Consider the following 115343-nt stretch of genomic DNA (forward strand, 5'->3'; position numbering starts at 1 on the left):
GCAGGGTAACCGCGTATCGGCTGTTGAAGATTCTTGGTAAAACAGATACGGGGAAAAACCGAAAGATTTTAGACAAGCATATTAGTAGGCTCAAGGCTACAGCGTTGCAGATTAAGGTGGGGGAGCATTCATATGAGGGGAGCTTTATTCATGAAGTCTATCGTGCTAAAGACGAGCGAAGTGAACGTATATACGCCATTCGATTGAATCCAAAGCTTCATGTGCTGTTTAATGGCAGTCAGTATACTAATGTGAACTGGTCTGTTCGCCAGGCGCTACATGGAAAGCCGCTTGCTCAATGGGTGCACGGATTTTATTCATCGCATGCAAAGTCTTATGATTACAAAGTTGAGACCCTACACCAATTATGCGGGAGTCGTGCGAAGTCTTTATCTGACTTCAAAAAAGATTTGCGCCGCTCCCTTGAAGCTGTAGCGCGTGCAAGTACCGCAGAGGGGCAGCCATTTAGCTATCTTTTGGAAGGAAATCTGGTGCAAGTTAAAACTACCCCAAGCGCTTCTCAGCAGCGCCATCTGGCGAAGAAGCGCTAATACCGTTCCAGCCCCCCTATTTTTGCCGTTCCAGCGCCCCCGACCTTGCCGTTCCAACACCCTAGGCTACCGTTCCAAGACCCCGGCGATGCCGTCCCAGCACCCATGATGTACCGTTCTAGCACTCCTTGAGTTCGACTGTGAAATCGCGCTCTAGCCCAGCAAGGGTAAGGGATGCAGCGATTTTTACTGAGTACACTAATCTGTTATTAATCAATTCTAATCACTGCCGTTTCGGTTGAATCCATGAGGTTTTCAAGGATGAACCACGAACCATTGCCTAGCACTTGGGTTATCGAGGAGGCGCGAACGTTTATGAGAGCTGCTCAGATACTGGAGCAAAGGGCTACTGATGACCGCGATCTGAATCTGTTCTGGCCAGCCGTTATGAATTCGGCGCTCGCCTGTGAGCTATTTCTGAAATCGTGCTTGGTGGAGGCTGACCCCCGACATCCGAGAACTGAGCATGACCCCGAAGGGCATTTGCGGCTCGCTGTGCGGATGCCTGGAAATGGTCATGGCCTGGCCGATCTGTACAACGTCATTTCGCCTGAGCTGACCAATCGACTATGCGAAGTATCAGAGCGTATAGCGCCAGATTTCCCCCTAGAAAAATGGATTAAAACAGCCTCGAAGCTATTCGTCGGAACTCGATATCCGTACGAAGCGAACTCCGTCCAAAGCGTGGATTTGGAGGTGTTGAAGCTTGCTCCGCATTTAGATTGCGTGCTGTCGGAAATGACGTGCTGAACCCTGAATTGGGCCTATAACAGGGTATGAAAACTGCGAGTGCGCTCGACTTTAAGAGCATGTCTGACGGCAGAAGCTGTTTCGTCGCCCCCAAGAGCCCAAGAGTCCATCAATGCGGTGACTTGATCCAGCCGGTCCTGCATCAATCGGACCTGTTCTTGGTCTCTGTAGGCGGCTCTCAATGCTACGTCGCGGTCTTGGTCAGAAATGGCAAGGACGTCACGCAGGCTTTCGACTTCTTCATCGTGCCGCTTTGTGATTTCAGAGATATGGCCATGGTGGTGCAGCTCTGTCTCTTTGAGCGCGTCGCTGTGTTCCTTGAGCAGAGCTTTATGCCGCTCGACACTGGCGTTGAGGGTGGCTTTGAGCCGCGCTCTAGATTTTTTGCTTTCCAAGAGCATCACTGCCAAGACACCAATCACAATCACTGATACGCCGATCACGAAGAGCAAGCTGCTGCTGATCCACGTAGGGTCGATGTTTATTCTCAACGCAGATAGACCTCTGTAATTTCCGGCCGGAAGTGGCCCATTTCCTGTGAAACCACCGCCAGAGCCTGTTTTCGCGTTAAGTGGCGTTGCAATGTCGCCATGCGCTCTTGGGCGTAGGTATGCCGCAGTCCATGTGCGCCGTTCGACCAGCCGAGCGCTCCTTTGGAGGCTGCACTAACACTTTTGCTCCAGGGCTGACCGCCGCCAATCCCGTAAAACTGTTGGTAGTTGATTCCTCGATCTTTAACGATTCGTGGCTCTGCCAACCGTGTTCTTTCCAACCGTTGGGCTAGGGGAATCGGAATACGTACTTCGCGGATTAGCCCGCCCTTGCCGTGGACGGTATAGCTGATAGTCGTCTCGCGAATTCCTGAAAACTTCATTCCGTGCGCCGGACGTTGATCCGGCACACGTTGGTGCGTTCTGCGAAGGCCGAGTAACTCATGAGCACGAAGGCCGGCGGAGTGCGCAATCTCTGTCGCCAGTGCGTTATGCGGAGCTTGGCGAGCTGCAATCAATGTCATTTGCTCGCGGTTGTATGCTCTTGCCTGATCAGCAAGCCTGCGACCCAAAGTGGGATGGTTTGTCGTTCCCATGCGACTTGTCGCGGTGCTCCTGATTACCTCCAGGGTTTGTCTTGGTGGTAGCTGATGAGTGACATGCTGCATCATGGCTTGGAGGGCTTGGCGCTCCATGTCCAAGGTTTTCTGACCAACGACCGTTGCACGTTGCTGGAGGTATTCAAGAGCACGGGCAGGTGTCATTTCACGGAGGCTGCCTAGTCGATGCTCTTGAAGGTAACTGGTAATGCGCACCAAACGTTGCTCATAGTTGCGAACGGTGCCGACTGAGCGGATGTGGGTGCCTTGGAGGCTTTTCATCACGGACGCGGCTTGTTTCGCAGGCTTGGCAAACTTAGCCACTCTGGCGATTCCGATGTAGCCATCGGTGCACTGTCGAGCGTTGGATCTTGATGCCTTTCTCCGCTATCCAGCGTTGCAGTTCGCTGCCATTGCAACCTGCTGAATCAAGCTGCAACAGCTCGTACTTGTAGTTATCCAGCAATGAGCGACGTTGGGCATAGGTTCGGGGTTTTCTCCGAATCCTAGATTCGGCCTTGAGGCGTGCAGTAATGCTCTGCGCATCGAATTCGCTCATGGGATTCTCTCTATCAGATGTAAGAACTCCTGACCGTTGCCGGTTCAGCGACACACCATCCGTAGATGGTTCGTTGTGTGCCTGTTCGCCCCCCTTTGCATCAGACGCAGGCGGGGACTGTTCACGCCTACTCGGAGTCTCCGAGTGAGTTCCTGAATGTCCGCTCAGGTTCGGTTGCCATTGGGTCTGGCTGACCATGCTGGGTGGTCTTCTCTCCTTAAGTGATTGGTCGTTGATGGTCCCGACACGTAGTCGGCGTTAGGGCGGGCACACACGCGATGACGCAGGTGTGGCCGATGGGCTACTGCCCGCGATGACGCAGGCCGAGCCCCCTGCCACTGTCCCAACCCATGAATCACACGGGTAACGAGACTGCCGGGCAGTGCGGTTTGGTTCCTGATCAGCTTACGAAAATGGGGATGGGCAGACAACGCAATGTCGCTGCGTTGTATTTGTTGCGTCAAATCGGAATGGTCGAGTGTGCCCGCTATGTAGAGCGCCATTTAGGCGCGTTACATAGCGGGCACAGAGGCGCCGAAAAGTGAGGCGGTAGTAACTACATCGGGTTGAGTGGAGACGCAAGAAGGGGGGCGATAGGCTGGAGGTTGTTCAGCCTTATTGCCGGAGAGATGTGAGCATGAAACTGAGGAGTTTTCTGGATTCAATGTACCTGCGGATGCCTCTTGCCACAAAGTGGGTAGGCAGGGCAGGGATTATCCTCGGGCCAATTCTAGGCCTGCTGCACTTGGTCACTGCGGCGGTTATGCGGCGATACGGTCAGTATGTTGTGGAGCAGTATGATGCCGTTCAGCGTACCGGCAATCTGTTAGCAGCACCGGCGGCCCAGTATTTCATCCTGCTCGGTTTCGCACTGTGTCTACTCTGGTTGGGGTTGTGGGCGGTCAGGATTGGTTTGGCCCTGCGTAGCTGGATGATTCGGCGGCGGATAGTCTAATGAGTGTCGCGACGGCTGAGGATTTTGCCGGGTTCAACTGGGTGTTCGGGCTGTGGGAAAACGTCGCACTGACGATCATGACCGCTACCGAACCATTATTCGTAGCACTCAATGAAACGAGCACTGAACTAATCGCAGTAGTTGGCTTTGGCTGGTTGTTGCTGGTTGTGCTGCGTCTCGGTGAGGGGGCAGGCCGTACATTCTTTGCAGGAATCTTAATTTTCCTGGTTCTGGCGTACGGCATGAGACCGGAAACTGTCACGCTTCCGAGTGGTGCTTCAGTGCAAATGATCGAGGTCCAAGCGGTTCCGCTTAAAATTGTCATGGCGATACATGTGATGTACCGGCAGGCATTCGATCAGGTTTTGAGCGACCAAACAGTGGCCGGCACAATTGTCCCGGCGCAGTCTGCAATCGACAATATGGTTGGGCGCTCAGCGGATGTGTTTGCGGGTAGCGATCTGGCCCGACTGATCAGGGATTACAACGCCAGTTGTGCCCCGGCACCTGCTGAGCTCGCAGGGCCTGAGCATGCAGCTAAGGTAGAAGCATTACATGCCATTGGCCTGCTGGGCGGCGGGGGACTCGGCATTCCGGATAAAGAAGTCGGTCTCATTGCGCAGGCACGTACGGGCCTTGGCGGTGCGTGGACGTACGTGTTTGGTTCCGCTGAGGAAAATGGCGGTTGGGGGGCCTATCTGCTGGGCGGGGGAGCTGCCCGGACTGGTTTGGAACATGTTCTCGACCAGAGAGCCATCCAGTCACGCCGAGAAGCGGGTATACGAGCGTTAGAATCTGCTGGCCCGTTCATGGGGAGCAGCTATGCATTGCCAACTCAGGCGCACTGGGCCGCAAGGCTTGCAGGTCAATCGGAAGCTACGCCGTCCTATTTACCGATCAGCAAAATACCCAATCAGAAATCGACAATCGTCGGAGAAGACCAGGGGATCATGTTTCGGCCGTCCAGCTGTGTCGAGGCTTACCAGATCGCGCAGATGGGAGCAGAGCAGGCCTATCAAGCGCTGCGCGAATCAGGTGAGGTCATCGCAGGTGGGCAGCGAGTCAGTGCGGAGGTCGGAGCCGTCAGTACTGCGGTGGCGTGGCAACGATTCATGACTCGTTCTCTAGAGAGAACGACAGACCTATCGCATGAGAACAGCGAGGTCGCCGGGGGAATCTTGGCCGCTGCTCAGATGTTCAAAAATTTCAGTGGCTGGCTGGATCTACAAACGCTCCTGCCGGGATATGTCATCATGTCGGCTTGGTTATTTTGGATTGTCTTGATCCTTGCCCCGCTTTTCCTGCTGCTGGCGCCTCTGCGGGGAGGTAAGATACTCGTCAATTGGCTATCCCTACTTCTTTTGCCGGTCATCGCGGTTATGACCGCCCAGATGATCACCGTTGCGATCTCACAAACCATGGCCGCTGTAGCTGTAGCGCAGGCAGGAGCTGCGAGTGGATGGACTGGAGTTGGGGCTGATTACGATGGGCTTCGTGGATTGATGTCAGCCGTAGCTGCCGTATCGCTTGGCCTCTCCACTTGGATCACTTCGAGTATGCTTGGTGTTTCGTTGGGAGGGCTGGCGGGCAGCCTGTCAGGCGCCGTGGCTACAGCCAGCGATGCGGGTCGCTTCGCTATGAAAGCGGTTGGCGTCGCCATGTTGGGGGCTCGGTTGGCGGGGATAGGTGCTGCGGCTTCATCAGGGCGTGGAGGTGGTTCAAGCCCTCAGAAAGGCGCTGGAGCATCTCCATCGGTCCCTCGGTCTGCCGATCCGGTAGGTCCTAGCTCGATTCCACCACCCCGGCCCAGTAGTCAAGGTGCGGGGAGATCGCTAAACCCTCCGAAACCTAAAAATTAGAGTTTGGGCAGGAGGGGCGGCGTTGACCGCCCTGGTGCAGATGATGACGCCACGATCAGTGGGGCCCATCTACACAAGCCCCCCCCATTCCGCAGGCGGCACTCGCGCTGCCTGCATGCCGCCCCATGAAATCTCCGGTTTCGTACCGCTCCGGTATCTGGCCGCACTGCTCCACCATTGGCATGCCAGTGAGTCACCTTTAGGCTGCCCGTCAAAAGTCCCACGAAACCTAGCGCTACCATCGGTATGTCTTCGTGCCAACTAATGGCGTCACCGCCGCACCAGTGACAGACCGTTTGCTATCACAGGCAGGCCGCTGGGGTTCATCTTCATACCCTGTCGCGCCTTGTTATCTCCCTGGCGCACCACGGGGCTTCTCAAGAAATGACTACGGCATCCCCAATTCCCAGCGGGGGAACTGAGCATTTTTTTCTAGAGCGCCATGACACGCCCTGAGGTGGAGGTAACTTCAGTTTCAAATGAGGCTGGAGGTTGGTATGAAGCAGTTTTTGGTCACAGTTGTATGTGCCGGGGCGGGGTTTTGGCTGGGGGCTCACCGTTTGGTTCCTCTATGGTTGATCGTCGCTCTGGCATTGCTAGGTGCGGGGTTGTGGAGCGTGGCCGAGTGGATTGAGCGTCGAGAAGCGAACGGCGAGCGGAAACCATGATGCACGCCGATCTCCAGGAGCTTGTGGTGTTATCTGCAATGTTTCCCTCCTGGTCGTGGAGGCAGGCGACAGGGCGTCGGGTCATTGTGGCCTCGGAGGGCTCCATCATTCGCCTTTACTGGATGCCGGCGCTTTTATGTCTGGACGAATTCCGCTGCCAGCTATTTGTGCAGCAACTCAATGCTGTGGGCGTATCCCGTAGCTTTGGCGAGGGGTGAATGGAATGGCACATTGTTATCAAGGAGCGTGCTGAGTGAAGAAATGGAAACTGGCGTTACTGGCGATGGTAACTGCGTCAATAACTGGATGCTGGCAGGGGGATTACGCGTTCGAAGGGAAGTATTTCGCTACTGAGGGAGAGGAATGCACGACGCCCTCCAGCGTCATGGACCGGGAGCAATACTTTCTGGAGATAACGAAGCAGATACACAACGGCACTGCACTTTATTCGGCCAAGTTTCCAATTGCTTCGCGGGCAGGAGCCCCGATTGCCACCGCTCAAAGCGTCTCTGCAACGGACGATGATGAGCTCACCTTCAATTTCACCAAGCCAGAGGTGTCGGGGACATTTTCAGGAAGCCCGGCAGTGGATATCGTCATCACTGTCATTCCCAACAAGAGCAAGGAAGGTCATCTTTGGCTCAAAAAGGCAGAGCTCACAAGCGTTCGGAGTGGAAAGGTCAGCGAAGCTGATCTTCTTGCGAACCTGAGAAGAGCCACAACTATCGGGGAGACAGGCGCCTGCTTGAGGAAAGGTAGCGATACTCACTGACGATGGGCGCCACGTTACTGTGAGCTGGTGAGTGCGTTTTGGTGTTCCCTTCCCGCGATGGCACCTAACGGTGCGCCATTTGCTTCATCGGGTCGTTGACTTCGACCTGCTTACCTATCACAAGATGCTGAAGGCAGAGGATGAGCTGGCCTTACGGATGAAGGACGCTCTGAACACTAGAAGCCCTCCGACATGCTCTGTGTTTGGAGGGCTAACAGCCTACAGCGAATCAATCACCTGGCTTGTGCTTGTGAATAGGCAGAGTCGGGTGCTTCTTATCGTTAGGCGGATTTACGTGCCGCCTGCGGTCGTCGTTACCGTCTTCGCGCTTTGGTTTCGGAGCTGGTTTGATATCAGTAAACATGTGTACTCCTGTAAGCAACATGGATGAGAGGCTACGAAAAGGTAGCACATGGCCATGCGTCCGCCTTGATTCTGTGGGAGCGGCGGGATGCGAGCTGCGATGCCCTTTATTGTGACTCGATGACTTTGTGATACGTATCAACAACCCTACGCTTTCGTGCGTATGCATTCTGAAGCGGCCACTTGTGGAGCCCTGAAAGCTCGATCTGGCGGCCAACTTTTCGCTGTAAGGCGAGTGCGTTGTATAGAAGCGTGGCGATCTCAAAGCTGGGCGACTAATTTTCTGGTGGAGGAGAGCGATGCCGTCAGGAGCGCTACAGGACAGGGGTGTTTGCCTGCGGTCAGAGCGGTTTCGCTCAAGCTAGTGGCTACGGCCTGATAGAGCGGTGCACTGTGCATCCATACAGAAAAAATCACCTCGTTCGTCGCTACTCCCTTGTACCTACGCAGTCGCGATGGGATAATGAGCTCTAGTCCACCTTCAAGTGCTTTAAAATCAGGGGTTTACGAAAAAAATGGACGAGTTCCGCGACGTCATCACAAAATTAGTCCAGATTGCTAAGGTCGGTGCGCTGGGCGATGGCGAGAAGGTGCGAATTCAAGCTTTGCGCTTGGTGCGAAGCCTTCGAGAAGCGGGAAGTCCTATAGCTGAGCTCATCCAGAATGAGGTTTTTTCCCAGCGGTTTGACCAGTCTGCGGCTAGTGCGATACGCCGCGTAAAGGATTCTGGTCTGACATCCCCCGTACCGGCTGATAATGAAACAAATAGTGAGCTTCTTAACGTCGAAGACCCAGTAACTCTTCCGAACGGCTTTGTCAGCTCGGAGGAAATCAAGGGTCCGTTAAATCTGATAATCTCAGAGCGAAAGAATACTAAGCGGCTCATCGAAGCCGGTATAATGCCCACGAGCAAGATTTTATTTACCGGTCCACCTGGTGTTGGAAAGACTGTTTGTGCAAAGTATTTAGCTCAGAAGCTGAAGGTGCCTTTGTTAACGCTGGATTTGGCGACCGTAGTAAGTAGTTATCTAGGTAAGACGGGGAATAATATAAAGCGATCCCTTGAGTATGCGCGCTCGCGTCCGTGTGTCCTATTGCTTGATGAGCTTGATGCGTTTGCCAAAAAACGGGACGATCATTCAGATGTTGGTGAAACTAAGCGGCTAGTTACCGTTCTGCTTCAAGAGCTAGATCAGTGGCAAGGGAATAACTTGTTAGTGGCTGCCACAAATCATTACCACCTCCTTGACCCTGCTGTGCAGCGGAGGTTTGATCAGGTTGTAGAGTTTAAGCGACCTAGTACAGAGGATCTGATGCGGGTCGGAGGTGTATTGACAACAGGAAGTGGTTTGCCGAAAGATTGGTTGTATTTCGTGTCTGTGCTCATGCAGGATACTTCCTATAGTGACTTCCAGAGAGAGATAAACAATCTGCGGAAGGCTCAGTTACTAGAGGGTGAAGTTGGCGCTACCAATTTTTTGAAAATGCTGTTAGAACGGCAGTGCCCTGATGATCGTGCACAGCGGAAGCAATTGGCATTGCTGTTGGTGACCAAGGGGAAGGCGTCACAGCGAATGGCCAGCAAAATTACCGGCGTTTCAAGAGATACACTTAGATCAGCATTGTCAGCAGGAGCTAAATAATGGCCGAGAAAGAACGATTTCTATTTGGACGCGGGGAAAAGCTGGCAGATCATGTGCCATTTAAATCTGGTTTTGGAGAACCAGTGCCGCCCTACACGCTGGATGAGCAGGTTGAACGCATAGGGCACATGCTAGATGATGTTATAAATGACATCGCTGTGACTCCCAAGGATGCCTTAGCTGATGGCAAAGCTGTGACTTCTGTCACTCTTCATCCCCAATACATAGCTCGCTCCGGATTTCCTGTTTCTTTGTTGGCTGCTTACTCTTTAAGGTTGATTGGTAGTAAGCCTAGCAAAAGCAAACCAAAAGCAGGGCGGGGAAGCGAAAAAGATGAGGGTATAGCTTCTACTGTTCTCTATGTTGCAGGGGAGCCTGAGTCTTTCCAAGCGTTCAAGGAGTCGTTATCGGGGCTTGATGAAGAAAGCAATGTTTCAAGTGATCTTGTGAAGATTGAAAGCTTGGAGCTTCTTAAACCCGAAGATAGGCTACTGGGTGATTTTGACCAAGATACAAATAAATTAGAGGTAATCGTACATTTCGATAGTGCGATTGATATCGATTGGGAAGCAGACTTTCAAAGATATGCTTCAAAGAGTAAAGTCAAGCTGGATATGTCCCGATCATACCAGAGTCGAGGCTTGCTTTTTTTAAGTGCGGAGGGTACAGAGGCATCGGTGCAGCAACTGGCAAAGTTCTCTTTCATTAGAGCTATTCGAAAAATGCCTGTGCTCCGAACGGTGAGTCGCCCACAGATGCTGCGCAGTACTGGGAATGGTCGCTTCTCAATTCCTGCTGAAAAAGCTCTCGATGAAACGTTCAAGGTCGCAGTTTTTGACGGTGGCTTACCTGGAAACCATCCCTTTGGATTGTGGGCAAAAAATATCGAGCCCAGTGGATCATTTCGTATCGGCGCTCCTGTGCCCGCTTACTTGGAGCATGGACAAGCGGTAACCTCCGCTCTGCTTTTTGGCAATATTCAGCCAGGGGGGTTGGAACGACCTTACGCGGAAGTAGATCATTATCGGGTGCTCGGTGACGAGCTCACAGATGGTAGCTTGTATGAGGTAATGCTATATATTGACAACATTTTATCCCAGTCGAATTATCCTATTATCTCTTTCAGTATAGGGCCTGCGCAAATTGCAGGGGATGATGAAGTTACTGCTTGGACATCGATGCTGGATGATCATCTTGGGGATGGAGATATTCTCGCCGCTGTCGCAGTTGGGAATTATGGTGATGAAGCTTGGCCAGACAGTCGAATTCAGGTTCCGAGCGACTCCGTCAACGCTTTAGCCATTGGTGCAAGCAATGGCCATCATGAAGGATGGGTTAGAGCCGCATACAGTTCTATCGGCCCGGGGCGAAGCCCAGGTCTAGTAAAACCTGACCTTGTATCCTTTGGAGGAGTTGAGGAGGATAAGTTTAAGTTTATTTTCCCTGGTCCATCTATTGCAGAGGACTGTGGTACTAGCTTTGCCACGCCAGCCGTAGTAAGGCAGGCAGCGGGGCTTAGAGCTTACTTTGGAAACTCCTTAACGACCCCTGCTATTAGGGCTCTTCTTATCCACTCGGCGTTAAATCCTGGGCATCCAGTTGAGGAGGTCGGGTGGGGTATAGCTGAGCCTGATATTCGTAGAATCACTGTTTGCCAAGATGGCGAGGTGAAAATTTTATTTACTGGGAAACTTGAGCCTGGGAAAGTTCTTCGAGCGCCAATCCCGCTGCCCGATGACGGGCTCAAGGGTGATGTAACTATCAAAGCTACTTTCTGCTATACTTGCACTACTGATCCGCATACTCCTGGTGAATATACAAGGGCTGGTCTTGATGTGAAGTTTAGGCCGCATCATAAAAAATTTGACCCGAAGCAGAAGAAGAAAGACGCTCGCTTCCCTGCGACAGCTGCTTTTTTTGGTCGTCACACTAAGAGCAATGAGCAGGAGCTTAGAACTGACGCCCATAAATGGGATACGGTTCGAAGCGCCTCCGTCACAAAAAGATCATCGTCACTTTCGGAGCCGGTCTTCGATATTCACTATATAGCTCGGGAGCCAGGAAGCAGTGTCTCTCCTCGCCGAGCACCTAAGCTAACCTATGCTCTGGTGGTAACTATATCATCCAAAAAAACACCCGATCTTTATGAGAAAATTCAAGCAAAATATAGTGCGCTAGTAGCTATTACGCCGCGCGTACAAATCCCGATTGCGATAAGTGTTTAAAAGGCATTGGTATGCTTAATGAATTAGATCGTGTGATCTGTGCCCTTGACGATAAAAAGTATAAGTGGCGAACTATTTCTGGGCTCTCAAAGGCCACAGGTATTTCGCCTAATAGGATCAAACAGCTTATCAGCGAAAATAGTGGGCTGATAATGCAGTCTTCCGCTTTAAGCCCAGCAGGTGAGCCTCTATTCACAACTAGAAGCAAACACAACAAAGAGGCTAGCGCTTGGGCAAGAATCGGGTCGGCATTAAGGAATAGGGCTGATTGATGGATCAAATCTTTTCGACGCCGGTATTATTGGCAGCTGCAAGTGCGCTCATAATAAAGCTTTTGGAGCTGGCAGAAGTCCACAAACTGCCCCCTACCCAAAGGCCAAATTTGAAGGATATTTGGTACTGGGTGCCGCATTTTATCTTGCCGCTTGCTGGAGGCTTTCTTGTGTACCTCCATCAACAGTCCGGTGGAACCATTAATGCACTGCTTGCCATGAATATCGGCATCACGGCTCCACTAGTCTTCAGATCGGCTGCGGAACGGCTCACTCCCAAGGTGATCGATCCAGGGGCAGGTGCGTGATTGTCCTCGAGGTGGTTAATGCAATAGTAAATGTTTGGAAGCCTTCTCAGCCCTGCACGCGCATCCAGATGCATTGGCCGTCATGCTCTGATTCGAGCCCTTTCGTTCCTGTTCCAGCTTCTGCCGATCGACTTGTGCAATGCCAACCAGTGCCATGAACGCTTAAGAAGCCCGCCTCGTGCGGGCTTTTTATGCAATGTCCCTTGGACCGGAGCGGATAGATAAGGGAAAAATCGTACGCGAAGCCTGCGAAGTGTGATGAGTATGCCTATAGTTCAGAACGCTAAACGTACGGAATGGACTGAATCGATGAGCACTGTCATAACTACCCAAGGCTTAAACAGCCTTATCGATCCGCAGGCTCAGCGCCTTGTGGATTTTCTGCGCGACGTTGGCCTACCTCACGAAAATATTATGGCCGAACCGTCCGAGCGGTCGATCATTGCAAGCAATCTTCCCGGTTACCTGCAATCTTTGCCGGCTGAGGTAAAGCGCGACGCCCGCTACCTATCTAAGTTTGTGATAGGCGCCGGCTCTGGCCTTTTCGACTATGCGCTGAATGCGATCTGGAACGAGGTCGTCATCGACCTTCGCAAGAAGGCAGCACTCTACGGTCTTGATATTTTTTTCGATGCTGCCGTTGGCGGGAGCAAGACACGCGAGTTTTACAGGACTGGAGATGATCTCGCTGCTCTCAAGGATGCGGTGCTTCTGGATACCTGCCGGAAGTTGGAGCTGATCTCCGACACCACCTACAAGAAGCTCAAGCACATTTTGGATATGCGGAACGACATCGGCATATCCCACCCTACGAACTACAACATAAATGCATTCGAGCTGATGGGGTGGTTGCAGACGTGCGTGCAAGACGTATTGCACGATCGTCCAACAGAGGCGGCCCTTCAAGTTCAAGCGTTTATCGCAAACCTCAAGGGGCATACGGCTCCAATCGACCAGGCCACGAGGCAGACCATTGAGCGCCGCTTCACGGAGCTGCCTAGCCATCTGTGCGGAAACTTGCTACGAACTGTGTTTGGCATCTACGTAGCCCCGGACACTGATCCAGGTGTACGCAAGAATATCGCAACCTTGGTGCCTGCGCTTTGGAACACATGTCCTGACGAACCACGATATCGACTTGGGATCGTCTTGGAGGGCTACAACACCAATCTATACAAGGACAAATACGCGCTCGGTGACCAGTTCTTTGCACTGGTGGGGGGCAATGCCTACCGCTCCGCCTCCGAGCGCCTTGTCATCGTAGATACGCTGATCACGGAGCTACTAGACAAGCACAACGGCTGGGATAACTTTCATCACGAAGCTCCTGTAGCAGCCAATTTGTGGTCGTACGTGCCAGATCAAAACTCGATCTTCGACAATCTCGCGGCACGCCTTTTCAAGACGGTCCTGCTCTGCCGTATCGGCCGGGGTGTGTCCTATAACGATGGCGTCTCGCCTGGTGGCAAGCGCTATTACGATGCGATTCTGAACCTTGCCGGTGATAAGTTCGCGCCGCACATCATGGCGGCGTTCACTCACTACGAGATTTCGGGTCAGCTCGGCCGCTCGATCTGTCGAACCCAAGCCAAGCAGGCATTAGAAGCCGCCCGCACAAATGTCATCAACCAGCGGCTGATCGAGTGCATGACTTATCTTATCGACAACATCGACGCTAACCCCGGCTGCGCGACTTCTACCGATTTCAAGCGGCTATCAGCCGACTACATACGCTGGAATTGACGGAGATCTTGTCAGCTTTCGCAAACGCAGGGAGGAATAGCATGAGTACCTGATTGAGTACCTTAATTATGCTTGAAACTGTAAAGTGACAATATCTATGGGGCTTTGAGTTATAGGGTTCGATTCCTGTCTCGGGCACCACTGCCATTTATTTCACCTTGCGGCTCAACTCCTCGACGGTGCGTTTGAGCTGATCCATCGCGCGATCCTGCTCGTTGAGCTTCTGCTTCAGGCTGGAGATTTCGCTGTTGTTCGAACTGGAGCTGGAGCCGCTGTTGCGCTTGAGTTCGTCGACCTGACGGCTCAGCGTATCGATCTGACGATCCTGTTCCTTGACCTTGTTCTTCAGATCATCAATCTCTCTGCCGCTGGAGCTTGAGCTGGAACCGCTGCTGCGCTTGAGTTCCTCGATCTGACGCGACTGGTCGTTGACGGTGTCGCGCATCTTTTTCAGTTCTTCGACACCGATACCACTCTTGATCACCACGTCTTTGCCGAAATCGTTGTGAATGGCGGAGATCTGGTCGCCATAGGAGGGGCTGCTGCTACTCAATTCAACGGCCATTGCGCTGGCCGGCAGGGCCAGTGTGCCCAGCAGGGCGGTCAGAGCGGTGGCGGACACAACAGAAGAAATCTTCGAAAAACTGCGCATCACTGGGTTTCCTTGTGAACAGCGAAGGTGAGTGCCGATATGGCACATCGCTACGACTTGGAAATCCGGTTTATGTTCCGCAGGTCAACTTTTTGTGGGAGAGATGTAAAGACCCGTGTAATTCGCTCGCCAAACGTCCTATATTCGCTGTCTGCATGAGCATCGCCCAGCAGTTTTCAGATGATCCCGAATGGTTCCGAAGGCCGGACAATCCGCGTCAGAGAGATCCTTGATGATCCAGATCCATCTTCCATTCTTAAGATCAGCGAGAACGCCATGACTGAATTGACCCAAGAGCAACGCCACGAACAAGCGCTGGAGAAGTACAAACTTGATGCGCCGGAGTTGATGGACGAGATCAAGGACCTGAGTCCCGATGAGCAGAAAGACCAGATCCAATGGGCGTTCGAAGACGAAGCCGAAGCCCAGGGTTTGCAGCCGTGGGAACTGACGCTCAAGTACACCAGCAGCCCTGAAGAGTTCGAGGCCAAGCGCCTGGAGCTGCACAAGGAGGCAGCCGAAGTGCTGGGTGTCGATTGGGAAGAGTACTGCGAGATGAACAATCTGGTGGTCTGAAACAAAAACGCCAGCCTCGAAAGGGCTGGCGTTTTTTAATGCGCGCTCGATTCAGAGGCTCAGACGCATCGACAGGTCCACGGCTTTCACATCCTTGGTCATCGCACCGATCGAGATGTAATCCACCCCGGTTTGGGCAATCGGCAGCAACGTGCTTTCGTTGATGCCGCCGCTGGCTTCCAGCTTCGCCTTGCCGCCGTTCAGGCGTACGGCTTCGCGCATGTCATCGAGGCTCAGTTCGTCGAGCATGATGATGTCGGCGCCGGCCGCCAGCGCTTCCTTCAGTTCATCCAGACTTTCCACTTCAATTTCCACCGGTTTGCCCGGCGCGATCTTGTGCGCGGCGGCAATGGCCTGCGGGATTCCGCCGCTGGCGGCGATGTGGTTTTCCTTGATCAGGAACGCGTCGTACAAACCGATGCGATGGTTATGGCAACCGCCGCAGGTGACCGCATATTTCTGCGCCAGACGCAGGCCCGGCAGGGTCTTGCGGGTGTCTAGCAGTTTCACGTCGGTTTCGGCGACGAAGTCTGCAAGGTATTGCGCGCGGGTGGCCACGCCAGACAGCAATTGCAGAAAGTTGAGGGCGCTACGTTCGCCGGTCAGCAGCGAACGGGCCGGGCCTTCCAGGTGAAACAGCGGCTGGTTCGGTGAAACCCGTTCGCCATCGCGTACCTGCCAGTGCACCGCGACCCGAGGATCGAGCTGACGGAACACCGCGTCGACCCAGGCTGTGCCGCAGATCACGGCAGCGTCACGGGTGATGATGGTGGCTTTGGCCAGGCGTTCGGCCGGGATCAGTTGCGCGGTGATGTCGCCGCTGCCGATGTCTTCGAGCAACGCACGGCGCACGTTGGCTTCGATTTCGGCGGTCAAATCGGCGAGACGTAGATTCGGCATAACGGGCTCCACAAACTAAGTGGCCCGATTATAGGGGCATGGCACCGACCAACCCAAGGCGAGACCTCTGCGTCGACTTGCATCCGGTCGAATTTCTTTGAGCAAACCCGATTTCCGGGTGGTCACTTGAAGGAGTCGGCGCCTAGGGGAAACCCTGACGCCTCTGGCGCCGGAGACAACTTTTGCAAGATAATCCGCCTTGCATTTGACGCCATAGCTTTGACGTCGGCAAATCACCGTTTCAGGAGGCTTGGATGCACAACGACGGGAATGTAGTGCCTTTGCACAAGGCCGCTACCGATCAGGCGACTCACTCGCCGCTCGCCCGCCTGCCTGTGATTCTGCTTCAGGTTCGCGACAAGGCTGCACAGCGCCTGCGCAACGGTTTGCAGGAGCTGTTCGATAACGCCGACGACACGCTGTTCGAAATGGCCGACCGGGCGCGCAACGACGTCGAGCAGAACATCTTTTTTGAAGCGATGCGCGACCTGCGCCTCAAGCGCAAGAACATTGAGCGCGGCTTTCTCGAGCAATTCTTCGAGGCCTTTGTCGGCCTCACTCAAGATAATCCCGCACAAAATGTCGTGTCCCACGCATTGCAGTACGAGGACACCACGGCACGCACCGACGACATGGAGCGCAGTGTCGCCATCGAGACCATGGTCGGCCGCGTACTGAATCGCGACGGTTTCGCCCTTGATCAATTGACCGCGCGATTCAATGCGCTGCTCGGTAAATCCCTGGACGATCAACACAACCCGCTGGGCCCGGCGATGCTGTGTGAGTATTTCCTGCAGGCCGGGCGCAATCTGGGCGTGGAGATCAAGGTCAAACTGATCCTGCTCAAACTGTTCGAGCGCTATGTTCTGGCCGATACCGACCAGCTCTTCGCGGAGGCCAATCAACTGTTGGTCGCTACAGGCGTGTTGCCCGAGCTGAAACCGGCACCGGCCCGTCGCGCCAGGGATCATGCTTCGGCCAGCGTACACAGCGAACTCGACGATCTCGATCAATCCCCGGCGGACGCAGGTGTGCAGGAGGTCTTCGCCGCACTCCAGGAACTGTTGATGCACGTGCGCGGCAGCGTCGCGCCGACTCTTGAGCCGAGCGCGACGACTCAGCCGATTTCCACCCGCGACCTGCTGCGCCTGCTTTCGCATTTACAGCAGTACGTGCCGGCGCTGGCGGGGCAGGAAGACTTCGATCTGCGTAATCAGCTTGAGCAATTGCTGACCCGGGTCAGTGTGAAAAGCGGTAAATCAAGGATCGTCGGTGGCGCCGACGAGGATGTGATCAACCTGGTGGCCATGGTCTTCGACTGTATTCTTGATGACCGAAATCTGCCGGATTCGCTCAAGGCGTTGATCGCCCGGTTGCAGATTCCAATGTTGAAAGTCGCGGTGATCGACAAGAGCTTTTTCAGTCGCAGCAGCCACCCGGCGCGACGTCTGCTCAACGAAATCGCCGAAGCGGCCATGGGCTGGGGTGAATGCGATGGCGATGCGCGCGACAGCCTTTATCTGCGCATCGAGCAAGTAGTGCAGCGTTTGCTGACGGAGTTCGTCGATGATCCGGCGATTTTCTCCGAGTTGCTGGCGGACTTCCTCACCTTTACCAGCGACGAGCGCCGTCGCAGCGAACTGCTTGAGCAGCGTCTGCGTGATGCCGAAGAGGGCCGGGCGAAGACCGAACTGGCCCGCCTGCGTGTCGAACAGGCGTTGAACCAGGCGATGCTCGGCAAAGTCCTGCCGCCGTCGGTGGTGACCTTTGTCCAGGCGGCATGGAGCAAAGTTTTGCTGCTGACGTGCCTCAAACACGGCGATCAGTCCGCCGAATGGCACGCCGACGTGCAGACCATGGAGCAATTGATCTGGAGTGTGCAGCGTCACGAGGATGCCGACTCGGGCCTGCGTCTGCTGTCGCTGGTGCCGGGTCTGCTCAAGTCGTTGCGCGACGGGTTGAGCAGTTCGGCGTTCGATCCATTTGCCACCAGTGAGTTTTTCAGCGCGTTGGAAGCGCTGCACGTTCGATTGCTTCAGCCCTCCGCCGAGCCGGACCAGGCCGAGTCGCCGCCGATGATCCAGGTGTCTCAGGCCATCGTTTTGCAGACCGCCGACGACAATCATCCGGTGTTGGGCCCGGAGCGTTTGCCGGCCGATGACGCGAGCCTGCGTCAGGTTGATCAATTGCGTCTGGGCAGTTGGGTGGCGTTCGAAGAAGATGAAGAACACACCTTGCGCTGCAAACTGGCGGCAATTATCGAGGCGACCGGCAAGTATGTGTTTGTCGACCGTACCGGGATGAAAGTGCAGGAGCGCAATCGCATCGCCCTGGCCATGGAGTTCCGTCGCGGGACGGTGCGGGCGCTGGATGACACCTTGCTGTTCGACCGCGCGCTGGAGTCGGTGCTCGGTAACTTGCGACGGCTCAATCGCGGCAAGTGATCGCGCGCCAGGGGCCGATCACGGCATACTGGGCGCCAACACAGTCGGCGTTGAAGGAATCGGTATGCAGTTGGATCCCGCAAGCGGGTGGTGTCACGGGGTACAGGTCTGCCCCTCGCCCAACTTCAATGAACGCCCGGCGGGCGAAGTGTCTCTGTTGGTCATCCACAACATCAGTCTGCCGCCGGCGCAGTTTGCCACCGGCAAGGTGCAGGAATTTTTCCAGAATCGCCTGGATGTCACGGAGCATCCCTATTTTGCAGGGATCGCCGACCTGCGCGTCTCCGCGCATTTCCTGATCGAACGTGACGGCAAGGTCACCCAGTTTGTCTCCTGTCTTGAGCGTGCCTGGCATGCCGGTGTTTCGGTGTTCGACGGACGGGAAACCTGTAACGATTTTTCCGTGGGCATCGAACTCGAAGGCACCGATGATCTGCCGTTCACCGATGCGCAGTATCAGGCCTTGATCGTGCTGACCCGCCATTTGCAAAAAGCGTTTCCGGCGATCACTGTCGAACGCATCTGCGGGCACAGCGACATCGCACCCGGACGCAAGACCGACCCTGGACCCGCATTCGACTGGGCACGCTACCGCGCCGCCCTGGCACAAGAGGAAGGACAATGAGTTTTCTGGTGTTACTGCTGGCGGTATGGATCGAGAAGTTCTCGGCCTTGCGCCACCGGGTTCAACGCGATGGCGGGTGGATCCGCGAACTGCACAAGCTTGAAAGCGGCAATCTGACAAAACGGCCTTGGTTGGTGCTGGTCATACTGGTGCTGCTGCCGGTGGCGTTGCTGGGTTTGCTGCTGGTAGTGCTGGACCCGGTCGCCTACGGCTTGCTGGCCCTGCCGGTGCATCTGCTGGTGGTGATTTACAGTTTGGGTCGCGGTGATTTGCTCGGCGGTCTGGGCCCGTTCCGCGATGCCTGGCGCCGGGAAGACTTGCAGGCCGCTGCCCATGTGGCCAAACGCGATCTGGATATTTGTGCCGAAAGTGGCGAGCAATTGTTGGAACAAGTGCAGCGCCATCTGTTGTGGCAGGCGTATCAGAGCTTCTTTGCAGTGATTTTCTGGTACTTCCTGCTCGGCCCGGTTGCCGCGCTGAGCTATCGCCTGCTGGCGCTGGCTGAAGAAAACGCACAGAACCCGGCACTGGCCGAGCGGGCAGGGCAACTGCGGCACGCGTTCGACTGGGTGCCGGTACGCCTGCTGGCGGCGAGTTTCGCCCTCGTCGGCAACTTTGTTGCGGTCAGCCGGGTCATGCTGCATGAACTGTTGAACTGGAACATCAGCGCCGCGCAATTGATCAACAAGGTCGGCCTGGCTGCCGGGGAAATCCCGTCCGCCGCCGTCGGCCCGGAAGGCATCAATACCCTCGATTGCCTGTGGGAACTGCTGCTGCGTGCTGCCGTGTTGTGGTATGCCGGATTTGCGCTGTGGACGGTGTTGCACTAGCAGTTCTAGCGCCCATCCGCGTGGTGAGGGGGGCAATCCCCCTCGTTAACCTTAAGTTACAAAACCTCCCTTCGATTTGAGCTATACAGAGATAGCGCCCGATAGTGGCTATCTGCTTTCGCCCCGCGCCTGCCAATAAAAACAAGAAAAAACCAAGGGAGACTTCCAGTGAAGAGCTTGCTCTATCCCGCCGTCTCGCTGATGAACCGCTTGAGCTTCGGCATGAAGTTCAGCTTGATCAGCGTGCTGTTCCTGGTACCGATGCTGGTGACCAACTTTTATCTGGTGCGCGATTCCTATCGCGAATTCCAGGGCACCCGGGTGGAGTTGCAAAGCCTCGACCTGCTGGGCAGCAGCCTGACCCTGCGCCGGGATCTGGAAACCCTCAACAATCTGGTGCAGATCAACGTCACCCTTGGCCAGTCGGGCAAGGCCGGCAATGTCGAAGCGCAAATCACCGGGCTGGAAAAAACCGTGCTGGTGCGCCTGCAAGGGCTGACGGCCATGACCGAGGACCCGGAGCAGATCAAGGTCTTCGATGCCAAGCGCGATGAGATGATTACCGCGTTCAAGGCCCAGCAAGTGGAAAGCTCCCTGCAAAGCAAAAGTGCGCTGATCGGCAAGCTGCTCGGCAGCGCACAGATTTTCAGCCAGATCATCGCCAGCCAGGCCGGTCTGAGCCGCGACACCCAGAGCGATATCCGTCAACTCAGCGAACTGGTCACTGCGATCACACCAGCCATCACTCAGACCCTCGGTGAAGGCCGGGCCGTAGGCTCATTCTCGTTGGGGCAGGGTTTTCTCAACAGTTCCTCCAGCACCCGGTTCGATGAGCTGCTGGCACAGATCGAAAAACTCCAGGGCGAGTACGGGCTGAAACTGCAGGATGCACTGGGCTCAAGCAAAGCCGCGCGGGACTCGCTGAGTACCGTGGCCGATGTCAGCAAGGCCTCGCTGAAGCAGGCCAGCGAAATATTCGAAGAGCAAGTGGTGGTCGCCGAGACCCTTGATGCGCCGTGGCAGGCTTTTTATGATCAGGTCACGGGCCTGATGGACCGGACATACCAACTCAACGAAGCCACCCTGAAATTCCTCGATACCCAATTGCAGCAACGTCTGGCGCAGAACCGCACGCACATGGTGTTGCAGGCTGTGGCGCTGTCGGTGGTGTTCGTGCTGATTTTCTACCTCTATGGCGGCTTCTACGCCTCGACCCGCAACACGCTTAAACGCCTGGGCGCGATGATGGACAAGGTCGCCGCCGGGGACATGACGGTCAACTTCGTAGCCCATAGCCGCGATGAACTGGGCGAGCTGGGCGAGGTGTTCAATGGCACGGTGCGCAAGATCCACGACCTGATCGAGCGGGTCGGGCATACCGTCGGCGAAGTCGAGCGTCAGGCCGGGCAAGTGGAAAACGTCTCGGCGCAAAGCAATCAGGCCGTGGCCGGACAGCGCACTCAGATCGAACAAGTGGCTACGGCCATGAACCAGATGTCGGCCACTTCGCTGGAAGTCGCGCGCAGTGCGGCGGCTGCGGTCAGCAGCGCCCACAGCGTCAACGATGAAACCATCAGCGGACGTGGCCTGGTGGAGTCGCAGCAGGGCAGCATCGCAGCACTGGCCAGTGAGATCGATCAGTCGGTGTTGGTGATCAACCAGTTGGCCAGCGACAGCCAGTCGATCAGCCGAGTGCTGGAGGTGATCAAGAGCATTGCCGAGCAGACCAATCTGTTGGCCCTCAACGCGGCGATCGAGGCCGCGCGTGCCGGGGAACAAGGACGAGGTTTTGCGGTAGTGGCGGACGAAGTACGGACCCTGGCCAAACGTACTCAGCAATCGACCGAAGAAATCGAGCAGATGATCGCCAAGCTGCACGGCGGGGTCGGTGCAGCGGTGAAGGCCATGGGCGTTAGCCATCAGATGGCCAATGGCACCGTCGGGCAGTCGGAAAAGGTCCAGCAGGCCCTGGAAAACATCCTCGGTGCGGTAGGCATGATCGTCGATCAGAACCAGCAGATCGCCGCTGCCGTGGAGCAGCAGACCGCTGTCGCCCATGACATCGACCAGAACATCGTCGAGATCAACCGTGCCGGTGAGCGCACGGCCGAAGGGGCCTATCAGACCGAAAACGCCAGTCGGGCACTGTCGGCGCAGGTGGTTGAGTTGAAACAGTTGATCAGCGCCTTCCGGGTTTAATCAGCCTGTCTCTCCGGAGGCAGGTTTGTCGGAATAATTTGTAGTACTTATTTGCTTACTTTTGTAAGCCATTTCCTGATTTCCTCCGGGCTCTGATTTTTCGTCTTCAATGGATCAAGATCACGTCAACTGACCGTTTGGAGGAGGCCACACATGTCTGTTGCAACCCTGGGAGTCCAGGGCCGCTGTGCCCATTGCCAGACCACGCTGCTGCTCAAACCCTGGCAACTGAATGCCATTGCGATCAATGAACCGTTCACCTGTGCCCACTGCCAGAAGGCCCTGGAGCTGCGTTGCCCGAAACAGATCAGACGTTTCAGATCCCTCGATTCGCTGGGCCTGTTGCGCTTCAGCGCATCGTTGACAGTGTGTACCGCGTTGCTGGTGGCGCTGGTGATGGAATGGATCGGGCTGCTCAACGTGACCGAACAGTTGAATGCCTCATTGATCGTGATTTTCGTGTACTTCGCGCTGATGCGTTTTGTTCACCGCCGTCAGCACATGACCCTGACGCTCGATGCGGTGAAGGCCCACGGCGAATGACTACCAGCCGAATACTTCGCAGCAATTGACGGTGCTTGCCTCGGCGAGCTCTTCTGCACTGACGCTCATCAATCCCGCAAGCGCCGTACAGATCGCCGGCAGATGTGCCGGTGTATTGCGTACGCCGGGGTACATGGCGGGCGCCATGTCCGGTGAGTCGGTTTCAAGCACCACCGAACTCAGTGGCAAGTCAGCCAGCACCCGATGCATTCGCAAGGCCTGGGGCCAGGTCGGAGCACCGCCGAGACCCAGTTTGAAACCGAGCTTGATGTATTCCCGCGCCTCTTCACGACTGCCGGCGAAGGCATGGATGATGCCCCCGCGCTTGAGCTTGAAGCGCTTGAGCGTGGCAATCACCGCCGCATGGCTGCGCCGCACATGAATCAACGCCGGTAACTCGAAATCCGCTGCCATTTGCAGTTGTGCGTCGAACAGCGCTTGCTGGCGTTCGCGGTCGAGTGTTTCGATGAAGTAATCCAGTCCGATTTCGCCGACAGCGCACAGTTGCCGATGACCGCGCAGCCGCGTCAGCCAATCGACCAAAGCAGGCAGGTCTTCAGGCCGATGCTGATCGAGATACACCGGGTGCAAGCCAAAAGCGGCGTACAACTCGGGATCGCTTTGCACCAGATCCCACACTCGCTGCCAGTTGCCCTCATACACCCCCAGCACCACCATCCGCCGCACCCCGAGGGCGCGGCTTTCAGCCAGTAACGCCGCACGGTCGGCGTCGAAGTCGGGAAAGTCCAGGTGGGTGTGGCTGTCGATCAGCTCCACGGCTCAGTCCCGGTGAATACGTTGCTTGAAGGTGCGGGCGATGGCCTGCACGCCAGGCTGGTAGTCCGATTGCTCGACCGCCGCCAGCGCGAGTGCCAGCGCCTTGTCGGCGATCAACTGGTGTTGCTGGGCCATGGCGTTGACCGGCAGCGGCAGGAAGTCCAGCAACTGGGTGTCACCAAACGTGCCGAGGCGCAGTGGGCGGTTTTTCAGCGGGAAGTCATGCAGCGCATCGAATACACCCTGCAACAGCACGTAGGACGTGGTGACCAGCGCATCCGGCAAATGCCCGAGGCGTTGCAGGAGTTCTTCCATCAATTGCTTGCCGCACTCGCGGCTGAAGGACTCGGCGTGCTCGATCAGCACTTCGCCCTTGAAGCCGGCGAGGGCCTGTTTGAACCCGGCGGTACGTTCCTGGCTGATGCTCAGATCGGGACGGGCGCCCAGCAGCACGATCTGTTTCGGTTGCGGGTCGAGCAGGCTTTCGGTCAGATGCAGACTGGCTTCGCGGTCATCGCTGACCACCGAGCAGAAATGTTCGGGGTCCATCACCCGGTCGATGGCAATGATCGGCAAACCCTTGGCCTGCAACTGGCGATAGCTGTCGTCACCGGCCGGCAGGCAACTGGCGACGATCAACGCATCGCAGCGCCGGGCGCGAAACAGTTGCAGCAGTTGCCGTTCGCTGTCCGGCGCATCGTCGGAACTGGCGATCAACAACTGATAACCGCGTTCCCGCGCACCTTGCTCCAGCAATTTGGCGATCCGCGCGTAACTGGGGTTTTCCAGGTCCGGCAGGATGAAGCCAAGGGTCCGGGTGTGTCGACTGCGCAACCCGGCCGCTTGTGGATTGGGAGTAAAGCCGTGCTGATCGACGATCGCCCGCACTCGCTCGACGGTCGCATTGCTGATGCGTTGCTGTTCGGCCTTGCCGTTGATGACGTAGCTGGCGGTGGTCACGGACACTCCGGCCAACCGCGCGATATCACTGAGTTTCAACCCGGGATTTCCTTGTTTTTTCGAGCTTGCCGCCACATTTTCGCCAATCCTACCCGATTCAGGCAGGCGACCATTGTCGCAGCGCATCCGACAAGTTGGACTTCAAGGATGAGACATTATCGAGTAACGTGCCGATCAATCTAGATTAAACGTTTCAGCAAGCGTATTTTCTACGTTTTAGACGCCTTTGGCCGGTTCTGCCGTGAAACCGCCAAAACTGCCTCCTGAAAGGGAAGCCTACAAGCGCCTAAGCTGCAACCATTCAAAACAATACCTGGCATTGAACAGTGCCAAAAAGGAGATCGCATGCTCGAGCTCACTGTAGAGCAGATATCCATGAGCCAATCGGCTGTGGATAAACCCGCCGCCCTGCAATTGCTGGCCAGTCACCTGGTCGCTGATGGTCTGGTCGCCGACGGATACCTTGCCGGGCTGCAGGCCCGGGAGGCTCAGGGCTCGACCTTCCTCGGTCAAGGCATTGCGATCCCCCATGGCACGCCCGAAACCCGCGATCAGGTGTTTGCCACCGGCGTGCGGCTGATGCAGTTTCCCGACGGCGTGGACTGGGGTGACGGCCAGATCGTCTATCTGGCCATCGGTATCGCGGCCAAATCCGACGAACACCTGCGCCTGCTGCAATTGCTGACCCGTGCCCTCGGCGAGACCGATCTGGGCCAGGCCCTGCGTCGTGCGAGTTCGCCTGAAGCGCTGCTGAAACTGCTGCAAGGTGCGCCGCAAGAGCTGGCGCTGGATGCGCAGATGATCGGTCTCGGGGTCTCCGCCGACGATTTCGAAGAGCTGGTCTGGCGCGGTGCACGTCTGCTGCGCCAGGCCGATTGCGTGAGCAACGGTTTCGCCGGTGTATTGCAGCAAGTCGAAGCGCTGCCGCTGGGCGATGGTCTGTGGTGGCTGCACAGCGAGCAGACCGTGAAGCGTCCGGGTCTGGCGTTCGTCACCCCGGACAAACCGATGCGTTACCTCGGCCAGCCGCTCAGCGGTCTGTTCTGTCTGGCCAGCCTCGGTGAAGCGCATCAGGCGTTGCTCGAGCGGTTGTGCGCGTTGCTGATCGAAGGTCGCGGCCATGAACTGGGTCGCGCCACCAGCAGCCGAAAAGTCCTCGAAGTGCTTGGCGGTGAGTTGCCGGCCGATTGGCCGAGCGCCCGGATTGCACTGGCCAACGCCCATGGCTTGCATGCGCGGCCAGCGAAGATTCTCGCGCAACTGGCGAAAAGCTTCGAAGGTGAAATCCGCATCCGCATCGTCGATGGTCAGGACAGTGCGGTATCGGTGAAGAGCCTGAGCAAACTGCTGAGCCTCGGCGCCCGTCGCGGTCAGGTGCTGGAAATCATCGCCGAGCCGAACATCGCCGCCGACGCCTTGCCGGCCTTGCTGGCGGCCATCGAAGAAGGCCTGGGCGAAGAAGTCGAGCCGCTGCCGACCGTGAGCGAGCAACACGAAGTGATCGCGGATATCGCCGAAGTCCTGAGCGCCCCGACCTCCGGCAGCCTGCTGCAAGCGATTCCCGCAGCGCCGGGGATCGCCATAGGCCCGGCGCACATTCAGGTCCAGCAAACCATCGATTACCCGTTGCGTGGCGAGTCCGCCGCCATCGAGCGCGAACGTCTGAAAAACGCTCTGGTCGAGGTGCGTCAGGACATTCAGGGCCTGATCGAACGCAGCAAGGCCAAGGCGATCCGCGAGATTTTCATCACCCATCAGGAAATGCTCGACGACCCGGAACTCACCGACGAAGTCGACACCCGCCTCAAGCAGGGCGAAAGCGCCGAAGCGGCGTGGATGGTCGTGATCGAGGCCGCTGCGAAACAACAGGAGGCGTTGCAGGACGCCTTGCTCGCCGAACGTGCTGCCGATCTGCGTGACATCGGGCGTCGGGTGCTGGCGCAACTGTGCGGCGTGCAGACGCCTGCCGAGCCTGAGCAACCGTACATTCTGGTGATGGATGAGGTCGGTCCGTCCGACGTGGCGCGGCTGGATCCGGCGCGGGTCGCGGGGATTCTCACTGCCCGTGGTGGCGCTACCGCTCACAGCGCCATCGTGGCCCGCGCATTGGGGATTCCGGCGCTGGTCGGTGCGGGCGCAGCGGTATTACTGCTGAAACCGGGCACATCATTACTACTCGATGGCCAGCGCGGGCGTCTGCATGTCGATGCCGATACCGCGACCCTGCAACGTGCCACGGAAGAACGCGACACCCGCGAACAACGCCTGAAAGCCGCCGCCGAACAACGTCACCAACCGGCGCACACCACCGACGGCCACGCCGTGGAAGTGTTCGCCAACATCGGTGAAAGCGCCGGTGTCACCAGTGCGGTGGAGCAGGGCGCCGAAGGCATCGGCCTGCTGCGCACCGAGCTGATTTTCATGGCTCACCCGCAGGCGCCGGACGAGGCGACTCAGGAAGCCGAATACCGTCGCGTCCTCGACGGCCTCGCCGGGCGGCCGCTGGTGGTGCGAACCCTCGACGTCGGCGGCGACAAACCGCTGCCGTATTGGCCGATCGCCAAGGAAGAAAATCCGTTCCTCGGTGTGCGCGGGATTCGCCTGACCTTGCAGCGTCCGCAGATCATGGAAGCGCAGTTGCGCGCCTTGCTGCGTTCGGCGGACAACCGTCCATTGCGGATCATGTTCCCGATGGTCGGCAGCGTCGACGAGTGGCGTCAGGCCCGCGACATGACCGAGCGACTGCGCCTGGAAATCCCGGTCGCCGACCTGCAACTGGGGATCATGATCGAAGTGCCGTCCGCCGCGTTGCTGGCGCCGGTGCTGGCCAAAGAAGTGGACTTCTTCAGCGTCGGCACCAACGACCTGACCCAATACACCCTGGCCATCGACCGTGGTCATCCGACCCTGTCCGCCCAGGCGGACGGCCTGCACCCGGCGGTGCTGCAACTGATCGACATCACCGTGCGCGCGGCCCATGCCCATGGCAAATGGGTCGGTGTGTGTGGCGAGCTGGCGGCGGATCCGCTGGCGGTGCCGGTGCTGGTCGGCCTCGGTGTGGATGAACTGAGCGTCTCCGGGCGCAGCATCGCCGAGGTCAAGGCACGCATCCGCGAACTCAGCCTGACCCAGGCGCAAACCCTTGCTCAACAAGCCCTGGCCGTGGGCAGCGCCAATGAAGTGCGCGCATTAGTGGAGGCCCTGTAATGGCCAAGATTCTTACCCTGACCCTCAACCCCGCGCTGGACCTCACGGTGCAGTTGCCACGTCTGGAACCCGGTCAGGTCAATCGCAGCGACGAGATGCACACCCATGCCGCCGGTAAAGGCGTGAACGTCGCGCAGGTGCTGGCTGATCTTGGTCATCAACTGACCGTCAGCGGATTCCTCGGCGAAGACAATTTGCAGGCGTTCGAAACCCTGTTCGCCAAGCGTGGTTTTGTCGACGCCTTCATCCGCGTGCCAGGCGAAACCCGCAGCAATATCAAGGTCGCGGAACAGGACGGGCGAATCACCGACATCAACGGTCCGGGGCCGGTGGTGGGCGTGGTGGCGCAACAGGCATTGCTGGATCGACTGGTGCAGATCGCGCCGGGGCATGACGCGGTGGTGGTTGCCGGCAGTCTGCCGCGCGGAGTCAGTGCGAAATGGTTGCGCGAGTTGATCGAACGCCTGAAGGGCCAGGGCCTGAAAGTCGCGCTGGACACCAGCGGCGAAGCATTGCGCACGGCGCTGAAGGCCGGCCCGTGGCTGATCAAACCGAATACCGAAGAGCTGGCCGATGCACTCGGCTGTGAAGTGGTGTCCCACGCGTCACAGGCAGAAGCGGCCAATCGGCTGCACGCTCAAGGCATTGAGCATGTGGTGATCTCCCACGGCGCAGAAGGTGTGAACTGGTTCAGTGTCGGCTCGGCGTTGCATGCCACGCCTCCGAAGGTCAGCGTCGCCAGCACGGTCGGTGCCGGTGATTCATTGCTGGCCGGCATGCTCCATGGTCTGCTCAGCGCCGATACGCCGGAACAGACCCTGCGCACGGCCACGGCGATTGCGGCGCAGGCGGTGACCCAGATCGGTTTCGGAATTCACGATGCTGCGCAACTGACGCAGCTCGAACAGGGCGTGCGCGTGCGTCCCCTGACAGAACAATAAGAGGGTTTGTCATGAAATTAGCCATTGTCACGGCCTGCCCGAACGGCATGGTCACCAGTGTGCTGTGCGCCCGGCTACTGGATGCCGCAGCGCAGCGTCAGGGCTGGAGCACCAGCGTCGAAGTGGTGGATGCGGCGCACCCGGAACGCGAGTTGTCGGCGGCCACCATCGAGGCCGCCGAGTGGGTCTTGCTGGTGGCCACTGGACCTGTGGACATGACCCGGTTTATCGGCAAGAAAGTCTTCCGGATCGCGCCGGCGCAGGCCCTGCAGGATGTCGAAGGCGTGCTGCGGCGCGGCACCGTCGAGGCCGAGGTTTACGTCGCTGCCGAAACGCCGCCCGTGGTTGCCAGCGCCCAAGCGCCGCGCCTGGTCGCTGTCACTGCATGCCCGACTGGCGTCGCCCACACCTTCATGGCCGCCGAAGCCTTGCAGCAAGCCGCCAAGCGTCTGGGCTACGACCTGCAAGTCGAAACCCAGGGCTCGGTCGGCGCGCGAAACCCGCTGAGCGCAGCGGCGATTGCCGAGGCTGACGTGGTGCTGCTGGCGGCTGACATTGAGGTCGCCACTGAGCGTTTCGCCGGCAAGAAAATCTACCGCTGCGGCACCGGGATTGCGTTGAAGCAATCTGAAGCCACGCTGAAAAAAGCCTTGGCCGAAGGCAAGCAGGAAAGTGCCGCGAGCGACGGCAAGGCCCCGGCCAAACAGGAGAAAAGCGGCGTCTACAAACACCTGCTGACCGGCGTGTCGTTCATGCTGCCGATGGTAGTGGCGGGCGGTCTGATGATCGCGTTGTCGTTCGTGTTCGGCATCACCGCGTTCAAGGAAGAAGGTACGCTGGCGGCGGCGCTGATGCAGATCGGTGGCGAGACCGCGTTCAAATTGATGGTGCCGTTGCTGGCCGGTTACATCGCCTGGTCGATTGCCGACCGTCCGGGCCTGGCGCCGGGAATGATTGGCGGTTTGCTGGCGAGTACGTTGGGCGCCGGGTTCATCGGCGGGATCGTCGCCGGTTTCATTGCCGGTTATGCGGCGAAGCTGATCAGTCGTTATGTGGCGTTGCCGCAAAGTCTGGAAGCGCTGAAACCGATTCTGATCATCCCGCTGTTCGCCAGCCTGATCACCGGGCTGGTGATGATTTACGTGGTCGGCAAACCGGTGGCCGGGATGCTCGCGGCGCTGACGCACTTCCTCGACAGCATGGGCACCACCAACGCGATCCTGCTGGGTGTGTTGCTGGGCGGCATGATGTGCGTCGACCTCGGCGGGCCGATCAACAAGGCTGCCTACGCGTTCTCGGTGGGGCTGCTGGCCTCGCAGAGTTATGCACCGATGGCCGCGACCATGGCCGCCGGGATGGTGCCGCCGATTGGTCTCGGCATCGCCACCTTCATCGCCCGGCGCAAGTTCGCCCAGACCGAGCGCGAGGCGGGTAAGGCGGCGCTGGTGCTGGGTTTGTGCTTCATCTCCGAAGGGGCGATTCCGTTTGCCGCAAAAGACCCGTTGCGGGTGATCCCGGCGAGCATTGCCGGCGGTGCGCTGACCGGTGCGCTGTCGATGTACTTCGGCTGCAAGCTGATGGCGCCCCACGGTGGACTGTTTGTGCTGGCGATCCCGAATGCGATCAACCATGCGCTGCTGTACCTGCTGGCCATCGTTGCGGGCAGCCTGCTGACGGCAGTGGTGTATGCGCTGGTCAAGCGGCCGGAAGCGGTCGAGCTGGCGCTGGAGCCGGCCAACGTCTGAGGTGTCACACCCGCTTCATCTGGTGATGGTTAAGTTTTCCTTTTTTCAGGGAGAACAGCATGAGCGATTTCAACCTCGGTCGCCGGCGTGTGATGCAAGTGGTCGGCGCCGGTTTGCTGATGCCGGGGCTGGCCCCGGTAGTCATTGCTTCGGCCAAGGATCGACCACAACTCACCGATGGCGTGCAGTCCGGCGACCTGCAGGGCGACCGGGTGATGATCTGGAGCCGCAGCGACCGCCCGGCGCGGATGGTGGTGGAATGGGACACCCGCAGTCAGTTCCGCCATCCGCGGCGCGTCATCTCCGCGCTGGCCGATGCCCGCAGCGATTTCACCGCCCGCGTCGAGCTCACCGGATTGCCCGCGGATCAGGCGATTTTCTATCGCGTGTATTTCAAGGACGCCCAGACCGGCGTCGCCAGTGAGCCGTGGCTCGGCCATTTGCGCAGTGCGCCGATGGCGCGGCGCAATCTCCGTTTTGTCTGGAGCGGCGACACCGTCGGCCAGGGCTTCGGCATCAACCCCGATATCGGCGGCATGCGCATCTATGAAGCCATGCGCATGCGCCTGCCGGACTTCTTTATCCACAGCGGCGACACCATCTACGCCGACGGCCCGGTGCCGGCGCAACTGACCACCGAAGGTGGCCGCGTGTGGCGCAACCTCACCACGGAAGCCAAGAGCAAGGTCGCCCAGACCCTCGACGATTATCGCGGTAATTACCGCTACAACCTGATGGATGAAAACATCCGCCGCTTCAACGCCGAAGTGCCGCAGATCTGGCAGTGGGACGACCATGAAGTGGTCAACAACTGGTCGCCGGGCAAACAGCTCGACGAGCGCTATCAGGAAAAAGATATCCACACCCTGGTCGGGCGCGCGCGTCAGGCCTGGCTCGAATATTCGCCGATGCGCCGTCAGGCAGCGGACGGTGGCGGGCGGATCTATCGCAAGCTGAGCTACGGGCCGATGCTCGATGTGTTCGTGCTCGACATGCGCAGCTATCGCGGCGCCAATGACGACAATCTTGGGGCGGAAAAACCGTTCCTCGGGCGCGAGCAACTGAACTGGCTCAAGCGCGGATTGAAGGCCTCGAAAGCCCAGTGGAAAGTCATCGCTGCTGATATGCCGATCGGTCTTGGCGTGCCGGACGGTGAAGTCAGCCCCGGCGTGCCGCGTTGGGAAGCGGTGGCCAACGGAGATCCCGGCCCGGCTCAGGGTCGAGAGCTGGAAGTCGCGGAATTGCTCGGGTTCCTGCGCGCACATCAGGTGCGCAATTTCGTGTTCCTGACGGCGGACGTGCATTACTGCGCGGCGCATCACTATCACCCGGATCGCGCGGCGTTCCAGGATTTCGAACCGTTCTGGGAGTTTGTCGCGGGGCCCTTGAACGCCGGCAGTTTCGGACCCAATCCGCTGGACAAGACCTTTGGCCCGGAAGTGGTGTTCCAGAAAGCGCCGCCGACGCAGAACGCCTCGCCGTTTGCCGGGTTTCAGTTTTTTGGCGAGGTGAATATCGAAGGGCAGAGCGGGGAGATGAGCGTGGTGTTGCGGGATCTGAACGGGGTGGCGGTGTTTGAGCAGAAGCTGCAGCCGACCTGAGTTCAGCGCAAACAAACTGTGGGAGCTTGCTCCCACAGTTGTCATGTGTGGTCAGTAAACGTCGCGACGATAGCGACCCTGTTCGATCAGGCGTTCGACTTCTTCGGCGCCGAGGATGTCATGCAGCGCCAGGTCGACGCCCGAGGCCATCCCTTGCAGGCTGCCGCAGATGTAGATCACGGCACCGTCCGCCAGCCATTTCTTCAGTTCACCAGCTGATTCGCGCAAGCGGTCCTGCACGTAGATCTTCTCGGCCTGATCCCGGGAGAACGCCAGATCGAGACGTTCCAGATCGCCATTGATCAACCACTCTTCCAGCTCCGCACGGCAGAGGAAATCGTGCTCGCGATTGCGCTCGCCAAACAGCAGCCAGTGACGCTGTTGGTTGTCGGCAATCCGCGCCTTGAGCAAGCTGCGAAGCCCGGCGAGGCCGGTGCCGTTGCCCAGCAAAATCATCGGCACCGGAGCGTTCGGCAGATGGAAACCGCTGTTGCGGCGCACGCGAAGGCTGATGCTGCCGCCGACCGGAGCATGCTCGGTCAGCCAGCCGGAACCGATGCCGAGACGACCGTCGGCATGCTGTTCCTGACGCACGATCAGCTCCAGCACGCCGTCGGCGGCAATCGAGGCGATCGAGTATTCGCGCATGGCCAGCGGCACCATTGCATCGACCAGTGCCTGAGCATGCAGGCCCACCAGATGGGCGCGGTGCTCGGGCAGTTGGCGGGTGGCGAGGGCGACTTCCAGCGACTCTTCCAGGCCGTTGACCTTGACGCTGGTTTCACCACGGATGCCGAGACCGTCGAGGAAGTGCTCGATGGCCCACGGGCAGTTGCGCGGCAGCACTTCCACCAGATCGCCGGCCAGCCAGCTGCGGGAGATCGGTGCGGTCAAACCGAGCAGGAAGACGGGCGCGCCGCTGCTGTCCGGGTTCATCAGCTCGCGGCGTACCAGCGTCCAGTTTTCGTAGCTCGGCGCCTGCCAGGTGTCGACCGGCGCTTGTCCGGTGATTTGGCCCAGCTGTGTCTGCCAGTGACGCAGCGCGTAAGGATCACCGCTGTCGACTTCCACCGGGGCGAACAGGGTCTTGCCACCATGCTCGCCCAGCCATTGATGAAGGCGCCGGGCGAAACCGCAGAAGTGCTGATACTGACGGTCACCGAGGCCGAGTACGGCGTAGTTGAGGCTGTCGAGGGTCGAGGCGTTCTTCAACACCTTGCGCTCGAAACCGCGAGCGCTGTCCGGCGCTTCGCCGTCGCCGAAGGTGCTGACCACGAACAGCGCGTTGTTCGATTCGCGCAAATCTTGCTCGCTGACATTGGCCAACGGCTGAACCTTCACCGGCAATCCGGCCGCCTGCAACTGGCCGGCGGTCTGCCAGGCGAGTTGCTCGGCAAAACCGCTCTGGCTGGCGAAGCCGATCAGCCACGCCGGGCCATCTCCGGCCGGTTGTTCGAGACCCTGACGGGCATCCTTGATCTGCTTTTTCTTGCGCCGACGATCCAGGTACAGCAACCATCCGGTGATGAAGAACAGCGGCATCAACACCGCCGCGACCGTCACGATGATTCGCCCCACCAGACCGAAATAGCTGCCGACATGAAGCGCATAAATACTGGTCAGCAGTTGCGCCTTGAAGCTTTTGTCAGCGTAGCGGTCGACCCGTTTGACGACACCGGTGGCCGGGTCGAGGGTGATCTGGTTCAGCGCGCGCTCGTGGGGCGAGTTGTCGAGCAGGTAGAACACGGTCGCCGGTTGGTCGGCCACTGGCGGCATGCGGATGTTGTAGGAGGCGAGGCCTGGACCTGCGGCACTGTAGATGCTGATCCACATGGCTGCGTAATCGGCAGTCGGCGCCGGACCTTCGGGAGCCGGGCCACGGCCGCCGCGCACGCGCTCGTTCTGCGGCGCATCCGACAGCAGTTTCGTCAGGCCTTTGTTGTACCACTCGTAGGACCAGGACAATCCGGTCAGCGCCAGCAACAGGTAAACCAACATGCACCAGGTGCCGAACACCGAGTGCAGGTCCCAGTTGAAGCTGCGGCCCTTTTTCTTCCAGTCGAGGGTCAGCCACACACGCCAGCTGTTCCACTGGCGCGGCCAGCGCAGATAGAGGCCGGACAGGCAGAAGAACAGCAGCATCAGGGTGCAGGCGCCGGTGATGTTGCGGCCGGTATCGCCCATGGCGAGGAACCGGTGCAGTTGCAGCATCAGGCCGAAGAAATCCTGGCCGGTGGCCTCGCCCTTGAACTCGGCGGTGTAGGGATCGAAGTAACGCATCTCGCCACGACGCTCACCTTTGGGCGGGGTGAACCAGACGCGGCCGGCGCTGCCGCTTTCGGTCTCGACCGAGAGCATCGAGACTTTCTTGCCCGAGGCCGCTTCGATCTGCGCCACCAACTCGGCGGGCGGCAGGACGCCGGCGACCTGTTTCTCCACCTGCAACACGGAGGGGTTGAGGGCTTTGAGAATTTCGTCCTGAAACGAATAGGCAGCGCCGGTGATGCCCATCAGGGCCAGCACCAGCCCGGCAGTGATGCCAAAAAACCAGTGCAACTGGAACAGGGTTTTCTTCAACACGTCGCTTGCCTTGTCCGTTCGGAAATTGTGTTCACGGCGTGCATTATGCCGTGGCTTATCGAGAAACGTTCTTTATTACGCACAAAAGCCCCGCTCAAATGAATGAACGGGGCTTGGTACTTCCCTCTTCGATCAGAAGTGGAAGTTGGTGCTCAGCAATGCCGTACGGCCCGCCGCCTGATTGGCGAAGTGAGTCGAGAAGGCTTTGTCGTAGTAGGTCTCGTTGGTCAGGTTCTGCACGTTCAGTTGCAGGTCGACGTTCTTGCTCAGCTTGTACGCCGCCATTGCGTCGTAGCGAACGTAGGAATCGACCATGGTGGTGTTGGCCACGTTGCCGAATACGTCATCCACGTAGAACGCACCGCCACCGATGGTCAGCTTCGGCGTGACCTGGTAAGTGGTCCACAGGCTGGCGCTGTTTTTCGGCGTGTTGGGCAGCTCGTTACCGTTGTTGGCCTTGTTGGCCGGCAGGTCACCACCGTCAACCTGTTCGCTGTCCATGTAGGCGTAGCCGGCGAACACTTGCCACTTGTCAGTGATCTTGCCGCTGGCGGACAACTCGATACCTTGTACACGCGTCTTGCCGGCGTTTTCGTACGAGGTGGTATCAACCTGGACACGCGCGTTTTCTTTCTCGGTGCGGAAGATGTCGGCGGTCAGCGACAGGCGATCGTTCAGCAGATCCCACTTGGTACCGATTTCGTAGTTCTTGGTGGTTTCCGGCTCCATGTCGCTCTTGAGCAGGTTGCCGTTGCGATCCGGCGTGCCGCCCAGCGGGTTGCCTTCCTGACCTTCACCCAGGGTGTTGCCCGGCGGAGTGGCGGAGGTGGCGTAGGACGCATAGATGCTGCCGTTCTCTGCCGGTTTGTAGACGACGCCGAACTGGCCGGTGACGAACTCGCTGGTGTCCGAACCCTTGGAGGTGGTGCGGCCAGCGTTGTTGTAAGTGTTGTAGCCGGTTTCGAAGTGGTCGTAACGCAGGCCCATGTTCACCAGCCATTGCTCGGACAGCTCCAGGGTGTCGAACACATACAGTGCGTAAGTATCGGACTGGGTGTCGGTGCCGGCGTAGTTGCGCGAAATGGCGCCGTTCCACGGATCGTTCGGGTTCGGGTTCGACAGCGAGGTGCAGTTGTAGCCGCTGGCAGCGCCGATCAGGCCCGGGTTGCAGTTGGTGGTCACGGCCGAGGTGCGCGGCGTGGTGTCGGTGTTGACGTTGTACGAGGACTTGCGGCTTTCCTCACGGGTGTATTCGACACCGGTGGAGAAGCTGTTCTTGAAGCCCGCAACGTAGAAGTTACCGAACAGGTCAGTCTGGTTGGTGGTGGTCTCGGTGTTGCTCACGCGGGTGTTTGCACGACGCCAGACGCTGCCGTTGTTGACGTTGCCCTTGCTGTCGTCCGGCTGGGTCAGGATGTAATCCTGCATGCTGGTGCCGTGACGCAGGGTGTTCTTGATCGTCAGCGAGTCGCTCAGGTCATGCTCGATGGCGAAGGTCGCGGTGTCGGTGCGGCCCTTGCGGAAGTCGCGGTCCAGACCGTAGAAGTTGCTGTGATCGCCGCCGGCGTACGGTTTGTCCGGGTTGGACTTGGTACGCGCCGCCGAGCCGCCGGCCGGGATGGTGTAAGGAATGCCCGAGTCCGGCGTGTCGTTGCTTTCGAGATGGTAGTAATCGAGGTTGACGCGAGTGTCGGTGCCCAGGCCGAAGGCCAGGGACGGCGCGATGCCCCAGCGGTCGTAGTCGACCTTGTCGCGACCGGCGACGTTGCTCTCGTGGCTCATCAGGTTCAGACGGCCGGCAGCGGTGTCGCTGAACTGGTAGTTGCCGTCCAGGGTGTAACGCTGGGTCTGGTCGGAGCCCCAGGTGAAACCACCGTCGAACGAGTTGCCCAGATGCGCTTTCTTGCTCACCAGGTTGATGCTGCCGCCTGCCGCGCCGCGACCACCGATGGCGGAGTTCGGGCCCTTGCTGACTTCGATGTTTTCCACGGCGAAGATCTCGCGGCTCTGGGAGCCGGTGTCACGTACGCCGTCGAGGTAGGTGTCGCCCTGGGCGTCGAAACCACGGATGAACGGACGGTCGCCCTGCGGGTTGCCGCCTTCACCGGCACCAAAAGTGATGCCTGGCACGGTGCGCAGCGCATCCTGCATGTTCAGGGCACCGGTGTCCTTCAGGACTTGCTGCGGAATAACGGTGACCGAGCGCGGCGTATCGACCAGCGGCGCGGTGTACTTGGGCGAGGAGGCTTTCTCGACCTGGTAGGACGTCGAGTCCAGGGCTTCGCCGGTGATGGCGGTGGCGTCCAGGGCGATGGCATTGCCGGAGGCTTTGCTGTCGGTCTTTTCAGCGGCGAACACCATGTGCCCAGCGGAGCCGGCGGTGATTGCCACGCCGATGGCGGAAGCGAGCAGACGTGGTGAACTCACTGGTAATTGTGCGTGTTGACGTGCCATTTCTATTTCCCCTCCCCAAGGATTTGAGGCGGCGGAATATAGGGTAAACAGGTATTCGTATCAATTGCGAAATATTGTTATTCGCGACAAATTTACATTCTTTACAATTTAACCTTACGGTTTTTGCCGACTCATTCGTCTAGCGGGTTTTACACGGCCAATAAGAATCAATACCATTACCGTCTCTTTGCCATCAGGTGACTTCGACATGCTGCTGCACATCCCCGCTCTGTTCGAGAAAGACGAAGTGCGGCGCATCCGCAAGGCTCTGGAACAGGCCGACTGGGCCGATGGCAAGATCACCGCTGGCTATCAATCGGCCAAGGCCAAGCACAATCTGCAACTGCCCGAAGGCCATCCGCTGGCCAAGGAAATCGGCGCGGCAATGCTTGAACGCCTGTGGAAAAATCCGCTGTTCATGTCAGCTGCGCTGCCGCACAAAGTATTTCCGCCGTTACTCAACTGCTACACGGCGGGCGGCAGTTTCGATTTTCACATCGACAACGCGGTGCGCCAGCCCAAGGGCAGCATCGAGCGGGTGCGCACCGATCTGTCGGCCACGCTGTTCTTCAGTGAGCCCGAGGATTACGACGGCGGCGAGCTGGAGATCCAGGACACCTACGGCACCCAGCGCGTGAAACTGCCCGCCGGCGACATGGTGCTTTACCCCGGCACCAGCCTGCACAAGGTCAACGCCGTCACTCGCGGCGCGCGCTATGCCTCGTTCTTCTGGACCCAAAGTCTGGTGCGCGAAGACAGCCAGCGCGCTTTGCTGTTCGAGATGGACGGTGCGATCCAGCAACTGACCCAGGACATGCCCGATCACCCTTCGCTGATCCGTCTGACCGGCACCTATCACAACCTGCTGCGTCGCTGGGTCGAGGTCTGAGTGGCGGACTTTCGTTTGCGCCGCGAAGAAGTCCTCGACGGCGAACGGCTCACCGCCATGCTTGCAGAAAGTCCGGCACGTGCGGCCCAGGCCATTCTGCTGGCGGCAGGTGAGGGCGTGCTGGAGGCGCAGGCGCTGCTCGGACAGATCCTTCTTGATGGTCACGGGATTGCTCAGGATCAGCCGTTGGCGCTGCGCTGGTTTGGAATCGCGGCAGGGCAGGGACATCTGATGGCGCGCAACATGCTCGGCCGCTGTCATGAACATGGATGGGGTTGTGTGGCCGACGCAGCGGTTGCCGCCAGGCATTATCGCGTTGCAGCAGATGCCGGGCTGGACTGGGCGATGTACAACCTCGCCAATCTGCTGGCGACCGGGCGCGGGGCGGCTGTGGATCAGCCGCAAGCCTTGGCGCTTTATCGTCAGGCCGCCGAGTCGGGGCACGCCAAGTCGATGAACCTGCTCGGTCGGTATCTTGAAGAGGGACGTCATTGCCGCGCTGACCCGGCCGCAGCCTTCGATTGGTATCGCCGCTCGGCGCAGAGCGGCGACTTCCGTGGCCAGTTCAGTTATGCCAGTGTTCTGGCCGAGCGCTCTCAGATAAGAGAGGCGTTGAAATGGTACCGCCAGGCGATGTGCGGGGGGCATGCTGTGTTTCTCCATGTGGCTGCCCAGACCTTGGAAAGCGCATCGCACCCTGCTATTCAAGCATTGGCTCAAGAGTACAAAGAGCGCGCAGAACACATGGCCGTCTAGTCAAACAAAACGAGCTGTTCGAAGTTTTCGATTCGTGTGTCTAGTTGTTGTTATTCTTTTTAAATAAATTGAAGGTGTGGTGCGCTTCTTTAGGTTTGGATTTTATGTTTAAGTTCGCTTGGAATAGTTGAGGCTTGTCTGCTTTAACTTTCTTGTTGATTTAACTTAACTTAAAACTGATTAAAGGAATGATCATGTCTTCTTCCAGCTTATGGGGCGATGCCCTGAATAACGCCTCGCCTGAGCAAGTTATGCAGATGGCGGCGGCGGCGCCTAAGTTACTCAGTGATGCATCGGTTTCCGAGGGGGACGATGTCGTGCGTGACCGCGGACTTCTCCTCACCAAAAAACAGATCATTGATTTGCGTAAATATGAAGCGGCCGGTCTGGCGCTTCCACATACCCTGAAGGATGTCGTTGATTATCTGCGTTTCGGCGCCGGGCAGGACGGTGGCCCAGGTTTAAACCCGACTGATTTCCTTTCGACCTTCGTCAACACCCGCAACCACGCAAGACGTTGGTCGCCGTTGCGTGAACGCATCATGATGACCGGACAAGGACTGAAGAGCTTTGCCAGCAGCATGCTCAATTATGGCAAATCGATTCAGGAAGTCTTGAACGATGATGATTCTGTCGCGTTCCTCAAGGCAAACAAGATTAAAACACTCGCTCAGCTTAAGGCGCTGGAAATCGAACTGGGTGACAAGTTTCCGGATATTGAAATTGACCCTGATACGGTCGCGACACTGGGTTATTACCTGCAACGGATATTCGAGAGGATCAATAAAAACCTGAGCGATGTGCAGGGCATAAAAAATGATCTGGATATGTTTGGTTATGATCTGCGCGAGCATGTTCTGCCCGGCATAAAACTTCGGGTCGGGCTGATTGACAGCAGTACGTTGGCAGAGAATGTCAAAGTATTGAAGAACAATATTGATAATCGTGCTAAAGAAATTGATATCAAAAACACTGAATACAAGGCGGCGGTTCAGGAGGCATTGAAGTCTGCAGCCGGGATGAACATCGTGGGCCTGGCCATGGCTATCTACATGGGGGTAGAGGCCGAAAATATTCGTGCTGCACGCAACGCGTTGTATGCCGAACAGGAGCGGGATATCCAGCTGCTGGCGAGTATGAATCAGACGCTCGGTTCCCTTGCCCGCGTCAAGCATGACCTGCAAAGTCTGATGATCGTGGCGATTGATGCTGAGATTGCCACGCAGAACCTGATACATGTCTGGAAAAGCCTGTACGTGCACATCTCCAACTCGGTAGCGGCGATGAACCGAGTCAACGACGCCTTGAGCCTGCGGATCTTCGGGACCGAATTCGAAGAAGTCGTGTTGCCATGGAAAGCCATCGAGACCGACTCGGACAAGCTTATCCAGGTCTTCAAAGAAGCTGATGCAGAATACGAGCGCAACTATTCGTTCAGCACGCGTGCCTCGCGTGTGATCGGTATCAACACCACAGTGAGCTATTCGCCTGTGGACGTTGCCACCCTGACATCCTCTATTGAACAGGTGCGTGAAGCCCGCACTCAGGCAGAAGTCTTGAAAACCCGACTGGGTTACCTGCCCGATCTTTTTGACCGCTTCAAGCGAATCGTGATTGGCATGGGACAATGCCAAAGCCAATTGCAGGATTCGGCACAGTCGGGTGTGAATGATCTGCAAAACAGCCTGCGACGTCTCACCCGCAACGAGAAGGACCGGTTAAAAGAAACCGATCCTGAGGTCATTGAAGAAATCGATGATGAGCGTAAGGACATTTTGCGTTCGATCTCCTCTGCGATGACCAAGCAGGCATCTTTGGTGGGAAGCGCCTTGCGCAACATTGATGCACGGTTTGATGTTCGCCTGACGCAGGCTTACATCGCTGATTTTCAGCGCGACGCGCTTGTGGCCAATGCTGAAATTGCCCAACTGGAGGGCAAACTTGCAGAGCTTGCGGCTGATCGCAAGATCATCAATGACGGGGTCACTCTTCTGGAAAAAAGTGGCATCGAGAAACTCGGCAAGGATGTTGAACTGACTATCGCCAAGATAACCGAGCTGGGCCTGGCTCCGCCGGAAATCAAACTGGTGATGGCGGCCATCGATCAACTGAAGCGAACCCTCATCGGCATCGGCGAATCGGTGCGCTTTCTGGACATGATTCGCGAGAGCGACAAGCTGAAGCTGAAAGTCGATGGCGTGCAGGCTGATATCGAACGTGAGCGCTCGGGTATCCGTGATTCGCAAGGCAAGGTCGCGTACCTGACGGCCATTCATGTCATGGAGGACTGTCGCGCCGAATATGCCGCCACCTACCGTCCTGCCGTGAATGCTTTTGAGCAATTGCGCGATGCGATCAATGTCGAGCGGTTGGACGACTTTGATGCACTCAGTGCCGCATTGAAACAGCATGCGCCACTGTTTATCGCTTTCGTTGATCCGCTGTCATTACCGCAGCGCTGATTCTGCCGGCAGGCCGTGCTCTGTGTTTGTGTGTGATATCAGAGTCCGGCGCAGGATTGCCGATGGGCACGGTTCCATCGGCAACAAAAGTTCGATCAGACCAAGGAGAGGCTGATGCTTGAATATTTACTGGCAGAAAAAAACTTCGCTGCATTGAAGCAGTATGTGAAGTTTCTGCAGGATCTACCCCCTGCCTTACAGGAAATGACTGAGTTTAGTAAAAGCTTTGAACGACAAGGGCACACCATGCTGTCCCCACCAAATATTCAAAGCCTGAGGCTGGCGGCACAAGCCAATGGAGCGTGTTGGCTGGCGATACAGGAAGCAACACCGTTGCTTGGCAGCAATTCCGCGCGGGTGTTACTTGAGGTATTCGGCTTTATTGAAGAGTTTCAGGCCACTGTTTCAAATGCCGACAATCGCCGAGAGGCGATTGACACTATCGATCCACGGCAATTTTCATTGGTAAGGTCGCCTGTCTGGGGCAATGCACCCGCCGCAAGCATCATCGATGTGCTGCGGGAAATGGATCGACGACTGGAGCAATACCGGGGCACGGTGTTGAATTTCAAAACCCAGGTGACCAGCCTGGCTGAATCGATCCACAGCATCTTCGTACGTTTCATCGAGTGTTTGACGATGCCCATCTGTTCCTGCGATGAACCCGTCGCCAAGATCGAAGTCTATTACGGCCTGGGTAAAATGGGATTACCCGGTACGACTTATGTGCCGGGCCGGTTGTATTCGCAGGAGGAGCGAATCGCGCTGTCCAAAGAACATGTCGAGTTTCTGTTCAATCTGCGTCGACGCGCTGCCAGTGCGGCGAACAATCTCAGCGATTTCTGCTTTCGGATGACCTGGATGCTGGATGAAGCGCAACAGATGCTCAGAAGTCATTACCCGACGATGACGATGGCGCGGGCGAAATCTACGCTGCCGATGCTCAAGGTGCCGTTGGACGATGTGCAAAGCATGTCGGACCAGTTGGTCAAAATGACCCGACTGTAAAGCATAAAAAAGCCCATGACTTGTCATGGGCTTTTCGCGTTACGGGTAAGGTGCTTACACGTAAAACGATTTCAGCGGCGGGAAGCCATTGAACTCTACGGCGCTGTAACTGGTGGTGTACGCACCGGTCGACAGCCAGTACAGGCGATCACCGATCGCCAGGTTCAGCGGCAGGCCGTACTTGTAGTTTTCGTACATGATGTCGGCGCTGTCGCAGGTCGGGCCGGCTATCACGACTTCTTCCATCTCGCCTTTCTTTTCGGTCCAGATCGGGAACTTGATCGCTTCGTCCATGGTTTCGATCAGGCCGGAGAACTTGCCCACATCGGTATAAACCCAACGCTCGACGGCGGTGCGGGATTTACGCGCGACCAGTACCACTTCGCTGACCAGGATGCCGGCGTTGGCAATCAACGAACGGCCCGGTTCCAGAATGATTTCCGGCAGGTCATCACCGAAGTCTTCCTTCAGGAAACGGATGATTTCTTCGGCGTAGGTTTCCAGGCTGTTGGTGCGGGTGATGTAGTTGGCCGGGAAGCCACCGCCCATGTTGATCAGCTTCAGGTGGATGCCGTCTTCTTCTTTCAAGCGCTCGAAGATCACTTTGACCTTGGCGATCGCCGCGTCCCAGACGCTGATGTCACGCTGTTGCGAACCGACGTGGAACGAAATGCCGTATGGCACCAGACCCAGGTCGCGGGCGAGGATCAGCAGGTCCATGGCCATGTCGGTCTGGCAGCCGAACTTGCGCGACAGTGGCCAGTCGGCCGTGGTCGAGCCTTCGGTCAGGATGCGCACATAGACTTTGGCGCCCGGCGCAGCCTTGGCGATGTTGCGCAGGTCGGCTTCCGAGTCGGTCGCGAACAGGCGTACGCCCTTCTCATAGAAGTAGCGAATGTCCTTGGATTTCTTGATGGTGTTGCCGTAGCTGATCTGGTCCGGGCTGACGCCACGGCTCAGTACTTTGTCCAGCTCATAGATCGAGGCGATGTCAAAGCTCGAGCCTTTCTCCTTGAGCAGGTCGATGATCTCGACGGCCGGGTTGGCCTTGACCGCGTAGTAGACCTTGGCGAATTCGAAACCGGCACGCAGGTCATCGTAGGCCTGGGCGATCATCGCGGTGTCGATCACCACGAACGGGGTTTCCTGTTTGTCGGCGAACGCCTTCATTTTCTGAAAGGTTTCGCGCGCGAAATAGTCTTCGACCTGGATCGACATACTTGGGAGCTCCTATGGGCAAACTCGTGAAATCAATGGGTGCAAATGAACGCCCTCCGTATCCCCACTTTGGTTCGCCTACTTCCCAAGGCATGTCGCCGAAAGCAAAAAGGCCATGGGAAATGTAGTCTTTCTTTCCCTTGGCCTTGCTGTCTCGTCGTCAGTACTTGAGCCGGATGGATCGTTTCCAGCATGGACGTTCGGCGCGAACTTTAGGGCGTGAGGGGCCTGAGATCAACTAAAAATGTCGCGTTTTTGCACGCTTCTGACGTACGTCGCGGATATCACTCTTTGTACCCGACCGAGATGACGGTCAGATGTTCCGCAATAATTTTCAGGTGTTAAAAATACCTGCACGTTCGATGCTGATGTATGCCAAGTCATGGATAACTACGATCACTTCAACATCGGCGACGTTGGCGGCGAGAAAGGCAGATGAGGGGGAAGTTGCTGGTTCAGGCTGGCAAAATCGGCCGGGTTCGGCTCTCGGGTGTGTTGATATTTCTTGCCGGCTCATCGTCGGTAGGAAAATCCCGGCCTTGAGTTTCCGGCGGTCGAAAAAAAGGGCTGTCGAACAGCCCTTTTGCTTTTGATCAGGCCACCGCTTCGGCCGGCGACACGATATTGGTCTTCATTCCGCGTGAACGACCCGAACTCAGGTACGCCGCAATCGACTCCTGGGTGACTTCGCCAAGGAAAACCCGCTCGGCATCCATCACAGGCAGCCACGCCCGATTGAACTCGTACATGCGCGACAACAGAATGCGCAGGTGTTCGTCATAGGCGGCCGTGGCGTTGAACTCGCGCAGGAATTGCGCGCATGTACCGGTCTGACGGTGCAGGTCGCGACGTCGCACGTAACCCAATGCCTTGTTCTCGGCACAGGTGACCACCACATAACGGCGGTCATGTTCATCCATCAGCTCCAGCGCATCCGCCACCGGGGTTTCCGGGCTCACCGACGGCGCGTTGTCCGCCGCGTCTTCGGCTTTCACCAGCAGCAGGCGTTTGAGTGTGCTGTCCTGGCCGACGAAGTTGCTGACGAAGTCGTCCGCCGGATGGGCGAGCAGGGTGTCCGGGTGATCAATCTGCAACAGCTTGCCGGCGCGGAAGATCGCGATCTTGTCGCCGAGTTTGATCGCTTCGTCGATGTCGTGGCTGACCATGATCACGGTCTTGTTCAACGCGCGCTGCATCTCGAAGAACTCGTTCTGGATCATTTCGCGGTTGATCGGGTCCACCGCACCAAACGGTTCGTCCATCAGCAACAGCGGTGCATCTGCTGCCAGCGCGCGGATCACGCCGATCCGTTGCTGCTGGCCGCCGGACAGTTCACGGGGATAACGATGCAGATACTGCTTGGGCTCAAGCTTGATCATGCTCATCAATTCGCGGGCGCGATCGTGGCATTTCTGTTTGTCCCAGCCGAGCAGTTTCGGCACGACGACGATGTTCTCTTCAATGGTCATGTTCGGGAACAGACCGATCTGCTGAATCACGTAGCCGATGTTGCGGCGCAGGGTCACTTCGTCGAGGTCGGTGGTGTCTTCACCGTTGACCAGGATCTTGCCGGAGGTCGGCTTGATCAGGCGGTTGATCATTTTCAGCGTGGTGCTTTTGCCGCAGCCCGATGGCCCGAGGAATACGCAGATTTCGCCTTCATTGACGGTCAGGCTCACCGAGTCCACGGCTTTCACATCTTTGCCGTTGCTTTGGAAGGTCTTGCTGAGGTTTTGAAGTTCGATCATTTGAGTAATCCTTTTGGAGTCAAAGAGCGTTGCAGCCACTGCAAAAACAAGTCCGCGAAGATCGCCAGGAGACTGACCAGCAGTGCGCCGACGATGAGCATCGACATGTCGCTGCGGCTGATGGAGGCGAGGATCAGTACGCCGAGGCCGCCGGCGCCGATGGTCGCGGCGATGGTCATCACGCCGATGTTCATCACCACGGCGGTACGCACACCGGCGAGGATTACCGGCACGGCAATCGGCAACTCGACCATGCGCAGGCGCTGGCCGAAGGTCATGCCGATGCCGCGTGCGGCTTCGCGGATGCCCGGTTCGACGCCGGTCAGGGCGAGGTAGGTGTTGCGCATGATCGGCAACAGTGAATAAAGGAATACGGCGGTGATCGCCGGCATCGGGCCGAGGCCCTGGCCGAATTTCGAGTAGAACGGCAGCAGCAGGCCGAACAGCGCAATCGACGGCACGGTCAGCAGCACCGTGGCACTGGCTTGTAGCGGGCCAGCGAGACTCGGGAAGCGCGTCATCAAAATACCCAGCGGCACGCCGATGAGAATCGCCAGGCTGACGGCGATGCCGACCAGGGTGATGTGCTGCCAGGTCAGGTGCATCACCTGCTGCCAGTCGAGGTGGGAAAAGGCGTTCAAAAATTCCATGACTTTTCCTCCTTTAATTCAGTGGGTGCTGGCGCAGGAAATCGGCAGCGACTCTCGACGGGCTCTCGTGATCGACATCGACCCGCGCGTTGAGCTGGCGCATGGTTTCGTCGTCGAACAGTTCGGCCAGCGGCTTGAGTTGCGCCGCCAGTTGCGGGTGAGCGTCGAGGTAGGCCTGACGCACGACTGGCGCAGCGGTGTAGTCCGGGAAGTAATGCTTGTCGTCTTCCAGCAGCTTCAGGCCGAAAGCATTCAGTCGACCGTCGGTGGTGTAGACCAGACCGGCAAACACTTGCCCGTTGCGCAGTGCGGTGTAGACCAGACCCGCGTCCATCTGCCGAATGTTCTGGCGTGTCAGGTTCATGTCGTACAGCTTGACCATGCCATCCAGTCCATCCGAGCGGTTGGCGAACTCGGTGTCCAGCGCGACCAGGTGGTTGGTCTTGGCTTCAGCCTTCAGCACGTCGTTCAACTGACTGATGTTGCTGATCTGCGGATATTCCTCGGCGACGTTTTTCGGCAGGGCGAGGGCGTAGGTGTTGCTGAATTTCGACGGCGTCAGCCAGACCAGGCCTTTTTTCGCGTCGAGTTCTTTCACCCGGGCGTAGGACTGTTCGCTGTCGAGTTTTTCGGTGACATGGTTGTAGGCCACCAGCGACACCCCGGTGTATTCCCAGAGCATGTCCAGTTGCCCGCTTTCGTGGGCGCTGCGGGCCAGGTTGCTGCCCAGTCCGCCGGTGATCTGCGCGTCGTAGCCTTTGCTGCGCAGGTATTGGGCGGTGATTTCCGCGAGCAGGGTCTGCTCGGTGAATACCCGGGCGCCGAGGCGAATGAGCGGCTTTTCCGCCGCCTGGGCAAATCCTGCGAACAGCAGGGCGCAGCCCAGAATCAAGCTAAATCGTTTCATGAATATTCCTTTGCCGAAGCCTTAAGACGGGCGCAAACCGCGTTCCAGCCAGAGACGGCTGGCGAGGGTGACCAGGCCATCGAGCAGCAGGGCCAGCAGCGCGGTGCACGCGGCGCCGAGCAGCAGTTGCGGCTGATTGTTCAGGGCGATGCCGGGGAAGATCAGGCTGCCGAGGCTGTTGGCGCCGATCAGGAACGCCAGCGGCGCGGTACCGACGTTGATCGCCAGCGCGACGCGCACACCGCCGACGATGATCGGCACGGCGTTGGGCAGTTCGACTTGCCACAGCACCTGACGCGGAGTCATGCCGATGCCGACGGCGGCTTCTTTCAGCGAACCCTGGACGTTTTTCAGGCCTTCATAGGTGTTGCGCACAATCGGCAAAAGCGAGGCGAGGAACAAAGCGAAGATCGCCGGACCACTGCCGATGCCGAGTATCCCCAGGGCAATCGCCAGTACGGCCAGCGGTGGCACGGTGTTGCCGATGTTGAAGATTTGCATGAAGCGTTCGGCGCGGCCGACCATGGTCGGGCGGCTCAGGAAGATACCGGCGGGGATGCCCACGACAAGGGCGGCCAGCATTGAAGCGAGGACGAGAATCAGATGAGCTTGCAGGTAAAACAACAAATCGTCGCGGTAGTGTTCGATCGTGTTGATGCCGATCCAGTGGACCAGCAGGGCCAGGAGCGCGATCACCACCGCACCTCCCATCAGCCCTTTGCCATAGCGGATAGCCACAGGCGGACTCCTTTTTTATAGTCGGCGGACGCTGTCCCGAGTGGCATGCCATGCCTGGCTGCCGGGCGTGAACGTTCGCGAGAAGCAGCTCCCCCAGCACCGGCCAAAAGCGGTCTGAAAGTGAGCCATGAGCGCAGCCTCGTCAGGCTAACTTGCTGATTTTTCAGCCCCTGACGAAAAGTCGTAACAGGGGATGGACGTCTCCGTGCTTTAAAAGGTTCCCATCTGAGGCAGCATTTGGCCACCCTTAATGTGCTCAACGGTTCGGTTATTGTCTTGACTTGGGCTATAATCGCGGCCCTTTTTTGAATCACCGCCAGGCGATTTCCCATGACCAGACAGGCCGCCGAAGTCGCGAAACGCCGCACTTTCGCCATTATTTCCCACCCCGATGCCGGTAAAACCACGATCACCGAAAAGCTCCTGTTGATGGGCAAGGCGATTGCAGTGGCCGGTACGGTGAAATCCCGTAAATCCGACCGCCATGCGACATCCGACTGGATGGAGATGGAGAAGCAGCGGGGTATTTCCATTACCACGTCGGTCATGCAGTTCCCGTATCGCGAACACATGATCAACCTGCTCGACACCCCGGGCCACGAAGACTTCTCCGAAGACACCTACCGAACCCTGACGGCGGTGGACTCGGCCCTGATGGTTCTCGACGGCGGTAAGGGTGTAGAGCCACGTACCATCGCGCTGATGGACGTCTGCCGTCTGCGTGATACGCCGATCGTCAGCTTCATCAACAAACTTGACCGTGACATCCGTGACCCGATCGAACTGCTCGACGAAATCGAAGCCGTTCTGAAGATCAAGGCCGCGCCGATCACCTGGCCGATCGGTTGCTACCGCGACTTCAAGGGCGTTTACCACCTGGCCGACGACTACATCATTGTCTACACCGCCGGCCACGGTCACGAACGCACCGAAACCAAGATCATCGAAAAGCTTGATTCCGACGAAGCCCGCGCCCACCTGGGCGACGAGTACGAGCGCTTCCTCGAACAGCTGGAACTGGTGCAGGGCGCCTGCCACGAGTTCAACCAGCAGGAGTTCCTCGACGGTCAACTGACCCCGGTGTTCTTCGGTACCGCACTGGGCAACTTCGGTGTCGATCACGTGCTCGACGCCGTAGTCGACTGGGCACCGCGTCCGCTGCCACGTGTGGCCAACGAGCGTACCGTGGAGCCGGTGGAAGAGAAGTTCTCGGGCTTCATCTTCAAGATCCAGGCGAACATGGACCCGAAACACCGTGACCGCATCGCCTTCATGCGCATTTGCTCGGGCAAGTACGAGAAAGGCATGAAGATGCGTCACGTGCGTACCGGCAAGGACGTGCGCATCGGCGACGCCCTGACGTTCTTCTCCTCCGAGCGTGAACAGCTCGAAGAAGCGTACGCCGGCGATATCATCGGTCTGCACAACCACGGCACGATCCAGATCGGTGACACCTTCAGCGAAGGCGAAACCCTGGGCTTCACCGGTATCCCGCACTTCGCCCCGGAACTGTTCCGCCGCGTACGCCTGCGCGATCCGCTGAAATCCAAGCAACTGCGCCAGGGCCTGCAACAGCTGGCCGAAGAAGGCGCGACCCAGGTGTTCTTCCCGGAGCGCAGCAACGACATCATCCTCGGCGCCGTCGGTGTGCTGCAGTTCGATGTGGTCGCCAGCCGCCTGAAAGAGGAATACAAGGTCGAGTGCTCCTACGAGCCGATCACCGTCTATTCCGCGCGCTGGATCGAATGCAGCGACAAGAAGAAGCTCGAGGAATTCTCCAACAAGGCTGTGGAAAACCTGGCGCTGGACGGCGGCGGTCACCTGACCTACCTCGCTCCGACCCGAGTCAACCTGGCCCTGATGGAAGAGCGCTGGCCGGACGTGAAATTCCGTGCGACCCGTGAGCACCACTAAGCGCTGACTGGCGACACCCGAAAGCCCACTGTTAAAACAGTGGGTTTTTTTTGCGTGTTGATTAAGTATGCGAACTCATTCAAGTCGGGCGCAGTGCATCTGGTCCCATCAATAAGGGAGCGATCGAATGACAGGGAGGCTCGCTTATCTGCTTCGGCCCAATGGTTATTTCAGCCTGATGGCCTGGGTGCTGGCGGCGTTGCTCTTCATTAATCGCCTGAGCAGCATGGTCAAGCTGTTCATGGCGTTGTACTTGCGCCAGGAGCTGGGGCTGGCGATTGAAACCGTCGGCTGGCTGCTGTCGTCATATGGCGGTGGTCTGCTGATCGGCTCGATGCTCGGCGGATGGCTCAGTGACCACGTCCGCACGGCGCGCCTGACGGCGGCGCTGTTCTTTGTCTCTGCGTGGGTTCTGGTCTTGCTGGGTCTGGTCACGCAAGTGCCGTTGCTGGCCGGGTTGCTATTGCTCAGCGGCACTCTCGATGGCGCGATTCGCACCCTGCATCAGCGACTGATCATGGAGAATTGCGAGGTTGCGCAGCGCCCACGGGCGCAGGCCTTGAGTCGCATCGCCCGGAACCTCGGGATGGCCGCTGCCGGTGTAGCGGGCGGTGTGCTGGCACAGGTGGATTTTCGCTGGGTGTTTTTCATCAGTGCCGGGCTCACGCTGCTGGCGCTGCTCTGGTTCATCCGCACGACCTGGCGCCGGCCGGTGCTGATCGCTGACGAGGCGCCACCGGCGCAATCGGGTTCGGGCCTTCCCTATCGCGACAAACCATTTCTCTGGTTGCTGGCGGCGACCGTCCTTCTTGGCATGTCGTTCGACACGGTCTACAGCACCTTGGGCAACTATCTTCGCGACTATTACCGTTTGAGCACCGAGGCCATCGGCTGGCAGTTCGCGATCAACGCGATTCTGGTGGTAGCGCTGCAGATTCCCATGTCGCACTGGGGGGAACGCTGGGGCGCGCGTCGGCCATTGATCGCCGGTTGTGTGCTGCTGGCGGTCGGACTCGGCATGTTGCCGCTGGGTTCCGGCTTGTTTTATGCCTGTCTCTCGACAGTCATCTGGACGCTGGGGGAGGCGTTGTTCATGCCACCGTTGAACGTGCTGGTAATGCAGCATGCACAAACCGGAAAAAGCGGCCGTTACTTCGGTCTGTTCTTCATGGCCTGGAGTGCGAGTTCCCTGTTGTCGCCGGTGCTGGGTGGGCAGCTCTACGGCCAGTTCGGTGGCCACAGTGTCTGGCTGGCGAGTGCCGTCCTGGCCTCGCTGTCAGTACCGCTGATTTATCAGGCCACCCGTATTCGAACCACGCAATGCGCAAATGCTTAGCCGATCCGGTTATAGGCGTTATTCGAAAGCGGTCTGTCCACGCATGGCATTTTCGGGCATGGGGCAACGTCCTATCTGGTGAACCCGGCGGATCGGAACTAGATTTCAATCAGCGTCAGGTCAGCATGAATTTCTCACCTGGAACAGGATGGACTCGGCTATGAAAAACAGGTTGCTACGGGTTTTGCTGCTGTTGAAAGTGATGGTGATGCTGTCCCTCGGCACCGCGACGGCCTGGGCCGAGTGCGAGGATCACGATACCCAGGCCTCCAGCGGGCAGGTGGGGCATAGCGCGCTGATGCTGGCCAAGTCCGAGTCCGAGCCGGGCGACCAGGGCCAGGGTGGCAGCGCCGACGATGACGACTCGACCACCGACGAGCCGGACTCCGATGATCCGGATGAAGGGGACAGCCAGACGTAGATTGCAGACAATAGAAAACCTCTTCTGCCTCGACTGATGTGCAATCGCAATCGAGGTGGAAGAGGGGAGTAAACGAGAAAACAGTTTGAAGTTACCGAAGACTAAAATACTTCAGGCTTTAGTCCGGACTATCCTTCCTCTATGTTTCCCGCGGATCCGCAAAGTTGTCGGCTCTGCTTGAAAATCTCCTGCTTACAATGCGAGCCGTTTGTCGGAATTTCACATTGATTGTTCCAGGCCTGTCAGAAATGACAGTAGACGTCGTGCTGTTTGCTCCTTATAAGTATTCGTGCAGTTAGATGCTTTTAATTACTAAAAGGAGTCGTATGATGAGTGCTGACGAAAGCAAGAATACTACCGGGAAATTGCAGGCTACTGGAACTTCGGTGTCAGGTTTTTCGACTACTGATGTTTCTTTTCAGCAAAATCTATCGGATAAAGGCTATTCCTTTGACGGCAGAATGGCAAAGGAGCAACTGGGTTTTTTTATGCGAACTTTAGATGTTAAAGAGAACGTAAGTTACGATATACAAGCGGCTTGGTCCGGAGACAAGGAAACTGCGTTAGCTTATTATAAGAGCGCTGAGGGGGTTACCTATGACGGTGTTTCAGGAACTATCGTGTTTCGGAAGTTCGATGTTTTGTCTGAAAGTGCCGATTTTGAAGCTAGGTTGAAGTTGGAAAGTGCTACAGGTGATGTTAAGGATAAAGTCGTGGCTCTAGGTGAATTTGTGGGGTTTGAAGAACCGTAATCCTTAATTCATGGGTTAGGCTTTTGTTTGATTTTTAAATTGTCTGGAGTTATTGGCGAAAGGGAGGGGGCTTTTGTTGTGGTTTGGAAAAAAGGTCTTCTGTATCTTTGTGATAATCGCTGAGCAACCGCTTTCTTCCAATTGTCGTTTTGGAAGAAAGCGGTTTAGCTGATTGTTTGAATACCGCCACAATTACATGAGCGTTTACTTCGCCACGCCGTGGAGGAGCTGCTCGGCACCGCGACAGCCTGGGCCGAGTGCGAGGATCACGATACCCAGGCGTCCAGCGGGCAGATGGGGCACAGTGCGCTGATGCTGGCCAAGTCCGAGTTCGAGCCGGGCGATCAGGGCCAGGGCGGCAGCGCCGACGATGACGACTCGACCACCGACGAGCCGGACTCCGATGATCCGGATGAAGGCGATAGCCAGACGTAAATTCCGGACAAAAGAAAACCCCTTCTTTCTCGACTGATGCGCAATCGAGGCAGAAGGGGTTTGGTCAACATCATCAACAACCCGCCCCAGGAAACCGGGCGGGTTTTTTCATGCCGCGCCGTCGAGGAACTGTTCGGCGTAGTGGCAAGCCACCTGCCGATTGTCGAGGTGGCGCAACATCGGTTCTTCAGTACTGCAACGCTCGGTCGCGTACGGGCAGCGCTTGTGGAACGCGCAGCCAGGCGGCGGGTTCAGCGGGTTGGGCAGCTCGCCGACGATCTTGATTTTCGGCTTGTCCGGATCCGGATGGATGGTCGGCGTCGCCGACAGCAGCGCCTGGGTGTACGGGTGCAGAGGACGGGCATAAATGTCCTCTTTCGGACCGATTTCCACCGGACGACCGAGGTACATCACCATCACGTCATCGGCCACGTGCTGCACCACCGCCAGGTTGTGCGAGATGAACACGTAACCGGTGTTGAACTCCTGCTGCATATCCATGAACAGGTTCAGCACCTGCGCCTGGATCGACACGTCCAGCGCCGAGGTCGGTTCGTCCGCCACCAGCACTTTCGGTTGCAGCATCATGGCGCGAGCCAGCGCGATACGCTGACGCTGACCGCCGGAGAACATGTGCGGATAACGCTGGTAGTGCTCGGGACGTAAGCCGACCTGCTTCATCATCGCCTGGACTTTCTCGCGGCGCTCGGCGGCCGAAAGGTTGGTGTTGATCAGCAGCGGTTCGGCCAGTTGATCTCCGACTTTCTGCCGTGGATTCAACGACGCGTAAGGGCTCTGGAACACCATCTGCACGTCTTTGCGCAGTTGTTTACGCTGAGCCTTGTCGGCACCGGCCACTTCTTGCCCGGCGATTTTCAGCGAGCCGGACGACGGTTCCTCGATCAGAGTCAGGGCGCGGGCGAGGGTGGATTTGCCGCAGCCCGATTCACCGACGACGGCGAGGGTCTTGCCGGCTTCCAGCTCGAACGACACGCCGTTGAGGGCGCGCACGGTCGCGTGGCCCTTGAACAGGCCACGGGAGACTTCGTAGTGACGGGTCAGGTCGCGGGCGGTAAGTACGACGGCCATTACGCCACCTCCTGGTTCAACGGATAGAAGCAGCGGGCGAGGCTGTTGCTTTTCGGGTCAAGGGTCGGACGCTGCGCGCGGCAGCTGTCCTGCACGTACGGGCAGCGCGGCGACAGCAGGCAACCTTGCGGGCGGTCGTAGCGGCCGGGAACGATGCCCGGCAGGGTCGCCAGACGTTCGGCACCCTGGCTGTGTTCCGGAATCGCTTTGAGCAGCGCTTCGCTGTACGGGTGGGCCGGGATGTCGAACAGCTGCGGCACCTGACCGACTTCTACGGCTTGACCGGCGTACATCACGCACACGCGCTGGGCGGTTTCGGCCACCACGGCGAGGTCGTGGGTGATCAGCACCAGGCCCATGTTCTGCTCTTTCTGCAACGCCAGCAGCAGATCCATGATCTGCGCCTGAATCGTCACGTCGAGTGCGGTGGTCGGTTCGTCGGCGATCAGCAGTTTCGGCTCGCCGGCAATCGCCATTGCGATTGCCACACGCTGGCTCATACCGCCGGACAGTTGGTGCGGGTAGGCGTCCATACGGCTGGCGGCGCCCGGGATTTCGACTTTTTCCAGCAGTTCGATCGCACGTTTACGCGCTTGCTTGCCGGACATTTTCAGGTGCAGGCGCAGCACTTCTTCGATCTGGAAACCGACGGTGTAGCTTGGGTTCAGGGCGGTCATCGGATCCTGGAACACCATGGACAGGTCTTTACCGACGATCTGCCGACGCTGGCGATTGCTCAGTTTGAGCATGTCTTTACCGTCGAAGCTCAGGGAATCGGCAGTGACGATCCCCGGGTGTTCGATCAGGCCCATCAGCGCCATCATGGTCACGGACTTGCCGGAACCCGACTCGCCCACGATCGCCAGGACTTCGCCCTTGTCGACTTTCAGGTCGAGGCCGTCGACCACGGGTGTGGCGTTCTTGTCGCCGAAGCGAACGTTGAGATTCTTGATTTCTAGCAGTGACATGGGAATCTCCTCAGGCGGCGTTCTTGAGTTTCGGGTCCAGCGCATCGCGCAGGCCGTCGCCCATCAAGTTGATTGCCAGCACGCTGAGCAAAATGGTCAAACCAGGCAGACTCACGACCCACCAGGCGCGTTCGATGTAGTCGCGGGCCGAGGCCAGCATGGTGCCCCACTCAGGGGTTGGCGGCTGGACGCCGAGGCCGAGGAAGCCCAGGGCGGCGGCATCGAGGATCGCCGAAGAGAAGCTCAGGGTCGCCTGGACGATCAGCGGTGCCATGCAGTTGGGCAGCACGGTGATGAACATCAGGCGTGGCAGACCGGCACCGGCCAGGCGCGCGGCGGTCACATAGTCGCGGTTCAGTTCGCCCATCACCGCGGCACGGGTCAGACGCACGTAGGACGGCAAGGACACCACGGCAATCGCGATCACGGTGTTGATCAGGCCTGGGCCGAGGATGGCGACGATCGCCACGGCCAGCAGCAGCGACGGTAGGGCCAGCATGATGTCCATCAGACGCATGATGGTCGGGCCAATCATTTTCGGGAAAAAGCCGGCGAACAGGCCCAGCAGAATCCCCGGGATCAGCGACATCACCACCGACGACAGACCGATCAGCAGCGAAAGACGCGAACCCTGGATCAGACGCGACAGCAGGTCGCGACCCAGTTCATCGGTGCCGAGCAGGAACTGCATCTGCCCGCCTTCGAGCCACGCCGGTGGCGTCAGCAGGAAGTCACGGTATTGCTCGCTCGGGTTATGCGGGGCGACCCACGGCGCGAAGATCGCGCAGAAAATCACCAGCAGCATGAACAGCATGCCGGCGACGGCGCCCTTGTTCTTGGCGAAGGCCTGCCAGAACTCTTTGTACGGTGACGGATACAGCAGACTTTGATCCACGGCGGTGGCGGCGGTGACTACTGAGGATGTTGGAGTGCTCATGGGTATTGACCTCAGCGCTGATGACGGATGCGTGGGTTGGCAAAGCCGTAGAGGATGTCCACCACGAAGTTGACCAGGATCACCAGGCAGGCGATCAACAGAATGCCGTTCTGCACAACCGGGTAGTCCCGGGCGCCGATGGCTTCGATCAGCCACTTGCCGATGCCGGGCCAGGAGAAGATGGTTTCGGTCAGGACCGCACCGGCCAACAGGGTGCCGACTTGCAGGCCGACCACGGTCAGCACCGGGATCAGGGCGTTGCGCAGACCGTGAACGAACACCACGCGCGATGGCGACAGGCCTTTGGCCTTGGCGGTGCGGATGTAGTCTTCACGCAGTACTTCGAGCATCGACGAGCGGGTCATCCGCGCGATCACCGCCAGCGGAATGGTGCCGAGCACGATGGCCGGCAGGATCAGGTGATGCAGCGCATCCAGGAAAGCGCCGGTGTCATTGGCCAGCAGGGTGTCGATCAGCATGAAACCGGTGCGTGGCTCGATGTCATAGAGCAGGTCGATCCGCCCGGAAACCGGGGTCCAGCCCAGGCTCACCGAGAAGAACATGATGAGGATCAGGCCCCACCAGAAGATCGGCATCGAATACCCCGCCAGGGAGATGCCCATCACCCCGTGGTCGAACAGGGATCCTCGCTTGAGGGCCGCAATCACCCCGGCCAACAGGCCCAGGATACCGGCGAACAGCAGGGCGGCCATGGACAGTTCCAGGGTCGCCGGGAAGAGGGAGGTGAACTCGGTCCATACGCTCTCACGGGTGCGCAGGGATTCGCCGAGGTCGCCGTGAGCCAACTTGCCGATGTAGTCCAGGTACTGGGCGTACAACGGTTTGTTAAGACCGAGGCGTTCCATTGCCTGAGCGTGCATTTCGGGGTCGACCCGACGTTCGCCCATCATCACTTCCACGGGGTCGCCGGGAATCATGCGAATCAACGCGAAAGTCAGCAAGGTGATGCCGAAAAACGTGGGGATCAACAACCCCAGTCGGCGGGCAATAAAACTAAACATCTTGTGTGGTACCTCATCAGCCGGTTAGGCGTGCCCGGCGACCCTGGGGTCAGGGAGGCCGGGAGTTTCTTATCTACTTCACCTGGGTGGTGGCGAAGTTATTGGTTGTCAGAGGGCTGATGTGATAACCCTCTACGTTGTTGCGCATTGCGGTAAACATCCGGGTGTGGGCCATGCTGATCCACGGTTGGTCCTGATTGAAAATCGTCTGGGCTTCTTCATACAGTTTGGCGCGTTCGGCCGGATCTACTTTAGCCCGTGCTTCGTCGAGCAGTGTCTGGAACTTCTCGTTGCACCAGCGAGCGTAGTTTTCGCCGTTCTTGGCGGCTTCGCAACTGAGCATAGGCGTCAGGAAGTTATCCGGGTCGCCGTTGTCGCCCGCCCATCCGGCCGAAACCATGTCGTGCTCGCCTGCCTTGGCGCGTTTGAGCATTTCGCCCCATTCCATCACGCGGATGTCGATCTTGATCCCGACTTTCGCCAGGTCAGCCTGCATCATTTGCGCGCCGAGCATCGGGTTCGGGTTGGTCGGGCCGCCGCCGTTGCGGGTAAACAGGGTAAACACGGTACCTTCCGGCACGCCGGCTTCCTTGAGCAGGGCGCGGGCCTTGTCGAGGTCGCGTGGCGGGTTCTTCAGGTCGTGGTTGTAACCCAGCAGGGTCGGTGGGTACGGGTTGACCGCGACCGAGGCGTTGCCTTTGCCGAACAGGGCGTTGACATAGGCTTCCTTGTCGAAGGCGATGTCGATCGCTTTACGCACCCGCACGTCGCTGATGTATTTGTGCTGGGTGTTCATGGCGATGTAGGAGACGGTCATCGCGTCCATTTCATCGACTTTCAGCTTGTCGTCTTTCTTGATGCTCGGGATGTCATCCGGTTTCGGATACAGCGCGATCTGGCACTCGTTGGCCTTGAGTTTCTGCAAGCGCACGTTGTTGTCGGTGGCGATCGCCAGGATCAGCGCATCCGCCGGTGCCTTGCCACGGAAGTAGTCCGGGTTGGCCTTGAAGCGAACCTGGGCGTCCTTGTTGTAGCGCTGGAAGACGAACGGCCCGGTGCCGACCGGTTTGTTGTTCAGATCACCGGTCTTGTTGGCCTTGAGCAACTGGTCGGCGTATTCGGCCGGGTAGATCGAGGAGAACGCCATGGCGATGTCGGCCAGGAACGGCGCTTCGCGGCGGGTCAGCGTGAACTTGACCGTGTTGTCGTCGACTTTCTCGACGCTCTTAAGCAGTTCCTTGAAGCCCATGCTTTCAAAGTACGGGAAGCCCACGCTCGACAGTTTGTGCCACGGGTGATTCGGGTCCAGCTGACGCTGGAAGCTCCAGACCACGTCGTCGGCGTTCATGTCGCGAGTCGGCTTGAAGTATTCGGTGGTGTGGAACTTGACGCCTTTGCGCAGGTGGAACGTGTAGGTCAGGCCATCGTCACTGATGTCCCAGGACTCGGCGAGCGCCGGGATCACTTCAGTGGTGCCGGGCTTGAAGTCAGCCAGGCGGTTGAAGATGGTTTCGGCCACCGCGTCGGCAGTGACTGCAGTCGTGTACTGGACCATATCGAAGCCTTCCGGACTGGCTTCGGTGCAGACCACCAAGGGTTTGGCCGAGACGCCGATGGTGGCGCTCAACAGGGCGGCAGCGACGGCCGCACGTAGGGGAAGCATTTTCATCGATAACCCTCTGCAATCGGTTGAAGAAAAAAAGCCGAACGGCCGACTCGTCACTGAGTCAGCCGTCGGCACGCGTTTTTACAGAATGTTGAACGGTACGGTGGTCACGAGACGGAACTCGTTGATGCTGCCGTCAGCCTGGTTTTCGCTGGCGCGGTGAGCAGTGTAGGTGGCACGCACGGTGGTCGCCTTGAGCGGGCCGCTCTGTACCGCGTAAGTGGCACCGATGCCGTATTCGTAGTGGTGCTCGCCGTCCATGTTTTTCACGTCATACGCAGTGCCGGTGTAGTGAGTACCGTCGATGCCCCAGCCGCGAGCCTGGTAGATGTTGAACTTCAGGCCTGGCACGCCGTATTCGGCCATGTTCAGACCGTAGGCGACCTGGAAGGATTTCTCGTTCGGGCCGTTGAAGTCGGACAGCAGGGAGTTGGCCAGGTAGATGCCGTTGGTTTCGTGCAGGTAGTCGAAGTACTCGTCACCGTTAATTTCCTGGTACGAGAAGGTCAGGCTGTGGGCCTGGTGGGTCAGACCGAACGACAGGGAGTAGGTGTCGTTGTCGATGTTGCCCATCTCTTTCTTGCCGGTATCGACGGTCTTGTAGTAGTTCAGACCGGTGGTCAGGCTCACGATGTTGCTGTCACCCAGTTCGTGGGTGGCGCCGAAGTAGTACTGGTTCCAGAAGTCTTCAACCTTGGAGGCGTACAGGCTGGTCTTCAGGCTTTTCAGCGGCTGGTAGTTCAGGCCGACGATGCTCACGCGATCGGTCTCGGCTTTGTTGTTGGTGTACTCGGAGCGGAATTTCGACAAGCTTTCTTCGGTACGCGGCGATACGCGGTCGAAGCTGCCGGCGTCGAACGACAGGTTGTTCAGCTCTTCGCTGTGCAGGCTGACACCTTCAAAGCTCGAAGGCAGCGCACGGTTGCCGATGGTGTCGACGATTGGCGTGCTGAAGTTCTGGCGACCGGCGGTCAGGGTGGTGTTGGAAACGCGGAACTTGACGTTGGCCAGGCCCAGTTTGCTCCACTGACCTTCAGCGTCGCCGCCTTCTTTGGTCAGCGTACGGTTGTTGCCTGCGCCTGGACGCGAACCCGGTGCACCACCGTTGTTGGAGGCCAGATCCTTGCGATTGCGCTCCAGTGCAACGGCGTTGTACGCGGCCACTTCAGTGCTGACACCGACGGTGCCCTGAGTGAAGCCGGAGGTGTAGTTGACGATGGTGCCCTGCACCCAGTTGATACGACGATCGGTCGGGGTCGCGACACCGTCTTTGCGGTAGGTGAACTTGCCGCCACGTTTCAGTTGCTCGTTGGCGTACCAGTTACGGGTCGTGCCGCTGATTTTGGAGCCTTCGAGGAAGCCGGTGGCTTCAGCCTGGGCGCTCTGCTCGTTGACGGTAACCGGGGTGAACGCCTGGCTCTGTTCCTCGGCATAAGCCGTGGCGGTGATGCTGCTGATGGCCAGGGCCAGTATCGCGGTGCTGCTCAGTTTCATGGGTGAAGCTCCTTTACTTTCTTTTTATGCCGGCTTTTTTTGTAGGGCCGGTTTTTGGTTTTAGAACTCATTCACACATCGCAAACGTTTGCAAAAGGCCTGATTGGCGATTTTCGGCAAAGCGCTTGCGTGAGGAGGTAGACGGCCTCCTCAGCGTTGCGGCTAGTCGGTTATTTGTTTAGTCGATGCTCACACCCGAAAACACGTTGCGACCGAAGGGGCTGACCTTGAATCCTTCGATCCTGGCGCTTAACGGCTGGTTGACCGTCGAGTGAGCCACAGGCGTGATTGGCACTTGCTGTTTGAGCAACTGCTGGGCCTGTTTGTAGAGCACGGTGCGCTGGTCGCGGTCGGTGACGACCTTGGCCTCTTTGATCAGCTTGTCGTAAGCCGGGTCGCACCACATGGAGTAGTTGTTGCCGCCAATGGCGTCGCAGCTGTACAGCGTGCCGAGCCAGTTGTCCGGATCCCCGTTGTCACCGGTCCAGCCGATCAGGCTGACGTCGTGTTCGCCATTCTTGGTGCGCTTGATGTACTCGCCCCATTCGTAGCTGACGATCTTCACTTTCAGACCGATCTTGGCCCAGTCAGCCTGGAGCATTTCGGCCATCAGTTTGGCGTTCGGGTTGTACGGACGCTGCACCGGCATGGCCCACAGGGTGATCTCGGTGCCTTCCTTGACGCCGGCAGCCTTGAGCAGTGCCTTGGCTTTTTCCGGGTTGTAGGCGGCGTCCTTGATCGTGGTGTCGTAGGACCATTGAGTTGGCGGCATGGCGTTGACCGCCAGTTGACCGGCACCCTGGTAAACAGCGTTGAGAATTCCCTGTTTATTCACCGCCATGTCCAGCGCCTGACGCACTTCGAGCTGGTCGAACGGTTTGTGGCGCACGTTGTAGGCGATGTAACCGAGGTTGAAGCCCGGCTTTTCGATCAGTTGCAGTTTCGGGTCGTTCTTCAGTGCCGGCACATCGGCCGGGCGCGGGTGCAGAGTGACTTGGCACTCGCCGGCCTTGAGCTTCTGCACGCGAACCGAGGCGTCGGTATTGATCGCGAAAATCAGGTTCTTCAGCTTCACCCGGCTCTGATCCCAGTAATGCGGGTTGCCGGTATAGCGGATGTTCGAGTCTTTCTGATAGCTCTTGAACACGAACGGGCCAGTGCCGATCGGCTTCTGATTGATGTCGCTCGGCTTGCCTTCGGCCAGTAGCTTGTCAGCGTATTCAGCAGACAGAATGGCGGCGAAGCTCATGGCGATGTTCTGGATGAATGCGGCGTCGACGCTGTTGAGCGTGAACTCCACGGTCAGCGGCCCGGTCTTTTCGACCTTGGCGATGTTCTTGTTCAGGCTCATCCCGTTGAAATACGGGAACTCGGTCGGATAAGCCTTACGGAATGGCTGTTGCGGATCGAGCATGCGGTTAAACGTGAACAGCACGTCGTCGGCGTTGAAATCGCGGGTGGGTTTGAAGTAAGCCGTTGTATGAAATTTCACCCCTTCACGCAGGTGAAAGGTGTACTTGAGGCCATCCTCGGAAATATCCCAGCTCGTTGCCAGGCCCGGTACGACATTGGTCGCGCCTTTTTCGAATTCGGCCAGGCGGTTGTACAGCGGTTCGGCGGCGTCGTTATCCGTGGCCGTCGTGTACTGCGCGGTGTCGAAACCGGCCGGGCTGCCTTCGGAGCAGAACACCAGACTGTCGCTGGCGGCAAAACTCGCGGACGTGGCGGCCAACAGGCCGGCGCCCAGCAATGCGGAAAAAACCAAGGTGTGGCGCATGACGCTCCCTCTTGTCTCAGTGTTTTTCAATGCGCCGCGATCCCTTCCAGGGAAGTTGTGGCTGCATTGAGCTCAATCCAACAGCAAACCGATAGCCCACGCAGTCACTGGTCAGAACCTGACGGTAGGGGCCGTAGGTCTGGCAGTAAATGCGCTGAGTCCTAAAGACTCGTAGGAAAAGGCGACACGTCCTAAACCAATCTGGTAAGACCAGGTGGAAATGGATGTAGGCAGATTCCTGACTATTCGGCAGAAAAAAACAGCGGCGACGCTGAAAACGTCGCCGCTGGCTTTTTTACTTGATGCTGACGCCGTAGAAGGAGTTCAAGCCGAATGGGCTGATCTTGAAGTCCTGCACGTTGGCGCGCATGGGTTGATACACCGTCGAGTGAGCGATAGGTGTCATAGGGACTGCATCTTTGAGGACGTGTTGCGCCTCTTTGTAGAGTTCGGTGCGCTTGGCCTGGTCAGTGGTGCGCTTGGCTTCTTTCACGAGGCCGTCGAATTTCTTGTCGCACCATTTGGAGAAGTTGTTGCCGCTCAGCGAGTCGCAACCAAACAACACGTTGAGCCAGTTGTCCGGATCACCATTGTCACCGCTCCAGCCAATGATCATGGCCTGGTTCTCGCCACCTTTGGAGCGCTTGATGTACTCGCCCCACTCGTAGCTGGTGATCTTCACGTTCAGACCGATCTTCTTCCAGTCGGACTGGAGCATTTCGGCCATCAGTTTGGCGTTCGGGTTGTACGGACGCTGAACCGGCATCGCCCACAGGACGATCTCGGTGCCTTCCTTGACGCCGGCTTCCTTGAGCAGCTGCTTGGCTTTCTCAGGATCGTACTTGGCGTCCTTGATGGTGGTGTCGTAGGACCACTGGGTCGGCGGCATGGCGTTGACGGCCAGCTGGCCTGCGCCCTGGTAAACCGAGTCTATGATCTGTGGCTTGTTCACAGCCATGTCCAGCGCCTGGCGAACACGCAGGTCGGCCAGCGGGTTGGCTTCGTTGCTGCCCTTGACCTTGTCCATCACGTTGTAGGCGATGTAGCCCAGGTTGAAGCCGGCCTGGTCAGGCATCTTCAGCGCGGGGTCGGCTTTCAGTGCGGCGAGGTCGGCCGGACGCGGGAACAGAGTGACCTGGCACTCGTTCTTTTTCAGCTTCTGGATACGTACCGACGGGTCGGTGGTGATGGCGAAGATCAGGTTGTCGATCTTCACGTCTTCAGGCTTCCAGTAATCCTTGTTGCCGGTGTAACGGATGTTGGAGTCTTTCTGGTAGCTCTTGAACACGAACGGACCAGTGCCGATCGGCTTCTGGTTGATGTCGGCAGCCTTGCCTTCCTTCAGCAGCTGCGCTGCGTACTCGGCGGACTGAATCGAAGCGAAGCTCATGGCCATGTTCTGGATGAACGCGGCGTCGACTTCTTTCAGAGTGAACTTGACGGTGTGGTCGTCGACTTTATCGATCTTGGTGATGTTGGTATCCATCCCCATGTCGGTGAAGTATGGGAATTCGGTCGGGTACGCCTTACGGAACGGGTCATCCTTGTTAATCATGCGATTGAAGGTGAACAGCACGTCGTCGGCGTTGAACTCACGAGTCGGCTTGAAATACGGGGTGGTGTGGAACTTCACGCCTTCACGCAGGTGGAAGGTGTAGGTCAGGCCGTCCGGGGAAATGTCCCAGCTGGTCGCCAGCCCAGGAACAACGGCGGTGCCGCCACGCTCGAACTGGGTCAGACGGTTGAACATGGTTTCGGCTGAGGCGTCGAAGTCGGTTCCGGTGGTGTATTGGCCTGGGTCGAAACCGGCCGGGCTGCCTTCGGAGCAGAACACCAGGTTAGTCGCAGCGGAAGCGAAAGGTGCGGAGGCTAACAAGCCTGCGCCGACTAAAAACGGAATGACCGCGTGTTTAAGCATGTTGGCCTCATGATTTGTTGTCATTTTTTAATATTGAGGTACGACCTCGTGAGTCGTGCCTGCGGATACTTATGCAGGGCCCATACCCAATGCAAGATCCAGAGCGCCCGGCGGCATCAAACGGTGGCACGAACGTACCTTAATGTCGCATCCGTATAACTTCTGACGCATTTGACCGTTTGCGGTCGTTTTTTACGGTGCAAATGAAGCCCCAAAACGGTGCATTGGTCATGATTTGCGCGCCGCCTTGGGGCCGGGTGTTACTTATTTATACCCACGCCATAGAAGGGGGTTAGACCGAACGGGCTGATCTTGAAGTCGGTGACTTCCTTGCGCAGCGGCTGGAACACCGTGGAGTTGGCGATCGGCGTGATCGGCACTTGCTGTTTAAGGATCAGTTGCGCCTGTTGATACAGTTTTACCCGTTGCGATTTATCGGTGGACACCTTGGCCTGCTGCACCAGTTTGTCGTAGGCCGGATCGCACCATTTGGCGTAGTTGCTGCCTTTCACCGCCGCGCAGCTGTAAAGCACGCCGAGCCAGTTGTCCGGGTCGCCGTTGTCACCGGTCCAGCCGTAGATCATCGCGTCGTGTTCGCCATTCTTGGCGCGCTTGATGTACTCGCCCCATTCATAGCTGACGATGTTGGCCTTGATGCCGACCTTCTCCCAATCCTGCTGGATCATCTGTGCCGACATCCGCGCATTCGGGTTGGACGCGCGCTGCACGGTCATCGCCCAGAGATTGATGGTTGTACCCGGTGCAACCCCGGCTTCCTTGAGTAGCGCCTTGGCTTTGACAGGGTCGTGCGGCGCATCTTTTATGTTCGGATCGAACGACCACTGCGCTGGCGGTAAGGCGTTTTGCGCCAGCTGACCGGCACTCTGGTAAACCGCTTTGATGATCGCCGGTTTGTCGATGGCCATATCGAGCGCCTGGCGTACTTTGAGCTGATCCAGCGGCGGATGGGTGGTGTTGTAGGCAAGGAAACCGAGGTTGAAACCGGCCTGCTTCAACACGCGCAGGTTCGGGTCTTTTTCCATCACTTCGATGTCGGCCGGGCGCGGGTAGCCGCTGACCTGGCATTCGCCGGTCTTGAGTTTCTGCAGGCGGACGGCTGCGTCCGGGGTGATCGAGAACACCAGGTTGTCGATTTTGACATCTTCGGGTTTCCAGTAGTCCTTGTTCGCTGCGTAGCGGATCTGCGAGTCCTTCTGGTAACGCTTGAACACGAACGGGCCGGTACCGACCGGTTTCTGGTTGATGTCTGCTGCCTTGCCTTCCTTCAGCAACTGCGCGGCATATTCGGCCGATTGCACCGAGGCGAAGCTCATGGCGAGGTTTTGCACGAACGCGGCGTCGACGTTGTTCAGATTGAAGCGCACGGTATTTTCGTCGATTTTTTCCACGGATTTGATCGTGGTGTTCAGGTCCATGTCGGTGAAGTAGGGGGACTCGGCGGGGTAGGCCTTGCGGAAGGCGTTTTCCGGGTCGAGCAGGCGCTGGAAGGTGAACAGCACGTCGTCGGCGTTGAAGGTGCGGGTCGGGGTGAAGTAGTCAGTGGTGTGGAATTTTACGTTCTGGCGCAGGTGGAAGGTGTATTGGAGGCCGTCCGGGCTCACGTCCCAGCTTGTGGCCAGGCCCGGTTCGATGTCGGTGCTGCCGCGTTTGAATTGGGTGAGGCGGTTGAAGACGGTTTCGGCGGAGGCGTCGAAGTCGGTGCCGCTGGTGTATTGGCTGGGGTCGAAGCCTGCGGGGCTGGCTTCGGAGCAGTAGACCAGGGTTGTTGCTGCGTTGGCGATTGGGGTTATGGCGGTCAGGGCCAGGGTTATTAGAAGTGGTTTGAAGGTGAATCGATCCATGGAGTCCCCGGGTGTATTGGAGGTAGTTGTGGGGAGGAGGGTAGCCGGGGTTTCGGTGGGCGCGGAAATATCGTTTTTCTAGGTGAGGTGTCTATCTCGGTATATCTGGGGAGGTTGTGAACATATCCGTTTTTTCGGGTGCTGCGGCTTATGGTTCCGCCCTGACGGCGGGTCACTTTTTACAAACGCCTAAAAAGTAACCAAAAACGCTTGCTCCTGCGTTCGGCCCGCTCGCTAGGGCTCGGGGTTCCTTCGCTCCGGGATTCATCCGGGGGGCATCGCCTACGGTTTGCTTCGCTGCACCTCCTCTCGATGTGTTTGGCTTCGCCAAACGGTCGCTGCGCTCCCACCCCCGGATAAATCCCTCCACTCAGCCTTCCGACGTCGCCCGTGGATCAAGATCAAGAGCTGCAGCCGAGCTAACGCTCATCCTGTTGAGTGGTGGTGGAGCAACAGCTAGAGCGGTTTGTGTGCTTTTCAGATTTTGAATTCACCTTCGATATCGCACGTCGGCGTACCTCTCCCAAACACCACGGTCAGTCCCCTCTCCCTACGGGCGGTCCGACGTTTCGGGAGGGTTAGGGTGAGGGCAGCTTTTGAAACTGTTTAAATCTCAACAACATCGCAGGACCCTTCCCACAAGGTTTTCAGGTTGTCCGTCGGAAGCACGCTCTCTAGTCTTTGGTTGTCGCAGAAAACTCTGTGATTGGGTGTGAGAACCCAGGCAAGCGAGTGTTATTCAAACGTCAGTCCGACCATAATTGCCGCCAGCTTTCTGCTGCCTGTAGTTGATTTATGGCGGCTGTGTGCGGGCAGACTTCGGTCTGGCCGGAATCTCCTTGCCCGGTTTCTCACCCCGCACATAGCTGCCACCTCTTCGCCGCGTGAGAACGGCATCTGGTGGCTTAAAATCAGCAAGGAGGTTATCAATGAACAAGGTTGTCCCCGATCCACCCCTCGAATCACCCACCCCCCTCGAAGAAGCCATGCGCGCCGAAGACCTCGCCCGCAACCGCGAAGCCATCAAGCGCGCCCTCGATTTCTATCTTTGCCCCAACCCTTCCAAACCGCGCCCGAGCACGATGTATATGGTCACGCCCAACGTCGACACCGAAAGCCTGCTGGCCAACGCCTGCGAGTCCCTGGCGTCGGCCAGTACCATCGCCAGCAATTTCGCCAATGAACTCAGCGGTTCGCAGCGCAGTACGGCGCTCGGGATCCAGCAGATCATCATGCTGGCCGAGCTGGCGGTGAACCGGGCGCTGGATCGGGCGCTGGATCGGGTTGATCCGCAAACCTGAGACCGTGTCATCGTTCATCGCCAGCAGGCTGGCTCCCACAGGAGTCCGCATTCCAAATGTGGGAGCTAGCTTGCTAGCGATGACGGCGGAGCTGACAACCCAAATGCCGGGCACAAAAAAACCGGCGATCATTCACTGATCGCCGGTTTTTCATTCAGCCGTCACTCAATTACTGCATCAACACTTCAATCGAGCCATCAGCGGTCAGGCTGACCTGGCTGGTGCCGGCTTCGACTTCAGGCGTGACGGGCGCCGAATCCATGCCGGCGGCTTTCATCATCATCGGGGCGCGCATGTACGGTTGTGGGAAGCCGTTGCTGTTGAGGTTCAGGTTGACGATTTTGTAGCCCTTGCCACCCAAGGCGTCGGTGGCCAGTTGGGCGCGGGCCTTGAAGGCGGTAACGGCTTCTTTCAGCAGTTTGTCTTCGCTGGCCTTGCGGGTCGGGTCGGCGATGGCGAAGTCCATGCCGCCCATTTTCAGGTCGGTCAGCAACTCGCCGGTGAGTTTGGACAGGGCGGCGAAGTCGGCGCTTTCCAGGCGCAGTTCGGCGCGTTCGCGCCAGCCGGTGATTTTCTGGCCCTTGGTGTCGTAGATCGGGTAGCTGTTGCGGCTGCCCTGGCGCAGGGTGATGTCTTTGACTTGCTTGGCCTGGGCCAGGGCCTTGTTCATGGTGGTGCTGACGTCGGCGGCGAGTTTGGCCGGGTCAGTGTTCTGTTCTTCGGTGTAGAGGGTCACGATCATCAGGTCGCGGGCCACTTCTTGGCTGACTTCGGCACGCAGGGAAATCTGGTTGTAGTGCAGCTCATCGGCCGCCAGGGCCGGAAGGCTGGCGACACTGCCGACGGTCAGGGCGAGAAGGGCGGCGCTGCGGCGAAATGTGTGCATGAAAGCTCCTTGATGAGGGCGCAGGTGATGGTTCGGGGCCTGCGTGAAACCATCAGACTCTAGCTTTTATGATCCGGTTCGCCCAGTTACAACTTCTATACAGATGGCCGGCAGCCGCTGCGCAGCCAATCGCGAGCAAGCTCGCTCCCACATTTGGGACGCGTTCCCCTGTGGGAGCGAGCTTGCTCGCGAAGGGGCCCTTATAGCCGCAGAAAATCTTTGCGCCATGTGGTCGTTTGCCGCACTTTCGCCTCTCAAGCGCGCGCCTTGGTTATACTCCGTGCGATCCGCCTGGAGCGCTCATCAGGAGAGCTCATGCTCGCCCCCGTACAACTGACTTCCGCCACTCGCCAGAACCTCTGGCGGCTGACTTTCATCCGCACTCTGGTGCTCGCCGCGCAGGCCGGTTCCGTGGGCCTGGCCTACTGGCTGGAGCTGTTGCCGTTGCCGTGGGTGCAACTGGTGATGACCCTCGGCTGTTCGATCCTGCTGTGTGTGTTCACCGCCGTGCGCCTGCGCACTTCGTGGCCGGTCACCGAGCTCGAATACGCGCTGCAACTGGCCTGCGATCTGGTTATCCACAGTGCCTTGCTGTATTTCTCCGGGGGGTCGACCAACCCGTTCGTTTCGTATTATCTGGTGCCGCTGACCATCGCTGCGGTGACGCTGCCGTGGCGTTATTCCGTGGTGCTGTCCGGTATTGCGCTGGCCTTGTACACCCTGATGCTGACGCATTTCTATCCGCTGGAAACCCTGCCGGTCGCCCGGGAAAACCTGCAAATCTACGGCATGTGGCTGAGTTTTGCCCTCGCGGCAGCGGTGATTACCTTCTTCGCTGCGCGCATGGCTGAAGAGCTGCGCCGCCAGGAAGAGTTACGCGCGATCCGCCGTGAAGAAGGCCTGCGCGATCAGCAATTGCTGGCCGTGGCGACTCAGGCCGCCGGTGCCGCTCATGAACTGGGCACACCGCTGGCGACCATGAGCGTGTTGCTCAATGAAATGCAGCAGGATCATCACGACCCGATGCTTCAGGAAGACCTGAAGGTGTTGAAAGATCAGGTCAAGCTCTGCAAGGAGACCCTGCAGCAACTGGTGCGCGCCGCCGAAGCCAATCGTCGGATGGCGGTGGAGATGCAGGACGTCACCGAGTGGCTCGACGAGGCGCTCAACCGCTGGCACCTGATGCGTCCGGAAGCCAGTTATCGCTTCCAGCGCCTGGGCCAGGGCCCGCTGCCTCGTGTGGCGCCGCCCCCGGATCTGACCCAGGCCTTGTTGAATCTGTTGAACAACGCCGCCGACGCCTGCCCGGAAAACCTTCAGGTGACCCTGGACTGGACCGCCGAAGACCTGACCATCAGCATTCGCGATCATGGCGCTGGTGTGCCGCTGGCCATCGCCGAGCAGATCGGCAAACCGTTTTTTACCACCAAGGGCAAAGGTTTCGGCCTGGGCCTGTTTTTGAGCAAGGCCAGCGTGACACGCGCCGGCGGCTCAGTGAAACTCTATAGTCATGAGGAAGGCGGCACGCTCACCGAGCTGCGCCTGCCCCACGGCGCCCGAGGAGAGCAACATGAGTGACGAAATCCAAGTCGAAGGCGAAGAACTGCCGCATTTGCTGCTGGTCGATGACGATGCGACCTTCACCCGGGTGATGGCCCGTGCCATGGCCCGCCGTGGTTTCCGCGTCAGCACCGCCGGTTCCGCCGAGGAAGGCCTGACCATCGCCCAGGCCGATCTGCCGGACTACGCCGCGCTGGACCTGAAAATGGACGGCGACTCCGGTCTGGTCCTGCTGCCGAAGCTGCTGGAACTGGACCCGGAGATGCGCGTGGTGATCCTCACCGGTTATTCGAGCATTGCCACCGCCGTCGAAGCGATCAAGCGCGGCGCCTGCAATTACCTGTGCAAACCGGCCGACGCCGACGACGTGCTGGCAGCGCTGCTGTCCGAACACGCCGATCTCGACAGCCTGGTGCCGGAAAACCCGATGTCGGTGGATCGCCTGCAGTGGGAACACATCCAGCGCGTGCTGACCGAGCACGAAGGCAACATCTCCGCCACTGCCCGCGCCCTGGGCATGCACCGTCGTACCCTGCAGCGCAAGCTGCAGAAGCGCCCGGTTCGTCGCTGAACCTGCGCTGAACGGCCATCGCCAGCCCTCGCGATAAAGCGCACCGATCAACTATGATCGGTGCGTGTCTGTTCTTTTCTTTATCGAGCCTTATCCATGAATCAGAACGCTGAATATTCCGCGGTCAACGATGCTGTGCGCGGGCAGTTTTTTCGCAAGGTGTGGGCGATGACCACGCCTTACTGGCGCAGCGAAGAGAAGGGCAAGGCCTGGACATTGCTGATTGCCGTGATTGCGCTGTCGCTGTTCAGCGTGGCGATCTCGGTGTGGATCAACAGTTGGTACAAGGATTTCTACAACGCTCTGCAGAAGAAGGATGAGGCGGCGTTCTGGCAGTTGATCCTGTATTTCTGCGGCATTGCCACGGTGGCGATCCTGGGCGCGGTGTATCGCCTGTACCTGACGCAGATGCTGACCATCCGCTGGCGGGCATGGCTCACCGAGAACCACTTCAAGCGCTGGCTAGGGCACAAGAATTACTACCAGCTGGAGCAGGGCGGCTACACCGACAACCCTGACCAACGGATTTCCGAAGACCTCAACACCTTCACTGCCAATACCCTGAGTCTCGGGCTGGGACTGATCCGCACGGTGGTCAGCCTGGTGTCGTTCTCGATCATTCTGTGGGGTGTGTCCGGCAGCATCGAAGTTTTCGGCTTCGAAATTCCCGGCTACATGTTCTGGTGTGCGCTGCTGTATGCAGCGGTCGGCAGTTGGCTGACGCACCTGATCGGTCGGCGCCTGATCGGCCTGAACAACCAACAACAACGCTTTGAAGCTGACCTGCGTTTTTCCATGGTGCGAGTGCGCGAGAATGCCGAAAGTATTGCGCTGTACAACGGCGAACCGAACGAAAATCGTCGTTTGAGCAGCCGTTTCGGGCTGGTCTGGCAGAACTTCTGGGACATCATGCGCGTGTCCAAGCGCCTGACATTCTTCACGTCCGGTTATGGCCAGATCGCGATCATTTTTCCGTTTATCGTGGCAGCACCGCGCTATCTCTCAGGCAAGATCGAGTTGGGTGAGCTGATGCAGATCAACTCGGCGTTCGGCAACGTGCAGGAGAACTTCAGCTGGTTCATCAGCGCGTATTCGGAACTGGCTGCCTGGCGCGCCACTTGTGATCGTCTGTTGAGTTTCCGTCAGGCCATGAGTGACAACGAAGACAGGGCACCGGCCATCGATGTGCAAAATCAGGGCAGCGAGTTGAAGTTACACAACCTCGGGCTCGATCTGGCCGATGGTCGTCACCTGCTGACCAGCGCCGACATGACCGTGGAGGCGGGCGACCGGGTAATGCTCAGTGGCCGCTCCGGCAGCGGCAAGTCGACACTCTTGCGGGCGATGGGGCATCTGTGGCCCGCCGGACACGGCAGTATCCGCCTGCCGTCCGCCCGCTATCTGTTCCTGCCGCAAAAGCCGTACCTGCCGATTGGGACCTTGCGCGAAGCCTTGAGTTATCCACAGCCGGGCGACACTTACGCGCCAGAGCGTTATGCACAAATGCTGGAAACCTGCCGTCTGCCGCATCTGGTGGCACGTCTGGACGAAGCCAACCACTGGCAACGCATGCTCTCGCCGGGTGAGCAGCAACGTCTGGCCTTCGCCCGTGCGCTGCTCTACGCACCGCACTGGCTGTACATGGACGAAGCGACGTCGGCGATGGACGAAGAAGACGAGGCCACGCTGTATCAGGCGCTGATCGATCAGTTGCCGGGCCTGAGCATCGTCAGCGTCGGCCATCGCAGCAGCCTCAAGCGCTTCCATCCACGGCATGTGCGGATCGACAGCGGGCATCTGGTCGAGCAGACCGTGACGGCCTGATGTGCACCGTCCTCTGTGGGAGCCTGCTCCCACAGAGGACAGTGATCGTACAACTCCCTTGGGCTATGATGCCCCTCTTACCGAATTTTCGAGACAAACGCAGACCATGGAAACCCCGATCGACACCCCGCGCCTCCCTCGCAAGCGCCGCAGCCTGGCACAGGAACTGGTGACGGTGCTGACCGAGCAAATCCGCGACGGTCTGCTCAAGCGTGGCGACAAGTTGCCCACCGAGTCGGCGATCATGGAAGCCCATGGCGTCAGCCGCACCGTGGTGCGTGAGGCGATTTCCCGGCTGCAGGCTGCGGGGCAGGTCGAAACCCGCCATGGCATCGGCACCTTCGTGCTCGACACGCCGAGCCCGAGCGGTTTTCGGATCGACCCGGCCACCGTAGTCACCCTGCGTGACGTACTGGCGATTCTCGAATTTCGCATCAGCCTGGAAGTCGAATCCGCCGGCCTCGCCGCACAGCGTCGCAGCGCCGAGCAATTGGCCGCCATGCGCGCCGCTCTGGATGCGCTGAACGAAAGCGTGGCCCATGCCAGCGATGCAGTGGCGTCGGACTTCCAGTTTCATCTGCAAATTGCGCTGTCCACCGGCAACCGCTACTTCACCGACATCATGACCCACCTGGGCACCAGCATCATTCCGCGCACGCGGCTGAACTCCGCGCGCCTGGCCCATGACGATCAACAGCACTACATGAATCGCCTGAGCCGCGAGCACGAGGAAATCTACGAGGCCATTGCCCGTCAGGATGCCGATGCCGCTCGCGCGGCCATGCGCCTGCACCTGACCAACAGCCGCGAACGACTGCGTCAGGCCCACGAAGAGGCGCAGGCACAGGGCTGAGGGATCAGGCTTCGACGTAGAGTCTCAGTGGCTCCGAGCAAGGTTCCAGACTGGACTCATCGGCGAACTTGTAGCGCAATTCAACAGTGCTGTTCAGGTACTTTTCCAGTTCGAATCGGGGAATGCTCAGTTCGATTCCGGTCAGGCCGATCATGTCGTCCAGTGCGTCATCCCAGACGCCGGTCGGCTCCGACAAACCCAGCCATTCAGGTTCTTCAGGATCCTCGCCGAGGATCGGGTACACATCCCAGTTCGGTGGGGTGTTCTGGCCATCGGGTACGCGGACGATCAGGTCATCATCCAGGTTCGATAATCGCAGGATGATCGAGTCGCTGGCGTGATCGGGGAATTGAGGAAGGTGTGCAGCGGCAAACGTCATGGCTCGTGCTCCTTGAAAGATCTGCCGCGATCCTTCGCGGCAGTCGTCGCACTTTACCCGGCGAATCTGTGAGATGCGCCGGGGCAATCTTGTCCGGGCATTTCAACTGCGGGGCAGAATCGAACGATCCACCCTGACCGCCAGTTTGCCCGGGCCCGGCCTGACGTCGAATGTCGCCTGGCCATGAGCGTCTACCGACGTCCGGGCGATGGCCACGCCGTCGCGCAGTAATTGCAGCGGCGCACTTTTCAACGATTGGCCCGAGGCCAGTTCAACTTTCAATTTGATGGTCATCGAATCGCTCCTTAATTCGTGTTGCCGGTCGGGTGATAGTCCTTGAGCAGCAGGTAAGTGCTCCAGCCCCACCAGTCGTCGACGGTGGCGGTGTCGTTGAGGTTGTTCACGTCCTTGCGCCGCAGGACTTTGTTGCCCTGAAGGCGGAACAGTGGCGAAAAGTTGTTCGTCAGACTCATCACGAAAGTCAGATCCGGCAACCGTTGCAGCGCGTTGAAGGTGGTCGGCACGTTGCCGGTTGAATACGCAGCATAGACCTCGTCCGCCGAATCCTGCACCGCTTGATTCACCTGATTGCGGTTGTCGGCGTCCGTGGCATCGAAGTAGCGTTTGTCACCGAACGCGCGCCATTGCTCGTCATGTCCGTTGCGCACCTTGAGCCCGAATTTGCTGTCTTCGTCGTGCATGAAACGGGTGATCAACGAGCCCAGATCGCTTGGCGTCACCGCCGCGGCCATGGCCTTGCGCGGCACTCGCAAATGCCCGGAAGAGAACAGGTCGGTGAGGTAGTGGTCGGCGAACGCGTTCATGGCGTAGGCCCGTTCCAGTTGCAGCTCGTCCTGACTGGCGTGGGCGGCTGCGGCGGTCTGCAGGGCCAGGGTGTGCCCGGCGATGTAGGCCTGTCGGGCCCATTCGCCAAAGTGGTCAGCGTTATTCGCCGCCAGTTTCAGGTAGCGACCGAGCGGGAAAAGTGCCGAGACGAAACTGCCACCACCGGTGATCTTGTTCCACTCTTCCGACAACGTATCTCCCAGCGCGTCATAGGCTTCGTGGGGTGGTTTGCCGTCCTTGATCGCCTGTTTAACCGCATCGATCTCTTTTTGCATGATCGCCAGAATTTGCGGCGCTTCGGCCTTTGACGCCGGCAGAACGGCGAGGGTGTCGAACGCCGCCGAAAAACGTTGTAGGCGTTCTGCCGGGGTGGCGCCTTCGTTGATCGGCCGGTCGGCGATTCCGTAGAAATCGCCACCCAGCGCGAGCACCTGGCCATAGGTCAGCGCCAACCCGTTCGGCAGGTGCAAAGGAACATTTTGTGCGAGCACCGGCTCGGCATTTTCGACGAAGCGCAACCGGGTGTTATCACCGATCGCCGTGTGTTCCGCGCCTTCGAAGCGCAGCGGCGGTTTGACTTTCATGGCTTTTCCGGTCAGTGCGGGGGAGGGTTCGACATCGCTGTGGGAGTCGGCAATGTGCAGCACCAGATGCGGGTTTTCGGCACTGAAGTCGATGCCGCCTGGGGTAAAAAGATCATCGAAACGGGCGATGACCGGTGTGGGTTGTTCAAGGCATTTTGGTTGTAGACCGGACATTTCTTTCTCCTTGATATGTCGTCGGTGGGTTCTTATTTAACTGTACGTATATACAGTTAAATCGAGCCTAGTCGAGAAAACGCCTACGTCAAAAAGAAATCTTGTCCGACAAAAAATGCCTCCCAGCGATGAAAATGCAGTTGACGGTTATCTTTTAAGTTGTACGATGACATACAACTTCGGCGAAGGCTGAACGGTCCACTCACAAAAAAACGTTGCTACCAGGGTGTTCGAATAATGAATCCACAAGAACTGAAGTCCATCCTCTCCGCCGGCCTGCTGTCTTTCCCGGTCACCGATTTCAATGCCCAGGGCGATTTCAACCGCGCGGGCTACATCAAACGCCTGGAGTGGCTGGCCCCGTACGGTGCTTCGGCCCTGTTCGCCGCCGGTGGCACCGGTGAGTTTTTCTCCCTGGCCGCCAGCGAATATTCGGAAATCATCAAGACTGCCGTCGATACCTGCGCCAGCAGCGTGCCGATCCTTGCCGGTGTCGGTGGTTCGACCCGCCAGGCCATCGAATACGCTCAGGAAGCCGAGCGTCTGGGCGCCAAAGGTCTGTTGCTGCTGCCGCACTACCTGACCGAAGCCAGCCAGGACGGCGTTGCCGCCCACGTTGAAGCGGTGTGCAAATCGGTCAACATCGGTGTGGTGGTCTACAACCGCAACGTCTGCCGCCTGACCGCACCGCTGCTGGAGCGTCTGGCCGAGCGCTGCCCGAACCTGATCGGTTACAAGGACGGTCTGGGCGATATCGAGCTGATGGTGTCGATCCGTCGTCGCCTCGGCGATCGCTTCAGCTACCTCGGTGGCCTGCCGACCGCAGAAGTCTATGCCGCTGCCTACAAGGCACTGGGCGTGCCGGTCTACTCGTCGGCGGTGTTCAACTTCATCCCGAAAACCGCGATGGACTTCTACCACGCGATTGCCCGCGAAGATCACGCCACCGTCGGCAAGATCATCGACGACTTCTTCCTGCCGTACCTGGACATCCGCAACCGCAAGGCCGGTTACGCCGTGAGCATCGTCAAGGCAGGCGCCAAGATCGCCGGCTATGACGCAGGCCCGGTGCGGGCGCCGCTGACCGACCTGACCCGCGAAGAGTACGAAATGCTCGCCGCGCTGATCGACAAGCAAGGTGCGCAGTAACACAACCCTATAAACAAGGCCGCTGAGCAATCAGCGGCCTTTTGCGTCAGGAGAATGATTCGTGACCAAGCGCTATGACAATTACATCAACGGTGAATGGGTCGCCGGCAACGATTACTCGGTCAACATCAACCCGTCCGAGCTGAGCGACACCATCGGCGACTACGCCAAGGCTGATCTGGCTCAGGTCAACGCCGCCATCGACGCCGCTCGCGCCGCGTTCCCTGCGTGGTCGACTTCGGGCATTCAGGCTCGCCACGACTCGCTGGACAAAGTCGGCACCGAGATCCTCGCCCGCCGCGAAGAACTCGGCACCCTGCTGGCCCGGGAAGAGGGCAAGACCCTGCCGGAAGCCATCGGCGAAGTGACCCGCGCCGGCAATATCTTCAAGTTCTTCGCCGGCGAGTGCCTGCGTCTGTCCGGCGACTACGTGCCGTCGGTGCGCCCGGGCGTCAACGTTGAAGTCACCCGCGAAGCCCTCGGCGTGGTCGGCCTGATCACCCCGTGGAATTTCCCGATTGCCATCCCGTCATGGAAAATCGCCCCGGCCCTGGCCTACGGCAACTGCGTGGTGTTGAAACCGGCAGATCTGGTACCGGGTTGCGCCTGGGCCCTGGCCGAAATCATCTCTCGCGCGGGCTTCCCGGCCGGCGTGTTCAACCTGGTGATGGGCAGCGGTCGCGTGGTCGGTGAAGCGCTGGTCAACAGCCCGAAAGTCGACGGCATCAGCTTCACCGGCTCCGTCGGCGTCGGTCGTCAGATCGCGGTCAACTGCGTTTCGCGCCAGGCCAAGGTTCAGCTGGAAATGGGCGGTAAGAACCCGCAGATCATTCTCGACGACGCCGACCTCAAGCAGGCGGTGGAGCTGTCAGTGCAGAGCGCGTTCTACTCCACCGGCCAGCGTTGCACTGCGTCGAGCCGTTTGATCGTCACTGCCGGGATTCATGACAAGTTCGTCGAAGCGATGGCCGAGCGCATGAAATCGATCAAGGTCGGCCATGCGCTGAAGGCTGGCACCGATATCGGTCCGGTGGTCTCGCAAGCGCAGCTTGAACAGGACCTGAAGTACATCGACATCGGTCAGTCCGAAGGTGCCCGGGTGGTCAGCGGCGGTGGTCTGGTGACCTGCGACACCGAGGGTTACTTCCTCGCGCCAACGCTGTTTGCCGACAGCGAAGCCTCTATGCGCATCAGCCGCGAAGAGATCTTCGGCCCGGTGGCCAACATCGTCCGCGTGGCCGATTACGAGGCTGCACTGGCCATGGCCAACGACACCGAATTCGGCCTGTCGGCGGGTATCGCCACCACGTCGCTGAAGTACGCCAACCACTTCAAGCGTCATTCCCAGGCCGGGATGGTGATGGTCAACCTGCCGACCGCCGGTGTCGATTACCACGTTCCGTTCGGTGGCCGTAAGGGCTCATCCTATGGCTCACGTGAGCAAGGCCGCTATGCGCAAGAGTTCTACACCGTAGTGAAAACCGCCTACATCGGTTCGTAAGTCGCTGCACCCGCGCAGGGTTATTGCCAAGGCCCTGCGCGGCACAAGACCAAAGAATGTTTTACCCGCATAAAAATAATCAGTGGGAGTACATCTACATGCAATCGTCCAAGCCGACTCACGTCCGCTATTTGATTCTGCTCATGTTGTTCCTGGTGACCACGATCAACTACGCCGACCGCGCCACCATCGCGATCGCTGGTTCCAGTTTGCAAAAAGACCTCGGCATCGATGCGGTCACCCTCGGCTACATCTTCTCTGCATTCGGTTGGGCCTACGTGGCCGGGCAAATTCCCGGCGGCTGGCTGCTCGATCGTTTCGGCTCGAAAAAAGTCTATGCCCTGAGCATTTTCACCTGGTCGCTGTTCACCGTGCTGCAAGGCTTCGTCGGTGAGTTCGGCATGTCCACGGCCATCGTCGCGCTATTCATGTTGCGCTTCCTGGTAGGCCTGGCCGAAGCGCCTTCGTTCCCCGGCAACGCGCGCATCGTCGCGGCCTGGTTCCCGACCGCTGAGCGCGGCACCGCTTCGGCGATCTTCAACTCGGCGCAATATTTCGCCACCGTGCTGTTCGCGCCGCTGATGGGCTGGATCGTCTATGCCTTCGGCTGGGAACACGTGTTCATTGTCATGGGTGTGTTCGGCATCGTGTTCTCGCTGATCTGGCTGAAGGTTATCCACAGCCCGCGCCAGCACCCGATGGCCAACGAAGCGGAAGTGAAGTTCATCGCCGACAACGGCGGCATGGTCGACATGGACCAGAAACAAGGCAAAAGGGCTGACGGCCCGAAGTGGGATTACATCCGTCAGTTGCTGACCAACCGCATGATGCTCGGCGTGTACCTGGGCCAGTACTGCATCAACGGCATCACTTATTTCTTCCTGACCTGGTTCCCGGTGTACCTGGTGCAGGAGCGTGGCATGACTATTCTCAAGGCCGGTTTCATTGCCTCGTTGCCGGCGATCTGCGGTTTTATCGGCGGCGTCCTCGGCGGGGTGATTTCCGATTACCTGCTGCGCAAGGGCCATTCGCTGACCTTCGCCCGCAAGGCACCGATCATTGCCGGTCTGCTGGTTTCGAGCAGCATCGTGGCCTGCAACTATGTCGACGTTGAATGGATGGTGGTCGGCTTCATGGCCCTGGCGTTCTTCGGCAAAGGCGTGGGTGCACTGGGCTGGGCGGTGGTCTCCGACACCTCGCCGAAACAGATTGCCGGTCTGAGCGGCGGCCTGTTCAACACCTTCGGCAACATCGCCTCGATCACCACGCCGATCGTCATCGGCTACATCATCAGCTCCACCGGTTCGTTCAAATGGGCGCTGGTGTTCGTCGGCGCCAACGCACTGGTGGCGGTAATCAGCTACCTGGTGATCGTCGGCCCGATCAAACGTGTGGTACTGAAAGAGCCGCCAGCCAATGGCGGTTCCGAAGCCACCGGTAAATTGTCTCAAGCGCATTCCTGAGGAGCGGCGTCATGCAGTTGATTGAACATTCCGACTCGCCGCGCTACATCCGCCTGCACGAGCGGGACAACGTAGTGGTAGTGGTCAATGACCAAGGCGTTCCGGCCGGCACCGCATTTGCCGATGGCCTGGTGACGGTGGATTTCGTGCCGCAGAGTCACAAGGTCAGCCTCGTGGACATCCCCGAGGGCGGCACGGTGATTCGCTACGGTCAGATCATTGGCTACGCGTTGCAGCCGATTCCCCGTGGCAGTTGGGTCAAGGAAGATCAACTGCGCATGCCGACCGCGCCGCCGCTGAACAGCTTGCCGCTGTCCACCGACGTGCCGGCTGCCCAGGCGCCACTGGAGGGTTACACCTTCGAGGGTTATCGCAATGCCGACGGCACCGTCGGCACGCGCAACATTCTCGGGATCACCACCACCGTGCAATGTGTCACCGGGGTGCTGGATCACGCGGTAAAGCGAATCAAGGATGAACTGTTGCCGAAGTATCCGCACGTCGATGACGTGGTGGCGCTGACCCACAGTTACGGTTGCGGCGTGGCCATAACGGCCACCGACGCCTACATCCCGATCCGTACCGTGCGCAATCTGGCGCGCAACCCGAACCTCGGTGGCGAGGCGCTGGTGATCAGCCTCGGCTGTGAGAAATTGCAGGCCGGGCAGGTGATGCACGAGGACGATGCGTCGGTGGACCTGAGCGAGCCATGGCTGTATCGCTTGCAGGATTCCAGTCACGGTTTCACCGAGATGATCGAGCAGATCATGGAACTGGCCGAAACCCGCCTGAAGAAACTCGACCAGCGCCGCCGGGAAACCGTGCCGGCGTCCGAGTTGATCCTCGGTATGCAGTGCGGCGGCAGCGATGCGTTTTCCGGGATCACCGCCAACCCGGCGCTCGGTTATGCCTCGGACTTGTTGCTGCGAGCAGGGGCGACGGTGATGTTTTCCGAAGTCACCGAAGTGCGCGATGCGATTTACCTGCTGACCTCCCGGGCCCAGAGCAAAACCGTTGCCGAGGAACTGGTGCGTGAGATGGATTGGTACGACCGTTACCTGGCCAAGGGCGAGGCGGATCGCAGCGCCAACACCACGCCGGGCAACAAGAAGGGCGGGTTGTCGAACATTGTCGAGAAGTCGCTGGGCTCGATCGTGAAGTCCGGCAGCAGCGCGATCAGCGGCGTGCTGGGTCCGGGGGAGCGGTTCAAGCAGAAGGGTTTGATTTTTTGTGCGACGCCGGCGAGTGATTTTGTCTGCGGCACCTTGCAGTTGGCGGCGGGGATGAACCTGCATGTGTTCACCACCGGGCGTGGCACGCCTTATGGTCTCGCCATGGCGCCAGTGGTGAAGGTGTCGACCCGGACCGAACTGGCGCAGCGCTGGCCGGATCTGATTGACATCGATGCCGGGCGCATCGCTACCGGTCGTGCGTCCATCGAGGAGTTGGGCTGGGAGTTGTTCCACTACTATCTGGATGTGGCGAGCGGCAAGCAGCAGACGTGGGCTGAAAAGCACAAACTGCATAACGACATTACGTTGTTCAATCCGGCGCCGATTACTTGATGGTTGATCGTTCCCACGCGCTGCGTGGGAACGATCGGGGTGAAAGTGGCTTATCATTAGCCCCCTGACGACGCTCACCTTCAAGGCTCTCCGGCATGCTGGCAATCTTCCTCGAAACCCTGAACATCACCGCGCCGGTGTTTGCCATGCTGTTTCTGGGGGTGTTGCTCAAGCGCATCGACTGGATCAACGACAACTTCATCCACACGGCGTCGTCGCTGGTGTTCAACGTCAGCATGCCGGCGCTGCTGTTTCTCGGCATCCTGCATGCCGACCTGCACGCCGCGCTGCAACCGGCGCTGCTGATCTATTTCGCACTGGCCACGCTGGTCAGTTTTGCCGTGGCCTGGGGCTGGGCGATATTTCGCTGTCCGCGCGAAGATCGTGGCATCTACACGCAAGGCGCGTTTCGCGGCAACAACGGGGTGATCGGCCTGGCGCTGGCCGCGAGCATGTACGGCGACTACGGAATTTCCCTCGGGGCGATTCTCGCGGCGCTGGTGATCCTGTTCTACAACACCCTGTCGACCATCGTGCTGGCGGTGTACAGCCCGGTGATCAAGTCCGATCCGTGGAGCATCTGTAAAAGCGTGTTCAGCAATCCGCTGATCATCAGCGTGATCGCGGCGGCGCCGTTTGCCTGGTTCAAGATTGGTCTGCCGGGATGGCTGGAGACGTCGGGTCAGTACCTGGCGCAAACCACGCTGCCGTTGGCGCTGATCTGCATTGGCGGCACACTGTCACTGGCGGCGCTGCGCAAGAGCGGGAGCATGGCGCTCAGTTCCAGTCTGGTGAAGATGATCGGTCTGCCGGTGCTCGCGACGTTGGGGGCGTGGCTTTGGGGCTTTCGCGGGGCGGAGCTGGGGATTCTGTTTCTGTACTTCGGCAGCCCGACGGCGGCCGCCAGTTTTGTCATGGCCCGAGCGGCGCAGGGCAATCATGAACTGGCGGCGGCGATCATCGTGTTGACCACGTTGATGGCGGCGGTGACCACCAACGTCGGGATCTTCTTCTTGCAGTGGGGCGGGTGGATCTGAGAGCCGGCAGTTACTCAGGCTGCTGGTAACTGTCGATCACTTCCTGCGCCGCACGAAACGCATCGATCGCCGCCGGCACGCCGGCATACACCGCGCAATGCAGCAGCGCCTCACGGATCTCATCGACTGTGCAGCCGTTGTTCAGCGCACCGCGGACGTGGCCCTTCAACTCTTGTGGGCATTTCAACGCGGTCAGCGCGGCGAGGGTGATCAGGCTGCGGGTCTTCAGCGGCAGACCTTCGCGATTCCACACACCGCCCCAGGCGTGTTCGTTGACGAAGTCCTGCAGTGGTTGAGTGAACTCGGTGGCATTGCCCAGGGCGCGGTCGACGAACGCGTCACCCATTACCTGGCGGCGGATTTCGACCCCGGACTTCTTCGATTCGGTCATGGCACATCCCTCTTATGGTGTTGGCGGCGCCAGGCGCGTACGGACGTGAAAAACAGAAACGTCAGCAGTGCCGGCAGAACATAAAACAGCATCAACCGTTCGAGCTTGCCGGCCAGTGGCATGCCGGTGGTGAACGACACCACATGCAGCCCGTACGCCAGGTACAAGCCAAGCAGCAACAAACCTTCGGCCCGGGTCACGCGGTAACCGGAATAGAACACCGGCAGGCAAAGCGCCGCGACGCCGAGCATCACCGGCAGGTCGAAATCCAGTGCGTTCGGTGAGACCGATAACGGCGTTGGCGCGATCAGCGCGGTGAGGCCCAGCACCCCGAGCAGGTTGAACAGGTTGGCGCCGATCACGTTGCCCACGGCAATGTCCCGCTGACCGCGCAATGCGGCGATCAATGAAGTGGCGAGCTCCGGCAGCGAGGTGCCGACCGCGACCACGGTCAGGCCGATCACCCGCTCGGAGAACCCGAGATCGGTGGCCACTGCGACAGCGGCACCCAGTAGCAAATGCCCGGCGAACACCAGCATGGCCAGCCCGGCAACGATCATCAGCAGACTGGTGAACCATGGGGCCGGCTGAGTCTGAGGATGATCGGAATGTGGGCGGGTCGAGTGCCGCGACTGGCGCAACAACAATCCGAGATACAGTCCCAGTGCTGCCAGCAGCAGGATGCCGTCGAAACGGCCGATCTCTTCGTTCCAGGCCAGCACGAACACCAGCAGGCTGGCGCCGATCATCAGCGGGATGTCGAGGCGCACCAGTTGCCGAGAGACGCGCAATGGGATGATCAGCGCCGACAGGCCGAGGGTCACGAGGATGTTGAAAATGCTGCTGCCGATCACGCTGCCGACCGCGATGTCGGGGTTGTGCGTCAGGGTCGCTTGCAGGCTGACCGCCATTTGCGGGGCGCTGCTGCCGAGGGCGACGATGGTCAGACCGATGATCAGCGGCCGCACATGCAGGCGCGCGGCCAAACGTACGGCGGCGCGCACCATCAGTTCGGCACCGGCGATCAGCAGGAACAATCCGCAGAGCAGTTCGATCACGTTGATCAGCGGTAAATCGGTCAGTCCGAAAATGGCGGGCGCTCCATCAGTCGTCGAGGGCCTGCACGCGAACCCGCGCCGTGCCGCTGCCAATCATGCCGAGGCGTTCGGCGGCTTCCCGTGAAACATCGATGATGCGTCCACGGGTATGCGGCCCGCGGTCGTTGATACGCACCACGCAGGATTTTTCGTTTTTCAGGTTGGTGACCTTCACCCGCGTGCCGAACGGCAACTGGCGATGGGCGGCGGTCAGGGAATTCTGGTTGAACGCTTCGCCGCTGGCGGTGCGTTTGCCGTGGTGTTTGGCTCCGTAATAGGAGGCGACGCCGGTCTGGTCGTAACCGTGCGGGTCGATGGTGTCGGTGCTGGCGCAACCGGCCAGCAGGGAAAGCAGGGCGCAGCTGATGAATAGACGCTTCATTCAAAGGTTTCCCGAAAACAGATGTGGGAGCCAGCCGGCCGGCTCCCACAGGGAATGGAGCCAGGCGTTGGAACTGGCCCCATTTTCATCAGCCTTCGAGCTTGCTTTTCAGCAGTTCGTTCACTTGCTGCGGGTTGGCCTTGCCCTTGGAGGCTTTCATGGCCTGACCGACGAAGAAACCGAACATCTTGCCGCGCTTGGCTTCGTCTGCCGCACGGTATTGCTCGACCTGCTCGGCGTTGGCCGCGAGCATTTCGTCCAGCACTGCCGAGATGGCGCCGGTGTCGGTAACCTGCTTCAGACCGCGCTTTTCGATGATCTCGTCTGCGCTGCCTTCGCCGTTGGCCATCGCTTCGAACACAACCTTGGCGATCTTGCCGGAGATGGTGTTGTCCTTGATGCGCAACAGCATGCCGCCCAGTTGCTCGGCCGAAACCGGCGAATCCTCGATGTCCAGGTTCTGTTTGTTGAGCAGGCTGCCCAACTCGACCATCACCCAGTTCGCCGCCAGTTTGGCGTCGCCGCCAATGCTCGCGACTTTCTCGAAGTAGTCCGCCTGCTCACGGCTGGTGGCCAGAACGTTGGCGTCGTAGGCCGACAGACCGAAGGCACTCTGGAAGCGCTCGCGCTTCTGCGGTGGCAGCTCCGGCAGGGTGGCACGCACGTCGTTGAGGAACGAATCCTCGATGACTACCGGCAGCAGGTCCGGATCGGGGAAGTAACGGTAGTCGTTGGCTTCCTCTTTGCTGCGCATCGGACGGGTCTCGTCCTTGTTCGGATCGTACAGACGGGTCTGCTGGATCACTTTGCCGCCGTCTTCGATCAGGTCGATCTGACGCTGGATCTCGGAGTTGATCGCCTTCTCGATGAAGCGGAACGAGTTGACGTTCTTGATCTCGCAGCGGGTGCCGAATTCGACCTGGCCTTTCGGACGCACCGACACGTTGCAGTCGCAACGCAGCGAGCCTTCGGCCATGTTGCCGTCGCAGATGCCCAGGTAGCGCACCAGCGCGTGGATCGCCTTGACGTAGGCCACGGCTTCCTTGGCGCTGCGCATGTCAGGTTCGGAAACGATTTCCAGCAGCGGCGTGCCGGCACGGTTCAGGTCGATGCCGGTGGCACCGCTGAACTCTTCGTGCAGGCTCTTGCCGGCGTCTTCTTCCAGGTGCGCGCGGGTGATGCCGACGCGTTTGACCGTGCCGTCTTCCAGGGCGATGTCCAGGTGGCCCTTGCCGACGATCGGCAATTCCATCTGGCTGATCTGGTAGCCCTTCGGCAGATCCGGGTAGAAGTAGTTTTTACGGGCGAACACGTTGCGCTGGCCGATCTCGGCGTCAATCGCCAGACCGAACATCACCGCCATGCGCACTGCTTCCTGATTCAGTACCGGCAGGGTGCCGGGCATGCCCAGGTCGATCAGGCTGGCCTGGGTGTTCGGCTCGGAACCGAACTGGGTGGAACTACCGGAAAAGATTTTCGACCGGGTGGTGAGCTGGGTGTGAATCTCCAGCCCGATCACGACTTCCCATTGCATGTGTGTCTCCTCAGAAGCCGGTTGGGGTGCGGGTGTGCCAGTCAGTGTTCAACTGATACTGGTGGGCAACGTTCAACAGGCGACCTTCCTGGAAATACGGAGCGAGCAGTTGCACGCCGACCGGCAGGCCGTCGACGAAACCGGCCGGCATCGACAGGCCCGGCAGGCCCGCGAGGTTGGCGGTGATGGTGTAGACGTCTTCCAGGTAGGCAGCGACCGGGTCGCTGTTCTTGGCGCCGAGTTTCCAGGCCGGGTTCGGCGTGGTCGGGCCGAGGATGATGTCGACTTCATTAAATGCGGTCATGAAGTCGTTCTTCACCAGGCGACGGATCCTCTGCGCTTTCAGGTAGTAGGCGTCGTAGTAACCGGCGGACAGTGCGTAGGCACCGACCATGATCCGGCGCTGTACTTCAGGCCCGAAGCCTTCGCCACGCGAGCGCTTGTACAGGTCTTCCAGGTTCTTCGGGTCTGCGCAGCGGTGGCCAAAGCGCACGCCGTCGAAACGCGAGAGGTTGGAGGACGCCTCTGCCGGAGCGATCACGTAATACGCAGGAATCGCGTGCTGCATGTTCGGCAGGCTGATTTCCTTGATCACGGCACCGAGCTTCTGCAGCTCCTTGATGCTGTTCTGGATCAGGTCGGCGATGCGCGGGTCGAGACCGGCACCGAAGTATTCCTTCGGCACGCCGATGCGCAGGCCTTGCAGTGAGCCATTCAGACCGGCGGTGTAGTCCGGCACCGCTTCATCGATGCTGGTGGAGTCGTTCGGATCGAAGCCAGCCATACCTTGCAACAAAATCGCGCAGTCTTCGGCCGTGCGAGCCAAAGGGCCGCCCTGATCGAGGCTGGAGGCGTAAGCGATCATGCCCCAGCGTGAAACGCGACCGTAGGTCGGTTTCAGGCCAGTGAGGTTGGTGAACGCGGCCGGCTGACGGATCGAGCCACCGGTGTCAGTGGCCGTAGCGGCTGGCAACAGACGAGCGGCAACGGCCGCCGCCGAACCACCGGACGAACCGCCCGGAACGTGCTCCAGGTTCCACGGGTTTTTTACTGCTCCGTACCAGCTCGACTCGTTGGCCGAGCCCATGGCGAATTCGTCCATGTTGGTCTTGCCCAGGGTCACGGTGCCGGCAGCAGCCAGTTTGGCGACCACGGTGGCGTCGTACGGGGCCTTGAAGTTGTCGAGCATTTTCGAGCCGCAGCTCGTGCGGATGCCCTGGGTGCAGAAAAGGTCCTTGTGGGCGATCGGCGCACCGAGCAGGGCGCCGCTCTCACCATTGGCCCGGCGCGCGTCGGCGGCTTTCGCCTGCTCGAGGGCCAGCTCTTCGGTGAGGCTGATGAAACTGTTGAGCTGCGGGTCGAGCTGGGTAATGCGCGCCAGCAGGACTTTGGTCAGCTCTTCGGAAGAAAACTTTTTATCGGCGAGACCGCGGGCGATCTCGGCCAGAGTCAATTGATGCATTGCAGGCTCTTTCCCTTTAGTCGATGACTTTCGGAACCAGGTACAGGCCGTTTTCGACCGCTGGTGCGATGGACTGATAAGCCTCGCGGTTATTGCTTTCGGTCACGACGTCGGCGCGCAGGCGCTGACTGGCTTCCAGCGGGTGTGCCAGCGGCTCGATACCATCGGTATTGACCGCCTGCATTTCGTCGACCAGCCCGAGAATGCTGTTGAGGGCCGAAGTGATGTGTGGAAGATCGGCGTCATTCAGGCCAAGGCTGGCCAGATGAGCGATTTTTTCCACGTCGGAGCGTTCTAGCGCCATCGGGTTTCTCCAGTGGAAAACAGGACGGACGGCGTCCGTGTGTTAGATTGTCGGAACACTACCGCACTTCTACGGTCATAAGGCCGCGATTGTGGGGCTTGGTGCACAGAAAAGCGGCCAATTTAACATATTGGCGCCTTGCCCAAAATCCCTGTCGTTGTTAGAGTTTGCCGCACTTTTTTACCCACGCGTTGCCTAGGGTCCCTTTCCCATGTTCAAGAAACTGCGTGGCATGTTTTCCAGCGATCTTTCCATTGACCTGGGCACTGCCAACACCCTTATTTACGTGCGCGAGCGCGGCATCGTCCTGAATGAGCCATCGGTTGTGGCCATTCGGACACACGGTAACCAGAAAAGTGTCGTTGCTGTCGGCACCGAGGCCAAGCGCATGCTCGGCCGTACGCCGGGCAACATTGCTGCCATTCGTCCGATGAAGGACGGCGTGATCGCCGACTTCAGTGTCTGCGAAAAGATGCTGCAATACTTTATCAACAAGGTTCACGAAAACAGCTTCCTGCAGCCCAGCCCTCGTGTGCTGATCTGCGTTCCATGCAAGTCCACCCAGGTTGAGCGTCGTGCCATTCGTGAATCGGCCCTTGGTGCCGGTGCCCGTGAAGTGTTCCTGATCGAAGAGCCGATGGCTGCTGCGATCGGTGCCGGCCTGCCGGTTGAAGAAGCACGCGGTTCGATGGTTGTGGATATCGGTGGTGGTACCACCGAAATCGCGCTGATCTCCCTGAATGGTGTGGTCTATGCCGAATCCGTCCGCGTTGGCGGCGACCGCTTCGACGAAGCGATTATCACCTACGTGCGTCGCAACTACGGCAGCCTGATCGGTGAATCCACTGCCGAGCGCATCAAGCAGGAAATCGGTACGGCCTACCCGGGCGGCGAAGTTCGCGAAGTCGACGTTCGCGGTCGCAACCTGGCCGAGGGCGTTCCACGCGCATTCACCCTGAACTCCAATGAAGTGCTGGAAGCTCTGCAAGAGTCGCTGGCTACTATCGTTCAGGCCGTGAAAAGCGCCCTGGAGCAATCGCCGCCGGAACTGGCTTCCGACATCGCCGAGCGTGGCCTGGTGCTGACCGGTGGTGGCGCGCTGTTGCGTGACCTCGACAAGTTGCTGGCCCAGGAAACCGGTCTGCCGGTGATCGTTGCCGAAGATCCGCTGACCTGTGTTGCTCGCGGCGGTGGCCGTGCACTGGAAATGATGGACAAGCACACCATGGACCTGCTTTCCAGCGAATAAGTCGCCGGGTGCAATACGTGGGTGAGCGCGCAGGCAGCACTTTGCAGTGCTGCCTGTTGGCGTTTATCTTCTGTCAGTCTTCATCCAGGCCGGTTTGATGCCGTATGAATAAACAGAACATTTGCCTGGGAGGAGCGGCCTATTAAACCGCTTTTCGCCAAGGGCCCCTCACTGGGCGTGCGCCTGTTGGTGCTGGCCGTACTGTCGGTCGCGCTGATGGTGGTCGATGCCCGCTTCAGCCTGCTCAAGCCTGCCCGCAGCCAGATGTCGCTGGTGCTGATGGACGCTTACTGGATCACCGACCTGCCCGGCAGGCTGTGGGAAGGTGTCGCCAGTCAGTTCGGCAGTCGCACAGAGCTGGTCGCCGAAAACGAAAAACTCAAGACCGAGAACCTGCTGTTACAGGGCCGCATGCAAAAGCTGGCAGCCCTCACCGAGCAGAACGTCCGTCTGCGCGAGTTGCTCAATTCCTCCGCGCTGGTCAACGAGAAGGTCGAAGTGGCCGAGCTGATCGGCATGGATCCCAACCCCTTCACCCATCGCATCATCATCAATAAAGGTGAGCGCGACGGCGTGGTGCTCGGTCAGCCGGTGCTCGATGCGCGCGGCCTGATGGGGCAGGTGGTCGAACTGATGCCGTACACCTCCCGTGTCTTGCTGCTGACCGACTCGACTCACAGTATTCCTGTGCAGGTGAACCGTAACGGTTTGCGGGCGATTGCCAGCGGTACCGGTAACCCTGAGCGTCTGGAACTGCGCCATGTGGCCGATACGGCCGATGTCAAGGAAGGCGATCTGCTGGTCAGCTCCGGTCTCGGTCAGCGTTTTCCGGCGGGTTACCCGGTAGCGACGGTCAAGGAAGTGATCCACGATTCCGGCCAGCCATTCGCCATTGTCCGCGCCGTGCCGACCGCCGCGCTGAATCGCAGCCGCTACCTGTTGCTGGTGTTCAGCGACAACCGTACGGCTGAAGAGCGTGCCAACGATGCGGCGCAGGCTCAGGAGAATCTTGATGCGTTTGGCGGTGGCCCGATCATTCCGGCCACGGTACCGAAAACGGTGAATACACCCGCTCAGGCACCTGCTGCGTCTGGCACGTCCGCCGCTGCACCCGCGACTGCTACACCGGCCAAACCCGCTGCCAGCAAACCGCCAGCGAAACCACCCGCGGCGACCCCGGCAGCCAGCAAGCCGCCGGCCGCTCAGCCTGCCAGTACACGGCCGGCCGCCAAACCGCCGGTCACTGCGCCGGGCACCACTGGGGGACGAGAATAATGGTCGGTGTCAAAGCCTCCCGGAATGGCTGGATCGTCTGGCTGACGTTTCTGATCGGCATGCTGCTCAGCGTGTCGCCATTGCCGCAATTCATGGAAATCCTGCGCCCGCTCTGGCTGGCCTTGCTCCTGGCGTTCTGGGCATTGGCCCTGCCGCAAAAGGTCGGCATGGTCACTGCATTTTGCCTCGGGCTTGCTGAAGACGTGCTGTACGGCACGCTGCTTGGACAGAACGCGTTGATCCTGACGTTGATCACGTTCCTGGTGCTGTCGTTGCAGCAGCGTTTGCGGATGTTCCCGATGTGGCAGCAATGTCTGGTGATCCTGGTGATCTTCGGCCTCGCTCAGTTGGTACAACTCTGGCTCAGTGCCCTGACCGGCAATCGCCAGCCGACCCTGGCGCTGGTCTTGCCGGCACTGGTCAGTGCCTTGCTCTGGCCTTGGGTCAGCTTCGCTTTGCGTGGATTGCGCCGACGCTACAAAATCAACTGATTCGGTCAGGCATTTGCCACCTCGACAGGGAGATGTCTTGATGAAGCCGCTTTACCTCGCCTCTGGATCGCCGCGTCGGCGTGAGCTGCTCACGCAGATCGGCGTTCCGTTCACCGCCATCAGTGCGGACATCGATGAAACCCCTTTCGCCAATGAGTCCCCGTCGGCCTATGTCGAGCGCCTGGCGCGCGGCAAGGCCGAGGCCGGGCAGCGCTCTGTCGTTACCGACAAACCGTTTTGCGTGCTGGGCGCCGACACTGCTGTGGTGCTGGACGGCAAAATTCTCGGCAAACCGGTGGACGAAGCCGATGCATGCGCCATGCTGATGATGTTGTCCGGCAAGGAGCACGAAGTGCTGACTGCCATCGCCGTGCTCGACGGTGAGCGCTGCGAGTCGCAAGTGGTGCGCAGTCTGGTACGGTTCCGGGCGATCAGCCGCGAAGAAGCTGCCGCCTACTGGGCCAGCGGCGAGCCTCGGGACAAGGCCGGCGGTTATGGCATTCAGGGACTTGGCGCGGTGTTCGTCGCCGGTCTCAACGGCAGCTATTCAGCCGTGGTCGGTTTGCCGGTGTGCGAAAGCGCAGAACTGCTCGGCCATTTCGGCATACCCTGTTGGCAAAACCTGAGTGCGCAGTAAGCGTCGAACGGAACAAGATGCGGCCATTATCGTGAACATGCCTGAACGAGACCCTGCCATGAGTGAAGAGATTCTGATCAACATCACGCCGATGGAATCGCGCGTGGCGGTGGTCGAAAACGGTGTGCTGCAAGAAGTGCACGTCGAGCGCACGCAAAAACGCGGGATCGTCGGCAACATCTATAAAGGCAAGGTCGTGCGGGTACTGCCGGGCATGCAGGCGGCCTTCGTCGACATCGGCCTGGACCGTGCGGCGTTCATCCACGCTTCGGAAATTTCCCTGCGCGAAGGCCCGGCCGTGGAAAGCATCAGTGCGCTGGTGCATGAAGGCCAGAGCCTGGTGGTGCAAGTCACCAAGGACCCGATCGGCTCCAAAGGGGCGCGTCTGACCACTCAGCTATCGATCCCTTCGCGTTACCTGGTGTACATGCCGCGCACCGCCCACGTCGGCATTTCCCTGAAGATCGAAGACGAAGCCGAACGCGAACGCCTGAAACAGGTGGTCAGCGATTGTGTGGCCAAAGAAGGCATCAAGGAGGCCGGCGGCTTTATCCTGCGCACTGCCGCCGAAGGCGCCGGGGCCGATGAAATCCTGATGGACATCCGCTACCTGCGACGCCTGTGGGATCAGATCAACGAACAGATCAAGACCATCGGCGCACCGAGCGTGATCTACGAAGATCTCGGTCTGGCCCTGCGCACCTTGCGTGATCTGGTCAGCCCGAAAATCGAGAAGATCCGCATCGACTCCCGGGAAACCTTCCAGAAAACCACGCAGTTCGTCGCCGAACTGATGCCGGAAATTGCCGATCGTCTGGAGCATTACCCGGGTGAGCGGCCGATTTTCGACCTGTACGGCGTCGAAGACGAAATCCAGAAAGCCCTTGAGCGCAAGGTGCCGCTGAAGTCCGGCGGTTATCTGGTGGTGGATCCGGCAGAAGCCATGACCACCATCGACGTCAACACCGGCGCGTTCGTCGGGCATCGCAACCTCGAAGAAACCATCTTCAAGACCAACCTTGAAGCCGCCACGGCGATTGCCCGGCAGATGCGCCTGCGCAATCTGGGCGGGATCATCATCATCGACTTCATCGACATGGAAGATGAAGAGCACCAGCGTCAGGTACTGCGTACCCTGGAAAAGCAGCTGGAGCGCGATCACGCCAAGACCAACATCATCGGCATCACCGAACTGGGTCTGGTGCAGATGACCCGCAAACGGACTCGCGAAAGTCTGGAGCAGGTGCTGTGCGAGCCTTGCAGCAGTTGTCAGGGGCGCGGCAAGCTGAAGACGCCGGAAACCATTTGCTACGAGATTTTCCGCGAGATCCTGCGCGAAGCCCGCGCCTACCAGGCCGAGGGTTATCGCGTATTGGCGAACCAGAAAGTCGTCGACCGGCTGCTCGATGAAGAGTCCGGTAACGTCGCCGAGCTTGAAGGATTTATCGGGCGCACCATACGCTTCCAGGTGGAAACCATGTATTCCCAGGAACAATATGACGTGGTGCTGCTCTGATCCCCTGCGTCACCTTTTTCCTGAAACGGCTGGCCTCAGCTTTTTGCAGTATTTTTGCCATGGGAGCCAACTGACATGGAACGTCTGACACGCATTTTGGCTGCATTGACTCGCTGGGGTCTGGGCCTGTGCGCGTTGGTTCTGGTGTTGATGGCGTTGTACGTCAGCCTCGGCCGGGAACTCACGCCGCTGGTGGCCGAATACCGTACCGACGTGGAAGAAAAGGCCAGCGCGGCCCTGGGCATGCCGTTGCAGATCGGTGAGCTGGAAGGCAACTGGAGCGGTTTCGCGCCGATCCTGCTGGCTCACGACGTGATGGTCGGCGACGGCGCCAATGCCTTGCGCCTGGATCGGGTGCGCGCAGTGCCGGATCTGTGGGCCAGTCTGCTGGCCCGCGAAGTTCGTATCGCGCATCTTGAGCTCAATGGCCTGAAGATCAGCCTCAAAGAGGGTGAAGACGGCCAATGGGTGCTCGAAGGATTGCCGGTGCAGCGGGATCAGCCCATGGATCCCGAGCAACTGTTCAACCGCATGCAAATGGTCCAGCAATTGTCGGTGCTCGACAGTCAGGTGACCTTGCAGCCGCTGGAACAGGCACCGCTGACCCTTACCTATGTCGGGCTCAACCTCAAGACCGGCCTCAATCGCCAGCGCCTCGACGCGCGACTGACATTGCCCGACGGGCAACCCGTCGCACTGAGCCTGCGTACGCAGATTCATGCCAGCCAGTTGCAGGACAGTGCGGTCGAGGGCTACATCAGTCTGCCGCAAAGCGACTGGGCGAAATGGCTGCCCGAGCGCCTGACCCAGCAATGGAATTTCTCCGAGATCAAGGCCGGTGGCGAGCTGTGGGTCAACTGGAGCGAGGGCGCGCTGCAAAGCGCTGCCATTCGCCTCAACGCTCCGCAACTGACCGGCGCTTACGCAGAGCGCAAGCCAATCCAGATCAACAATCTGGCCCTCAACGGGTACTTCCAGCGCAGCGCCGAGGGCGCGACTGTCACTCTCGATTCACTGGCGATGAACTTTGGCGAAACGCGTTGGGAGTCCCGTGTCCAGGTCAAACAGACCGCTGCTACCGACAAGGTTGACGAGCTCTGGCACCTGCAGGCCGATCGTCTCGACCTGACGCCGATAACCCCGTTACTCAATGCGCTGGGACCGTTGCCACAAGGCTTTGCCACCGTAATCGAGCATCTGAAAGTGACCGGTGGCTTGCGCAACGTACTGCTGGATTTCCGCCCGAACGCCACCGACGACAGCAAATTCAGCTTCGCCGCCAACCTCGATCAGGTCGGTTTTGACGCCTATCACGGCGCACCCGCAGCGCGAAATGTCAGCGGCAGCCTGACCGGAAACCTCGGCGGCGGTGAGTTGCGCATGGACAGCAAGGACTTCGTCCTGCACCTCGATCCGATCTTCGCCAAACCATGGCAATACATTCAGGCCAACGCCCGGTTGACCTGGAAGCTCGATAAGGAAGGCTTCACCCTGATCGCTCCGTATCTGAAGGTGCTCGGCGAAGAGGGCAAGATTGCCGGCGACTTCCTGATCCGCCTGCATTTCGACCACGACCAGGAAGACTACATGGACCTGCGGGTCGGCCTAGTGGACGGCGACGGTCGCTACACCGCCAAATACCTGCCGGAAGTCCTGAGCCCGGCCCTCGACGAATGGCTGCGCACGGCGATTCTCAAAGGGGCGGTGGATCAAGGGTTTTTCCAATATCAGGGTTCCCTGAACAAAGGCGCCGCAGATGCGGATCGCAGCATCAGTCTGTTCTTCAAGGTGCATGATGCCGAACTGGCATTCCAGCCTGGCTGGCCACACGTGAGCAAAGTCAGCGGTGATGTGTTTATCGAGGACAGCGGTGTGCGGATCGTCGCCAGCAAAGGTCAGTTGCTCGACACTCAGGTCAACGACGTCTTCGTCAATATCCCTCATGTCCCGAATGGCGAGCACAGCCATATGTATCTCGACGGCGAATTTGCCGGCGGACTTGGCGATGGCTTGAAGATTCTTCAGGAAGCGCCGATCGGCACCGCTGACACTTTCGCCGGCTGGGAAGGCGAGGGCGATCTGCAAGGCAAACTCAAACTGGACGTGCCGTTGGCCAAGGGCGATCAGCCGAAAATCCTCGTGGACTTCAAAACCGCCAATGCGCGATTGAAACTGGCCGAGCCGAAGCTGGAGTTGAGCCAGCTCAAGGGGGATTTCCGTTTCGACAGCGCCAAGGGGCTGAGCGGGCAGAACATCAGTGCCCGGGCCTTTGACAAACCGGTCACTGCGCAGATCTTTGCCGATGGTGGCCCCGGCAGGCTCAAGACCCGGGTGGCGGCGTCGGGGCAGGTTGAAGTCAAGAAACTCACCGACTGGCTCGGCGTGACTCAGCCGTTGCCGGTGTCGGGGACCATTCCTTACCAGTTGCAAGTGAATCTGGACGGTGCCGACAGCCAGTTGATGGTCAGTTCCAGTATGAAGGGCGTGGCGGTGGATCTGCCCGCACCGTTCGGCATGACGGCCGATGTCGGGCGTGACACGGTGTTCCGCATGACGTTGCAAGGGCAGGAGCGGCGTTACTGGGTCAATTACGATCAACTGGCCAACTTCACCTTCGCTGCGCCACCGAACAGTCTCGTCGATGGCCGCGGCGAGCTGTTCCTAGGCGCCGGCGAAGCGGTATTGCAGGGCAACAAAGGCTTGCGGATACGCGGTGTGTTGTCCGAGCTGGACGTCAAACCCTGGCAGGATCTGGTGGACAAGTACGCCGGTCAGGATCCTGGGGGCAGCGCCAAGCAGCTGCTCAGCAGCGCGGATTTCAAGGTCGGCAAACTGACAGCCTTTGGCACCACGCTGGATCAGGCGGCGGTGCAACTGGATCGCAAGCCCGGCGCCTGGGCGCTGGCCCTCGACAGCCAGCAGGCCAAGGGCACGGTCGGCATTCCCGACGCCAAAAGCGCGCCGATTGTGGTGAACCTGCAATACGTGCGCTTGCCGGCATCGGACCCGACGGTGCAGGCCGACGATAACGCACCTGACCCCCTGGCCTCGGTCGATCCAACCAAGATCCCGGCGCTGGATATCACCATCAATCAGTTGTTCCAGGGCCAGGACCTGATCGGTGGCTGGTCGCTGAAAGTCCGGCCGACTGCCAAAGGCATCGCCCTGAACAATCTCGATCTGGGTCTCAAAGGCATTCTGCTGCAGGGCAGCGGTGGCTGGGAGGGCACGCCCGGTGCTACCAGCAGTTGGTACAAGGGCCGGATCGGCGGCAAGAATCTCGCCGACGTGCTCAAGGGCTGGGGCTTTGCGCCGAGCGTGACCAGCGAAGAATTCCACATGGATGTCGATGGCCGCTGGCCGGGTTCGCCGGCGTGGCTGGCGACCAAGCGCTTCTCTGGCACCCTCGATGCGTCGTTGAATAAAGGCCAGTTTGTTGAAGTGGAGGGCGGCGCTCAGGCATTACGGGTGTTCGGTCTGCTCAACTTCAACTCCATCGGTCGGCGTCTGCGCCTCGACTTCTCCGACTTGTTCGGCAAAGGCTTGAGCTATGACCGAGTGAAGGGATTGCTGGTGGCAAACAACGGCGTCTACGTGACGCAAGAGCCGATCAAATTGACCGGGCCGTCGAGCAACATTGAACTGAACGGCACGCTGGATCTGGTCGGCGATCAAGTCGACGCAAAATTACTGGTGACCCTGCCGGTGACCAACAACCTGCCGATTGCCGCATTGATTGTCGGCGCACCAGCCGTCGGCGGCGCGCTGTTCCTGATCGATAAATTGATCGGTGATCGCGTGGCGCGGTTCGCCAGCGTCAAATACACCGTCAAAGGCCCGTGGAAAGAGCCGAAAATCACCTTCGACAAGCCTTTTTGATCAAACAGGCTATAAACCGATGGAGTAGCATGGCTGCCTACCTCTTGCGGAGTTCGCCATGTCTTTAGCGGTGATTCAAATGGTCAGCCAGAGCGATGTGCTGGCCAATCTGCGCGATGCCCGACGTTTGCTCGAACAAGCGGTCAACGCGGGTGCGAAGCTGGCGGTGCTGCCGGAAAACTTCGCCGCCATGGGGCGTCGCGACATCGCCGACATCGGCCGTGCCGAAGCGCTTGGCGAAGGCCCGATCCTGCCGTGGTTGAAACAGACCGCCCGCGACCTCAAGTTATGGATAGTGGCCGGCACCTTGCCGTTGCCCCCGGTGGGTCAGCCTGCGGCGAAGTCCCATGCCTGCTCGTTGCTGGTGGATGATCAGGGCGAGTTTGTTGCCCGCTATGACAAGTTGCATCTGTTCGATGTCGATGTAGCGGACAATCGCGGCCGTTACCGCGAATCCGATGACTATGCTTATGGCAGTGGCGTGGTGGTCGCGGACACGCCGGTCGGCCGAATCGGCCTGACGGTGTGTTACGACCTGCGCTTCCCGGAGCTGTACAGCGAGTTGCGTGCTGCCGGGGCTGAACTGATTACTGCACCGTCGGCCTTCACTGCGGTGACCGGTGCAGCACACTGGGATGTGTTGATCCGTGCACGGGCGATTGAAACCCAGTGTTACGTGTTGGCCGCAGCCCAGGGCGGTACGCATCCGGGGCCGCGGGAAACCTTTGGCCATGCGGCGATTATCGATCCGTGGGGCCGCGTGCTGGCGCAGCAGGAGCAAGGCGAAGCCGTGTTGCTGGCCGAGCGCGACAGCAACGAACAGGCGTCCATCCGGGCGCGAATGCCGGTGACGGGTCATCGGCGGTTTTTTTCGCAGGGCGCACAGCGACCTGCTTCAGAACACGAATTTAAGGCGTAAAACCTATGAGCGAGTTGTTGTCCTCAGTCAGTGATCACCTGTTGGCGCCCGGCGGCGTGACGATCGAGAGCCTGCAAGGCGTGCTCGGTGATCTGGCGGGTCCAGGCATTGATGCGGCCGACCTGTATTTCCAGGGGCAGATTTCCGAGTCCTGGTCGCTGGAAGACGGCATCGTCAAGGAAGGCAGTTTCAACCTCGACCAGGGCGTCGGCGTGCGTGCGCAGTCCGGCGAAAAAACCGGTTTCGCCTACAGCAACGCGATCACCCTCGAAGCCCTTGGCGCGGCGTCCCGTGCGGCCCGTTCGATTTCCCGTGCCGGGCAGAGCGGTACGGTGCAAGCGTTCAGCACCCAGGACGTCGCTCAGTTGTATGCGCCGGACAACCCGCTGGAAGTGCTGAGTCGCGCCGAAAAAGTCGAACTGCTCAAGCGCATCGACGTTGCCACCCGCGCCCTTGATCCGCGTATCCAGCAGGTCAGCGTGAGCATGGCCGGGGTCTGGGAACGAATTCTGGTGGCCTCGACCGACGGTGGCCTGGCGGCCGACGTGCGTCCTTTGGTGCGATTCAACGTCAGTGTGATCGTCGAACAGAATGGCCGTCGTGAGCGCGGTGGCCATGGCGGCGGCGGGCGTACCGACTACCGTTACTTCCTCGCCGAAGACCGCGCCATGGGTTATGCCCGTGAAGCGCTGCGTCAGGCGCTGGTGAATCTGGAAGCGATTCCGGCCCCGGCTGGCACCTTGCCGGTCGTTCTGGGCTCGGGTTGGTCTGGCGTGCTGTTGCATGAAGCGGTCGGCCACGGTCTGGAAGGCGACTTCAACCGCAAGGGCAGTTCGGCCTACAGCGGGCGCATGGGTGAGATGGTCGCTTCCAAGCTCTGCACCATTGTCGATGACGGCACGTTGGCCGGTCGTCGCGGTTCCCTGAGCGTCGACGACGAAGGTACGCCGACCGAGTGCACCACGCTGATCGAAAACGGTGTGCTCAAGGGCTACATGCAGGACAAGCTCAATGCGCGTCTGATGGGCGTGGCCCGTACCGGCAACGGTCGTCGCGAATCCTACGCACACCTGCCGATGCCACGGATGACCAATACCTACATGCTGGGTGGCCAGAGCGATCCGGCGGAAATCATCGCGTCGGTGAAGAAGGGCATCTATTGCGCCAACCTCGGTGGTGGTCAGGTCGACATCACCAGCGGCAAGTTCGTGTTCTCCACCAGCGAGGCGTACCTGATCGAGGACGGCAAGATCACCGCACCGGTCAAAGGCGCGACGTTGATCGGCAATGGCCCGGAAGCGATGAGCCGGGTGTCGATGGTCGGCAACGATCTGGCGCTGGACAGCGGTGTGGGCACGTGCGGCAAGGACGGGCAGTCGGTGCCGGTGGGCGTGGGTCAGCCGACGCTGAAAATCGATGCGATCACCGTGGGTGGCACGGGCGCGTAAGAAGGGATGGAGCTTCGGGTGGCGCGCAGTGCGGCCACCCGGTGGCGAATATCAACGCAGACCGCGTTGAGTCTCGTCCAGCTCACGGATGTACTTGAAGATTTTACGGCTCGAGGCAGGAGGCTTGTTATGTGCAACCTCGTGCTGGGCCTGACGGATCAGGGAACGCAGTTGCTGGCGGTCGGCGTCCGGGTACTCGACGACGAATTTCTCCAGCACGGCATCGTCACCGCCGATCAGGCGGTCACGCCAGCGTTCGAGGTTGTGGAAACGCTCGTTGTACTGACGGGTAGAGGCATCGAGTTGATCGAGCAAGGTGAGAATCGCGTCAGTGTCCTGATCGCGCATCAGTTTGCCGATGAACTGCAGGTGCCGTTTACGCGCGATGTTCGCGGTGTGCTTGGGCGCATCGGCCAAGGCCCGGCGCAAAGCGTCGGTCAATGGCAGTTTCGCCTGCAAGTCGGGCTTGAGCGTTGTAAGGCGCTCGCCAAGGTCAACCAGAGCATGCAGCTCGCGTTTGACCTGGGATTTGCTTTTTTCTCCCGTATCGAGGGAGTCGTCGTAAGAATCAACCATGGTGGCAGTCCGCAAAGAAACGCCGCCATGATAACCAGTCGGGGGCCGCTTGTCCGGCCCGGTCGCTCGAAGGCCCCAGCCGAAAGCAGAATTTGAGTGGAGATGAGCATGAGTGCAGTTGAAAGCGTCGGCCCACAGGCATTGCCGGCACTGCAGGAACAGGTCGAGCAGATCATCGCCGAAGCCAAGCGTCAGGGCGCCAGCGCCTGTGAAGTGGCGGTGTCGCTGGAGCAGGGCCTGTCGACTTCGGTGCGTCAACGTGAAGTCGAAACGGTCGAGTTCAACCGCGATCAGGGCTTTGGCATCACGCTGTACGTCGGCCAGCGCAAGGGCTCGGCCAGCACGTCCGCTACCGGGCCGGATGCGATTCGCGAGACCGTTGCTGCGGCACTGGCGATTGCCAAGCACACGTCCGAAGACGAAGCCTCGGGGCTGGCGGATGCCGCGCTGATGGCCAGGGATATTCAGGATTTCGACCTGTTCCACCAATGGGACATCACCCCGGAACAGGCCATCGAGAAGGCGCTGCTCTGCGAAGCCGCCGCGTTCGACGCCGATGCGCGCATCAAGAATGCCGATGGCACCACGTTGAGCACTCATCAGGGCTGCCGCGTGTACGGCAACAGCCACGGTTTCATCGGTGGTTACGCGTCGACCCGACACAGCCTGAGCTGCGTGATGATCGCCGAGGCCGAGGGCCAGATGCAGCGCGATTATTGGTATGACGTGAACCGTCAGGGCAGCTTGCTGGCCGACCCGGTGAGCATCGGCCAGCGTGCTGCGCAACGGGCGGCGAGCCGTCTGGGCGCACGCCCGGTACCGACCTGCGAAGTGCCGGTGCTGTTTTCCGCCGAGCTGGCGGGCGGGTTGTTCGGCAGCTTCCTGTCGGCGATTTCCGGCGGCAGCCTGTACCGTAAATCGTCGTTCCTGGAAGGCACGCTGGGGCAGAAGCTGTTCCCGGAGTGGCTGACCATCGACGAGCGCCCGCACCTGATGCGTGCCATGGGCAGTGCGTCGTACGACGGTGACGGTCTGGCGACCTATGCCAAACCGTTCGTCGAAAAAGGCGAGTTGGTGTCGTACATCCTCGGCACTTATTCCGGGCGCAAACTCGGCATGCCGAGCACCGCCAACGCGGGCGGGGTGCATAACCTGTTCGTCACTCATGGTGATGAAGACCAGGCCGCACTGCTGCGACGCATGGGGCGTGGCCTGCTGGTCACCGAGTTGATGGGCCACGGGCTGAACATGGTTACCGGTGATTACTCGCGCGGTGCGGCGGGTTTCTGGGTCGAGAACGGTGAAATCCAGTTCGCGGTTCAGGAAGTGACCATCGCCGGCAACATGCGCGACATGTTCAAGCAGATCGTCGCGGTTGGTAACGATCTGGAGCTGCGCAGCAACATTCGCACCGGTTCGGTGTTGATCGAGAAGATGACCGTCGCGGGCAGTTAAGCCCCAGGCAGGTACACAAAAGGCGCGCCATCCGATTGGGTGGCGCGCCTTTTTTGTGTTCGCAGATTTTTTCGGCTGATCAGGCCAGCTAAAAAGCTATCCTTGTTTTGGTTCTCATTATCATCTAATAATAAATCTCATTATCGGATGAGCCCAGGATCATGAGTTCTGCCTTGCACGAGCAACCGTACCTCGAAAGCTGGCGCTGGATGAGTCGCCAGATCCGTTGTGCCATGGATCCCGACGAACCGCGTCTGATCGAACATTACCTGGCCGAAGGCCGGTATTTGGCCTGCTGCACGGCGACCTCGCCCTGGACTGTCGCTGAAACCTCTTTCCGTCTGCTGCTCGACACGGCCACCGATATCGCGTTGCCGTGGCACTGGCGCAGCCTCTGTCTCGATCAAGCCTGGTACCCATTGCGTGAAATGGAGCGCCTGTCGCTGTGCAAATGCCGGCTCAAACGCTGGCAAAGCTACACCTGGCAGCTCGCCACCTGCGAGTTGCAACCCTCGATTCCTCTCATTGAATTAGTCCAAGGATTTACCGATGATCAAGACACGTATTGAGCGCGACAGCATGGGCGAACTGCAGGTGCCGATGGACGCTCTCTACGGCGCGCAGACCCAGCGCGCAGTGGATAACTTTCCGATCAGCGGCAAGCCGATGCCGACTCAGTTCATTCGCGCGCTGATCCTGGCAAAAGCCGCTGCCGCCCGGGCCAACGTCGAACTCAACCAGCTCGGCGCCGCTCAAGGCAAAGCCATCAGCGACGCGGCCCAAGGGTTGCTTGAAGGCGATTTCATGCAGCATTTCCCGGTGGATATCTTCCAGACCGGTTCCGGCACCAGCTCCAACATGAACGCCAACGAAGTGATTGCCACCCTGGCCAGCCGCCTGCTCGACGAGCCGGTCAATCCTAACGATCACGTCAACTGCGGGCAGAGCAGCAACGACATCATCCCGACCACCATCCACGTCAGTGCCGCGCTGGCCCTGCACGAACAGTTGCTGCCGGCGCTGCTGCATCTGGTGCAAGTCATCGAGCGCAAGGCCGAGCAGGTGCATCACCACGTCAAGACCGGTCGCACCCACCTGATGGACGCCATGCCGGTGCGCATGAGCCAGGTGCTCAACGGTTGGGCGCAGCAGCTCAAGGCCAACATCGGTCACCTGCAGGATTTGCTGCCAAGCCTGCAATCCCTGGCTCAGGGCGGCACGGCGGTCGGTACCGGGATCAACGCGCATCCGGAATTCGCTGCGCGTTTCAGCCGCCAGCTTAGCCAACTGACCAACGTGCAATTCACCCCGGGCAAGGATCTATTTGCGCTGATCGGCTCGCAGGACACTGCCGTCGCCGTGTCGGGTCAGCTCAAGGCCACCGCCGTGTCGCTGATGAAAATCGCCAATGATCTGCGCTGGATGAACTCCGGCCCGCTCGCCGGCCTCGGAGAAATCGAGCTGGAAGGCCTACAGCCGGGCTCATCGATCATGCCAGGCAAGGTCAACCCGGTGATTCCGGAAGCCACCACCATGGTTGCCGCGCAAGTGATCGGCAATGACTCGGTGATCACCATCGCGGGTCAGTCGGGCAATTTCGAACTGAACGTGATGCTACCGATCATCGCCCAGAACCTGTTGAGCAGCATCGAGTTGCTGGCCAACGCCAGCCGTCTGCTGGGTGACAAGGCGATTGCCAGCTTCAAGGTCAATGAGTCGCGCCTCAAGGAAGCGTTGTCGCGCAACCCGATTCTGGTCACCGCACTCAACCCGATCATCGGTTACCAGAAAGCCGCCGAAATCGCCAAGCAGGCCTACAAACAGGGCCGTCCGGTGATCGACGTCGCGCTGGAGCACACCGACCTGTCGCGCAGCCAGCTGGAAGAGTTGCTCAATCCCGAGAAACTCACCGCCGGCGGCGTGTAAGCACCGCAACCGCTTTGGAGGTTCACCATGGAGCACTGGAAACGCACGATCGAACGGGCCAATCGCTGCTTCATGCTGGGCGAGCTGATCGATGCCCGCGAAGCCTATCTGCAAGCGCTAGCCCTGGCCCAGGTGCTGTTCGAGCGCTGGGCCGATGCCGACGAAGCGGTGGCGGCCTGCGTCATTTCCCATCACAACCTGGCCGACCTGCATCTGCGCCTGAACCAGCCGGAGGAGAGCGCCGAATACCTCTGCGCGATCCATCAACGCCTATTGCAGACCATGCAGGACGAGCGCCTGCGTCCGGCCCTGCGTGAAGCGGCGCTGCGCCAGAGCAGCAAGACCTATGTCGAGTTGCTCAATTTCATCAGCGAACACGGCGAATACCCGCGCACCCAGCGCTTGCTGCACCCGGATACCGGCAATGCGCGCCGCGTGCCTGCCCAACATCACCATGGAGTCCACTGAAATGGCTTTTACCCTGCCAGCCCTGCCTTACGCCTATGACGCACTGGAACCGCACATCGATGCGCAGACCATGGAAATTCACTACACCAAGCATCACCAGACCTACATCAACAACCTGAACGCTGCGGTCGAAGGCTCGGAATACGCCGAGTGGCCGGTGGAAAAACTCGTCGCCAGCGTCCAGCAACTGCCGGAAAAGCTGCGTGCGGCGGTGATCAATCAGGGCGGCGGTCATGCCAACCATTCACTGTTCTGGGAAGTGATGGTGCCAGGAGGTGGCGGTAAGCCGGATGGCGCGCTGGCCAGGGCGATCGAGGAACAACTGGGCGGCCTCGACAGCTTCAAGGAGGCCTTCACCAAGGCTGCGCTGACCCGCTTCGGCAGCGGCTGGGCGTGGCTCAGTGTTACCCCCGACAAGAAACTGGTGGTGGAAAGCAGCGGCAACCAGGACAGCCCGCTGATGGGCGGCAATACGCCGATTCTTGGACTCGACGTGTGGGAACACGCCTACTACCTGCGTTATCAGAACCGCCGCCCGGAATACATCAGCGCGTTCTACAACGTGATCAACTGGCCTGAAGTCGCTGCGCGTTATCAGGCTGCACTGGTTTAAGTCTCCTATAAAAACAATCCAGGGCTGACTATGGGCACTGAAACACTGGCGATCGGAAGCGGACGAATGTTTCGTTACGCATTCGGGTCGTTGCTGCTGTTGGCGGGCATGACCTTGCTGGTGGCTCACGGGCTGGAATGGTTGAACCTGGAGCCGAAACTGTCACGGGCATTGCAGGGCGGTGCGATCTGCGCGCTCGGCACGGCGCTCGGTGCCGTTCCGGTGCTGGTAATCCGCAACATGCCGCAGGCGCTGGGCGACACGCTGCTGGGGTTTGGCGCCGGCGTGATGCTGGCGGCGACTGCGTTTTCGCTGATCGTGCCAGGGATTGCTGCCGCAGAAAGCCTTGGCCTGAGTCCTTGGGGCGCCAGTAGCCTGATCTGTTTCGGCATCATGCTCGGTGCTTTTGGTCTGTACCTGGTGGACCGCAAGTTGTCCGGCGCTTCACCGGAAATGCTCATCGGCACTGTTGAGCATCCGGTGATTCCACCGAGGATCTGGCTGTTCGTGTTTGCCATCATTGCCCATAACATTCCGGAAGGCATGGCCGTCGGCGTCTCCGCTGGCGGCGGCATGTCGGACGCCGATAGCCTGGCGATGGGTATCGCCCTGCAGGATGTGCCGGAAGGTCTGGTGATTGCGCTGGTGTTGGCCGGAGCCGGGATGTCGCGGGTCAAGGCGTTTCTGATAGGAGCGGCATCGGGGCTGGTCGAACCGGTATTTGCACTGCTGTGTGCGTGGTTGGTCAGCCTGGCGGAGTTGTTGTTGCCCTTGGGGTTGGCGCTGGCGGCCGGGGCAATGTTGCTGGTGGTGACCCACGAAGTGATCCCGGAATCGCGACGCAATGGTCACGATAAACTGGCGAGCCTGGGGTTGTTGATCGGGTTCTGCTTGATGATGGTGATGGACACTGCGTTGGGATGAGAGGGGCGAGGGAAGCTTGCTCCCTCGCTACCAAAGGCTTTCAACCGCCTTCGTCGAAGTAGTTGTTGATCAGTGTCACCAAGGCATCCAGGGCTTCCTGTTCCTGATGTCCTTCGGTGCTCAGAAAGATTTTGGTGCCCTTGCCGGCGGCGAGCATCATCATTGCCATGATGCTTTTGCCATCTACCGTGGTTTCCGGGGTGCGACCCACTCTGATCGTGCAGTCGGGATACTGCCCCGCCACGCCAACGAACTTTGCCGACGCCCGGGCATGCAGGCCCAGCTTGTTGATGATTTCGATTTCCAGAGCAGGCATCGCGGTGTGAATCCTTTAGCTGAGGTCGCGGTGGCGAACCTGGACGTTCTTCAGGGTTTTCTGCAGGGCCTGACCCAGGCGTTCGGTCAGGTAGACGGAGCGGTGATGCCCGCCGGTGCATCCAATGGCAATGGTGACGTAGGCGCGATTGCTTGCAGCGAAGCGCGGCAGCCATTTGAACAGATACGTATAGATGTCCTGGAACATCTCTTCGACTTCCGGCTGTGCCGCCAGGTACTCGGCTACCGGCTCATCGAGGCCTGATTGCGCGCGTAGTTCCGGTTTCCAGTATGGATTGGGCAGGCAGCGTACATCGAACACCAGATCCGCATCCACCGGCATGCCGCGTTTGAAACCGAACGACTCCACCAGAAACGCGGTGCCCGGCTCCGGTTGGTTCAGCAGGCGCAGCTTGATGGTGTCGCGCAACTGGTACAGGTTCAGATTGGTGGTATTGACCTTCAGATCGGCCAGGTCGGCGATCGGGCCCAGCAGAGCTGTTTCATCGTTGATGGCTTCAGCCAGCGAACGATTGGCACTGCTCAGCGGGTGACGGCGACGGGTTTCCGAGAAACGCTTGAGCAGGGTTTCTTCATCGGCATCCAGATACAGAACGTCGCACTGGATGTGCCGGCTGCGGACTTCCTCAAGCAACTCCGGAAAACGCGAAAGATGGCTTGGCAGGTTGCGTGCATCGATCGATACCGCGACCAGTGGCTGAGACAGTTCCGTATGAATCAGTGCGCGTTCCGCCAGCTCCGGCAGCAAGCCGGCCGGCAGATTGTCGATGCAGTAGTAGCCGTTGTCCTCGAGGACATCCAGGGCCGTACTTTTGCCCGAGCCGGAGCGGCCACTGACGATGATCAAGCGCATGTTTAGTGCCCGTTTTGCTCGTCCAGGACAACCTGATACAAGGCTTCGTTGGTGGTGGCGCGACGCAGCTTTTCGCGTACTTCCTTGCGATCGAGCATGCTGGCGATCTGGCGCAGCAGTTCCAGGTGTGCATCGGTGGCAGCTTCCGGGACCAGCAGCACGAACAGCAGGTCCACCGGTGCGCCATCGATGGCATCGAAATCGATAGGGGCTTCAAGGTGCATCAAGGCGCTGATGGGCGATTCACAACCCTTGAGGCGGCAATGGGGAATGGCGATGCCGTTGCCAAAACCGGTCGAACCGAGTTTTTCACGGGCAATCAGCGCCTCGAAGACATCTTGCATCTCCAGATCCGGCTTTTCCCGGGCGATCAGGTTGGCAATTTGTTCGAGGGCTTTCTTTTTACTGCCGCCCGGCACGTTCACCAGGGAACGGCCGGGGGTCAGGATGCTTTCAAGTCGGATCATGGGGGTGGGGGTTATCGACCGGTAGCGCCCTGAAGCAGGCTCTGGGTCTTTTCCTTATGCTTTTTGAGTTGTTTATCAAGCTTGTCGGTCAGCGCGTCGATCGCTGCGTACATATCGGTATGTTCCGCGTTTGCGACGACCTCGTTGCCGGGAATATGCAGCGTGGCTTCGATTTTCTGCTTCAGCTTCTCGACGCACATCGTGACTTGCACGTTGGTGATCTTGTCGAAATGCCCCTCAAGCCTCTTGAGCTTTTGCTCAACGTACTCACGGAGAGGTTGGGTAACTTCCAGTTGGTGTCCACTGATGTTGACTTGCATACAGCTTCTCCTTCGTTGCCAGTGCATAAAGCGGCAGGCCGAAGAGCCTGCCACTGGAACGCTGTAACGTGGCTTACATCAACCGCTTGCGTTCGCTCGAAGGCGCGATCCCGAGGGATTCGCGGTACTTGGCGACGGTGCGGCGAGCCACCTGAATGCCTTGTGCTTCCAGTAAACCAGCGATCTTGCTGTCACTCAACGGCTTTTTCTGATTTTCCGCAGCAACCAGTTTCTTGATGATCGCGCGGATTGCCGTGGACGAGCATTCGCCGCCTTCGGAGGTGCTGACGTGGCTGGAGAAAAAGTATTTCAGTTCATATATGCCCCGTGGGGTATGCATGAATTTTTGTGTGGTTACCCGGGAAATTGTCGACTCGTGCATGCCCACCGCTTCAGCGATGTCATGCAGCACGAGTGGCTTCATGGCTTCGTCGCCGTATTCAAGAAAACCGCGCTGATGCTCGACGATCTGGGTCGCTACTTTCATCAGGGTTTCGTTGCGGCTTTGCAGGCTCTTGATGAACCAGCGGGCTTCCTGCAACTGATTGCGCATGAACGTGTTGTCGGCGCTGGTGTCGGCGCGGCGTACGAAACCGGCGTACTGGGCGTTGACCCGCAGGCGCGGCACCGATTCCTGGTTCAGCTCGACCAGCCAGCGCTCGTTATCCTTGCGCACGATCACGTCAGGCACCACGTATTCGGCTTCGGTGGATTCGATCTGCGAACCAGGGCGCGGATTGAGGCTCTGTACCAGTTCGATGACCTGGCGCAGTTCATCTTCCTTGAGCTTCATGCGCCGCATCAACTGGCTGTAGTCGCGGCTGCCGAGCAGGTCGATGTAATCGGTGACCAGGCGTTTGGCCTCGGCCAGCCAAGGGGTCTTGGCCGACAGCTGGCGCAATTGCAGCAGCAGGCATTCGCCCAGGTTGCGTGCACCAATCCCGGCAGGTTCGAATTGCTGGATGCGGTGCAGGACGGCTTCGATCTCGTCCAGCTCTATGTCGAGCTCCGGGTCGAAGGCGTCGAGGATTTCTTCAAGGGTTTCGTCGAGGTAACCCTGATTGTTGATGCAATCGATCAGGGTCACGGCGATCAGGCGATCGGTGTCGGACATCGGTGCCAGGTTCAACTGCCACAGCAAGTGGCTTTGCAGGCTCTCGCCAGCAGAGGTGCGGGTGGTGAAGTCCCACTCGTCGTCATCGCTGCTTGGCAGGCTGCTGGCGCTGGTCTGGTAGACGTCTTCCCAGGCGGTGTCGACAGGCAGTTCGTTGGGGATTCGCTCGTTCCATTCGCCTTCTTCAAGATTGTCGACCGTTGGGGCGGTCTCCTGATAGGAAGGCTCCTGAATCTCGGTGTTGGGCTTCTGTTCGGCGTTGTCGGCCATGGGATCGGAGTTGTCGAAGTCGTCGCCGTCTTCCTGGCGTTCGAGCATCGGATTGGATTCCAGAGCCTCCTGGATTTCCTGTTGCAGGTCCAGGGTCGACAATTGGAGCAGGCGGATGGCCTGTTGCAGCTGCGGTGTCATCGTCAGCTGCTGGCCCATTCTCAAGACTAGCGATGGTTTCATGGCAGGGGCTTAACACCTTATTCGCCGGCGCTATGCGCCATCCACTACAGGGCGCCGAAGCGCCAAACTTAAGCAAATTATATGCCTGAAACTGTCGTGTTTGCCTAGAGCGCTGTAACAATAAAAGCGTATAAAAGTGCGCTTCAACGTTACAGCACCCGGACGGTCGGTCGAATGCTGTCGCGTTTACAGACGGAACTCGTGACCCAGATACACTTCCTTCACCAGATCGTTGGCGAGGATGGTCGCGGAGTCGCCTTCGGCGATCAGTTGGCCGTCATTGACGATGTAGGCCGTTTCGCAGATATCCAGCGTCTCGCGGACGTTGTGGTCGGTGATCAACACACCGATGCCCTTGGCCTTGAGGTGGTGAATGATCTGCTTGATGTCGCCCACGGAGATCGGGTCGACACCGGCGAACGGTTCGTCGAGCAGGATGAATTTCGGTGCGGTGGCCAGTGCACGGGCAATTTCCACCCGGCGACGCTCACCACCGGACAGGCTCATGCCGAGGTTGTCGCGGATGTGGCTGATGTGGAATTCCTGCAGCAGGCTTTCCAGCTCCTTGCGACGGCCGGCCTTGTCGAGCTCCTGACGGGTCTCGAGGATGGCCATGATGTTGTCGGCTACCGACAGTTTGCGAAAGATCGACGCTTCCTGTGGCAGATAGCCGATACCGGCCTTGGCGCGGCCGTGCATCGGCTGGTGGCTGACGTCCAGGTCGTCGATCAGCACGCGACCCTGATCGGCCTGCACCAGGCCGACGATCATGTAGAAGCAGGTGGTCTTGCCGGCGCCGTTGGGGCCGAGCAGGCCGACGATCTGACCGCTGTCGATTGACAGGCTGACATCGCGCACGACCTGGCGGCTTTTATAGGCCTTGGCAAGGTGCTGAGCTTTCAGGGTTGCCATTACTGGGTTTTCTCGTCGGTTTTCTTCTTCGGCTGGATCACCATGTCAATGCGCGGACGCGCTTCGGTGACTTTGTTGCCGGTGGCACGACCCGCGCTGGCCAGCTTTTTCACCGTGTCATAGACGATTTTCTCGCCTTGGGTGACGTTATTGTCCTTGTCGATGACCTTGGCCTTGTCGATCAGTACTACGCGGTTTTGCTGCGCGTGGTACTGAATGGTCACGCCGTAGCCCTGGACCGGCTTGGCGTCGCCCTGGGTCTGCAACTGCTCGAAGTAGGCCAGGTTGCCCACCGAAGTCACGACGTCGATATCGCCGTTGGGCGCACGGGTCATGGTCACGGTGTTGCCTTTTACGATCATCGAGCCTTGGGTGATGATCACATCGCCCTTATAGGTCGCGATACCATTCTTGTCATCGAGCTGAGCATCGTCAGCCTGGATGCGGATCGGTTGCTGACTATCGTTCGGCAGAGCCCAGGCGCTCACGCTTCCCAGTGCTGCGCCCAGACTGAGCAAAATAGGGAGGGTTTTAACGAGCCTCATACTGTCCTCTTACGTTCGATAGCAGGTGTATCCTGCTTTCCTTCAAATACGCTTTCATTCCCACGCCAGTCGATACACCGCCAGCGCCGTCGATTCTAACGGGTTGCTCGGTCTGCGCATATTGCTGCTGCGGAAACACGGTCATGCGTGTGCTGGTAATCAGGGTGTCACGGTTCTTTTCATCGGTGCGCTTGACGCGAACCGAGTCGATCAGCTCGACCTCGGTACCGCCGGAGTTCACTTCACCGCGCTCGCTGGTCACGTGCCACGGAAAGTCGGTGCCGCGATACATGTTCAGGTCGGGCTTGGTGACCAGTGTAATGTCGGTCGCCTTGACGTGCTCGGCCTTGTCGGAAGTCATTTCGTACTGCACCTTGCCGTCTTCCAGGTATTGCAAGGTGTGGGTATTGGTCGCGTACCAGTCGATCGGGCTCTCTTCTGTCGAGACGGGAGGCTTGTCGAGGAAGCGTTCCGGGCTGATGTTCCAGTAGCCGACCGCGCCGAAAATCGCCGCGATGCAGCCGAACAGCAGTATGTTGCGAAACTTTTTGCTAAACATGGTTTGACTCACAGGTACGCGTTGTTGGCGGCATCGAGGCTGCCCTGGGCGCGCAGGATCAGTTCGCAGAATTCACGGGCGGCACCTTCGCCGCCACGGGCCTGGGTAACACCATGGGCATGCTCGCGCACGAAGGAGGCAGCGTTGGCCACCGCCATTCCCAGCCCCACCCGGCGAATCACCGGCAGGTCGGGCAGGTCGTCGCCGAGATAGGCGACCTGTTCATAGCTTAGGCCCAGTTGCTCGAGAAGGCCGTCGAGGACGACGAGTTTGTCTTCACGGCCCTGAAACAGGTGCGGGATGCCCAGGTTTTTCGCCCGACGCTCGACCACCGGGGTCTTGCGACCGCTGATGATGGCCGTTTGTACGCCGGCGTTCATCAGCATCTTGATGCCCTGGCCGTCGAGCGTATTGAAAGTCTTGAACTCGCTGCCGTCTTCAAGAAAGTACAGGCGCCCGTCCGTGAGGACGCCGTCGACGTCGAAAACTGCCAGTTTGATGGCTTTGCCGCGTTGCAGCAGATCGGTGCTCATTTACATCACTCCTGCGCGCAGCAGGTCGGAGAGGTTGAAGGCGCCGATAGGGCGATCGTCCTCATCCACGACGACAAGCGCGTTGATTCGATGGTCTTCCATGATTTTCAGGGCCTCGGCCGCGAGCATTTCGGCGCGGGCGGTCTTGCCATGCACAGTCATCACCTGGTCGATGGTGGCGCTGCGTATATCAATGCTGCGATCCAGCGTGCGGCGCAAGTCGCCGTCGGTGAAGATCCCGGCGAGTTTGCCGTCGGCCTCGAGAATGACGGTCATGCCCAGACCCTTGCGGGTCATTTCCATCAGTGCGTCCTTAAGCAGGGTGCCGCGTTGTACCTGCGGCAGCTCCTGGCCGGCGTGCATGACGTTTTCCACCTTCAGCAGCAGGCGTCGGCCCAGTGCGCCACCCGGGTGGGAAAAGGCGAAATCTTCGGCGGTGAAACCGCGGGCTTCCAGCAGCGCCACGGCCAGGGCGTCGCCCATGACCAGTGCGGCGGTGGTCGAGGACGTCGGCGCCAGGTTCAGCGGGCAGGCTTCGTGCTCGACGTGAACGTTGAGATTGACCTCCGCCGCCTTTGCCAGTGGGGATTGCGGGTTGCCGGTCACGCTGATCAACTGGATGCCCAGGCGTTTGATCAGTGGCAGCAACGTGACGATTTCGTTGGTGGAACCGGAATTCGACAGGGCCAGGATCACGTCGTCACGGGTGATCATGCCCATGTCGCCATGACTGGCTTCGGCCGGGTGTACAAAAAACGCCGGGGTGCCGGTGCTGGCCAGGGTCGCGGCAATCTTGTTGCCGATGTGTCCGGACTTGCCCATGCCGACCACCACTACACGGCCCTTGCTGGCCAGAATCATCTCGCAAGCGCGTACGAAATCGGCGTCGATATGGGGCAACAAGCCTTGTACGGCTTCCACTTCGAGGCGGATGGTGCGTTGTGCCGATTGAATCAGGTCGCTGGTTTGGCTCATGTCAGAAATCGTATAGCCCGATGAAAAGGCGGCGATTATAGCGGTTATGTTGAAAAGCCTCACGCAAGTTCGTCGTGCTTTGTCATTCCCGGTTACTAAAACCCTTTTATAGAAGCCTCGGGCCTGTCATATCGCTGAACGTGGCCGGGGAGAGGCCTTGGGCGCTTGCCCTTTGCAGTGATATAGTTCGCCGCCAGTTCGGCCTGCCCGGGATGTAAGGGCTTTCTCCAGAAAGCCAGGCGTCCGAGTGAGAGGCTGCATCGCAAGGAGTTTAGATGAGTGCCGATAACGCCTACGCGGTCGAGCTGAAGGGAGTCTCCTTCAAGCGCGGTGCGCGGAGCATTTTCAATAACGTCGATATCCGCATCCCGCGCGGCAAGGTCACCGGCATCATGGGGCCTTCCGGGTGTGGCAAGACCACGCTGCTGCGCCTGATGGGTGCCCAGTTGCGGCCATCGCAGGGCGAGGTCTGGGTCAACGGCCAGAACCTGCCGAAGCTGTCGCGCAGCGATCTGTTCGATGCCCGCAAGCACATGGGCGTGCTGTTTCAGAGCGGCGCGCTGTTCACCGATCTCGATGTGTTCGAGAACGTCGCCTTTCCCTTGCGCGTTCATACCCAGTTGCCGGAAGAGATGATCCGCGACATCGTGCTGCTCAAATTGCAGGCGGTCGGTCTGCGGGGCGCCATCGAGCTGATGCCCGATGAACTGTCCGGCGGCATGAAACGCCGCGTGGCTCTGGCCCGGGCGATTGCGCTTGATCCGCAGATTCTCATGTACGACGAGCCGTTCGTCGGCCAGGACCCGATCGCCATGGGCGTTCTGGTGCGTCTGATCCGTCTGCTCAACGATGCGTTGGGAATCACCAGTATCGTGGTTTCCCACGATCTCGCCGAAACCGCGAGCATTGCCGATTACATCTATGTGGTGGGCGATGGTCAGGTGTTGGGGCAGGGCACGCCGGATGAGCTGATGAACTCGGACGAGCCGCGAATCCGTCAATTCATGACCGGTGAACCCGACGGTCCGGTGCCATATCATTTTCCAGCGACGGATTACCGCGCAGATCTTCTGGGGAAACGCCGCTGATGCGCAGAATTACACTAATGGAGCGCGTGCGTCGGTTTGGCCAGGCGGGGATCGACACCGTCGCGGTATTCGGGCGTTCGACCCTGTTCCTGTTTCATGCCTTGCTCGGTCGTGGCAGCATCGGTGGCGGTTTTGGCCTGCTGGTCAAGCAACTGCACTCGGTCGGCGTGATGTCGCTGGTGATCATTGTGGTTTCCGGGATTTTCATCGGCATGGTGCTGGCGCTGCAGGGGTTCAACATCCTGTCGAGCTATGGCTCGGAGCAGGCGGTGGGGCAGATGGTTGCCTTGACCTTGCTGCGTGAGCTGGGCCCGGTGGTGACGGCGCTGCTGTTCGCCGGTCGTGCCGGTTCGGCGCTGACGGCGGAAATCGGCAACATGAAATCCACCGAGCAGTTGTCCAGCCTGGAAATGATCGGTGTGGACCCGCTCAAGTACATCATTGCCCCGCGCCTGTGGGCCGGTTTCATTTCCCTGCCGGTGCTGGCGATGATTTTCAGCGTGGTCGGCATCTGGGGCGGTTCCTGGGTCGCGGTCGACTGGCTGGGCGTCTATGAAGGCTCCTATTGGGCGAACATGCAGAACAGCGTGAACTTCTCCAGCGACGTGCTCAACGGCGTGATCAAAAGTATCGTTTTCGCCTTTGTCGTGACCTGGATCGCCGTATTCCAAGGCTATGACTGTGAGCCCACTTCCGAGGGGATCAGTCGTGCCACCACCAAGACCGTAGTGTTTGCCTCGCTGGCAGTGCTCGGCCTGGACTTTATTCTGACCGCTTTGATGTTTGGAGATTTCTGATGCAAAACCGCACCCTGGAAATCGGTGTCGGCCTGTTCCTGCTGGCAGGGATCCTGGCTTTGTTGCTGCTTGCCCTGCGGGTCAGTGGCCTGTCTCCGACTTCGACCACCGATACCTACAAGCTTTATGCCTACTTTGACAATATCGCCGGTTTGACGGTCAGAGCCAAAGTGACCATGGCCGGTGTGACCATCGGCAAGGTCACGGCGATCGATCTGGACCGCGACAGTTTTACCGGCCGGGTGACCCTGCTGGTGGATAAAAAGGTCGACAACCTGCCGACCGACTCCACAGCGTCTATCCTGACCGCTGGCCTGTTGGGCGAGAAGTACATCGGCATCAGCGTGGGCGGGGAAGAAACCCGGCTCAAGGATGGTGGAACCATTCACGACACCCAGTCGTCTCTGGTGCTGGAAGACCTGATCGGTAAATTCCTGCTCAATACCGTTAGCAAAGACGCCAAATGAGGAGCTTTTGAATGATCTCTACCTTGCGACGTGGCCTGTTGATGTTGCTCGCGACACTGCCGCTGCTGGCGAACGCTGCGCCCGGGCAGTCGGCGCACGATCTGGTTCAGGACACCACCAACCGGATGCTCGCCGATCTGGCGGCGAATAAAGAGAAGTACAAGCAGGACCCGCAGGACTTCTACACCGCGCTGAATACCATTGTGGGTCCGGTAGTGGACGCCGAAGGCATTTCCAAAAGCATCATGACGGTCAAGTACTCGCGCAAGGCCACCCCGGCGCAGATGCAGACCTTCCAGGAAAACTTCAAGCGTGGCCTGTTCCAGTTCTATGGCAACGCCTTGCTGGAATACAACAACCAGGGCATCACCGTCGATGCGCCGAAAGATGAGTCGGGCGACCGCACCAGCGTCGGCATGACCGTCAAGGGCAACAACGGCGCGATTTATCCGGTTCAGTACACGCTGGAGAAGATCAGCGGCGAGTGGAAGCTGCGCAACGTGATCATCAATGGCATCAACATCGGCAAGCTGTTCCGTGACCAGTTCGCCGACGCGATGCAGCGCAATGGCAACGACCTGGACAAGACCATCAATGGCTGGGCCGGCGAAGTGGCCAAGGCCAAGCAGACCGCCGAGAAACAAGAGAAGCCTGCCCAATGACCGAGTCGGCCATTCGTCTGGACGAAGCCAGTCAGCTTCAGCTCACCGGTGTGCTGGATTACCGCACCGGTCCTGGCCTTCGCGAGCAGGGCCGGGCGCTGATCAAATCGTGCAATGCCCCGGCATTGGTGATCGATTGTTCGGCGGTGGAAAAGTCCAGCAGCGTCGGCCTGTCGTTGCTGCTGTGTTTCATTCGCGATGCGAAAGCCGCCGGCAAGGCGGTCAGTATCCGCGGGATGCCGGAAGACATGCGTGAAATCGCTCAGGTCAGCGAGCTGACCGAGCTGTTGGCGCAACCCTGAACCCGCATCTATAAAGAAGCCCCCCGTCAGAGTCCTGCGCAGCGGGGTTCGCAGGCGCGGGGCTTTTTTGTATGATGTCCGACCCGTGCGCACAGGGCGCCGATTGAGGTTGAGCATGCAGGCCGTAGAAGTGAAGAGCTTCCTTGAAGGAAAGCTGCCAGGAACGCAGGTGGAAGTTGAAGGCGAAGGCTGCAACTTTCAGCTGAACGTGATTAGCGATGAACTGGCGGCGTTGAGCCCGGTCAAGCGTCAGCAAAGCATCTATGCCCATTTGAACCCATGGATCGCCGATGGCAGCATCCACGCGGTCACTATGAAATTTTTCAGCAGCGCGGCCTGGGCCGAGCGCACCTGAGCCCTAGGGCGTCGAGATTGTTATGGATAAATTGATTATTACTGGTGGCGCTCGTCTTGATGGCGAGATCCGCATCTCCGGGGCGAAGAACTCCGCCCTGCCGATCCTGGCCGCCACCCTGCTGTGCGATGGGCCGGTCACCGTTGGCAATCTGCCGCACCTGCACGACATCACCACCATGATCGAGCTGTTCGGTCGCATGGGCATCGAGCCTGTGATCGACGAGAAGCTCAGCGTCGAAATCGATCCGCGCACCATCAAGACCCTGATCGCCCCGTACGAACTGGTGAAAACCATGCGTGCATCGATCCTGGTGCTGGGCCCGATGGTGGCCCGTTTCGGTGAAGCCGAAGTGGCTCTGCCTGGCGGTTGCGCGATCGGTTCGCGTCCGGTCGATCTGCACATCCGTGGCCTGGAAGCCATGGGTGCGATCATCGACGTCGAAGGCGGCTACATCAAGGCCAAGGCCCCTGAAGGCGGCCTGCGCGGTGCACACTTCTTCTTCGATACCGTCAGCGTGACCGGTACCGAGAACATCATGATGGCCGCTGCTCTGGCCAAGGGCCGCAGCGTGTTGCAGAACGCCGCCCGCGAACCTGAAGTGGTCGACCTGGCGAACTTCCTGAACGCCATGGGTGCCAAGGTCTCTGGCGCTGGCACCGACACCATCACCATCGATGGTGTCGAGCGCCTGGGTTCGGCCTTCTACAAAGTGATGCCTGACCGCATTGAAACCGGTACTTACCTGGTGGCCGCCGCGGTTACCGGTGGCCGCGTGAAGGTCAAGGACACTGATCCGACCATTCTCGAAGCCGTTCTGGAAAAGCTTCGCGAAGCCGGTGCAGAAGTTACCACCGGTGAAGACTGGATCGAACTGAACATGCATGGCAAGCGCCCGAAAGCGGTCAACGTGCGCACCGCGCCGTACCCGGCGTTCCCGACCGACATGCAGGCGCAGTTCATCTCGCTCAACGCCATTGCCGAAGGCACCGGTGCCGTGATCGAGACGATCTTCGAAAACCGCTTCATGCACGTGTACGAACTGCACCGCATGGGCGCCAAGATTCAGGTCGAAGGTAACACGGCCATCGTGACCGGTACTGAAATCCTGAAAGGCGCGCCAGTGATGGCAACCGACCTGCGGGCCTCGGCCAGCCTGGTGATCTCGGCGCTGATGGCCGAGGGCGATACCCTGATCGACCGCATCTACCACATCGACCGTGGTTATGAGTGCATCGAGGAAAAACTGCAGATGCTGGGCGCCAAGATCCGTCGCGTTCCGGGCTAGTCGCTGCATCTGGACACAGGGACGTGTCCGTTGAATTCGTTTTGATCGGGGGTGGTGACGCCCTCGATGTATGTCCGGCGCCGATTGCGACCGGACATGAGTACCTTGATAAGGACTGACGTTTCCCATGTTGACCATCGCACTGTCCAAGGGCCGCATCCTTGACGACACCCTGCCGCTTCTCGCCGAAGCGGGCATCGTGCCGACCGAGAATCCGGACAAGAGCCGCAAGCTGATCATCCCCACGACCCAGGAAGACGTACGCCTGTTGATCGTGCGCGCCACCGATGTGCCGACCTATGTCGAGCATGGCGCGGCC

General features: G+C 59.1%; 103 protein-coding genes (2 of these 103 running past the window's edge). 59 read left to right on the top strand and 44 right to left on the bottom strand.

What is annotated here, in order from left to right; translation table 11 throughout:
* Nucleotides 1-551, top strand: the 3' portion of a protein-coding gene (gene trfA, locus NH234_RS04885) for a plasmid replication initiator TrfA (protein WP_367255770.1). It extends 328 nt beyond the left edge of the window; the window shows 551 of its 879 coding nt (coding positions 329-879); its start codon lies off the left edge, out of view; the stop codon is at nucleotides 549-551.
* A 261-nt stretch (nucleotides 552-812) separates the two neighbouring features.
* Nucleotides 813-1301, top strand: a complete 489-nt coding sequence (locus NH234_RS04890; protein ID WP_367255771.1) for a hypothetical protein — start codon at nucleotides 813-815, stop codon at nucleotides 1299-1301.
* A gap of 14 nt (nucleotides 1302-1315) precedes the next feature.
* On the opposite strand, the gene NH234_RS04895 is transcribed toward NH234_RS04890, so the two are convergent.
* Genes NH234_RS04895 through NH234_RS04905 form a run of 3 tightly spaced genes read right to left on the bottom strand, consistent with a single transcriptional unit; the run spans nucleotide 1316 to nucleotide 2950 of the window.
* Nucleotides 1316-1753, bottom strand: coding sequence for a hypothetical protein (locus NH234_RS04895; RefSeq protein WP_367255772.1), 438 nt, complete (start codon nucleotides 1751-1753; stop codon nucleotides 1316-1318).
* Between the two features lie 35 nt (nucleotides 1754-1788).
* On the bottom strand, nucleotides 1789-2715 hold the full coding sequence (locus NH234_RS04900; protein ID WP_367255773.1) for a site-specific integrase: 927 nt from the start codon (nucleotides 2713-2715) through the stop codon (nucleotides 1789-1791).
* Entirely contained in the window at nucleotides 2708-2950 is a 243-nt protein-coding gene (locus tag NH234_RS04905; protein WP_367255775.1) for a hypothetical protein, read from the bottom strand. The genes NH234_RS04900 and NH234_RS04905 overlap by 8 nt, the downstream gene beginning before the upstream one ends.
* Nucleotides 2951-3904: 954 nt before the next feature.
* On the opposite strand from NH234_RS04905, the gene NH234_RS04910 reads away from it, so the two are divergent.
* The 6 genes from NH234_RS04910 to NH234_RS04935 all read left to right on the top strand — a co-directional run bounded on the left by NH234_RS04910 (nucleotide 3905) and on the right by NH234_RS04935 (nucleotide 13758).
* Entirely contained in the window at nucleotides 3905-5764 is a 1860-nt protein-coding gene (locus tag NH234_RS04910; RefSeq protein WP_367255777.1) for a hypothetical protein, read from the top strand.
* 921 nt (nucleotides 5765-6685) lie between these two features.
* Nucleotides 6686-7204 (top strand): hypothetical protein, encoded by a 519-nt coding sequence (locus NH234_RS04915; protein ID WP_367255779.1) that lies wholly within the window; start codon nucleotides 6686-6688, stop codon nucleotides 7202-7204.
* Between the two features lie 878 nt (nucleotides 7205-8082).
* Nucleotides 8083-9210, top strand: a complete 1128-nt coding sequence (locus tag NH234_RS04920) for an AAA family ATPase (protein ID WP_367255781.1) — start codon at nucleotides 8083-8085, stop codon at nucleotides 9208-9210.
* Entirely contained in the window at nucleotides 9210-11435 is a 2226-nt protein-coding gene (locus tag NH234_RS04925; protein ID WP_367255783.1) for a S8 family peptidase, read from the top strand. The genes NH234_RS04920 and NH234_RS04925 overlap by 1 nt, the downstream gene beginning before the upstream one ends.
* 271 nt (nucleotides 11436-11706) lie before the next feature.
* Nucleotides 11707-12015: a hypothetical protein gene (locus tag NH234_RS04930; protein ID WP_367255785.1), complete on the top strand. Its 309-nt coding sequence runs from the start codon at nucleotides 11707-11709 to the stop codon at nucleotides 12013-12015.
* A gap of 309 nt (nucleotides 12016-12324) precedes the next feature.
* Nucleotides 12325-13758: a hypothetical protein gene (locus NH234_RS04935; RefSeq protein WP_367255787.1), complete on the top strand. Its 1434-nt coding sequence runs from the start codon at nucleotides 12325-12327 to the stop codon at nucleotides 13756-13758.
* A gap of 148 nt (nucleotides 13759-13906) precedes the next feature.
* On the opposite strand, the gene NH234_RS04940 is transcribed toward NH234_RS04935, so the two are convergent.
* Nucleotides 13907-14410, bottom strand: a complete 504-nt coding sequence (locus NH234_RS04940; RefSeq protein WP_367255789.1) for a hypothetical protein — start codon at nucleotides 14408-14410, stop codon at nucleotides 13907-13909.
* A 276-nt stretch (nucleotides 14411-14686) separates the two neighbouring features.
* Here NH234_RS04940 and NH234_RS04945 point away from each other — a divergent pair, with 276 nt between their 5' ends.
* Nucleotides 14687-14986 carry a DUF6388 family protein gene (locus tag NH234_RS04945; protein WP_085729552.1) on the top strand — a complete coding sequence of 100 codons (300 nt, stop codon included), beginning with the start codon at nucleotides 14687-14689 and terminating at the stop codon, nucleotides 14984-14986.
* 51 nt (nucleotides 14987-15037) lie between these two features.
* On the opposite strand, the gene nadC is transcribed toward NH234_RS04945, so the two are convergent.
* Nucleotides 15038-15886 (bottom strand): carboxylating nicotinate-nucleotide diphosphorylase, encoded by an 849-nt coding sequence (gene nadC / locus NH234_RS04950; RefSeq protein ID WP_367255791.1) that lies wholly within the window; start codon nucleotides 15884-15886, stop codon nucleotides 15038-15040.
* Nucleotides 15887-16140: 254 nt separating this feature from the next.
* Here nadC and NH234_RS04955 point away from each other — a divergent pair, with 254 nt between their 5' ends.
* From NH234_RS04955 to NH234_RS04975, 5 genes are all read left to right on the top strand, one after another.
* Entirely contained in the window at nucleotides 16141-18330 is a 2190-nt protein-coding gene (locus NH234_RS04955) for a DUF1631 domain-containing protein (protein ID WP_367255793.1), read from the top strand.
* A gap of 64 nt (nucleotides 18331-18394) precedes the next feature.
* A complete protein-coding gene (ampD, locus tag NH234_RS04960; RefSeq protein ID WP_085729555.1) occupies nucleotides 18395-18955 on the top strand; it encodes a 1,6-anhydro-N-acetylmuramyl-L-alanine amidase AmpD in 561 nt (186 codons plus the stop codon).
* On the top strand, nucleotides 18952-19785 hold the full coding sequence (gene ampE, locus NH234_RS04965) for a regulatory signaling modulator protein AmpE (protein ID WP_367255795.1): 834 nt from the start codon (nucleotides 18952-18954) through the stop codon (nucleotides 19783-19785). Before ampD ends, ampE begins: the two co-directional genes overlap by 4 nt.
* A gap of 168 nt (nucleotides 19786-19953) precedes the next feature.
* The gene (locus NH234_RS04970) at nucleotides 19954-21984 is read left to right on the top strand and encodes a methyl-accepting chemotaxis protein (protein WP_367255796.1); all 2031 of its coding nucleotides are present in this window, start codon (nucleotides 19954-19956) and stop codon (nucleotides 21982-21984) included.
* A 153-nt stretch (nucleotides 21985-22137) separates the two neighbouring features.
* Nucleotides 22138-22527 (top strand): hypothetical protein, encoded by a 390-nt coding sequence (locus NH234_RS04975; protein WP_367255798.1) that lies wholly within the window; start codon nucleotides 22138-22140, stop codon nucleotides 22525-22527.
* Here the strand turns inward: NH234_RS04975 and NH234_RS04980 are convergent, their stop codons facing one another.
* Both NH234_RS04980 and cra read right to left on the bottom strand, forming a co-directional pair.
* Nucleotides 22528-23304 carry a TatD family hydrolase gene (locus NH234_RS04980; RefSeq protein WP_367255800.1) on the bottom strand — a complete coding sequence of 259 codons (777 nt, stop codon included), beginning with the start codon at nucleotides 23302-23304 and terminating at the stop codon, nucleotides 22528-22530.
* 3 nt (nucleotides 23305-23307) lie between these two features.
* Nucleotides 23308-24303, bottom strand: a complete 996-nt coding sequence (gene cra, locus NH234_RS04985) for a catabolite repressor/activator (protein WP_367255801.1) — start codon at nucleotides 24301-24303, stop codon at nucleotides 23308-23310.
* A 306-nt stretch (nucleotides 24304-24609) separates the two neighbouring features.
* Here cra and ptsP point away from each other — a divergent pair, with 306 nt between their 5' ends.
* The 4 genes from ptsP to NH234_RS05005 are packed head-to-tail and all read left to right on the top strand — an operon-like array spanning nucleotide 24610 to nucleotide 31758.
* A complete protein-coding gene (gene ptsP / locus NH234_RS04990; protein WP_367255803.1) occupies nucleotides 24610-27471 on the top strand; it encodes a phosphoenolpyruvate--protein phosphotransferase in 2862 nt (953 codons plus the stop codon).
* The gene (pfkB, locus tag NH234_RS04995; protein WP_085729562.1) at nucleotides 27471-28412 is read left to right on the top strand and encodes a 1-phosphofructokinase; all 942 of its coding nucleotides are present in this window, start codon (nucleotides 27471-27473) and stop codon (nucleotides 28410-28412) included. Before ptsP ends, pfkB begins: the two co-directional genes overlap by 1 nt.
* An 11-nt stretch (nucleotides 28413-28423) precedes the next feature.
* Entirely contained in the window at nucleotides 28424-30157 is a 1734-nt protein-coding gene (locus tag NH234_RS05000) for a PTS fructose-like transporter subunit IIB (protein WP_367255804.1), read from the top strand.
* Between the two features lie 59 nt (nucleotides 30158-30216).
* Nucleotides 30217-31758, top strand: a complete 1542-nt coding sequence (locus NH234_RS05005; RefSeq protein ID WP_367255806.1) for an alkaline phosphatase — start codon at nucleotides 30217-30219, stop codon at nucleotides 31756-31758.
* A gap of 51 nt (nucleotides 31759-31809) precedes the next feature.
* Here the strand turns inward: NH234_RS05005 and NH234_RS05010 are convergent, their stop codons facing one another.
* A complete protein-coding gene (locus NH234_RS05010) occupies nucleotides 31810-34338 on the bottom strand; it encodes a PepSY domain-containing protein (protein WP_367255808.1) in 2529 nt (842 codons plus the stop codon).
* Nucleotides 34339-34470: 132 nt separating this feature from the next.
* Nucleotides 34471-36792 (bottom strand): TonB-dependent receptor, encoded by a 2322-nt coding sequence (locus tag NH234_RS05015; protein ID WP_367255810.1) that lies wholly within the window; start codon nucleotides 36790-36792, stop codon nucleotides 34471-34473.
* Nucleotides 36793-37000: 208 nt separating this feature from the next.
* Between NH234_RS05015 and NH234_RS05020 the strand changes: the two genes are divergently transcribed.
* The 4 genes from NH234_RS05020 (at nucleotide 37001) to NH234_RS05035 (ending at nucleotide 41907) form a co-directional block, all read left to right on the top strand.
* Entirely contained in the window at nucleotides 37001-37681 is a 681-nt protein-coding gene (locus NH234_RS05020; RefSeq protein WP_367255812.1) for a Fe2+-dependent dioxygenase, read from the top strand.
* A complete protein-coding gene (locus NH234_RS05025) occupies nucleotides 37682-38437 on the top strand; it encodes a tetratricopeptide repeat protein (protein ID WP_367255814.1) in 756 nt (251 codons plus the stop codon). It abuts the gene before it with no gap.
* Nucleotides 38438-38631: 194 nt separating this feature from the next.
* The gene (locus NH234_RS05030; RefSeq protein ID WP_367255816.1) at nucleotides 38632-40899 is read left to right on the top strand and encodes an alpha-xenorhabdolysin family binary toxin subunit A; all 2268 of its coding nucleotides are present in this window, start codon (nucleotides 38632-38634) and stop codon (nucleotides 40897-40899) included.
* A 114-nt stretch (nucleotides 40900-41013) separates the two neighbouring features.
* Complete coding sequence (locus tag NH234_RS05035) at nucleotides 41014-41907, top strand: hypothetical protein (RefSeq protein ID WP_367255818.1); 894 nt, start codon at nucleotides 41014-41016, stop codon at nucleotides 41905-41907.
* A gap of 54 nt (nucleotides 41908-41961) precedes the next feature.
* Here the strand turns inward: NH234_RS05035 and NH234_RS05040 are convergent, their stop codons facing one another.
* The 5 genes from NH234_RS05040 to NH234_RS05060 form a co-directional block, all read right to left on the bottom strand.
* On the bottom strand, nucleotides 41962-43125 hold the full coding sequence (locus NH234_RS05040; protein ID WP_039769212.1) for a type III PLP-dependent enzyme: 1164 nt from the start codon (nucleotides 43123-43125) through the stop codon (nucleotides 41962-41964).
* Between the two features lie 593 nt (nucleotides 43126-43718).
* Nucleotides 43719-44873 (bottom strand): betaine/proline/choline family ABC transporter ATP-binding protein, encoded by a 1155-nt coding sequence (locus tag NH234_RS05045; protein WP_085729570.1) that lies wholly within the window; start codon nucleotides 44871-44873, stop codon nucleotides 43719-43721.
* The gene (locus NH234_RS05050) at nucleotides 44870-45523 is read right to left on the bottom strand and encodes an ABC transporter permease (protein ID WP_085729571.1); all 654 of its coding nucleotides are present in this window, start codon (nucleotides 45521-45523) and stop codon (nucleotides 44870-44872) included. Before NH234_RS05050 ends, NH234_RS05045 begins: the two co-directional genes overlap by 4 nt.
* Before the next feature lie 13 nt (nucleotides 45524-45536).
* Entirely contained in the window at nucleotides 45537-46430 is an 894-nt protein-coding gene (locus tag NH234_RS05055) for a glycine betaine ABC transporter substrate-binding protein (protein ID WP_367255821.1), read from the bottom strand.
* Nucleotides 46431-46451: 21 nt separating this feature from the next.
* Entirely contained in the window at nucleotides 46452-47141 is a 690-nt protein-coding gene (locus NH234_RS05060; RefSeq protein ID WP_367257123.1) for an ABC transporter permease, read from the bottom strand.
* 357 nt (nucleotides 47142-47498) lie between these two features.
* On the opposite strand from NH234_RS05060, the gene NH234_RS05065 reads away from it, so the two are divergent.
* The 5 genes from NH234_RS05065 to NH234_RS05085 all read left to right on the top strand — a co-directional run bounded on the left by NH234_RS05065 (nucleotide 47499) and on the right by NH234_RS05085 (nucleotide 52026).
* The gene (locus tag NH234_RS05065) at nucleotides 47499-49082 is read left to right on the top strand and encodes a peptide chain release factor 3 (protein WP_011332431.1); all 1584 of its coding nucleotides are present in this window, start codon (nucleotides 47499-47501) and stop codon (nucleotides 49080-49082) included.
* A gap of 127 nt (nucleotides 49083-49209) precedes the next feature.
* Nucleotides 49210-50418 carry an MFS transporter gene (locus NH234_RS05070; protein WP_367255823.1) on the top strand — a complete coding sequence of 403 codons (1209 nt, stop codon included), beginning with the start codon at nucleotides 49210-49212 and terminating at the stop codon, nucleotides 50416-50418.
* A gap of 160 nt (nucleotides 50419-50578) precedes the next feature.
* Complete coding sequence (locus NH234_RS05075; RefSeq protein ID WP_085729575.1) at nucleotides 50579-50839, top strand: hypothetical protein; 261 nt, start codon at nucleotides 50579-50581, stop codon at nucleotides 50837-50839.
* Nucleotides 50840-51168: 329 nt separating this feature from the next.
* The gene (locus tag NH234_RS05080) at nucleotides 51169-51591 is read left to right on the top strand and encodes a hypothetical protein (protein WP_367255826.1); all 423 of its coding nucleotides are present in this window, start codon (nucleotides 51169-51171) and stop codon (nucleotides 51589-51591) included.
* A gap of 219 nt (nucleotides 51592-51810) precedes the next feature.
* Complete coding sequence (locus NH234_RS05085) at nucleotides 51811-52026, top strand: hypothetical protein (RefSeq protein ID WP_256575857.1); 216 nt, start codon at nucleotides 51811-51813, stop codon at nucleotides 52024-52026.
* A gap of 108 nt (nucleotides 52027-52134) precedes the next feature.
* Here the strand turns inward: NH234_RS05085 and NH234_RS05090 are convergent, their stop codons facing one another.
* The 9 genes from NH234_RS05090 to NH234_RS05130 form a co-directional block, all read right to left on the bottom strand.
* Complete coding sequence (locus tag NH234_RS05090) at nucleotides 52135-53115, bottom strand: peptide ABC transporter ATP-binding protein (protein WP_085729578.1); 981 nt, start codon at nucleotides 53113-53115, stop codon at nucleotides 52135-52137.
* The gene (locus NH234_RS05095; protein WP_085729579.1) at nucleotides 53115-54083 is read right to left on the bottom strand and encodes an ABC transporter ATP-binding protein; all 969 of its coding nucleotides are present in this window, start codon (nucleotides 54081-54083) and stop codon (nucleotides 53115-53117) included. The genes NH234_RS05090 and NH234_RS05095 overlap by 1 nt, the downstream gene beginning before the upstream one ends.
* A 10-nt stretch (nucleotides 54084-54093) precedes the next feature.
* A complete protein-coding gene (locus tag NH234_RS05100) occupies nucleotides 54094-55020 on the bottom strand; it encodes an ABC transporter permease subunit (protein ID WP_085729580.1) in 927 nt (308 codons plus the stop codon).
* An 11-nt stretch (nucleotides 55021-55031) separates the two neighbouring features.
* Nucleotides 55032-56042 carry an ABC transporter permease subunit gene (locus NH234_RS05105; protein WP_085711818.1) on the bottom strand — a complete coding sequence of 337 codons (1011 nt, stop codon included), beginning with the start codon at nucleotides 56040-56042 and terminating at the stop codon, nucleotides 55032-55034.
* 73 nt (nucleotides 56043-56115) lie between these two features.
* Complete coding sequence (locus NH234_RS05110; RefSeq protein WP_085729581.1) at nucleotides 56116-57711, bottom strand: ABC transporter substrate-binding protein; 1596 nt, start codon at nucleotides 57709-57711, stop codon at nucleotides 56116-56118.
* Nucleotides 57712-57789: 78 nt separating this feature from the next.
* On the bottom strand, nucleotides 57790-59202 hold the full coding sequence (locus tag NH234_RS05115; RefSeq protein WP_085729582.1) for an OprD family porin: 1413 nt from the start codon (nucleotides 59200-59202) through the stop codon (nucleotides 57790-57792).
* 178 nt (nucleotides 59203-59380) lie between these two features.
* Nucleotides 59381-60979 (bottom strand): ABC transporter substrate-binding protein, encoded by a 1599-nt coding sequence (locus NH234_RS05120; protein ID WP_085729583.1) that lies wholly within the window; start codon nucleotides 60977-60979, stop codon nucleotides 59381-59383.
* A 295-nt stretch (nucleotides 60980-61274) separates the two neighbouring features.
* Nucleotides 61275-62897, bottom strand: a complete 1623-nt coding sequence (locus NH234_RS05125) for an ABC transporter substrate-binding protein (RefSeq protein WP_367255830.1) — start codon at nucleotides 62895-62897, stop codon at nucleotides 61275-61277.
* 260 nt (nucleotides 62898-63157) lie between these two features.
* The gene (locus tag NH234_RS05130) at nucleotides 63158-64759 is read right to left on the bottom strand and encodes an ABC transporter substrate-binding protein (RefSeq protein WP_367255832.1); all 1602 of its coding nucleotides are present in this window, start codon (nucleotides 64757-64759) and stop codon (nucleotides 63158-63160) included.
* Between the two features lie 929 nt (nucleotides 64760-65688).
* On the opposite strand from NH234_RS05130, the gene NH234_RS05135 reads away from it, so the two are divergent.
* Entirely contained in the window at nucleotides 65689-66060 is a 372-nt protein-coding gene (locus NH234_RS05135) for a DUF6124 family protein (protein ID WP_367255834.1), read from the top strand.
* A 169-nt stretch (nucleotides 66061-66229) separates the two neighbouring features.
* Here NH234_RS05135 and NH234_RS05140 read toward each other — a convergent pair whose 3' ends face one another.
* Complete coding sequence (locus NH234_RS05140; protein WP_085729587.1) at nucleotides 66230-66946, bottom strand: SIMPL domain-containing protein; 717 nt, start codon at nucleotides 66944-66946, stop codon at nucleotides 66230-66232.
* A 315-nt stretch (nucleotides 66947-67261) separates the two neighbouring features.
* Here NH234_RS05140 and NH234_RS05145 point away from each other — a divergent pair, with 315 nt between their 5' ends.
* The 4 genes from NH234_RS05145 (at nucleotide 67262) to NH234_RS05160 (ending at nucleotide 71754) form a co-directional block, all read left to right on the top strand.
* On the top strand, nucleotides 67262-68524 hold the full coding sequence (locus NH234_RS05145) for an ATP-binding protein (RefSeq protein ID WP_007953651.1): 1263 nt from the start codon (nucleotides 67262-67264) through the stop codon (nucleotides 68522-68524).
* Complete coding sequence (locus tag NH234_RS05150; RefSeq protein WP_003221630.1) at nucleotides 68517-69077, top strand: response regulator transcription factor; 561 nt, start codon at nucleotides 68517-68519, stop codon at nucleotides 69075-69077. The genes NH234_RS05145 and NH234_RS05150 overlap by 8 nt, the downstream gene beginning before the upstream one ends.
* A 96-nt stretch (nucleotides 69078-69173) precedes the next feature.
* On the top strand, nucleotides 69174-70901 hold the full coding sequence (locus NH234_RS05155; protein WP_367255837.1) for an ABC transporter ATP-binding protein/permease: 1728 nt from the start codon (nucleotides 69174-69176) through the stop codon (nucleotides 70899-70901).
* 106 nt (nucleotides 70902-71007) lie between these two features.
* Nucleotides 71008-71754, top strand: coding sequence for a FadR/GntR family transcriptional regulator (locus NH234_RS05160; RefSeq protein ID WP_085711808.1), 747 nt, complete (start codon nucleotides 71008-71010; stop codon nucleotides 71752-71754).
* Between the two features lie 4 nt (nucleotides 71755-71758).
* Here NH234_RS05160 and NH234_RS05165 read toward each other — a convergent pair whose 3' ends face one another.
* The 3 genes from NH234_RS05165 to NH234_RS05175 form a co-directional block, all read right to left on the bottom strand.
* A complete protein-coding gene (locus tag NH234_RS05165) occupies nucleotides 71759-72133 on the bottom strand; it encodes a hypothetical protein (RefSeq protein ID WP_085729590.1) in 375 nt (124 codons plus the stop codon).
* 102 nt (nucleotides 72134-72235) lie between these two features.
* The gene (locus NH234_RS05170) at nucleotides 72236-72427 is read right to left on the bottom strand and encodes a hypothetical protein (RefSeq protein ID WP_085729591.1); all 192 of its coding nucleotides are present in this window, start codon (nucleotides 72425-72427) and stop codon (nucleotides 72236-72238) included.
* An 11-nt stretch (nucleotides 72428-72438) separates the two neighbouring features.
* On the bottom strand, nucleotides 72439-73737 hold the full coding sequence (locus NH234_RS05175) for a phospholipase (protein ID WP_367255840.1): 1299 nt from the start codon (nucleotides 73735-73737) through the stop codon (nucleotides 72439-72441).
* A gap of 237 nt (nucleotides 73738-73974) precedes the next feature.
* Between NH234_RS05175 and kdgD the strand changes: the two genes are divergently transcribed.
* The 5 genes from kdgD to NH234_RS05200 all read left to right on the top strand — a co-directional run bounded on the left by kdgD (nucleotide 73975) and on the right by NH234_RS05200 (nucleotide 80452).
* On the top strand, nucleotides 73975-74886 hold the full coding sequence (gene kdgD, locus NH234_RS05180; protein ID WP_007953624.1) for a 5-dehydro-4-deoxyglucarate dehydratase: 912 nt from the start codon (nucleotides 73975-73977) through the stop codon (nucleotides 74884-74886).
* 61 nt (nucleotides 74887-74947) lie between these two features.
* A complete protein-coding gene (locus NH234_RS05185) occupies nucleotides 74948-76387 on the top strand; it encodes an aldehyde dehydrogenase family protein (protein WP_085711804.1) in 1440 nt (479 codons plus the stop codon).
* Between the two features lie 98 nt (nucleotides 76388-76485).
* Nucleotides 76486-77850 carry an MFS transporter gene (locus NH234_RS05190; protein ID WP_085730109.1) on the top strand — a complete coding sequence of 455 codons (1365 nt, stop codon included), beginning with the start codon at nucleotides 76486-76488 and terminating at the stop codon, nucleotides 77848-77850.
* 11 nt (nucleotides 77851-77861) lie between these two features.
* On the top strand, nucleotides 77862-79415 hold the full coding sequence (gene garD / locus NH234_RS05195; RefSeq protein WP_367255843.1) for a galactarate dehydratase: 1554 nt from the start codon (nucleotides 77862-77864) through the stop codon (nucleotides 79413-79415).
* A 95-nt stretch (nucleotides 79416-79510) separates the two neighbouring features.
* The gene (locus tag NH234_RS05200) at nucleotides 79511-80452 is read left to right on the top strand and encodes an AEC family transporter (RefSeq protein WP_367255845.1); all 942 of its coding nucleotides are present in this window, start codon (nucleotides 79511-79513) and stop codon (nucleotides 80450-80452) included.
* A gap of 10 nt (nucleotides 80453-80462) precedes the next feature.
* Here the strand turns inward: NH234_RS05200 and NH234_RS05205 are convergent, their stop codons facing one another.
* From NH234_RS05205 to gatC, 6 genes are all read right to left on the bottom strand, one after another.
* On the bottom strand, nucleotides 80463-80843 hold the full coding sequence (locus NH234_RS05205; protein WP_367255847.1) for a carboxymuconolactone decarboxylase family protein: 381 nt from the start codon (nucleotides 80841-80843) through the stop codon (nucleotides 80463-80465).
* A complete protein-coding gene (locus tag NH234_RS05210) occupies nucleotides 80840-81901 on the bottom strand; it encodes a calcium/sodium antiporter (RefSeq protein WP_367255849.1) in 1062 nt (353 codons plus the stop codon). The genes NH234_RS05205 and NH234_RS05210 overlap by 4 nt, the downstream gene beginning before the upstream one ends.
* Before the next feature lie 46 nt (nucleotides 81902-81947).
* Complete coding sequence (locus NH234_RS05215; protein ID WP_085729597.1) at nucleotides 81948-82322, bottom strand: septal ring lytic transglycosylase RlpA family protein; 375 nt, start codon at nucleotides 82320-82322, stop codon at nucleotides 81948-81950.
* An 88-nt stretch (nucleotides 82323-82410) separates the two neighbouring features.
* Nucleotides 82411-83856, bottom strand: a complete 1446-nt coding sequence (gene gatB / locus NH234_RS05220; protein ID WP_085729598.1) for an Asp-tRNA(Asn)/Glu-tRNA(Gln) amidotransferase subunit GatB — start codon at nucleotides 83854-83856, stop codon at nucleotides 82411-82413.
* A 10-nt stretch (nucleotides 83857-83866) separates the two neighbouring features.
* A complete protein-coding gene (gatA, locus tag NH234_RS05225; protein WP_367255852.1) occupies nucleotides 83867-85318 on the bottom strand; it encodes an Asp-tRNA(Asn)/Glu-tRNA(Gln) amidotransferase subunit GatA in 1452 nt (483 codons plus the stop codon).
* A 16-nt stretch (nucleotides 85319-85334) separates the two neighbouring features.
* The gene (gene gatC, locus NH234_RS05230) at nucleotides 85335-85622 is read right to left on the bottom strand and encodes an Asp-tRNA(Asn)/Glu-tRNA(Gln) amidotransferase subunit GatC (RefSeq protein WP_007953612.1); all 288 of its coding nucleotides are present in this window, start codon (nucleotides 85620-85622) and stop codon (nucleotides 85335-85337) included.
* Nucleotides 85623-85833: 211 nt separating this feature from the next.
* Here gatC and mreB point away from each other — a divergent pair, with 211 nt between their 5' ends.
* The 8 genes from mreB to tldD all read left to right on the top strand — a co-directional run bounded on the left by mreB (nucleotide 85834) and on the right by tldD (nucleotide 97036).
* Complete coding sequence (gene mreB, locus NH234_RS05235) at nucleotides 85834-86871, top strand: rod shape-determining protein MreB (protein ID WP_002555108.1); 1038 nt, start codon at nucleotides 85834-85836, stop codon at nucleotides 86869-86871.
* A gap of 141 nt (nucleotides 86872-87012) precedes the next feature.
* Entirely contained in the window at nucleotides 87013-88146 is a 1134-nt protein-coding gene (gene mreC, locus NH234_RS05240) for a rod shape-determining protein MreC (RefSeq protein ID WP_085729600.1), read from the top strand.
* Nucleotides 88146-88637 carry a rod shape-determining protein MreD gene (gene mreD / locus NH234_RS05245; RefSeq protein WP_085711798.1) on the top strand — a complete coding sequence of 164 codons (492 nt, stop codon included), beginning with the start codon at nucleotides 88146-88148 and terminating at the stop codon, nucleotides 88635-88637. Before mreC ends, mreD begins: the two co-directional genes overlap by 1 nt.
* Before the next feature lie 40 nt (nucleotides 88638-88677).
* Entirely contained in the window at nucleotides 88678-89274 is a 597-nt protein-coding gene (locus tag NH234_RS05250; RefSeq protein WP_085729601.1) for a nucleoside triphosphate pyrophosphatase, read from the top strand.
* Between the two features lie 58 nt (nucleotides 89275-89332).
* The gene (gene rng / locus NH234_RS05255; protein ID WP_065260839.1) at nucleotides 89333-90790 is read left to right on the top strand and encodes a ribonuclease G; all 1458 of its coding nucleotides are present in this window, start codon (nucleotides 89333-89335) and stop codon (nucleotides 90788-90790) included.
* A 75-nt stretch (nucleotides 90791-90865) separates the two neighbouring features.
* Nucleotides 90866-94669 carry a YhdP family protein gene (locus NH234_RS05260; protein ID WP_367255854.1) on the top strand — a complete coding sequence of 1268 codons (3804 nt, stop codon included), beginning with the start codon at nucleotides 90866-90868 and terminating at the stop codon, nucleotides 94667-94669.
* A 58-nt stretch (nucleotides 94670-94727) separates the two neighbouring features.
* A complete protein-coding gene (locus NH234_RS05265; RefSeq protein ID WP_367255856.1) occupies nucleotides 94728-95588 on the top strand; it encodes a carbon-nitrogen hydrolase family protein in 861 nt (286 codons plus the stop codon).
* Between the two features lie 5 nt (nucleotides 95589-95593).
* On the top strand, nucleotides 95594-97036 hold the full coding sequence (tldD, locus tag NH234_RS05270; RefSeq protein WP_085729604.1) for a metalloprotease TldD: 1443 nt from the start codon (nucleotides 95594-95596) through the stop codon (nucleotides 97034-97036).
* A gap of 51 nt (nucleotides 97037-97087) precedes the next feature.
* Here tldD and yjgA read toward each other — a convergent pair whose 3' ends face one another.
* Nucleotides 97088-97612, bottom strand: coding sequence for a ribosome biogenesis factor YjgA (gene yjgA / locus NH234_RS05275; RefSeq protein ID WP_085729605.1), 525 nt, complete (start codon nucleotides 97610-97612; stop codon nucleotides 97088-97090).
* A 102-nt stretch (nucleotides 97613-97714) separates the two neighbouring features.
* Here yjgA and pmbA point away from each other — a divergent pair, with 102 nt between their 5' ends.
* The 6 genes from pmbA (at nucleotide 97715) to NH234_RS05305 (ending at nucleotide 102998) form a co-directional block, all read left to right on the top strand.
* On the top strand, nucleotides 97715-99067 hold the full coding sequence (gene pmbA, locus NH234_RS05280; protein WP_192563531.1) for a metalloprotease PmbA: 1353 nt from the start codon (nucleotides 97715-97717) through the stop codon (nucleotides 99065-99067).
* 161 nt (nucleotides 99068-99228) lie between these two features.
* Nucleotides 99229-99636 carry a FagA protein gene (locus NH234_RS05285; RefSeq protein ID WP_367255859.1) on the top strand — a complete coding sequence of 136 codons (408 nt, stop codon included), beginning with the start codon at nucleotides 99229-99231 and terminating at the stop codon, nucleotides 99634-99636.
* Nucleotides 99617-100993: a class II fumarate hydratase gene (locus tag NH234_RS05290; protein WP_367255861.1), complete on the top strand. Its 1377-nt coding sequence runs from the start codon at nucleotides 99617-99619 to the stop codon at nucleotides 100991-100993. Before NH234_RS05285 ends, NH234_RS05290 begins: the two co-directional genes overlap by 20 nt.
* 27 nt (nucleotides 100994-101020) lie before the next feature.
* Nucleotides 101021-101461 carry a hypothetical protein gene (locus NH234_RS05295; protein WP_085711789.1) on the top strand — a complete coding sequence of 147 codons (441 nt, stop codon included), beginning with the start codon at nucleotides 101021-101023 and terminating at the stop codon, nucleotides 101459-101461.
* A gap of 1 nt (nucleotide 101462) precedes the next feature.
* Nucleotides 101463-102074 carry a superoxide dismutase gene (locus NH234_RS05300; RefSeq protein ID WP_367257125.1) on the top strand — a complete coding sequence of 204 codons (612 nt, stop codon included), beginning with the start codon at nucleotides 101463-101465 and terminating at the stop codon, nucleotides 102072-102074.
* A gap of 30 nt (nucleotides 102075-102104) precedes the next feature.
* Nucleotides 102105-102998 carry a ZIP family metal transporter gene (locus tag NH234_RS05305; protein ID WP_367255863.1) on the top strand — a complete coding sequence of 298 codons (894 nt, stop codon included), beginning with the start codon at nucleotides 102105-102107 and terminating at the stop codon, nucleotides 102996-102998.
* Between the two features lie 40 nt (nucleotides 102999-103038).
* On the opposite strand, the gene NH234_RS05310 is transcribed toward NH234_RS05305, so the two are convergent.
* From NH234_RS05310 to NH234_RS05355, 10 genes are all read right to left on the bottom strand, one after another.
* On the bottom strand, nucleotides 103039-103314 hold the full coding sequence (locus NH234_RS05310; RefSeq protein ID WP_085729612.1) for an HPr family phosphocarrier protein: 276 nt from the start codon (nucleotides 103312-103314) through the stop codon (nucleotides 103039-103041).
* Between the two features lie 15 nt (nucleotides 103315-103329).
* Nucleotides 103330-104187, bottom strand: a complete 858-nt coding sequence (gene rapZ / locus NH234_RS05315) for an RNase adapter RapZ (RefSeq protein WP_085729613.1) — start codon at nucleotides 104185-104187, stop codon at nucleotides 103330-103332.
* Between the two features lie 2 nt (nucleotides 104188-104189).
* Nucleotides 104190-104654, bottom strand: coding sequence for a PTS IIA-like nitrogen regulatory protein PtsN (gene ptsN, locus NH234_RS05320; protein ID WP_085711784.1), 465 nt, complete (start codon nucleotides 104652-104654; stop codon nucleotides 104190-104192).
* 11 nt (nucleotides 104655-104665) lie between these two features.
* Entirely contained in the window at nucleotides 104666-104974 is a 309-nt protein-coding gene (raiA, locus tag NH234_RS05325) for a ribosome-associated translation inhibitor RaiA (RefSeq protein ID WP_007953578.1), read from the bottom strand.
* 73 nt (nucleotides 104975-105047) lie between these two features.
* Complete coding sequence (locus NH234_RS05330) at nucleotides 105048-106541, bottom strand: RNA polymerase factor sigma-54 (RefSeq protein WP_249485563.1); 1494 nt, start codon at nucleotides 106539-106541, stop codon at nucleotides 105048-105050.
* Nucleotides 106542-106727: 186 nt separating this feature from the next.
* Nucleotides 106728-107453 (bottom strand): LPS export ABC transporter ATP-binding protein, encoded by a 726-nt coding sequence (gene lptB / locus NH234_RS05335; RefSeq protein ID WP_007953572.1) that lies wholly within the window; start codon nucleotides 107451-107453, stop codon nucleotides 106728-106730.
* Nucleotides 107453-107998 (bottom strand): lipopolysaccharide transport periplasmic protein LptA, encoded by a 546-nt coding sequence (gene lptA / locus NH234_RS05340; RefSeq protein ID WP_085729615.1) that lies wholly within the window; start codon nucleotides 107996-107998, stop codon nucleotides 107453-107455. Before lptA ends, lptB begins: the two co-directional genes overlap by 1 nt.
* Entirely contained in the window at nucleotides 107985-108557 is a 573-nt protein-coding gene (lptC, locus tag NH234_RS05345) for an LPS export ABC transporter periplasmic protein LptC (protein WP_085729616.1), read from the bottom strand. The genes lptA and lptC overlap by 14 nt, the downstream gene beginning before the upstream one ends.
* An 8-nt stretch (nucleotides 108558-108565) precedes the next feature.
* Nucleotides 108566-109090 carry an HAD family hydrolase gene (locus NH234_RS05350; RefSeq protein ID WP_085729617.1) on the bottom strand — a complete coding sequence of 175 codons (525 nt, stop codon included), beginning with the start codon at nucleotides 109088-109090 and terminating at the stop codon, nucleotides 108566-108568.
* Nucleotides 109091-110065: a KpsF/GutQ family sugar-phosphate isomerase gene (locus NH234_RS05355; protein WP_085729618.1), complete on the bottom strand. Its 975-nt coding sequence runs from the start codon at nucleotides 110063-110065 to the stop codon at nucleotides 109091-109093.
* 275 nt (nucleotides 110066-110340) lie between these two features.
* Between NH234_RS05355 and NH234_RS05360 the strand changes: the two genes are divergently transcribed.
* The 8 genes from NH234_RS05360 to hisG form a co-directional block, all read left to right on the top strand.
* Nucleotides 110341-111153, top strand: coding sequence for an ATP-binding cassette domain-containing protein (locus NH234_RS05360; RefSeq protein WP_085729619.1), 813 nt, complete (start codon nucleotides 110341-110343; stop codon nucleotides 111151-111153).
* Nucleotides 111153-111950: a lipid asymmetry maintenance ABC transporter permease subunit MlaE gene (gene mlaE / locus NH234_RS05365; RefSeq protein WP_085729620.1), complete on the top strand. Its 798-nt coding sequence runs from the start codon at nucleotides 111153-111155 to the stop codon at nucleotides 111948-111950. The genes NH234_RS05360 and mlaE overlap by 1 nt, the downstream gene beginning before the upstream one ends.
* Nucleotides 111950-112417, top strand: a complete 468-nt coding sequence (mlaD, locus tag NH234_RS05370) for an outer membrane lipid asymmetry maintenance protein MlaD (RefSeq protein WP_085711777.1) — start codon at nucleotides 111950-111952, stop codon at nucleotides 112415-112417. Before mlaE ends, mlaD begins: the two co-directional genes overlap by 1 nt.
* Nucleotides 112418-112428: 11 nt before the next feature.
* The gene (locus NH234_RS05375) at nucleotides 112429-113079 is read left to right on the top strand and encodes a phospholipid-binding protein MlaC (protein WP_085729621.1); all 651 of its coding nucleotides are present in this window, start codon (nucleotides 112429-112431) and stop codon (nucleotides 113077-113079) included.
* Nucleotides 113076-113381 carry an STAS domain-containing protein gene (locus NH234_RS05380; RefSeq protein WP_085711775.1) on the top strand — a complete coding sequence of 102 codons (306 nt, stop codon included), beginning with the start codon at nucleotides 113076-113078 and terminating at the stop codon, nucleotides 113379-113381. The genes NH234_RS05375 and NH234_RS05380 overlap by 4 nt, the downstream gene beginning before the upstream one ends.
* A gap of 115 nt (nucleotides 113382-113496) precedes the next feature.
* Nucleotides 113497-113736 carry a BolA family protein gene (locus NH234_RS05385; RefSeq protein WP_007953556.1) on the top strand — a complete coding sequence of 80 codons (240 nt, stop codon included), beginning with the start codon at nucleotides 113497-113499 and terminating at the stop codon, nucleotides 113734-113736.
* Between the two features lie 22 nt (nucleotides 113737-113758).
* Nucleotides 113759-115024: a UDP-N-acetylglucosamine 1-carboxyvinyltransferase gene (gene murA, locus NH234_RS05390; RefSeq protein ID WP_085729622.1), complete on the top strand. Its 1266-nt coding sequence runs from the start codon at nucleotides 113759-113761 to the stop codon at nucleotides 115022-115024.
* Nucleotides 115025-115151: 127 nt separating this feature from the next.
* Nucleotides 115152-115343, top strand: partial view of an ATP phosphoribosyltransferase gene (hisG, locus tag NH234_RS05395; RefSeq protein ID WP_007953554.1) — the beginning only. It continues 444 nt past the right edge of the window; the window shows 192 of its 636 coding nt (coding positions 1-192); its start codon is at nucleotides 115152-115154; the stop codon falls past the right edge of the window.

It is taken from the genome of Pseudomonas sp. stari2 (assembly GCF_040760005.1).
Classification (GTDB): Bacteria; Pseudomonadota; Gammaproteobacteria; order Pseudomonadales; family Pseudomonadaceae; genus Aquipseudomonas.

Coding starts and splice junctions, on each gene's coding strand:
- NH234_RS04890 (WP_367255771.1), top strand. CDS start 813: ATGAACCACGAACCATTGCCTAGCACTTGGGTTATCGAGGAGGCGCGA.
- NH234_RS04905 (WP_367255775.1), bottom strand. CDS start 2,950: ATGAGCGAATTCGATGCGCAGAGCATTACTGCACGCCTCAAGGCCGAA.
- NH234_RS04910 (WP_367255777.1), top strand. CDS start 3,905: ATGAGTGTCGCGACGGCTGAGGATTTTGCCGGGTTCAACTGGGTGTTC.
- NH234_RS04920 (WP_367255781.1), top strand. CDS start 8,083: ATGGACGAGTTCCGCGACGTCATCACAAAATTAGTCCAGATTGCTAAG.
- NH234_RS04925 (WP_367255783.1), top strand. CDS start 9,210: ATGGCCGAGAAAGAACGATTTCTATTTGGACGCGGGGAAAAGCTGGCA.
- NH234_RS04930 (WP_367255785.1), top strand. CDS start 11,707: ATGGATCAAATCTTTTCGACGCCGGTATTATTGGCAGCTGCAAGTGCG.
- NH234_RS04935 (WP_367255787.1), top strand. CDS start 12,325: ATGAGCACTGTCATAACTACCCAAGGCTTAAACAGCCTTATCGATCCG.
- NH234_RS04940 (WP_367255789.1), bottom strand. CDS start 14,410: ATGCGCAGTTTTTCGAAGATTTCTTCTGTTGTGTCCGCCACCGCTCTG.
- NH234_RS04945 (WP_085729552.1), top strand. CDS start 14,687: ATGACTGAATTGACCCAAGAGCAACGCCACGAACAAGCGCTGGAGAAG.
- nadC (WP_367255791.1), bottom strand. CDS start 15,886: ATGCCGAATCTACGTCTCGCCGATTTGACCGCCGAAATCGAAGCCAAC.
- NH234_RS04955 (WP_367255793.1), top strand. CDS start 16,141: ATGCACAACGACGGGAATGTAGTGCCTTTGCACAAGGCCGCTACCGAT.
- ampD (WP_085729555.1), top strand. CDS start 18,395: ATGCAGTTGGATCCCGCAAGCGGGTGGTGTCACGGGGTACAGGTCTGC.
- ampE (WP_367255795.1), top strand. CDS start 18,952: ATGAGTTTTCTGGTGTTACTGCTGGCGGTATGGATCGAGAAGTTCTCG.
- NH234_RS04975 (WP_367255798.1), top strand. CDS start 22,138: ATGTCTGTTGCAACCCTGGGAGTCCAGGGCCGCTGTGCCCATTGCCAG.
- ptsP (WP_367255803.1), top strand. CDS start 24,610: ATGCTCGAGCTCACTGTAGAGCAGATATCCATGAGCCAATCGGCTGTG.
- pfkB (WP_085729562.1), top strand. CDS start 27,471: ATGGCCAAGATTCTTACCCTGACCCTCAACCCCGCGCTGGACCTCACG.
- NH234_RS05000 (WP_367255804.1), top strand. CDS start 28,424: ATGAAATTAGCCATTGTCACGGCCTGCCCGAACGGCATGGTCACCAGT.
- NH234_RS05005 (WP_367255806.1), top strand. CDS start 30,217: ATGAGCGATTTCAACCTCGGTCGCCGGCGTGTGATGCAAGTGGTCGGC.
- NH234_RS05015 (WP_367255810.1), bottom strand. CDS start 36,792: ATGGCACGTCAACACGCACAATTACCAGTGAGTTCACCACGTCTGCTC.
- NH234_RS05020 (WP_367255812.1), top strand. CDS start 37,001: ATGCTGCTGCACATCCCCGCTCTGTTCGAGAAAGACGAAGTGCGGCGC.
- NH234_RS05030 (WP_367255816.1), top strand. CDS start 38,632: ATGTCTTCTTCCAGCTTATGGGGCGATGCCCTGAATAACGCCTCGCCT.
- NH234_RS05035 (WP_367255818.1), top strand. CDS start 41,014: ATGCTTGAATATTTACTGGCAGAAAAAAACTTCGCTGCATTGAAGCAG.
- NH234_RS05040 (WP_039769212.1), bottom strand. CDS start 43,125: ATGTCGATCCAGGTCGAAGACTATTTCGCGCGCGAAACCTTTCAGAAA.
- NH234_RS05045 (WP_085729570.1), bottom strand. CDS start 44,873: ATGATCGAACTTCAAAACCTCAGCAAGACCTTCCAAAGCAACGGCAAA.
- NH234_RS05050 (WP_085729571.1), bottom strand. CDS start 45,523: ATGGAATTTTTGAACGCCTTTTCCCACCTCGACTGGCAGCAGGTGATG.
- NH234_RS05055 (WP_367255821.1), bottom strand. CDS start 46,430: ATGAAACGATTTAGCTTGATTCTGGGCTGCGCCCTGCTGTTCGCAGGA.
- NH234_RS05060 (WP_367257123.1), bottom strand. CDS start 47,141: ATGGGAGGTGCGGTGGTGATCGCGCTCCTGGCCCTGCTGGTCCACTGG.
- NH234_RS05065 (WP_011332431.1), top strand. CDS start 47,499: ATGACCAGACAGGCCGCCGAAGTCGCGAAACGCCGCACTTTCGCCATT.
- NH234_RS05070 (WP_367255823.1), top strand. CDS start 49,210: ATGACAGGGAGGCTCGCTTATCTGCTTCGGCCCAATGGTTATTTCAGC.
- NH234_RS05075 (WP_085729575.1), top strand. CDS start 50,579: ATGAAAAACAGGTTGCTACGGGTTTTGCTGCTGTTGAAAGTGATGGTG.
- NH234_RS05080 (WP_367255826.1), top strand. CDS start 51,169: ATGAGTGCTGACGAAAGCAAGAATACTACCGGGAAATTGCAGGCTACT.
- NH234_RS05090 (WP_085729578.1), bottom strand. CDS start 53,115: ATGGCCGTCGTACTTACCGCCCGCGACCTGACCCGTCACTACGAAGTC.
- NH234_RS05095 (WP_085729579.1), bottom strand. CDS start 54,083: ATGTCACTGCTAGAAATCAAGAATCTCAACGTTCGCTTCGGCGACAAG.
- NH234_RS05100 (WP_085729580.1), bottom strand. CDS start 55,020: ATGAGCACTCCAACATCCTCAGTAGTCACCGCCGCCACCGCCGTGGAT.
- NH234_RS05105 (WP_085711818.1), bottom strand. CDS start 56,042: ATGTTTAGTTTTATTGCCCGCCGACTGGGGTTGTTGATCCCCACGTTT.
- NH234_RS05110 (WP_085729581.1), bottom strand. CDS start 57,711: ATGAAAATGCTTCCCCTACGTGCGGCCGTCGCTGCCGCCCTGTTGAGC.
- NH234_RS05115 (WP_085729582.1), bottom strand. CDS start 59,202: ATGAAACTGAGCAGCACCGCGATACTGGCCCTGGCCATCAGCAGCATC.
- NH234_RS05120 (WP_085729583.1), bottom strand. CDS start 60,979: ATGCGCCACACCTTGGTTTTTTCCGCATTGCTGGGCGCCGGCCTGTTG.
- NH234_RS05125 (WP_367255830.1), bottom strand. CDS start 62,897: ATGCTTAAACACGCGGTCATTCCGTTTTTAGTCGGCGCAGGCTTGTTA.
- NH234_RS05130 (WP_367255832.1), bottom strand. CDS start 64,759: ATGGATCGATTCACCTTCAAACCACTTCTAATAACCCTGGCCCTGACC.
- NH234_RS05135 (WP_367255834.1), top strand. CDS start 65,689: ATGAACAAGGTTGTCCCCGATCCACCCCTCGAATCACCCACCCCCCTC.
- NH234_RS05140 (WP_085729587.1), bottom strand. CDS start 66,946: ATGCACACATTTCGCCGCAGCGCCGCCCTTCTCGCCCTGACCGTCGGC.
- NH234_RS05145 (WP_007953651.1), top strand. CDS start 67,262: ATGCTCGCCCCCGTACAACTGACTTCCGCCACTCGCCAGAACCTCTGG.
- NH234_RS05150 (WP_003221630.1), top strand. CDS start 68,517: ATGAGTGACGAAATCCAAGTCGAAGGCGAAGAACTGCCGCATTTGCTG.
- NH234_RS05155 (WP_367255837.1), top strand. CDS start 69,174: ATGAATCAGAACGCTGAATATTCCGCGGTCAACGATGCTGTGCGCGGG.
- NH234_RS05160 (WP_085711808.1), top strand. CDS start 71,008: ATGGAAACCCCGATCGACACCCCGCGCCTCCCTCGCAAGCGCCGCAGC.
- NH234_RS05165 (WP_085729590.1), bottom strand. CDS start 72,133: ATGACGTTTGCCGCTGCACACCTTCCTCAATTCCCCGATCACGCCAGC.
- NH234_RS05170 (WP_085729591.1), bottom strand. CDS start 72,427: ATGACCATCAAATTGAAAGTTGAACTGGCCTCGGGCCAATCGTTGAAA.
- NH234_RS05175 (WP_367255840.1), bottom strand. CDS start 73,737: ATGTCCGGTCTACAACCAAAATGCCTTGAACAACCCACACCGGTCATC.
- kdgD (WP_007953624.1), top strand. CDS start 73,975: ATGAATCCACAAGAACTGAAGTCCATCCTCTCCGCCGGCCTGCTGTCT.
- NH234_RS05190 (WP_085730109.1), top strand. CDS start 76,486: ATGCAATCGTCCAAGCCGACTCACGTCCGCTATTTGATTCTGCTCATG.
- garD (WP_367255843.1), top strand. CDS start 77,862: ATGCAGTTGATTGAACATTCCGACTCGCCGCGCTACATCCGCCTGCAC.
- NH234_RS05200 (WP_367255845.1), top strand. CDS start 79,511: ATGCTGGCAATCTTCCTCGAAACCCTGAACATCACCGCGCCGGTGTTT.
- NH234_RS05205 (WP_367255847.1), bottom strand. CDS start 80,843: ATGACCGAATCGAAGAAGTCCGGGGTCGAAATCCGCCGCCAGGTAATG.
- NH234_RS05215 (WP_085729597.1), bottom strand. CDS start 82,322: ATGAAGCGTCTATTCATCAGCTGCGCCCTGCTTTCCCTGCTGGCCGGT.
- gatB (WP_085729598.1), bottom strand. CDS start 83,856: ATGCAATGGGAAGTCGTGATCGGGCTGGAGATTCACACCCAGCTCACC.
- gatA (WP_367255852.1), bottom strand. CDS start 85,318: ATGCATCAATTGACTCTGGCCGAGATCGCCCGCGGTCTCGCCGATAAA.
- gatC (WP_007953612.1), bottom strand. CDS start 85,622: ATGGCGCTAGAACGCTCCGACGTGGAAAAAATCGCTCATCTGGCCAGC.
- mreB (WP_002555108.1), top strand. CDS start 85,834: ATGTTCAAGAAACTGCGTGGCATGTTTTCCAGCGATCTTTCCATTGAC.
- mreD (WP_085711798.1), top strand. CDS start 88,146: ATGGTCGGTGTCAAAGCCTCCCGGAATGGCTGGATCGTCTGGCTGACG.
- NH234_RS05250 (WP_085729601.1), top strand. CDS start 88,678: ATGAAGCCGCTTTACCTCGCCTCTGGATCGCCGCGTCGGCGTGAGCTG.
- rng (WP_065260839.1), top strand. CDS start 89,333: ATGAGTGAAGAGATTCTGATCAACATCACGCCGATGGAATCGCGCGTG.
- NH234_RS05260 (WP_367255854.1), top strand. CDS start 90,866: ATGGAACGTCTGACACGCATTTTGGCTGCATTGACTCGCTGGGGTCTG.
- NH234_RS05265 (WP_367255856.1), top strand. CDS start 94,728: ATGTCTTTAGCGGTGATTCAAATGGTCAGCCAGAGCGATGTGCTGGCC.
- tldD (WP_085729604.1), top strand. CDS start 95,594: ATGAGCGAGTTGTTGTCCTCAGTCAGTGATCACCTGTTGGCGCCCGGC.
- yjgA (WP_085729605.1), bottom strand. CDS start 97,612: ATGGTTGATTCTTACGACGACTCCCTCGATACGGGAGAAAAAAGCAAA.
- pmbA (WP_192563531.1), top strand. CDS start 97,715: ATGAGCATGAGTGCAGTTGAAAGCGTCGGCCCACAGGCATTGCCGGCA.
- NH234_RS05285 (WP_367255859.1), top strand. CDS start 99,229: ATGAGTTCTGCCTTGCACGAGCAACCGTACCTCGAAAGCTGGCGCTGG.
- NH234_RS05290 (WP_367255861.1), top strand. CDS start 99,617: ATGATCAAGACACGTATTGAGCGCGACAGCATGGGCGAACTGCAGGTG.
- NH234_RS05295 (WP_085711789.1), top strand. CDS start 101,021: ATGGAGCACTGGAAACGCACGATCGAACGGGCCAATCGCTGCTTCATG.
- NH234_RS05300 (WP_367257125.1), top strand. CDS start 101,463: ATGGCTTTTACCCTGCCAGCCCTGCCTTACGCCTATGACGCACTGGAA.
- NH234_RS05305 (WP_367255863.1), top strand. CDS start 102,105: ATGGGCACTGAAACACTGGCGATCGGAAGCGGACGAATGTTTCGTTAC.
- NH234_RS05310 (WP_085729612.1), bottom strand. CDS start 103,314: ATGCCTGCTCTGGAAATCGAAATCATCAACAAGCTGGGCCTGCATGCC.
- rapZ (WP_085729613.1), bottom strand. CDS start 104,187: ATGCGCTTGATCATCGTCAGTGGCCGCTCCGGCTCGGGCAAAAGTACG.
- ptsN (WP_085711784.1), bottom strand. CDS start 104,654: ATGATCCGACTTGAAAGCATCCTGACCCCCGGCCGTTCCCTGGTGAAC.
- raiA (WP_007953578.1), bottom strand. CDS start 104,974: ATGCAAGTCAACATCAGTGGACACCAACTGGAAGTTACCCAACCTCTC.
- NH234_RS05330 (WP_249485563.1), bottom strand. CDS start 106,541: ATGAAACCATCGCTAGTCTTGAGAATGGGCCAGCAGCTGACGATGACA.
- lptB (WP_007953572.1), bottom strand. CDS start 107,453: ATGGCAACCCTGAAAGCTCAGCACCTTGCCAAGGCCTATAAAAGCCGC.
- lptA (WP_085729615.1), bottom strand. CDS start 107,998: ATGAGGCTCGTTAAAACCCTCCCTATTTTGCTCAGTCTGGGCGCAGCA.
- lptC (WP_085729616.1), bottom strand. CDS start 108,557: ATGTTTAGCAAAAAGTTTCGCAACATACTGCTGTTCGGCTGCATCGCG.
- NH234_RS05350 (WP_085729617.1), bottom strand. CDS start 109,090: ATGAGCACCGATCTGCTGCAACGCGGCAAAGCCATCAAACTGGCAGTT.
- NH234_RS05355 (WP_085729618.1), bottom strand. CDS start 110,065: ATGAGCCAAACCAGCGACCTGATTCAATCGGCACAACGCACCATCCGC.
- NH234_RS05360 (WP_085729619.1), top strand. CDS start 110,341: ATGAGTGCCGATAACGCCTACGCGGTCGAGCTGAAGGGAGTCTCCTTC.
- mlaE (WP_085729620.1), top strand. CDS start 111,153: ATGCGCAGAATTACACTAATGGAGCGCGTGCGTCGGTTTGGCCAGGCG.
- mlaD (WP_085711777.1), top strand. CDS start 111,950: ATGCAAAACCGCACCCTGGAAATCGGTGTCGGCCTGTTCCTGCTGGCA.
- NH234_RS05375 (WP_085729621.1), top strand. CDS start 112,429: ATGATCTCTACCTTGCGACGTGGCCTGTTGATGTTGCTCGCGACACTG.
- NH234_RS05380 (WP_085711775.1), top strand. CDS start 113,076: ATGACCGAGTCGGCCATTCGTCTGGACGAAGCCAGTCAGCTTCAGCTC.
- NH234_RS05385 (WP_007953556.1), top strand. CDS start 113,497: ATGCAGGCCGTAGAAGTGAAGAGCTTCCTTGAAGGAAAGCTGCCAGGA.
- murA (WP_085729622.1), top strand. CDS start 113,759: ATGGATAAATTGATTATTACTGGTGGCGCTCGTCTTGATGGCGAGATC.